Source organism: Pseudomonas sp. SMV71 (genome assembly GCF_052042015.1).
Lineage (GTDB): Bacteria > Pseudomonadota > Gammaproteobacteria > Pseudomonadales > Pseudomonadaceae > Aquipseudomonas.
Map to the genome: position 1 here is coordinate 110671 of NZ_JBKGGU010000012.1, position 88716 is coordinate 199386.

Below are 88716 nucleotides of genomic sequence, written 5' to 3' on the forward strand. Positions count from 1 at the left end.
GGTCCAGAGCGGCCTGGCGCCGTCCCGGGACTCGATCCGCATTCCCCTGCCCTTGCCCATCAGCGGCAATCTGGTCATCACGCCGTTGTCTTTCCCGGTGATCAAGCCTGACACTTCAACCGCCACCTTCGCCCAGATCGGTGTCGATGGGCGTCAGATGGACCTGACCCAGCTCAACAGCACTACCGCCATGTCCCGCCGCGCGCTGCGCGATGACATGCCCGGCATCATCCTGCGCACCACCGTGCGTGCGATCACCAAAGGCGTGGCGCAAAAGCAGATCAACGACACCAACCCACTGGCTGGCCTGGCTGTCGGTCTCACCTCGGCCGTGCTGGAAGGTGCCGACACCCGCACCTGGCGCACCCTGCCCGACTACACCCAAGTGGCGCGCCTGCGCCTGAAAAAAGGCGAACACCAGGTCACCTTGCCTAGTGCCGTGGGCGGCTCGGTGGTCAAGGTCAACGTCGACCAGCGCTACCAGGTCATCAGCCTGCGGGCAGTGGGCAACCAGGTCTATGCCGGTGGCCTGGCCGCCCAGGTGATGCCCAGCGCCAACCCGACCGCCATTGCCCTCAAGCAACCTTAAGAACGGAGTCTTGTTCACATGCGTTTCAAACTGATCGCCATTGGTGCCCTGGCCTTACTGGCCGGTTGCGCCACCCCACCGCCACCGGAGCCGGGCACTGCTGCCAGCAAGGTCGTGGCGATGGGCAAGACCAAAAACATCGTGGTGGGTGCCATGCGCGTAGCCCGGGAAAACGGCTACCTGACCGTCAATGTGCAGCTGAGCAACACCAGCTACAACAACAAGACGATGTACTACCGCTTTGCCTGGCTGGGCCCCGAGGGCTTCCCGATCGCCGAAGAAGAAACCTGGAAAAGCCTGACGATGTACGGCCAACAGACCAGCTTCCTGCCGGCCATCGCACCAACGCCCAAGGCCGTGGACTTCCGGTTGGAAATCAATACGCCTTGAGCCTGACACCGATCAGCAAGGCCAACACAAAACCTGTGGCGAGGGGATTTATCCCCGTTGGGCTGCGCAGCAGCCCCTCACATGCGGCCTCGGTAAACCTAGCAGATCGTGCCCGGCTGTTCTTTTTGGGCTGCTACGCAGCCAGCGGGGATAAATCCCCTCGCCACAAAAACTTTTACGCAGATATTTGAGAGCACCCACATGTTCCTACGCATTTCCTCCCTCGCCCTTGCCGTCCTGCTGGTCAGCGGCTGCGCCAACAACTCTCCGGTGCTGGGCAACAAGAACATCAGCTACGGCGACACCAAGGCCGTGGAGACCGTGACCAACGAATTCGGCTCCACCGACCTGCAAATGATCGCCGAGTCCATGACCCGCTCCCTGGCCCAGTCCGGGATTCTGCAAGGTCGCCCGGTGGTTCAGGTCTATGACGTGAAGAACAAGACCAGCGAGTACATCGACACTCGCGAGATCACCACCAGCATCAAGACCCAGCTGATGAAGACCGGCGCGGCGCGTTTCGCCAGCGACAACACCGCCATGGACAGCCAGGTCGACCAGCTCAAGCTGCAGAACCAGAGCGGCCTGTATAAGAAGAGCACCGTGGCCAAGACCGGCAACATGATCGCCGCCAAGTATCGCCTCGAAGGCTCCATCAGCTCGATCGTCAAGCGCAGCAGCGACTACAAGGACGTTTTCTACAAATTCAGCCTGCAACTGATCGATGTCGAAAGCGGTCTGGCCGAATGGATGGATGAGAAAGAAATCCGCAAGACCACGGAGCGTTAAGCCATGCGCACATGGATCGGCATCATGGCCCTGGCCTGCGCGTTCGGCGCCCAGGCGGCCCCGAAAGTCGCGGTCACGGACCTGGCGTACCAGGAGCGGGTGGAGGAATACATCCATACCGTTTCCGCCCAGAGCAACTTCCAGGCGAACGCCTACAGCGCCAGCGCATCGTCGAGCTACGACGAGATGGAAGCCACCAGCAGCTACATCGAGCAGGGTGAATTGCGCAAGTTCACCGGTGACATCAAGGGCGAAATCCTGCGCAGCGGGATGTTCCAGCTGGTGCAGGGCACGCCCTACACCGCGTCGTCCACGGGCGACGTCTACGACGTCATCAAGCGTATCAAGGCCGGGAATTTCAAGGGCGCCGACTATGTGCTGTTCGGCACTGTGTCGGACATCGACTTCACCCGCGACATCAACGAACTGGCCAACACCGATAGCTACTCGGCGGTACTCGGGCTGACCCTGGTGGCGGACTTCAGCCTGATCAACACCAAGACCTACGAAATCACCTCGGCCTTCACCGCCATGGGTGAGGCCCAGGACACCAAGCTGTTGAACCATCGGGACGTGCACATCAGCCTCAACCGTCCACGGGTGGTACGCGATGTGTCCAAGGCCTTGGGTGAAGACGTGGCGCAGCAACTGAGCCAACAGCTCGGCGGCCCCAGCCATGAACAACCCCGCGAGCCCGCGCAGCGTAACAACCTGCCACGGGATACGGCGCCGGTGATCCTGCGTTAATTACTGCCGGTGGGTGATGCTTTTGTGGCGAGGGAGCTTGCTCCCGCTCGGGCGTAGCGACCGCAGGCTTTTGGGGCTGCTGCGCAGCCCAGCGGGAGCAAGCTCCCTCGCCACAGGGTCCTTCGTTGCTTCAGATCGGACAGTGCTGCCGTTTCAGAAAGAACGGGTTACACCGCCGCCCTGCGAATCGTCGCCAGCAACCCCGCCGCGCCGATGAACAGTCCGGCGAAGGTCCGGTTCATCCGGCGTTGCTGTTTTGGCGTACGCAACAGGCGCAGCACCTTGGACGCCAGTCCGGTGTAGCCGGCCATGACGATCAGATCGACGCAGATCATGGTCACGCCCAGGATCAGGTATTGCTTGACCAGGGGCGCGTGGGGATCGATGAACTGTGGTAGCACCGCAAGCATGAACACCAGGGCCTTGGGGTTGCTGATGTTGACCAGGAAGCCGCGGAACAGCAGCGCCATGGGCTTGCCGATAGGCCGCACGGCCGCATCGTCGCTGATGCCTGCGGGGATGGCGCGCCATTGCTTGACGCCCAGGTAGACCAGATACGCCACGCCAAACCATTTGATCGCATAGAACGCGGTGGCCGACGCGGTGAGAATCGCGCCGACACCGGCGGCGACAATCACAATTTGCAGAGCCAGACCCAGTTGCAGGCCCAAGGCATTCCAGTAGCCACGCCAGAAACCGTATTGCAGCCCACTGGACATCGATGCAATGGCACCGGCGCCCGGCGAAAGGCTGATCACCCAACATGCCGCAAAAAACGCCAGCCATGTCTCCAGCAACATCGCACACCTCGCCTCGGATTCGTCGAAACCATTAAGCTAATGCGTCGCCGAGGGATTGACCACTGCTTTTTGGAACGAGCCGGTCGGTCTGCTCGGCTACTCGAGGAACCCGCCGACCGGAAACGCCTCGCTGCCGCGCCAGCGCCGTACCGAACGCTGGAAGAACAGGCTGTTGGGCACCTGCACCATGGCGCTGCCGGTGCCGAGTTCCTCGGGTTCGATCAGCGTGGTGTAAAGCAGGTTGATGGCGACTACGCGGCCTTTGATGCCTGGCTTGTCGGTGGTGTCCACCAGCTCCACCACATCCCCCAGGCGAAACGGCCCGACGGTATAGATCAGAACGGCGCAAAACAGGTTCGACAACACACTCCAGATGGCGAAGAACGCCACCGCCGCCACGGCGACGAAACCCGACACCGCCGTCCACAGCACCGTGGCCGAGACGCCCAGGCGCTCGAGCGCGATCAACACCGCACTGCCCATGATCAGCCAGCGCAGCACACCCCGCAGGATGATCACCAGTTGCGGCGGCAACGGATAACGCTCGCCGAGGCGCGTAAGTGCACGCGCCACGAAGCGCTGGGCGAAATAGCCGACCAGCAGAATCAGCAGGATCTGCAGACCGAGCCAGATCGGCTCGATCCACATGACCGGGACAGGCAGGGCCAGGGCTTCCATCAGGACAACGCCTCCAGCTCCGCTTGCAGGGTTTCCAGCAGTTCCAGTGCCTGCATCCACGCCTCCTCGAGTTCCGCTTCCCTGACCTTGAGCCTGGCCTGCTCGGCCAGCAGCTCACGCAGCTCATCCTTGCGCGCCGCCTCGTAGAGACCGCTGTCGCCGAGGCTGGTTTCGATTTTCTGCAACTGCTCATGCAGCTTGCCCAGTTCGGCTTCGAGCTTGTCGGCCTCGCGCTTGTGCGGCGCCCGTTGCTGGCGCAAAGCCGCGGCGGCCTGGCGCTGGGCCTTCTTGTCGGTCTTGTCCGGGTTCACCGGGGTCGAGCTGACCGGTGCGTTGCGCTGGCGATAGTCCACCAACCAGCGTGCATAGTCTTCGAGATCGCCGTCGAACTCTTCGACCTTGCCATCGGCCACCAGGAAGAAATTATCCGTGGTGCTCTTGAGCAGATGCCGATCGTGGGAGACCACCAATACCGCACCACTGAATTCCTGCAAGGCCATGGTCAGGGCCAGGCGCATTTCCAGGTCCAGGTGGTTGGTCGGTTCGTCGAGCAGCAACAGGTTCGGCCGTCCCCAGGCGATCAACGCCAGCGCCAGGCGCGCCTTTTCGCCACCAGAGAAATTCAGCACCGGCTCGTCGATGCGCGCCCCACGGAAATCGAAACCACCGAGGAAGTCGCGCAGCGTCTGCTCGCGCTCGGTCGGCGCCAGGCGTTGCAAGTGCAGCAGTGGACTGGCCTTGGCATCGAGGGAGTCCAACTGGTGCTGGGCGAAGTAGCCGACCACGGTGTTCTCGCCACGGGTCAGGCGTCCGGCCAAGGGCTGAAGCTCGCCAGAGAGGTTCTTGATCAGCGTCGACTTACCGGCCCCGTTGGGGCCCAACAGGCCGATCCGCGCGCCCGGCGTCAATTGCAGCTTGACCTTTTCCAGCACGGTCTTGTCGCCGTAGCCCAAGCGTGCGTCGGACAGGTCGATCAGTGGGCTGGAAATCTTGCTCGATTCACGGAAGACAAAATCAAACGGCGAATCGACATGGGCCGCCGACAGTTCCTCCATCCGCTCCAGTGCCTTGATCCGGCTCTGGGCCTGACGGGCCTTGGTGGCCTGGGCCTTGAAGCGGGCAATGTAGCTTTCCATGTGCGCACGCTGCGCCTGCTGCTTCTCGTAGGCCTGCTGTTGCTGGGCCAGGCGTTCGGCACGAGCCCGCTCGAAGGCGCTGTAGCCGCCGCGGTAAAGGGTCAGCTTGCGCTGGTCGACATGGGCCACGTGATCGACCACAGCGTCGAGGAAATCACGGTCGTGGGAAATCAGCAGCAGCGTGCCCGGATAACCCTTGAGCCAGTCTTCCAGCCAGATGATGGCGTCGAGGTCCAAGTGGTTGGTCGGTTCGTCGAGCAGCAAAAGATCCGACGGGCACATCAAGGCCTGCGCCAGGTTCAGGCGCATCCGCCAGCCGCCGGAAAAGTCGCCGACCTGGCGGTCCATCTGCTCGTTGGTGAAACCCAGGCCGGCGAGCAATTTGCGTGCACGGGCATCGGCGGTGTAGCCGTCGGCGCTGTCGAGCTCGGCGTGCAGACGGGCCTGGGCAGCGCCGTCATGGGCCGCTTCGGCCGCCGCCAGGTCGCGCTGGACCTGGCGCAGGCGCACGTCGCCATCGAGCACATAGTCCACCGCCAGGCGCTCGAGGGTATCGACCTCCTGGCGCATGTGAGCGATACGCCAGTCGGCCGGCAGCGAGCAATCACCGGAGTCCGGGTGCAGTTCCCCCCGCAGCAGGGCGAACAGGCTCGATTTGCCGGCGCCGTTGGCACCGATGAGGCCGGCTTTATGGCCGGCGTGCAGGGTCAGCTCGGCGTCTTCTAGCAGACGTTGCGGGCCACGCTGTAAAGTCAGGTTCTGAAGTCGGATCATAATGGCGGCGGAGTCTACCAGCTTCGCTCGCAACTGGCGCGAGTAGCACGATGTCCCCTGACCTGTGGAAATTCTCCCTCGACCTCTACGCCAGGCCTGGCGTAGAGCAAGCCTGCCTGGCATTGCAGGACGCCGGCGCGAGTGTCTGCCTGTTGCTGTGCGGCCTGTGGCTGGAACAACGTGGCGTGGCCTGCAACGAACAACGGCTGCTACAGCTTCGGCAAGTGGCCGGTCCCTGGGACGCTGAGGTGATCCGACCCTTGAGGGCGCTGCGCGTGGCGTGGAAAAGGAATGCCCTTCAAGACGCGGACCTTCGAAGCCTGCGCGAACGGATCAAGGGACTGGAGTTGGAGGCCGAACGGCATTTGCTGGAGCGATTGGAAACGGCGGCCACAGATTGGCGCAGAACAGGACAGATCGATTCAGGCCGATGGCTGGAGGCATTGGCGAGGGTGGACGGTCCCGCGAACCGCGACGCGCTGCATCGGCTGCGCGTCGCGGTGTCCGGCACTTAGGAAGCGCTGGTTGGGGTGCTGGTACTCGAGGCAGCAGGTGCCGATGGCGTGGCTGCCGGTGCCGGGGTGCTGGCGGCTGGGGCAGGCGCAGCGGTCGGAGCCGGAGTCGAGGTCGCAGGCTTGGCTGCGGAGGCAGTCGAAGGTTTTGCGGCGGCTGGCTTTTTCGCTGCGGGTTTCGTCGCAGGCTTCGCGGCAGGTTTAGCGGCAGCAGGCTTGGCACCAGCAGGCTTAGCGGCAGGCTTCGCAGCGGTTGCTTTCGCGGCGGCAGGCTTGGCCGCAGGTTTTGCCGCAGCAGTGCTGGCGGCTGGCTTGGCCGCAGTTTTAGCCGGTGCTTTGGCAGCGGCAGGTTTGGCGGCCGCTTTCACAGCAGGTTTGGCAGCAGCCGTCTTGGTGGCCGCAGGCTTGGCAGCCGGCTTCGCAGCGGTCGATTTCGCAGCTGGCTTGGCCGCGGCAGTTTTGGTCGCAGCGGGTTTGGCAGCGGTGGTTTTAGCAGCAGGTTTAGCAGCGGGTTTTGCGGCTGGCCTGGCAGCAGGCTTGGCGGCTGCAGTTTTAACCGCAGGTTTGGCGGCAGCCTTGACCGCTGGTTTTTTCGCCGCAGGTTTCGCTGCGCTGGCAGCGACGGGTTTGGCCGCCGGCTTGCTTGCCACTTTGGCCGGTGCTTTCGCGGCAGGCTTGGCAGCCGCCTTGACCGGTGTTTTTGCGGCAACGGGTTTAGCGGCCGGCTTCTTGGCCGATACAGCGACAGGCTTGGCAGCACGAGCGGCCAGCGCCTTGCCCGCAGCTTCCTGCACGCGCCCGACACCCTGGGCCAGTTTCAGGCTTTCCTGGGCATCGCGCTTGAGTTGCAAAATATAGGCGCGGGTTTCGGATTGACGATCCTTCAGAGCATCGAGCAAGTCTTCGAGTTCTTTCACCACGTCCTTGGCCTTGGCTTGTGCCTTGGCCTTGCCGGCGGTTGCGGCGCCTTGCAGCTTGGTGCGGGACTTGTGCAGTTTTTCCTGCGCCTTGCCGCGTTGTTTTTCCAGTTTGGCGAGCAGTTTTTCAGCATCAGCCAGGGCTTGGGAGCAGGCATTTTCCAGATGCTCGAGCAAGGTGCCCGAGAGTTGTTGGAGCAAGTGCAACGGAGTGTTTACAGGCTTCTTAGTGGCCGACATGGTTTACCTCCTGACTGACGTGAGTGCGGCTCATACTATTCCTCTGCTGCAACCGCCGCTAGGGCATGTTGACAGTACACATGGCGTTGCGTTGCAAGGTACGAAAAATCTTCTGCACCCACGGTTCGAGCAGTCCACCTCAACACAGATCGGCACTGGCATAATTCCTCGATTCGAGGTCGGAGAGCACACATGTCGCGTCACCTGTTTTTATGCTTGTGCATCGTTGGCTCCATGGCCCAGGCCGTGGAGAAAACCAGCACGAACGATTCCCACGACCTGGCCTACAGCCTTGGCGCGAGCCTGGGCGAGCGCTTGCGCCAGGACGTCCCGGACCTGCAGATCCAGGCGTTGGTGGAAGGTCTGCAACAGGCTTACCTGGGTAAGCCGCTGGCGCTCAAGGATGAGCGCATCGAGCAGATTCTCGCCGAGCATCAGGCGCAGCTGACGGCGCAGTCGACAACGCCGCAGATCGAAGCGGCCTTGAAAACGGAACAGAAATTTCTCAATGAAGAACGCAGCCGCCCCGGCGTCCAACAGCTCGCCGACGGCATCCTGCTGACCGAACTCAAGCCAGGCAAAGGTGCCAAGGCCGGTCCCCACGGCAAGGTCCAGGTGCTCTACACCGGACGGCTGCCGGACGGCACGGTGTTCGACTCCAACCATCAGGCGCAGTGGTTCAACCTGGACAGCGTGATCGACGGTTGGCGCAGCGCGCTGCCGCAGATGCCGGTCGGCGCGAAGTGGCGGCTGGTGATTCCTTCGACCCAGGCCTATGGCGCCGAAGGGGCCGGGGATGTGATCCCGCCCTTCACGCCGCTGGTGTTCGAGATCGAGTTGCTGGGCGCGACAGGCTGATAGCGCCCAAACAAAAAACGGTACGCAATGCGTACCGTTTTTTTCTTGACCGCGAGTCCGTCAGGCCTGGACCGCAGCTTCTTCCTTGTGGGCGTTGTGCAGCACTTCGATCAGGCAATCTTCCAGCTCGAAGCGCTCATGCAGCAAACCGCCCAGCTCCTTGAATTTCTCCGCGACGCATTTGCCTTCATCGCACAGGTCGTTGAACGCCAGCAGCTTTTCGGTGATGACATCGATGCGCGGATAGATCTGCTCGGCAAGTTCCAGGCCGCGCTTGTCGTTGAACGCCTTCGCCTCGCCCGTCAGTTGTTCGTAGATCTCGAAATGGCCAGCCGATACGTAGTCAACCAGCACACCGCAGAATTCCTGCAAGGGCTTACGGCTTTCGCTCAACGCCTCAGGCTTGTCGCCCAGCGCATCGTAGGACCGAACCAGCTCGTGCCGCTCCTGCAACCAGCGATCGATCAGCAGGTGCACCCCACCCCAGCGTTCCTGAGCATTCTGACAACTTTCGAGCATGGTGATTTCTTCCCTTGTGAGTCATGCCCTCGCAGCCTGCATACGCCTGAAGGATCAGGAACAAGCCAGACACAACATGATCGAGTGGCACGATTCCAATGACACGTGCGGGCCAGATTATGCCCGCACGACAACGGCTTCAAGTTACGCAGGAGATAAAGTTCATACAAGTGTTTAATCCCAGGCCCTGACCAACTGCGACGTTTCGCCACCAAGCGGTCGTACCAGAGCATTCCAGGCGAGACGCAGCAGCAGGTAGGTCATCGCGATGGACACCGCGAGAAAAAACAGCAGGCTCCACTCGGGAATGCTCAAGTCCAGCAAAGTCCAGGTGATGTTCGCGCAATCCACTCCCCCGGCGAGCACACGGTGCAGGGCGCACCACCAGGAGTCCGCCTTCGTCAGTTGCGCCACGCAATCGGGTAGCGCCTCGAACGAACCGCTTTGCAGCAACACCTGCCGTCCGGCCAGCACCATCCCCGTAGACGCAGCAGCCAACCCCGCCACCGCGTAGCCAATGCTGCCCCCCTGGCCTGCGCCATGTACGCAGGCCACGAGGCTGTTTACCAGGAACAGCATCAGGCACAACCGCTGCAGGACACAGAGGCTGCAAGGCGTCAGGCCCACCGAGTATTCCAGGTAACCGGTGACGCCCAGAGCCAGGGCTGCGGCGATGGAAGCCATGAGAAACAAGAAGCGTGAGCTAGCCAAAGACATGGCGGTTCCGTAACAGAAGAGACAAGCAGTTACGTTAGAGGAAACGCGCCGGCCCTTTCAAGGCGGGCCCAGGCAGACACTTCACCAGGAATGTAGGGAATTCCCGACAGGTGGAAGAGGATTGTGCGCGGTTAGCTGTAGGACTTTGCTGAAGACACCATTCAAGCGCTGTATTCGCTGACTCAAGGTTATCGATAACCTGTGGCGAGGGAGCTTGCCCCCGCTGGGCTGCAACGCAGCCCCAAATCAACGCGACGCGCATTTGCGGCTGCTGCGCCCGAGGCGTCGGACCGACCGAGCGGGAGCAGGCTCCCTCGCCACACTGATTATTGTTTCAAGTAGGCATGACCTGCGCTGGCACGGGCAACGGTGCGGCCAGCAGGCGCTCGTCCAGCAACCCCAATCCCTCCTGGAACAATTGGTTGCTGCGCTCGGCATCTCCCAGCTGCGCCAACAACCGCGCCAGCTCGGCGCAGGCTTCCGGGTTGCGCTGAATCCGCAGGCTATTTTCCAGATAGTCCCGCGCCTTGCCCCACAGACTGTTTTGCAGGCACAAGCGTCCCAGCGTCAGCAGCAGGCTCGGGTCGGCCGGATGCTCCTTGAGCCAGCCTTCGGCCGTTTGCAATTGCCGGCCTGGATCACTGCCACGAACCAATCCATAAAGACGTGCCAGATGGCTGTCGTAGTGACGCTTGAGCGCGACACGCAGCACTTCTTCGGCCTCGACCTGGGCGCCCAGTTGCCGCAGTTGCTCGGCATAGGCCAGTACCAGCGCCGGCTCCTGGCGCTGGGCGGAAGTCAGCTGTTGCCAGGCGCGATTGAGCGATTGCAGCCCGACGCTGCCGTCCTCCTCCCGATGAGCCGCCAGGCTGAGGTTCTCGCCCCAGGCCCGCCGCTCAAGCTCAGCCAGCTCACTGGCGGGCAAGACCTTATCCTTACGCAGCTCCGGCAACAGCCGGATCACCGCCGACCAGTCACCGCGCTGCTGGTGCAGCCGTTGCAACTGCCGCAGGGTCTGCGCGTTATGGGGATGACGCTCATGCATGGCTTGCAGCGTGCTCAACGCGCCTTCGGTGTCACCCCGGTCGGTCTGCAATTGCGCGTGCGTCAACGCGATGGCCAGCTCCGCCTGGGGCTGACGTTCCAGGGCACGCTCCAGCAGACTGTCGCTCTGCTCGTAGAGCCCCTGCTCATTGGCGGCACGGGCGGCCCCCAAGTAATACAGCAACGGCTGGCGCTCGGCTTCGGCGGCGCGATGCAGGTGACGCTGGGCACTGGCCCAGCGGCCTTCGGCCAGGTCCAGCTGGCCATGCTCGATCGCCACCTGCACACGGCGGCTGCGATTGCGTCGCGACCATGGATTGACCACGCCACTGGAAGTCGTCACCAACCCGATCAATGCGCGGATCCCGCGCCATACCAGCCAGAGCACCGCCACCAGCGCCAGGGTCACCCACAAGCCGGCTTCATAGCGGAAATTCTTGTACGCCACCAACACATAACCCGAATGCTCGGCAATCGCCACGCCCAGCAACGCGGCGACGGCGATGACCACGAACAGAATCACGTAAAGGCGTTTCATGGCGCAGTCTCCTGCCCGCCGGCCTTGGGCAGCGGCTTGACCGACTCTTCGGCGTTCAGGTTGCGGCGTTCGAGGTAGGCCTGGACGCTGCTCAGCGTACCCGTCAGATCCGGTGTGACCACGGTCACCGGCTGCCGGGACAGCTCAACCACTCGTTCGAGCATGATTTTGCTCTGTGGATTGTCCTGGTTGAAGTTGTTCTTGAGCACGTCCCGCGCTTCGGCCAATGCCTGGGTGTACACCGGCGCCTGACCATTGAGGGCGGCCCATTGCGCCTGCTCCAGCGCCAGGCTCAACGCCAGGCGAACTTGCATCAGGCTCTGCCCGGCCAGCAACGGACGGACGTTCTCGTCGGCGTTGAAATCGATACGGATGTAGCGCGAGATCTGGTCCCACCATTGTGCCCAGCGGCTGGCGCCATCGCCGTCGGCGGTCAGGCCCAGCAACGACTCGCCACGGTCCTTGTACTCCGGCGCCAGCTCAGAGAGCTGCAGCACCTGATCACGCAGGGCGCCCAACTGCAGGAACAACCCGGTGCGATCCGGTTGCTCGGTACTGCGCAAAGCGGCGAGGGTCTTGGCCAGTTGTTCACGGGCGGCGAACGCACCGGGGTCGTTCTGCTCTCGCAGGATTTCGTCGGCGCCCTGGACCAGCGCCTGGGCACTGTTGATGTCTTGCAGGGCGGACAGACGCAGGCTGGCCAGGCGCAAGAGATGCTCGGCCTCGGCCAGGCGCCAGTCCTTGCGACTGGCGCCCAGCACGGTTTCCAGGCGCTGGCTCAGATGCTGTTGGTCGCCTTGCAGCTGGGCCACCAGACGCCGCCGCTCTTCCAACTCTTCGGCTGGCGGCAGCTGGGCCAGGCGTTCGCTCAGGCGCTGTTCATTGAGTTTGAGGGTCTGAGCCTGATCGTTCAGCGCCTGGACCTGGGCCGACTGCTGTTGGTTATTGGTCTGCAGGTGACGCAGCTGCCACACGCTCCAGCCGCCAACGGCCACGCCAGCGGCTCCTAGCAACAATGCGACGATTGCCAGGCCGTTGCCGCGACGCGGCGCCACCGGGGCCGGGGTTTCAACCGACGCATCGATGGCCGGCTGGATTTGTTCTTCTTTTGGCAAGGCTGTTTCGCTCACGTATCCATCCTTTGCATTAGAAAACGGCACGGATTGTTCCCGTAACGCCGCCAGCAAAGCCGCGGCATTGGCGCCGCGACAATCCACAACTGTCCGGGCCCCGGCGGCACGCGCCATCTCGGCAACCCGTGGGCTTGGAACAAACAACGGTAACCGGGCCAACGCCGGCCAGGCATCGCCGGCGAGCCGCTGCAGATGCTCGAAGCTCTGCCCACTGCTGACCACCAGGGCGTTCAAGCGTTCCGCTTCGACTTTCGCCGGCAGCTCGCCTTCGCAGTAATCCGGCAGGCCGCGTCGGTACAATTCCAGATAATCGACACTAGCACCTTGCTCGCGCAAACGCTCTGCCAGCAAGCCGCGCCCGCCCTCACCACGCACGATCAAAACCCGAGGATCGGGCCGGTTGGTCGCCTCGCGCAATCCAGGTAGCTCAAGCAGGGCTTCGCTGTCATCGCCATTGTCGGGGTAAGACACTGCCAGCCCCGCTTCGGCAAGAATCTGTCCGGTGGCGGCGCCCACGCTGAACCACGGCAGGTCCGGCGGCTGGGGCCAGTATTGATGAAGCAGCTCGACACACCGACGGGCAGCGGGCTTGCTGACAACGATCACCGCGCAATATTGGTCCAGCGCCTGGAGCATTCCCCGGCCGGCATCGGACAGCGGCACCGGCTCGATATCCAGCAAGGGCAAACTGGCACTGTATATTCCCGCTTCGGCCAGGACAGCCGCCAGCGCCGACGACTCATCCGCTGGTCGGGTGAGCAGCAGCCGCCAACCCGTCACGCGTGGCCAGCCTCGCCATAGACTTTCTTGAGAATCTCATCGGCGCCCTGGCCCAGCAGGTCTTCGGCCACCCGCACGCCCAGTGCCTCGGCATCACGACGCGGTGCTCGGGCTTCGGCGCTCAGCAACCGGCCGCCACTGGGGTCGCCCACCAGGCCACGCAACCAGACCTGCTCGCCTTCGAGTACGGCGTAACAGGCAATCGGCACCTGGCAGCCGCCGTTGAGATGTTTGTTGAGGGCGCGCTCGGCGAAGACCCGAGTCGCGGTGTCCTCATGGTGCAGCGGCGCCAGCAAGGCGTGGATGTCGCTGTCGGCGCTGCGACATTCGATACCCACCGCCCCCTGTCCACCGGCCGGCAGGCTGTCATCGACGCTGATGGCCGAGGTGATGCGCTCTTCGAAGCCCAGACGAATCAGGCCGGCGGCGGCGAGAATAATCGCGTCGTACTCACCCGCGTCAAGCTTGGCCAGCCGCGTGTTGACGTTGCCGCGCAGGAAGCGGATCTGCAGGTCCGGGCGGCGCGTCAGCAACTGCGCCTGGCGCCGCAGGCTGGATGTGCCGACCACGCTCCCGGCAGGCAACGCGTCGAGGCTGGAAAAGCTATTGGACACGAATGCATCGCGAGGATCTTCCCGCTCGCAGATGCAAAACAGGCCCAGGCCTTCGGGGAAGTCCATGGGCACGTCTTTCATCGAGTGCACGGCGATGTCGGCTTCATTGTCCAGCAAGGCGGTTTCCAACTCTTTGACGAACAGGCCCTTGCCACCGATTTTCGACAGCGGAGAGTCCAGCAGCTTGTCGCCGCGACTGACCATGGGCACCAGGGTCACGGCCAGACCGGGATGGGCGGTTTCCAGACGGGTCTTGACGTACTCGGCCTGCCAGAGGGCCAGGGCGCTTTTGCGGGTGGCGATGCGGATCTCGCGAGAGGACATGGATCAATCCGTATTTAAAAGATACGGCAGATAATAACAGCTCAGTCAAAACCGCTTTGACTTGAATCACGACCCCAAGGCCTCCCTGGCCGTCAATCTCCTGGAATGAAACGCGTTGCAAGCCCTCGAACCGGTCTAGAGGTGCTGCATCATCTTGCGCACGCCGGCCACGTGTCGACGGCTGACAATCAGCGCGTCGCCATTGAGGCCTTTGAGAAACAGCTGGAAGTGTCCCAGGGGCGTGCGTTGCAGGCGTTCGATACGCTCGCGGGCCACCAAGGCATTGCGGTGGATGCGCACGAAGCGTTCGCCGAACTCGTCTTCGAGCGCCTTGAGCGGCTCGTCCAGCAACACTTCGCCGCTCTCGTGGCGCAGGGTCACGTACTTATGGTCGGCGATGAAATAGACCACCTGGTTCAGTGGGATCAATTCAATGCCTTTGCGGGTGCGGGCACTGATGTGGCTGCGCGGGCCGCTGCCGCTTTCCGCGGCCGGACGGGTCAACGCCGCCAGTTGCACCCGGTTCGGTCGCTCGGCCTTGCGCAAGGCATCGATCAACGCCTCGGACGCCACCGGCTTGAGCAGATAGCCCACGGAGCCGGCCTGCAACACCTCGGGCGGGAAGTCATCGCGCGTGGTACAGAACACCACGGCCGGCGGTGACTCGCGCTCGCACAACTTCGCCGCAACCTGCAAGCCATCCAGGCCAGGCATGCGAATGTCGAGCAGCACGATATCCGGCTTGTGGCTGTCGATTAAGGCCAATGCCTCTTCGCCATTGGTGGCGCTCGGCTCCAGGACACTGTAACCCTCGAGTTCGCCAACCATTCGGCTCAGGCGCTCGCGGGCCAGTGGTTCGTCATCAACGATCAGGACATTCATATTGCGCTGGATTCCTGCGTGAGTCTCGCACAAGGATAGCGTAGACAGGGCAAGTGACATGCGTCACCGCGATCCACGCTAAGACTGGTCCGAGGGCCAAAAAGTGCCGCGAGGCGGTTGCCTATCTTTACCAGCGCTTGCCGACCGTTACCCGGGGCCCGTTGTCGCACGGCGTCGCCGTAGGGATTGTTGACATTCGATTCGATCAATATGAGCTCCCCCCTTCTTGATAGTGGTCCGGTGCGCCCTGGATGGAAAAAACTACAGTCCTATCGTCCACTGTAGACGGTTGCCGGAACGATATTGCTCAATCGAAAAATATCGTTGCCGCAAAACCTTCGTCGAATGCCCACCTGCCGTTGGAAAAACCTGCCGACCAGTGCCAGCGCCAGCCCCGGCAACCCTGCTATCATCCGCCGCAGCCTTTAACCGCTAATTTCTCAACAGCCGATCACGAGCGAATCATGAGCACTGACAAGACCAATCAGTCCTGGGGCGGCCGCTTCAGTGAACCCGTCGACGCCTTCGTCGCCCGCTTCACCGCCTCCGTCAACTTTGACCAGCGCCTGTATCGCCACGACATCATGGGTTCGATCGCCCACGCCACCATGCTGGCCAAGGTCGGCGTACTGACCGATGCCGAGCGCGACAGCATCATCGATGGCCTGAAAACCATCCAGGCGGAAATCGAGGCCGGCCAGTTCGACTGGCGCGTCGACCTCGAAGACGTGCACATGAACATCGAAGCGCGCCTGACCGACCGCATCGGCGTGACCGGCAAGAAGCTACACACCGGCCGCAGCCGCAACGACCAGGTGGCTACCGACATCCGCCTGTGGCTGCGCGATGAAATCGACCTGATCCTGGGCGAAATCACCCGCCTGCAAAAAGGCCTGCTGGAACAGGCCGAACGCGAGGCCGAAAGCATCATGCCCGGCTTCACCCATCTGCAAACCGCGCAGCCAGTGACTTTCGGGCACCACATGCTGGCCTGGTTCGAAATGCTCAGCCGCGACTACGAGCGGCTGGTCGATTGCCGCAAGCGCACCAATCGCATGCCCCTGGGCAGCGCCGCGCTGGCCGGTACCACCTACCCGATCGATCGCGCCTATACCGCCCAACTGCTGGGCTTCGATGCCGTGGGCGGCAACTCCCTGGATAATGTCTCGGACCGCGATTTCGCCATCGAATTCTGCTCCGCCGCCAGCATCGCAATGATGCACCTGTCACGCTTCTCCGAAGAGCTGGTGCTGTGGACCAGCGCGCAATTCCAATTCATCGATCTGCCCGACCGCTTCTGCACCGGCAGCTCGATCATGCCGCAAAAGAAAAACCCCGACGTCCCGGAACTGGTGCGGGGCAAGAGCGGCCGGGTGTTCGGCGCGCTGATGGGCCTGCTGACCCTGATGAAAGGCCAGCCGCTGGCCTACAACAAGGACAACCAGGAAGACAAGGAACCACTGTTCGACGCCGCCGACACCCTGCGCGACTCGCTGCGGGCCTTTGCCGACATGATTCCGGCCATCAAGCCCAAGCACACGGTGATGCGCGAGGCCGCCCTGCGCGGTTTCTCCACCGCCACCGACCTGGCCGACTACCTGGTGCGCCGCGGCTTGCCATTCCGCGATTGCCACGAGATTGTCGGCCATGCCGTGAAATATGGCGTGGACAGCGGCAAGGACCTGGCGGAGATGAGCCTGGACGAACTGCGCCAGTTCAGCGACCAGATCGAGCAGGACGTGTTTGCGGTGCTGACCCTCGAAGGTTCGGTCAATGCCCGTGATCACATCGGCGGTACGGCCCCAGCGCAGGTCAAGGCCGCGGTGGTGCGTGGCCAGGCGTTGCTCGCCAGCCGCTGAAAGCTGAAAGCTGAAAAAGAGCATCGCGAGCAAGCTCGCTCCCACAGGAATTTTGACGGACACACGACTAGTGTCCAACCAAGACCACTGTGGGAGCGAGCCTGCTCGCGATGACCGACTTCAATACACCGCAAGTCTCACTTCTTGGCCGCCACCATCGCCAAAAACTCCGACATCGCTGCCTCTTTATCCGCCGCGATCCGCCGCACGTTCGGGTTCTGCTCCAGCCGCTCCATCAGCGCTTTCGCCGCCGGCATATCCGCCAGCAAGTCGAGATCGAACAATTTCCTGCCCACCTGACACGCCAGTGAAACACTGTAGAGAAAATACAGATCGGCCAGGCTCAGGCTGTCGCCCGCTACAAACGGCTTGAACTTGCCGTGCCGCCCCAGCGTGGCGAACCCCAGCAGCAACTCGGCTCGGGTCTTTTCCTTGATCGCATCAGGCACCGCCACGCCGAAAAACGCCTCGCTATAGCAGGCCCGCCCCGGCAGTTCGATGTAAAGCTCGATCTCCCTGCACATCGAAAGCACCTGAGCGCGCTGAAACGGATCGTCAGGCAGCAGGGCCTTGCCTGGCTGGGTCTGCTCGATATATTCCAGGATCACGCTGGTTTCGTTGATAAACCCGTGTTCGGTTTTCAACACCGGCACCTTGCCGCGAGGGCTGATGGTCAATACCTCCGAAGTCTGGTTGCCGTAGAACGGCACCTCTTCGAAAGGCAGGCCCTTCTCCAGGAGCGCCAGCTTGACCATGTTGTAGTAATTACTGACAGCGAAACCATAAAGCTTGAGCATTTACACTTGCCTCCAGGCCGTGTGGGGTTGGCAGCCCTGGGTTATAGACCGCCTGTACCTTTTGCGCCAGGAGCATCACGCCGCTGAATGCGGGTAGACTGGCGGCTTTCCTACAGGAGCCGGCCATGAGTGAGCCTACCGACATCAACGACGAAGAAGAATTCGTCGAATCGACGCTGATCGAAGCCATTGAAAACCAGATCGAAAGCGACAACCCCCCAGCGGCCAAGGCCACATTCAACAAGCTGACCCTGGCGGGCTACGAACGCGAAGACATTCTCAACCTCATGGCTCATGTTTTGGCCTACGAGATCGACGCCATGCTCGAGGAAGATCGCCCGTTCAATACCCAATGGTACGAAACCGCGCTGCGCGAGTTGCCTGAGTTGCCGCCGGAAAAGAACTGAACCCGCATCTGTGGCGAGGGAGCTTGTTCCCGCCAGGTTGCGAAGCAACCCCAAAAATTTACGCCTGCTTCGCAGTCGAGCGGGAGCAAGCTCCCTCGCCACACCGGATTCCCTCGCATCAAAAGTTTCGCATCTGATCAATCAAAACAAAAAAGCCTGCCTCTGACACTGGACAGCTCGGCCGAGTGCGCTCACCTTAGTGACGCTGTCGTCCAAATTCCTAGAAAGTCTGGAGTCCTTATGTCGCTTACCCCTGAGTTGGTTGCCGAACTGGAAATCCTCGCACTCTTCAACCTGGACAGTTCCCAGGAAGGCCTGAAAATCCATCAGACCGCTGCTCCTAAAGCCATCGCCGCTGCCCAACGCCTGTACGAAAAAGAACTGATCACCCAGCCCGACGGTGGTTACCTGACCAGCCTGGGGCGAGATGCTGCGCAAAATGTGCAGACCGTCCTGACGATACTCAGCGTTCAAGAAGCCGCCTGACTCCCTTGTCGCCTGCGGAAATCCTCTGCCAGGATTTCCGCAGGCGCACGGGCATGTCACGTACGCAATTCGATTGTCAGATCCAATGTTCAGCTCAAGAATTCCCCAGTCCGGGCGCTAACCTGCCATCACTTGTAATTTCCCACGCCCGACGCCGCGTGCCGGTTTGAGCTGACATGACCCGCAACCACGAAATACGCCCCGATCTGGACGAGGGAATCGACCGCAAGGTCCTTAGCCAGTTGCGCGCCCGTTTTCTAAAGTTCAACAGCGTACGGATGGAACGTGCCATGGAAGGCCTGTCGCCGCGCCAGCAAGGCGTGCTGACACTGCTGCCGCTGTTTTTCCATGTCAATCATCCGCTGCTGCCCGGCTACGTCTCCAGTAGCACGCCGGCCGGCCTGTCGAACTACGAACCCGATGCCAACATCCTGGCCGAAGCCCAGCGGCTGACCCGCTCGTTCTCCTACAAACCGCGCCACGGCAGCAATCCGCCGCGGCCGATCCATGGATTGTTCCTGATGGGCAGCCTGGGCACCCTGGCCCAGGCCGACCAGAGCGACATGGACGTATGGGTCTGCCACGGTCCGAACCTGAGCGAGGACGAACTGGCCGAGCTGCGCAAAAAATGCCAGTTGCTGGAAGCCTGGGCCGCGACCCAAGGCGCCGAAGCGCATTTTTTCCTGATCGACCCGGTGCGCTTCGTCCAGGGTGAGCGGGACACTCAGCTCAGCTCCGAAAATTGCGGCACGACCCAGCACTACCTGTTGCTCGACGAGTTCTACCGCACCGCGATCTGGCTGGCCGGACGGACGCCGATCTGGTGGCTGGTGCCGGTCTATGAAGAAGACAACTACGAGCAATACACCCATACGCTGATTTCCAAGCGGTTCATCCGCGCCGATGAAACCCTGGATCTCGGCCACCTGGCCTGCATTCCGCCGGGAGAGTTCATCGGTGCCGGTCTCTGGCAGCTGTTCAAAGGCATCGAGTCGCCCTATAAGTCGGTGCTCAAGCTGCTGCTGACCGAGGTCTACGCCAGCGAGCACCCGAACGTGCGCTGCCTGAGCCTGCGCTTCAAACAGGCGGTGTTTGCCAACCGCCTGGACCTGGAGGAGTTGGACCCGTACATGGTGGTCTATCGCCGGCTCGAGGAGTACCTCAACGCCCGTGGCGAATCCGAACGCCTGGAGTTGATTCGCCGGGCGCTGTACCTGAAGGTCAATCGCAAACTCACAGGCTCCGCCCGCAGCAGCGGTTGGCAGCGCACGCTGCTGGAACGCCTGGCCAAGGAATGGGGTTGGGACCAGCGACAACTGGCACTGCTGGACAGCCGCAGCCAGTGGAAGGTGCGCCAGGTCAGCCACGAACGGCGGGCGCTGGTCAACGAGCTGACCCACAGCTACCGCTTCCTGACACAGTTCGCCCGTAACGAGAAAACCGTCAGCCTGATCAACAAGCGCGATCTCAACGTCCTCGGCCGGCGGCTGTATGCAGCCTTCGAGCGCAAGGCCGACAAGGTCGAGTTCATTAACCCCGGCATCGCCCCGGACCTGGCCGAAGACACCCTGACGCTGGTCCAGTCGCCCAACAAAAAAGAGCCGGGGCAGAACCAGTGGGGACTTTACAACGGCAGCCTCAACGCCCTGGAATGGGAAAATTTCGCGCCGATCAAGCGCTGCCGGGAGTTGCTGGAGCTGCTGACCTGGTGTCATCGCAACGGCGTGATCGACAGCAGCACGCGCTTGGCGCTCCACCCGGGCAGCAGCGACCTGAGCGAGTTCGAGCTGTTCAACTTGCTGGGCAGCCTGCAACAGTCCATTGCCCTGCCGCTGAACACGGTCGACGAAGAACAATTGCTGCGGGCCAGCGTGCCCGGCGATGTGTTGATTCTGGTGAATGTCGGCGTCGACCCGCTCAAGCATCACCGCGACCTGAACATCCTGATGACCACCGAGCGCACCGACTCCCTGAGTTATGCCGGCGTGCGGGAAAACCTCGTACTGACCCTCGACCGGGTCACGCTCAACAGCTGGAATGAAGTGCTGGTCAATCGCTTCGACGGTGAACACGCGCTGCTCGACTGCCTGCGCGACTACCTCAACGACCTGCCAGGCACACAGCGCCAGCCACGCCTGCGAGTTCGTTGTTTCTGCCACAACCGCGCGCAATTCATCGCCCGTCGGGTCGAAGAGGTGTTCGAGACAGCGCAGACCCTGCTGCTGAGCAGGCTCAACCACCGCTACCTTATTCAGGTACAACAGCATTATCACGTGCTCGAACTGGTGCCCGGCCAGGTCAATCACGTGGCGCTGAGCAGCCTGTCGGCACTGACCGATTACCTGGGTGAAGAACTGAGCGCCTACAGCCCGTTGCACCTGGACCCGATGGCCCTGGAAGACCACGACCTGGCCGTGATCCTGCCCATGGGCCAGCCCGAGTGCATCCAGGTGTTCTACCGGATCAACGAAGACGAAGCCGAGCTGTATGTGCTCGATGAACTCAATGCCCTGTGGCAACAGCACTTGCCGTATCACGACGAACACAGCCTGCTGGTCCCGCTGCAGCGCTTCCTGCAATCGGTGCTGTACCGCCGCGACGCGTTGCTGCCGATGGACAGCGCCCAGCCGCTGAGCCTGGAAACCCTGTACTACCAGCTGCTGCCCTCAGGCAGTGGTCGGGCACGGCGGGTCGAAGCACGACAGGCGCCCCAGACGCCGGTGAACAAGCCGTTCTATGACGTGCAGGCGATCATCGGCAAGGCGGCGCACGGCCAGGTGCACGTCACGCTGTACTGCGATCAGCAGGAGTTTTCCGAGCTGGAGCACGGCGACCAGCTGTTCAGCGTGGTCGCCAGGGAGATCGTCGGACAGCGCCGCGAAGCCCAGCGCTATCGTTGCTACATCACCGACCTGGACCTCTCGGGCCTGGTGGGTGACGGTGCCTGTTCGAGCAATCTTTACCTGCGCTACAAGGCCGACCTGGAGCGCGCCCTGAACGAGGCGCTAGCTCTGGTCTGATGTCAGCAGCCGTTCAGAGGTGGAAGTCGCCGCCCGCTTCGGGCTGATACTCGACGTCCAGCAGGGTGAGCTTCAACGTCTTGCCACCCGGGGCCGGCCAGTCGATGTGCTGACCGACCCTCAGGCCCAGCAAGGCGCTGCCTACCGGCGCCAGGATCGAGATCTTGCCTTCGTCGGCATTGGCGTCCTGTGGATAAACCAGAGTCAGATGGTAATCCTTGCCACTGCTCTCCTCGCGACAGTGCACGCGCGAATTCATGGTCACGACATCGGCGGGCACTTCATCGTGGCCCACCAGGGTCTCGGCGCGATCGAGTTCGGTTTGCAACGCAATCACGCCCGGCAGCGTTTCGTCCAGACTGTCGATCAGGCGTTCCAGACGCTGTACGTCCAGGCGGGTAAGGGTGATGGAAGGTGCGGTCATGATCCAGGCAGACTCCTTTCTTCTGCACGAAAAAAGCAAAACCCCGCCACAAGAAGACGGGGTTTTCACAGGCCTCGATGAGTTGAGGCGTAGCCGGACACTAACACAGCTCAATAAATAAACAAGCCAGGCAGGGTCCAGCCGTACCCATGGATAGTTTACGAACTACCGGATGTACGACGCCGAACCCATGTGGCGAGGGAGCTTGCTCCCGCTGGGTTGCGAAGCGCCCCCACATCTTGCGACTGCTGCGCAGCCGAGCGGGAGCAAGCTCCCTCGCCACAAAAGCTTGCAAGGCGAATGGTTACCTCAGAGACCTGCGTTTGAGCGCCTCGGCACAGATCACCCGCCGCCGCTCGTCATCGGCCGAGCGCCATTCGCGGATGTCCTCCACGTGGCGGAAACAGCCGAGGCAGACTTTCTGCTCGTCCAGCTTGCACACGCTGGTGCACGGTGACGGCACGGCGGGGCTGACATTGCTGAAAAGAGGCTTGGGCGCCCGCGCCGGGGCGGTCTGGCTCATGGGGTCACAGGCCTTCGAATTCGAATGCCACGCCCGCCTGCTGCTTGACGACACGGTCGAGCAACTCGCCCAACTGCTCTGCGTGTTTGTCGCATACCCAGCGCTCGCTTTCTTCGTCGTAGTCGAAGTGATAACCACCGGACACCGCCGCCAGCCACAACTGCCGCAGCGGCTCCTGGCGACTGAAAATCAGCTGGGTGCCGTTCTCGAACTTGACGGTCAATACGCCGGCGGAGCTTTCCAGGTCGATATCCAGGTCGCTCTCGTCGAAGATGTCCTCCAGCATTTGCTGGGTGGTATCGACCAGATCATGGAAGCGGGCTTCACTCAAACTCATTGCGGCAACCTCGAAAAATGTCTGCTCATGCTCAAGTGCCGCAAGATACGGACGCTGCCCGGCGATTGCAAAGGATATACCGACCCACGGCCACCAGCACCGCCGGACGGGCGCCCCGTTGCATAGGCAAGGCGCCGGGTGGCCGGTATACTCCGGCGCAATTAACGCATTTTCAAGGATTTCGCCATGAAGCGCCTGATCTCTTCCCTTGCTGCGCTCGTCGCGGTTGCCTGCCTTGTGACAGCCTGTGGTCAAAAAGGTCCGCTGTACCTGCCTGATGACAGCAAGTCCCCTGAAGAGCAGGCCAAGTCCTCGCAATCCAGGTCCCACGCGCACGACACCCACACCACCTACTAAGGGACCGCCATGGACGCTTTTAATTACCGTGGCGGGGAGCTGTTCGCGGAAGGGGTTGCCTTGTCCGCGATCGCCGAGCGCTTCGGCACGCCGACCTACGTCTATTCCCGTGCTCATATCGAAGCCCAGTACCGGACCTTCGCCGACGCGCTGGCCGGCATGCCGCACCTGGTGTGCTTCGCCGTGAAAGCCAACTCCAACCTGGGCGTGCTCAATGTCCTGGCTCGCCTGGGCGCCGGTTTCGACATCGTTTCCGGTGGCGAACTGGAGCGTGTACTGGCAGCCGGCGGCAGCGCCGACAAGATCGTTTTCTCCGGCGTCGGCAAGACCCGCGAAGACATGCGCCGCGCCCTGGAAGTCGGCGTGCATTGCTTCAACATCGAATCCACCGATGAGCTCGAACGCCTGCAAGTCGTCGCCGCCGAGCTGGGCGTGCGCGCGCCGATTTCCCTGCGGGTGAATCCGGACGTCGACGCCGGCACCCACCCGTACATATCCACCGGCCTCAAGGAAAACAAGTTCGGCATCGCCATTGCCGACGCCGAGGACGTGTACGTGCGCGCCGCCCAGCTGCCGAACCTGGAAGTGCTGGGCGTCGATTGCCACATCGGCTCGCAGCTGACCACCCTCGAACCGTTCCTCGATGCCCTTGACCGCTTGCTGGCCCTGGTCGATCGCCTCGGCGATTGCGGCATCCTGCTGCGTCACATCGACCTGGGTGGCGGTGTCGGCGTGCGCTATCGCGATGAAGAGCCGCCGCTGGTGGCCGACTACATCAAGGCCGTGCGCGAGCGCCTCGAAGGCCGCGACCTGGCGCTGATGTTCGAACCGGGCCGCTACATCGTGGCCAACGCCGGCATGCTGCTGACCCGGGTCGAGTACCTCAAGCACACCGAGCACAAGGATTTCGCCATTGTCGATGCGGCCATGAACGACCTGATCCGTCCGGCGCTGTACCAGGCCTGGATGGACGTGACCGCCGTGCGCCCGCGCGATACCGCTCCGCGCAGCTACGATGTCGTCGGGCCGATCTGCGAAACCGGCGACTTCCTGGCCAAAGGCCGGGAGCTGGCGCTGGAAGAAGGTGATCTGCTGGCGGTGCATTCGGCCGGCGCCTATGGGTTTGTCATGAGCTCGAACTACAACACCCGCGGGCGTTGCGCGGAGGTGCTGGTGGATGCTGACCAAGCCTTCGAAGTGCGTCGCCGCGAGACGGTAGCCGAGTTGTTCGCCGGCGAAAGCCTGCTGCCGGAGTAAGGCCATGCTGCTGCGTTTTACCAAGATGCACGGCCTGGGCAATGACTTCATGGTCCTCGACCTGGTCAGCCAGCACGCGCACATCCTGCCCAAGCACGCCAAGCAATGGGGTGACCGGCACACCGGTATCGGTTTCGACCAGTTGCTGATCGTCGAGGCGCCCAACAACCCGGACGTCGACTTCCGCTACCGGATCTTCAACGCCGACGGTTCGGAAGTGGAGCAATGCGGCAACGGTGCGCGCTGCTTCGCCCGCTTCGTGCTGGACAAACGCCTGACCGCCAAGCGGCGGATTCGCGTCGAGACCAAGAGCGGCATCATCGAACTGGATGTGCGCAATGACGGCCAGATCAGCGTCAACATGGGCGCTCCGCGCCTGGTGCCGGCGGACATTCCGTTCCAGGCCCCGGCCCAGGCCCTGAGCTATCCGCTGGAAGTCGACGGCACGACGGTGGATGTGGCCGCGCTATCCATGGGCAACCCTCATGCGGTACTGCGGGTGGACGACATCAACGGCGCCCCGGTCCACGAACTGGGCCCGAAGATCGAGCATCATCCGCGCTTCCCGGCACGGGTGAACGTCGGCTTCCTGCAAGTGATCGACCGCCACCGTGCGCAATTGCGCGTCTGGGAGCGCGGCGTCGGCGAAACCCAGGCCTGCGGCACTGGAGCCTGCGCCGCCGCGGTCGCTGCAATCAGCCAGGGCTGGATGGATTCGCCCCTGTTGATCGACCTGCCCGGCGGGCGCCTGTCCATCGAATGGGCCGGCCCTGGCCAACCGGTGATGATGACCGGCCCGGCAGTGCGCGTATACGAAGGACAAGTTCGTCTTTGAGTGAGCCAAACCCATGACCGACAAGCCACAGGTTCCCACCCCGCAGCCCGACGAATCCCCGGCTGCACTCCCGGACGCTGCGGCCGTGGCCGCTTATCTGGACGCTCATCCGGACTTCTTCGTCGAGCATGAAGAGTTGCTGGCAACGATGCGCATCCCCCATCGGCGCGGTGACACCGTGTCGCTGGTGGAGCACCAGATGAAGATCCTGCGCGAGCGCAACATCGAAATGCGCCATCGCCTGTCGCACCTGATGGACGTGGCCCGGGACAACGACCGGCTCTTCGACAAGACCCGTCGGTTGATCCTGGCGCTGATGGACGCCAGCACCCTCGAAGATGTGGTGATGAGTGTCGAAGACAGCCTGCGCCAGGATTTCCAGGTGCCGTTTGTCAGCCTGATCCTGTTTGGCGACAACGCCATGCCGGTGGGCCGCTGGGTGACCCACGCCGACGCGCAGACGGCCATTGGCGGCCTGCTTACGGAAAACAAAAGCGTCAGCGGCAGCCTGCGCGAACATGAACTGGATTTCCTGTTCGGCGAAGAGCAACGCAAGCAGATCGGTTCCACGGCCGTGGTCGCCATTGCCCATCAGGGCGTGCACGGTGTGTTGGCCATCGCCAGCCGCGACCCGCAGCACTACAAGAGTTCGGTGGGTACGCTGTTTTTGAGCTACATCGCCGAAGTCACCGGTCGCGTGCTGCCTCGGGTTGCCGGCTCACTGCGCTCGGTACGCTGATGATGGAGCGGCAACTGGACGCCTACTGCGAACATTTGCGCAGTGAGCGCCAGGTGTCGCCCCACACGCTATCAGCCTACCGTCGTGACCTGGAGAAAGTCCTGGGCTGGTGCCAGAAGCAGAACATCGGCAGTTGGCAGACGCTGGACATCCAGCGCTTGCGCAGCCTGATCGCGCGTCTGCACCAACAGGGCCAATCCTCCCGCAGCCTGGCACGCCTGTTGTCGGCGGTACGCGGCCTGTATCAATACCTGAACCGCGAAGGCCTGTGCGATCACGACCCGGCCACCGGCCTGGCGCCGCCCAAGGGCGAACGCCGGTTGCCGAAAACCCTCGACACCGACCGCGCCCTGCAACTGCTCGAAGGCGCCGTCGAGGATGATTTCCTGGCCCGGCGAGACCAGGCGATCCTCGAGCTGTTCTATTCCTCCGGCCTGCGCCTTTCCGAGCTGACCGGGCTGAACCTTGATCAGCTGGACCTGGCCGATGGCATGGTCCAGGTGCTCGGCAAGGGCAGCAAGACCCGCCTGTTGCCCGTCGGGCGCAAGGCCCGGGAAGCGCTGGAGGCCTGGTTGCCATTGCGCGCGTTGGCCAACCCCGCCGACGACGCGGTGTTCGTCAGCCAACGGGGTCGACGCCTCGGCCCGCGGGCGATCCAATTGCGGGTCAAGGCGGCCGGCGAACGCGAGCTGGGGCAGAACCTGCATCCGCACATGCTCAGGCACTCCTTCGCCAGCCATCTGCTGGAATCCTCCCAGGACCTGCGTGCCGTCCAGGAATTGCTCGGTCACTCGGACATCAAGACGACCCAGATCTACACCCATCTGGACTTCCAGCACCTGGCGACGGTCTATGACAGTGCCCACCCCAGGGCCAAACGCATCAAGGGCGACGAATCATGACCATCGAGCTCATCACTTTCGACCTGGACGATACGCTGTGGGATACCGCCCCGGTGATCGCCAGCGCCGAAGCCGTATTACGCCAATGGCTGACCGACAACGCACCGAATCTGGGCGGCGTGCCGGTGGAGCACCTGTGGGCGATTCGCGAGCAAGTGCTACGTGAAGAGCCCGGCCTGAAGCATCGCATCAGCGCGCTGCGCCGACGAGTACTGTTCCGGGCCTTGCAAGACGCCGGCTATGACCAGTGGCAAGCGTCGGAACTGGCGGACCAGGCGTTCGAAACGTTCCTGCACGCCCGTCATCAACTGGATATCTTTCCCGAGGTGCAGCCGACCCTGGAAGTCCTGGCCAACCACTTCGCCCTCGGCGTGGTCACCAACGGCAACGCCGACGTGCGTCGCCTGGGCCTGGCGGACTACTTCAAGTTCGCCTTGTGCGCCGAAGACATCGGCATCGCCAAGCCAGACGCCCGGCTGTTCCACGAAGCCCTGCAACGCGGCGGCGCCACCGCGCAAACCGCTGTGCACATCGGTGACCATCCGGGCGACGACATCGCCGGCGCCCAACAGGCCGGCCTGCGCGCCGTGTGGTTCAATCCGACGGGCAAGACCTGGGAGGCCGAACACAAACCGGATGCCGAGATCCGCAGCCTGACCGAACTGCCGGAGTTGCTGGCGGGCTGGCATAGCCAGCCCTGAGCCTGCAATCACCTCAATCCCCCTGTGGGAGCGAGCCTGCTCGCGATAGCGGTGGGTCAGCTTGCATCGATGTCGGATGTACCGCCACCATCGCGAGCAGGCTCGCTCCCACATGAGACACAACCAACCTGAAACTTTATCCGGCCCATGAAAAAGCCCGCAGCGACGGCGGGCTTTTTCAGCAAGCAAGAAGCAGAAACTCAGATAGGGCGGCTGCCGTACTTGTTGTCGGGCTTCTTGGGCGGATCGGCGACCACGTTGGCCTCCACTTCCTGTACCTTTCCGCCCCTGGCCAGGAATTCCTCCATGGCCTTGGCGAGCGCATCACGCTCCTTGTTCTTGGCCTCTACGCTTGGCAACTCGTCGACCGACACCGCCGCCTTGGCCTTGCCTTTGGCGGTCGGGGCTGGAACGTCGGCCCCATCGTCATCGGCAACGTCTTCGGCCGCTGCTTCAAGACCGTCCTCGGCCTCGTCTTCGTCGCCTACTTCGAGGTCGTCGTTTTCCAGATCATCGTCGCTCATGTTCTACCTCATGACTTGCGAAAAGCAGATTAGTTATAGACCAGCTTCGCCAACAGTTCGAAGGCTGCCAGAAAAAATTCAACATCCGCCGGCAACCGGCAGTTATGCCTCTTCACCGTACAAGGTGGCGAGGACTTTACGAGCACCGCCATGATCACGGTGCTCGCCCAGATAGACACCTTGCCAGGTTCCCAATGCCAGCCGTCCCGCCGTGACCGGAAGGCTGAGCTGGCAGCCGAGCACGCTGGCCTTGAAGTGCGCCGGGAGGTCGTCCAGGCCTTCGTCGTTGTGCTCGTAATCGGCGGTTCCTTGTGGGATCAGCCGATTGAAAAATCGTTCGAAGTCTCGACGAACCGCCGGATCGGCGTTCTCGTTGATGGTCAACGAGGCCGAGGTATGCTGCAGCCACAGATGCAACAGACCGACACGACATGCCTTGAGTTCAGGCAGGCCGGCAACCAACTCGTCCGTCACCAGGTGAAAGCCTCGGGGCTTGGCCCGCAGGGTGATCAGCTTCTGTTGCCACATACAGATCTCCGCACGTTCGGCGCGCATTCTAGCGCGCTCAGGAAAAAAACAAAGAGCCTAATATTCCTCCTTCGATGTAAGCCTTTGGCGGTAGAAAACCATGTCGCTTACATGACAAAGGACGTCGGAAAAACCGGCACCTCATGTGAGCAATGACAAATGCCAGGCAAAAAAATGCCCGGCAAGGCCGGGCATTTTTTCAGTGCGCGTACTTACAGGTTGTAGCCGCGTTCGTTGTGCTGGGCCAGGTCCAGGCCCACCGCTTCTTCTTCCTCGGTGACACGCAGACCCATGACGGCGTCCAGCACCTTGAGGATGATGAAGGTGACGATCGCGGTGTAGATCACCGTGAAGCCGACACCCTTGAACTGAATCCACACTTGGGCGCCGATGTCGGTCACGGTACCGAAGCCACCCAGGGCCGGTGCAGCGAAGACACCGGTCAGGATCGCGCCGAGGATACCGCCGATACCATGCACGCCGAAGGCATCCAGGGAGTCGTCATAACCGAGCTTGCGCTTGAGGGTGGTGGCGCAGAAGAAGCACACCACGCCTGCCGCCAGGCCGATGACCAGGGCACCCATCGGGCCCACGGTGCCAGCGGCCGGGGTGATCGCCACCAGGCCGGCCACCACGCCCGAGGCAATGCCCAGTGCGCTTGGCTTGCCGTGAGTGATCCACTCGGCAAACATCCAGCCCAGCGCCGCCGCAGCGGTGGCGATCTGGGTCACCAGCATCGCCATGCCGGCGGTGCCGTTTGCAGCCACGGCAGAGCCGGCGTTGAAGCCGAACCAGCCGACCCACAGCATGGCCGCGCCCATCAGGGTGTAACCCAGGTTATGCGGGGCCATCGGCGTGGTCGGGAAGCCTTTGCGCTTGCCCAGCACCAGGCACGCCACCAGGCCCGCGATACCGGCGTTGATGTGCACCACGGTGCCGCCGGCGAAATCCAGTACGCCCCAGTCCCACAACAGGCCGCCGTTACCGGACCAGACCATGTGCGCGATCGGCGCATAGACCAGGGTGAACCACACGCCCATGAACACCAGCATGGCGGAGAACTTCATCCGCTCGGCAAACGCACCGACGATCAGCGCCGGGGTGATGATCGCGAAAGTCATCTGGAACGTGATGAACACCGCTTCAGGGAACAGTGCAGTCGGCCCGGTAATGCTGGCCGGCGTGACGCCCGCCAGGAACGCCTTGCCCAGGCCGCCGATGAAGGAGTTGAAATTGACGACGCCCTGCTCCATGCCGGTGGTGTCGAACGCAATGCTGTAGCCATAGATGACCCACAGAATGCTGATCAGACCGGTAATGGCAAAGCATTGCATCATCACGGAAAGCAGGTTTTTCGAACGCACCATGCCGCCATAGAACAGCGCCAGGCCTGGAATGGTCATGAACAGGACGAGAATGGTGGCAGTCAGCATCCAGGCGGTGTCGCCAGAATTGAGGACAGGGGCTGCCGCTTCTTCTGCCATGGCCAGGCCAGGCATTACGAAGGACAACAGGGCTCCTAGCCCTGCGAATTTACGCAGAGTCATATTGTTTTCTCCTGGGGCGTTGGGTTGGGCGGCTTAGATGGCGTCGGTATCGGTTTCGCCGGTACGGATGCGAATAGCCTGTTCCAGATTGACCACGAAGATTTTCCCGTCACCGATCTTGCCGGTGTTGGCGGCCTTGGTAATCGCTTCGATCACCCGGTCCAGATCCTTGTCGTCGATGGCCACATCGATCTTCACCTTGGGCAGGAAATCGACCACGTATTCCGCGCCGCGATACAGCTCGGTGTGGCCTTTTTGCCGACCGAAGCCTTTGACCTCAGTAACGGTAATGCCCTGCACGCCGATCTCGGACAACGACTCGCGCACGTCGTCCAACTTGAACGGCTTGATGATGGCAGTGACTAGCTTCATGAAACTTTCTCCCGAATTGGTGGACTTGCCCCAGGAAAACAAACCCGACTCAAGTCTAAGCGCAGTGCCTGGCTTTGTAACGCGTCGTCGGCCCAAGTTGCCCGACAGGCGCCAGTCAACCGTTCCTGACGAAGCTCCCCGCTTCGTCTGCTGCACTGCATTCGTCACAACGACTGCATCAGTGCAAGGGTCACCAGCCTCTAAGCAGAAACCTTGCCATCTGTGCCCAACTCCACTGATTTCAGGGGCTTACCCACTGAACCCGGTTCAACGGCCCCGCGAACCGCAGCGATACGCACAACAACAGTGCGACGGCGCCCGGCCCCGTGCGCGAAAAGCGTGCAGCCATGCTTGCGAATGGTGACAGACACTGCGTGATACACTGCCCACCATTGTTTCCAGGACACCTGACATGCTTGCGCCCAAAGATCTCCTCGACGCCCTGAGCGGCCATGCCGCCCGCCTCCTGAGCGGTGACACCGCGCTGCCCAAGAGCGAAATCGAAAGCCAGTTCAAGGCCCTGCTGCAAAGTGGTTTCAGCAAGCTGGACCTGGTGAGCCGGGAAGAATTCGACAGCCAGATGGTGGTGCTGGCTCGGACCCGGGCACGGCTGGAAAGCCTGGAGGCGAAGGTGGCGGAGCTGGAAGCGCGATTGGCGCCAGCAGAGCAATAACGACTTCGGGTCCCCATGACTGACCTTATGGATTTCTCCATGAGGTCAATCCTGGGTGGGCACCATTGGCAGCTCTAGCGCAAACAGCGCCCCGAGACCCGGCCCGTCGCTTTGCACCATCAATTCACCACCCATTTCATGGGCCGCCAGGATACAACTGTGCAAGCCGAAACCATGGCCGTCGACCCGTGTCGTGAAACCGTGCTCGAACACGCGGGTGAGATTGCCCATGGATATACCCTCGCCATTGTCCTCGACCTCGACTCTCACTCGCTTGTTTTCCACGGCCTTCAGGCGCAGAACGATCCGGGAAGGCCGGTCCTCGACCGGATCGAGGGCCTGCTTGGCGTTATTGACCAGGTTGATCAGAATTTGCAGCACCTTGTGTTTATCCAAGGGCATCGGCGGGACGTCGTCGAGCTCCTTGACCACCGTCACATGATGGCGCGCCAGGGAAACATGGCAGATACGCACCACGTCCTCGATCAACTCTCGCAACGAACCCGGCTCCAACACACTTGAGTTGCCGGCATACGCCTGCTGTGTGGCGACGATTTCTTTGACATGGTCAATGCTTTTGGTGAGCTGCGCCAACTCATTGATCATGCTCTGCTGTTCGATCGCCAGCGACTCGGCGAGCTTGCCCAGATATTCCGGCAGGGCGCGGCCCTTCGGGTCGCTGCTGAAAAACTCACCCAAGTCGTGGGAATGTTCTTTCATCAACTGCACGACCTTCGCGACTCCCTGCCCTTTGGACGCGTGCACTTTGTCGTACAGGAGCTGGGCTGACACATTGACACTGTTAAGCACATTGCCCACGTTATGCAGCACATTGGTGGCGATTTCCGCCATGCCGGCCCGACGCGCCGTGGTCACCAATTCAGCCTGCGCCTCGCGCAACTCATCGTTGACCCTGGCCAGTTGCTGGGGGCTGGGAATCTTCAGTGCCGCAGGCACCAGCCGGACCAGCAGGACGGCGGTAATCACCGAGGCAATCGCAGTGATCACCTTAACCAGCGCCGACAGCCAGTAGTAAGGTTGCCAGATGGTCAGGATCTCCATGACATGGCTGGTCCCACAGGCCAGGATAAAGACGCCGAAGGCCGCCAGCATCCAGTCGAACGGGACATCCTTGCGTTTGTGGATGAAGTACAGAAGCGTTAAGGGAATGGTGACGTAGGACAGGGTGATCAAGCCATCGGCGATGACATTGGTCCACAGCAAATCCGGCCGCCACATATAGCAATGTCCGTGGGGCATGAAGCGCTTGTCGGTTAACAGAGCCAGCAGATCGTTCATGGCCACTTCCTCCCTGTGCCGTCGATACCGCCCGAGTGCCGACCGGGCAAATCGGAGTCTAGGCCGGTCCCTGGCATTTCGCTTGGACGGGTGAAGGCAGGCATCCGCTGAACCTGTATTGCGCTTGGCACTCTCGGGCGTCGCTGGCTGTCGAAACATCCTGCCAAATTTTCTCCCCTCAATTACCACGCCCAGATTCCGCCTCACGACTAATCTTCAAAAACCGCAGGACGCGGTGCCCTATCCACTCAAGGAACGATTCATGTCGCTCGCCATTGTCCACAGCCGCGCCCAGGTGGGGGTGGAGGCCCCCGCCGTTTCCGTCGAAGTCCACCTGGCCAACGGTTTGCCATCGCTGACGATGGTCGGCCTGCCGGAGGCCGCAGTGAAGGAAAGCAAGGACCGGGTGCGCAGCGCGATCATCAATTCGGGCCTGAGCTTCCCGGCACGGCGCATCACCCTGAACCTGGCACCGGCGGATCTGCCCAAGGACGGCGGGCGATTCGACCTGGCGATTGCCCTGGGCATCCTGTCGGCCAGCGTGCAGGTGCCGACCCTGACGCTGGACGACGTCGAGTGCCTCGGCGAACTGGCCTTGTCCGGCGCGGTGCGCCCGGTGCGCGGGGTACTGCCAGCGGCGTTGGCGGCACGCAAGGCCGGACGCATGCTGGTTGTGCCACGGGCGAATGCCGAAGAGGCCTGCCTCGCGTCGGGCCTGAAGGTGATCGCCGTGGATCATCTGCTCGAAGCCGTGGCGCATTTCAACGGCCATACGCCGGTCGAGCCATTTGTTTCCAACGGGCTGCTTTCAGCCAGCAAACCCTACCCGGACTTGAATGAGGTGCAAGGCCAGGCCGGGGCCAAGCGCGCCCTGCTGATTGCCGCCGCGGGCGCACATAACCTGTTGTTCAGCGGACCGCCGGGCACCGGTAAGACCTTGCTGGCGAGCCGTCTGCCGGGGCTTTTGCCGCCCTTGGCCGAGAGCGAGGCCCTTGAAGTGGCGGCGATTCAATCGGTGGCCAGTTGCGTGCCGCTGAGCCATTGGCCGCAGCGGCCGTTTCGCCAACCCCATCACTCGGCTTCCGGCCCGGCGCTGGTGGGCGGCGGGTCGAAGCCGCAACCTGGGGAAATCACCCTCGCCCATCATGGCGTGCTGTTTCTCGATGAATTGCCGGAGTTCGACCGCAAGGTCCTGGAAGTCTTGAGAGAACCATTGGAGTCAGGGCACATCGTGGTGTCCCGCGCCCGTGATCGGGTGCGCTTCCCGGCACGCTTCCAACTGGTCGCGGCGATGAATCCCTGCCCCTGCGGATATCTCGGCGAACCCAGCGGTCGCTGTTCGTGCACGCCGGACATGGTGCAACGCTACCGCAACAAGTTGTCCGGCCCTTTGCTGGACCGCATAGACCTGCACCTGACCGTGGCCCGGGAAGCCACCGCGCTCACTCCCAAGAGCGCAACGGGTGAGGACACCGCCACCATTGCCGCACAAGTGGCCGAGGCCCGCGAACGTCAACAGCGACGCCAGGGCTGCGCCAATGCCTTCCTTGATCTGCCGGGGCTGCGTCGGCACTGCAAGTTATCCACAACCGACGAAACCTGGCTGGAAACCGCCTGCGAACGACTGACCTTGTCGCTGCGTGCCGCCCACCGCCTGCTCAAGGTCGCCCGGACGTTGGCGGACCTGGAACAAGCGGCAGACATCCGCCGCGAGCATCTGGCCGAAGCGTTGCAGTATCGGCCCGCTACGCCATGAACCGCATCACGGCTTGGTCAGGTCCACCAGCGGCGCGTTGCGCACTTCGGTTTTCTGGCCGTTCTGGATGGCCTCGATGCGTGCAAGTGCCTTGTCCACTGCACCCTTGTCCGCCAACAGGCTGTAGTGGATCTTGAACTGCTTGTGTTCTTTCGGGCCGATGCTAGGGACCAGGCCCAGCGGCCGCTGATACCGGCGGTTATAGGAGAAGCTGGTGCCTGGCTCCAATCCGGTGACGTAACCCTGGCCCTGGGTATCGGTGTTTTTCCACAGGGAAAACACCGGCAGCGTGCTGGTGTTGAAGCCCACCGACACGCCGAGGCTGCCGGCCTTGTTGTGCAACACGGTCAGCGTGTCACCCTTGGCGTCGGCATACGGCACGACGTTGTAGACCGTTTCGTCGTAATCCTTGGTGGGGGCACGGTAGGTTTGCCAATCTGCCAGATCGCCCTTGGCCTTGTCGTTGAACGGCGAGACCTGCTTGACCGGGGCGGCGAAACGCGCGCCCTGCTCCAGGAACGGCGTGCTGAAATTGCTGTGGTAGAGGGCTTGGTATTCCTTCGGGTAATCGCCGTTGTTGGTCAGCGTATCGTTGAGGGCGAACGTCACGCTGCCGGGTTCGGTGACCAGTTCGGTCTGCACCGAGAAATCGACCTTCTTGAACGCCTGCTCCTTCAGCTCGCCCCGCAGGGTGATGGCATAGGGCGGCTTTTCATCGATATGCAGGGTGACCTTGTTGGCCGGAATATTGGCCGCACGACCGTGCAGGGTCAGCAGCTCGCCGTTATCCATGCCGGGGTGGCCAACCCATTCGTAGCCACAACGCGTTACCAGTTCGTTGAAGCCTTCGAGCCAGCCCAGGCCTGCGCGGCCGTTGAGTTCGATGAAGGCCGGGTTGACCACTTCCTTGACCGGCGAATCCCAGCCCATGCGCACGCTGCCGACTGAGGCCTGCAACACGTTCATGCCGCGGGTCGGGACCACCGAAAGCTTGAGAGTGCCATTGTCGATGTCGACGATGCTGACACCCTCCTGCCGGCCGCCATGCAGGGTGCGCATCGTCACGGAGAACGGTTTGTCGGTCTTCACGCCCAACTGCTGGCTGGTGACTTGCCATGGTTGCGCGGCCTTGTCGGTGTCGAGCAGGACGTAATCCCAGGCCATGGCATGGGAGGCAGCGCCCAGGGCGCCGAGGGTCACGAGAAGTTTGAACACAGTCATGGTCATGGCCTTTTCTTGGAGTTGTGCGGATTTTATAGACTTGAAGAAACGTTTCAGCAAGCCTAAAAACAGCAATTTTCCTAAAAAGGAGCGACACCAGGGTGGTAGCTTTTGTGGGAGCGAGCTTGCTCGCGATAGCGGTGGGTCAGATTGAGATGATGTTAGCCGGGCGGCCGTCATCGCGAGCAAGCTCGCTCCCACAGGGGTATGGGTGAGCTTGCTCATAACGGGACGACTCAGCGGAACCGATCAACCTCTTGGCGCAGGTCCTGGGCCAGTTTTTCCAGTTCCTTGGCGGTGAGCGCCAGGTCCGAAACTACCTGGCGCTGTTCGCTGTTGGCCATGGCGATGCTTTGCAGGTTGCTGCTGAGTAGGGTCGCGGTGCTGCTTTGTTCCTGGGTAGCGGTGGTGATCGCAGCGAATTGCTGGCCGGCCGAGCGGCTCTGCTCGTCGATGCGCGCCAGGGCCGAGGCGACGTTGGCGTTGCGCGACAGGCCTTCCTGCATCAGCAGGTTGCCTTGCTCCATGGTGCTGATGGCATTGCCGGTTTCCTGCTGGATGCTGTTGATCATCCCGGAAATCTCGTCCGTGGCCTGACGAGTACGGGAGGCCAGGCTGCGCACTTCATCCGCGACGACGGCAAACCCACGGCCCTGCTCACCGGCACGGGCGGCTTCGATGGCCGCGTTCAACGCCAGCAGGTTGGTTTGTTCGGCGATGGAGGTGATGACGCCAACGATGCCGCCGATTTCCTGGGAGCGCTGGCCCAGGGTATTGATGACCGTGGCGGTGCTGTTCAACGCGCCGGCAATCTGCTCCAGGGACGAGGACGCTTCGTCCATCGAGGTTCGGCCGATCCGGGTCTGCTGGGCGTTTTCCTGGGCCAGGCGCTCGGTGTTGCCCATGTTGTCGGCAATGTTCAGCGAAGTCGCGCTGAACTCTTCCACCGCGCCGGCCATGCTGGTGATTTCGCCCGACTGCTGCTCCATCCCCTCATACGCACCGCTGGACAACCCGGCCAGGGCCTGGGCACGGCTGTTGACCTCCTGGGAGGCCTTGCGGATGTGCTCGACCATGGTCGACAGTGCCTGGCTCATCTGGTTGAAGGCGCGGGACAATTGACCGATTTCGTCATGGCTCGACACGTTCAGGCGCACGCTCAAGTCGCCGGCGCCCAGGGCTTCGGCCTGACGCACCAGATCGCCCAGCGGGGCGAGTTTGCTGCGCAGTAACCACATGGCCGCGCCGACTGCCAACAGCATCGCCAGCAGGCTGCCGATTGCCAGCTGAATACCGACGCTCCAGGTCACTTCGCGGATCTCGGCCTTGGGCATGCTCGCCACTACCGCCCATGGACCGCCCTCGAACGGTACCGCGACGCTGTAGAAGTCCTCGGCGGTGTCGCTCCAGAACGCGCCCTTGCCGGGGGTTTTCACCAGGCCAACGACGGTCGTGACGGCCGAATCAAGCGCCTGGACGCCAGCCGGCGGCACCAGCCATTTGTTTTGCTCATCCAGCAGCGCCAGCGAACCGGTCTTGCCGATACGGAAGCGCTTGAGGTTTTCGAACTGCGCGTTTTGGGCGTCGGTGTAGTCGAACCCCACATACAGCGCGGCGATGATCTTGCCACTGCTGTCGGTCACCGGGCTGTACTGCGTCATGTAGTAACGGCCGAACAGCAGGACACGGCCAATGTAGCTTTGCCCACTGGTCAAACGAGCATAGGCCGGGCTGGCGTGGTCGAGCACGGTACCAATGGCTCGCGAACCGTCCTGCTTGGCCACCGAGGTGCTGACCCGAATGAAATCATCACCGCTGCGCACGAAGATCGTGGCTGTACCCGCCGTCATCTGCTTGAACTCGTCAACTTCCTTGAAGTTGTTGTTCAGCACTTCGCCGGCCAGGTTCAGGCCAGGAGTCTGTACGCCTGCCACCGTCACCGGCTGGTCCGGATGCACACTCAGGCCCGCACTGAAACGTTTTTCGAACAGGCCGGCCAAACGCTGGGTGCTCTCGCGCAAGGTGCCATGAAAAGTATTGAGCTGGTCGGCCATCAGACGCGCTTCGCTGGCCAAGTGCTCCTCACGGGTGGCGAGGTTGGCGGTGTCCAGCGAACGCAAGGCGAAGACGGTACTGCCGGAAATCACGACCGCCAGTATCACGGCGAGGGCGAGGCCCAGCTGTGAGGCGATCCGGGCACGAGGTTGAGACATGACGGCTCCTGGCCGAGACACCGGATCATCCTTGATCACGTCGCACGCTCGGCATTCTATTCAAGGTAATGTGTGTGTTTGCCCTTTCTGAACGAGGGTTCCATGTTCACGGATTCGGCAGCCAAGCCAAATACTTGAGCGGTTTGGGAGGAATAATACCAAGTGGCTATCACGGGCACTGCATCGATTCAGCCAAGCCGTTGCACGGTTGGCAACTGCATGGCCTTGACCTCGCCCTGAAGAAAGTCACTGAGCCGGCGCAGACGCTCGCCGCCTGGCCGGGTCTTCGGCCAGACCAGGTAATAATGCTCGCCGCTGGCCACCGCCGTCGGCCACGGCAAGCTCAGGCGTCCCTGGGCCACATCCTCGGCCACCATCAGCAAATCACCCATCGAAACGCCATAGCCGCGGGCTGCCGCGATCATCCCCAGCTCCAGCGTATCGAACACCTGCCCGCCCTTGAGCGAGACCTGGTCAGACAAGCCCATGCGCTCCAGCCAACTGCGCCAGTCCCGGCGGTCCGGGGTCGGGTGCAGCAGCTCGGCGCTGGCCAGCCGCTCCACGGTCCAGGGCCGGTCGTTCAGCAGGTTCGGCGCACCTACTGGAATCAGCTCCTCCGGAAACAGAAAACTGGCTTCCCAGTCCGCTGGGAAATGCCCGTTGCCCAGCAACACGGCGCAATCGAAGGGTTCGGTATTGAAATCCACTGAATCGACGTCCATCCAGGCGCTGGTCAGTTGCACTTCGTTGCCAGGTTGCAGATGGCGGAAACGACTCAGCCGCGCCAGCAACCAACGCATGGTCAGGGTCGAGGGGGCTTTCATGCGCAGGATGCCGTCTTCGCCATGCAAAGTATGACAGGCGCGCTCCAGGGCCATGAAACCGTCGCGCACACCCGGCAGTAACAGGCGCGCCGCCTCGGTCAGTTGCAGATTGCGCCCGCTGCGAAAAAACAAGCGGCAGGCGAAATGTTCTTCAAGCGTACGAATATGCCGGCTCACCGCACTCTGGGTAATCGACAATTCTTCCGCCGCCCGGGTGAACGAGCTGTACCGCGCCGCCGCTTCGAAGGCCCGCAGCGCATAAAGAGGAGGTAAACGACGAGACATCGGGAAAGCTCCTATAGCACCTGACGAACCCTACCAGAACTTCGACAGCATGAGTTTTAATCATGCCAGCGATCTTTTTTATCCTTTTGTGCAATCCGTCGGGAGCGCCGAGAATCGATGCTTTACTGCCTCGTATAAACATGGAGTGTGATGATCATGCGGCATCCGGCGCGTACCGAACTCTGGGCCATCCTGCGGCTGGCGGGGCCGCTGATCGCCTCGCAGTTGGCGCACATGCTCATGGTGCTCACGGACACCGTCATGATGGCGCGCCTGAGCCCCGAAGCCCTCGCTGGCGGTGGACTCGGCGCGGCCTCTTATTCGTTCGTGTCGATTTTCTGCATCGGCGTAATCGCCGCAGTGGGAACACTGGTGGCGATCCGTCAGGGTGCCGGCGATGTCGAAGGCGCGACCCGCCTGACCCAGGCCGGGCTCTGGCTGGCGTGGCTGATGGCGCTGGTAGCCGGGCTATTGTTGTGGAACCTCAAGCCTGTGCTGCTGCTGTTCGGCCAGACCGAAACCAACGTGCTGTCCGCCGGGCAGTTCCTGCTGGCGTTGCCCTTCGCCCTGCCCGGCTACCTGAGCTTCATGGCCTTGCGCGGCTTCACCAGTGCCATCGGGCGGGCCACGCCGGTCATGGTGATCAGCCTCGGCGGTACCGTGGCCAACTTCTTGCTCAACTACGCACTCATCACCGGCATGTTCGGCTTGCCCAGGCTCGGCTTGATGGGCATCGGTCTGGTCACGGCCATCGTCGCCAACTGCATGGCCCTGGCACTGGCCTGGCATATCCATCGACACCCGGCCTACCGGGCCTATCCGTTGCTTGCAGGGTTGTCGCGGCCCAATCGCCAGTACCTCAAGGAGCTCTGGCGCCTGGGCCTGCCGATTGGCGGCACGTACGCGGTTGAAGTCGGGCTGTTCGCGTTCGCCGCGTTGTGCATGGGCACCATGGGCAGCACGCCGTTGGCGGCGCATCAGATTGCCCTGCAGATCGTCTCGGTGGCATTCATGGTCCCGGCGGGCATGTCCTACGCGATCACCATGCGCATCGGCCAGCACTACGGGGCCGGGCAGTTGCTGATGGCACGCCTGGCCGGGCGGGTCGGGATCGGCTTTGGCGCGGCGGCGATGCTGGGGTTTGCCATGGTGTTCTGGCTGCTGCCGAACCAGCTGGTCGGTCTGTTCCTGGACCACAACGACCCGGCCTTCCGGGAAGTGATCAACCTGGCAGTGAGCCTGCTGGCCGTGGCGGCGTGGTTCGAACTGTTTGACGGTACGCAGACCATCGCCATGGGTTGCATCCGCGGACTCAAGGATGCCAAGACCACGTTCCTGGTCGGCCTGGGCTGCTACTGGCTGATTGGCGCGCCGTCGGCCTGGTGGATGGCATTTCACCTTGGCTGGGGGCCTACCGGCGTCTGGTGGGGACTGGCCCTGGGTCTGGCCTGCGCCGCCGTGAGCCTGACGCTGGCGTTTGAAGGGAAGATGAAGCGGATGATCCGGCGTGAGTCTGGAGAGCCACAGGGATTCGGGATCATTCAAGCCGATTGAGCTCTCCTGTGGGAGCGAGCATGCTCGCGATAGCGGTGTGACTGCCACATCAATGAGACTGGCAGGCCGTCATCGCGAGCAGGCTCGCTCCCAGAGAGGACTGGGTCTGTCCGCAGGGTTGGGTATCAGACCACCCCTTCCTGCGTCGCCTGATCACCATCAACCATCAGGTACTCAACCAATTCAGGCAACGGCAACGGCTTGCTGATCAGGAAGCCCTGCACCTGGTCGCACCCGAATCCACGGAGCAACTCCAACTGCTCCGGGGTCTCCACGCCTTCGGCCACCACTTCCAGATTGAGGTTGTGTGCCAGGTTGATCATGGCGTGCACCAGCTTGCGGTTCTCTTCCCGTTGCTCCATGCCGCCGACGAAACTCTTGTCGATCTTGAGCAAGGCAATCGGCAAGCTGTTGAGGTGCACGAACGAGGAGAAACCGGTGCCGAAGTCGTCCAGCGAAAAACGCACCCCGAGCCGACCCAGGGCATCCATGGTCTGCTTGACCAGTTCACTGCGCCGCATGACGGCGGTTTCGGTGAGTTCGAACTCCAGCCATTGCGCCTCGACACCCCGTTCGGCAATCAACCGGCTCAGGGTCGGCAGCAGCTGGCTGTCCTGGAACTGGCGAAACGACAGGTTCACCGCCATGTGCAACGGCGCCAACCCGCGCTCGCGCAGGGCCTGCATGTCCCGCAGGGCCCGGGATATCACCCAGTAGCCCAGCGGCACGATCAGGCCACTCTGCTCGGCCAGTGGCACGAACTCGCTGGGCGGCAGCAGGCCACGCTCGCCGTGGCGCCAGCGCACCAGTGCTTCGAGGCCGACAATATGACTGCCTTCGAGGCTCAGCCGAGGCTGGTAATGCAATTCCAATTCATCGCGGCGCAAGGCCCGGCGCAGCTCGGTTTCAAGATCAGCGAGGCTACGGGCATTGCGGTTGATGCGCTCGTTGAAGATATGAAAGGTGCAGCCCTGGGTGCTCTTGGCCTGCTGCATGGCGATGTGTGCGTGCCACATCAGCGGATCGGGGCCGGCCTGGGCGCGGGCATGGGCCACACCCAGGCTGCAACCGATCAGCAGGCTCTCACCGTCGATCCAGTAGGGTTCGGCCATGGCCTCGGTAATCCGCTCGGCCATCCATTCGGCGCGCTGCGGCGCGCGACGCGTGTCGATCAGCAGGGCGAATTCATCACTGCCCAGGCGCGCCAATTGATCGCCTGCTTCGAGCGAGCCCTTGAGCCGGGACACCACCTGCAGGATCAGCCGGTCGCCGGCCTGATGACCCAAGGCATCGTTGGCATGGCGAAAATTATCCAGGTCCAGGTGACCCAGGGCCAGGCCGCGGCCATCGTTCTCGGCCAGGCGCGCCGCCAGCAGCGTCTGGAAGCCCTGGCGGTTGGCGATACCGGTCAGCGGGTCCTGCTCGGCGAGGCGCTGCAAGGTATGCTCCAGCACACCGCGCTCGCGCACATGTCGCAGGCAGCGACGCAGAGTCGCGCTGTCAAGTACATCGCGCACCAGCCAGTCGCTGACGCCGTCAGGAGCAATCGCCGGCTCGTGCTCCAGCAAGAGGACCGTCGGCAGGCGGCAACGGCCCGGCGCAGGCTGCAACGGAGCGATGGTCAGCAATATCGCGTTGCGGTTGTCTTCGAACAGGCTGCTGACCGAATCCCAGGTCGGAGCGCTGATCAACACGAACGATGGCCCCAGGGGCGCCAGGCACTCGCGCAGGACCGTTGCCCATTCAGGCGTTTCGGCCAATAACAGCAAACGCAAGGGTTCGACAGGCGTTGACAAGCTGACTCCCTAGACTCTGCAAGGTGGTTGGCGCGGGGCATTATGACTTGCCGAGGGGCAATGACCAATGCCAACAGTTCTCAAATACGCCGGTTCAAGCCTTTTTTACACACTTGAAGTCGTACGTTAGACGCAAATTGGCCCCATATCCTGCGTGAAAGTCGCAAAAGCGGCAAATGACAATGCTGTGGACGTCACAAGTCGGATAGCGCAGCACAACGCCGCAAGCCTGTTAAAATGCCGGCCCATTTTGCAAACGACTCCCTGAACTCGTCATGTCCCGACTCAATCCCCGGCAGCAAGAAGCCGTGAACTATGTCGGCGGCCCTCTTTTGGTGCTCGCCGGTGCAGGCTCCGGCAAGACCAGCGTGATCACCCGCAAGATCGCGCACCTGATCCAGAATTGCGGGATCCGCGCCCAGTACATCGTCGCCATGACCTTCACCAACAAAGCCGCCCGTGAAATGAAGGAGCGGGTCGGTGGCCTGCTGCGCGCCGGCGAAGGCCGTGGCCTGACGGTCTGCACCTTCCATAACCTGGGCCTGAATATCATCCGCAAGGAACACGCGCGACTGGGCTACAAGCCGGGCTTCTCGATCTTCGACGAGACCGACGTCAAGGCCCTGATGACCGACATCATGCAGAAGGAATACGCCGGCGACGACGGCGTGGACGAAATAAAGAACATGATCGGCGCCTGGAAAAACGACCTGGTGCTGCCACCCGAGGCCCTGGAAAACGCGCGCAATCCCAAGGAACAGACCGCCGCCATCGTCTACGCCCATTACCAGCGCACGCTCAAGGCGTTTAACGCGGTGGACTTCGACGACCTGATCCTGTTGCCGGTCAAGCTGTTCCAGGACCACGCCGACATTCTCGAAAAATGGCAGAACAAGGTCCGCTACCTGCTGGTGGACGAATACCAGGACACCAACGCCAGCCAGTATCTGCTGGTGAAGCTTCTGATCGGCAAGCGCAACCAGTTCACCGTGGTGGGCGACGACGACCAGTCGATCTACGCCTGGCGCGGCGCGCGGCCGGAAAACCTGATGCTGCTCAAGGAAGACTATCCGTCGCTCAAAGTGGTGATGCTGGAGCAGAACTACCGCTCCACCAGCCGCATCCTGCGCTGCGCCAACGTGCTGATTTCCAACAACCCCCACGAGTTCGAAAAGCAACTGTGGAGCGAGATGGGCCACGGCGACGAAATCCGCGTGATCCGCTGCCGCAACGAAGACGCCGAGGCCGAGCGCGTGGCCATGGAAATCCTCAGCCTGCACTTGCGCACCGATCGGCCTTACAGCGACTTTGCGATCCTCTATCGCGGCAACTACCAGGCCAAGCTGATCGAGCTGAAGCTGCAGCATCACCAGGTCCCGTATCGGCTGTCGGGGGGCAACAGCTTTTTCGGGCGCCAGGAAGTGAAGGACCTGATGGCCTACTTCCGCCTGATCGTGAACCCGGACGACGACAACGCCTTCCTGCGGGTGATCAACGTCCCACGCCGGGAAATCGGTTCGACCACCCTGGAAAAACTCGGCAACTACGCCACCGAACGCAAGATCTCGATGTACGCCGCCACCGATGAGATCGGCTTGGGCGAACACCTGGACAGCCGCTTCACCGACCGCCTGGCGCGCTTCAAGCGCTTCATGGACAAAGTCCGCGAACAGTGCGCCGGCGAAGACCCGATCTCGGCGCTGCGCAGCATGGTCATGGACATCGACTACGAGAACTGGCTGCGCACTAACAGCTCCAGCGACAAGGCCGCCGATTACCGGATGAGCAACGTCTGGTTTCTGATCGAGGCGTTGAAAAACACCCTGGAAAAAGACGAAGACGGCGACATGACGGTCGAGGACGCCATCGGCAAGCTCGTGCTGCGGGACATGCTCGAACGCCAGCAGGAAGAGGAAGAAGGTGCTGAAGGCGTGCAGATGATGACGCTGCACGCCTCCAAGGGCCTGGAGTTTCCCTACGTGTTCATTATGGGCATGGAAGAGGAAATCCTGCCGCACCGTTCCAGCATCGAGGCCGATACCATCGAAGAAGAACGGCGCCTGGCCTACGTGGGCATCACCCGCGCCCGGCAGACGCTGGCCTTCACCTTCGCCGCCAAGCGCAAGCAGTACGGTGAAGTCATCGACTGCGCCCCGAGCCGCTTCCTCGACGAACTGCCGCCGGACGACCTGGCCTGGGAAGGCAACGACGACACCCCGACCGAAGTGAAGGCCGTACGCGGCAACAATGCGCTGGCGGACATACGAGCGATGCTCAAGCGTTAGAATCGACTACTTTTTACTGACCCCAGGCGCCAGTGGCGCCATCAGAGGAGGCTTCATGGAAGCCCTGCAGCAGAAAATCCGCGAACTCGGCATCGTGCTTTCCGATCAGGTCCTGAAAGTCGACGCGTTCCTGAACCATCAGATCGACCCGCAATTGATGAAGCTGATCGGCGACGAATTCGCCGCGCTGTTCAAGGACTCGGGCATCACCAAGATCGTCACCATCGAAGCCTCGGGCATCGCCCCGGCGATCATGACCGGCCTGAACCTGGGCGTGCCGGTGATTTTCGCCCGCAAGCAGCAGTCCCTGACCCTGACCGAGAACCTGCTGTCGGCCACTGTGTATTCCTTCACCAAGAAGACCGAAAGCACCGTCGCCATCAGCCCGCGCCACCTGACCAGCAGCGACCGGGTGTTGATCATCGATGACTTCCTGGCGAACGGCAAAGCGTCCCAGGCGTTGATTTCCATCATCAAGCAGGCCGGCGCCACCGTGGCCGGACTGGGAATCGTGATCGAGAAGTCCTTCCAGGGTGGTCGCGCGGAACTGGATGCCCAGGGTTATCGCGTCGAGTCCCTGGCGCGGGTGAAGTCGTTGGCGGGTGGGGTGGTGACCTTCATAGACTGAGCGCACTCCACATAACCCTGTGGGAGCGAGCCTGCTCGCGATAGCGGTGGATCAGCCAATGTCTATTTGACTGACACACCGCTATCGCGAGCAGGCTCGCTCCCACAAGGGGTCCCGGATCAGTCCTTATTGCGCAGTAGCCTTCAACCCCGCCAGTAACAACCGCTGGGCCAGCTCGTCCTTCAGCCCCTCCGGGATCGCCAGTTGCATCCGCTCCAGATGTTCGGGGTACGCAGCAGCCTCCGGCGCATCCAGCGCAGCCTTGCCCAGTTCGAGCATTTCAGTGAGCTTGAACTTGCTCTTGAGCCAGTTCAGCGCCCTCAAAAGATCGCGCTCTACCGCGTCGAAATCGCAACCCAGCGGATACTCCGGAAACAGGTTCGGATGCCGGGCCTGGATCGCCTGTAAACGTTGCGGGGTGTTGTCGGCGAAGCGCGGGTCGAGACGGAAATCCTTCGGCAGTTTGCCGGCATTCTGGGCCCGTTCGATCAGCCCTGGCTGGAAGCGCGAATCACTGATATTCAGCAACGCCTCGATGACTGCGGCATCCGTCTTGCCGCGCAGGTCGGCGATGCCGTACTCGGTCACCACGATGTCCCGCAGATGCCGCGGGATCGTGCAGTGGCCATACTCCCAGACAATGTTCGAGCTGATCTCGCCACCGGCTTCGCGCCAACTGCGCAGCAGCAGAATCGATCGACCGCCCTCCAGCGCATGGCCCTGGGCAACGAAGTTGTATTGCCCGCCCACGCCGCTGAGGACCCGCCCGTCTTCCAACTGATCCGCCACCCCGGCGCCCAACAGGGTCATGGTGAAAACCGTATTGATGAAGCGGGCATCGACGCGTTGCAGGCGCTTGAGCTGTTCCTGACCGTACAGTTCGTTGATGTAGCTGATGCGGGTCATGTTGAATTCGAGGCGCCGGCCCTGGGGCAATTCGCGCAGGCGCTCGTAGAAACTGCGCGGGCCCAGGAAGAACCCACCGTGGATGCAGATGCCGTCGGGCTGCGCCGCCTCATCGAGGGTGCCGGCGTTGGCCTGCTCCTGGGTCGGCACGTCGGGGTAGACCTTGCGGCGGATGATCCCGGCCTCGGCCAGCACCAACAGACCGTTGACGAACATTTCACTGCATCCGTATAGGCCTTTGGCAAACGGCTCGACCCCGCCTTCGCGTTCGATCAACTGCGCCCACTGGCTCAGGTTCAAGTCAGCCAGCAAGGCCCGGTAACCCGAGTTATCGGCCTGGCGCGCCAGCAGCGCCGCCGTCAAGGCATCGCCCATGGAACCGATGCCGATCTGCAACGTACCGCCGTCGCGCACCAGGGCACTGGCGTGCAGGCCAATGAAATGATCCTGGAAGCCCACCGGCATGTTCGGCGTGGAAAACAACGTGTGGCTGTCTTTCTCATCGATCAACAGGTCGAAATCATCGATGCCGACTTCCGCGTCCCCGGGCATGTAGGGCAGGTCACTGTGCACCTGGCCGACCATGAGGATGGTTTCCCCGGCCGCCCGCCGCTTGGCGATCATCGGCAGCAGATCCAGGGTGATGTCCGGGTTGCAGCTCAGACTCAGGCGATCCGGGTGCTGCGGGTCGCTCGCCAGCAGTTGCGCCACCAGGTTCAAACCGGCGGCATTGATGTCCCGGGCCGCGTGGCTGTAGTTGCTGCTGACATAGTCCTGCTGGGCTGTCGTGCTGTGCAGCAGGCTGCCGGGCTGCATGAAGAACTGCTCAACGCGAATGTTGGCCGGCAGGCTGTCACGGTGCAGATCGCCGAGGTAGTCCAGTTCAGGGTAATCGCCGAAAACCCGCTCGATGAACGGCTCGATGAAGCGCTTCTGCAAGCCATCGCCGAGGTTCGGCCGGCCCAGGCTCAGGGCGGTATAGATGGTCAGTTGCCGCTCGGGCAGCTGTGCGATGCGCCGGTACAGGGCGTTGGCGAACAGGTTCGGTTTGCCCAGCCCCAACGGCATGCCGAGGTGGATATGCGCGGGCAGGCGCTCCAGCACCTCGTCCACCGCCTGTTCGATTGAGCACAACTGCACCATCCGACCCTCCTGGACATTCCATGAATGTGGGTTGGACCGAGCTTGCCGGGTCTTGGTTGCGATGAACAGCCCAGAAAAATATCGGGCACAAAAAAGCCGCTCGCAAGCGGCTTTTTTCGCGCTGGACGCCGGGAGATTACAGCCCGGACATCTCTTTGATGGCGCCTTTGAGCTCGTCATCCGAGCAGTCGGCGCAGGTGCCTTTAGGCGGCATGGCGTTGATGCCGGTGATGGCCTTGGCCAGGATGCCGTCGAGGCCGCCCTGGTGGTCGGCGCGCTCTTTCCACGCGGCCTTGTCACCAATCTTAGGTGCGCCCAGCAGGCCGGTGCCGTGGCAAGCGTTGCAATGTTTGGCAATGACATCTTTCGGTGCCTTCGCACCGCCAGCGCCGCCAGCCGCAGTAGCCACTTCCATGCCCTTGCATTCCTGGCCCTGAACACAAACCTGGCCGACAGGTTCAAGACGTTTGGCGATTTCATCGGTGGGCGCCGCTTGAGCGCTCGCAGCCCAAAGGGCCAATACGGTTGCTGGTGCAGCCAGCATTTTCATAATTAGGTTCACGCGTACACCCTCAATGGTGGCTAGTCACGCCTGCGGCCACGGTTTGCAGGCGGGCGCAAGTATAGCGGTAAGCCTGTCACACTGAAACAACCCTAAAGTCGCAAGGGTCTTATCGGTCGCGACCCACTTACCCCCAAGGCGCCTTGCCATCCGGGCTCGGCGCCATGTTTCTTAGAAATTGGCCGGCGTGGCTGCGCTGATCAGTCGCGCCGGCACATCGAACGGATTGCGGAAACGGTGAGGCTTGGTGCTTTCGAAATAGTAGCTGTCGCCCGCTTCGAGCACGAAGGTCTCGCTGCCCACCACCAATTCCAACCGCCCTTCCACCACAATCCCGGTCTCCTCGCCTTCATGGGTGAGCATCTCGTCACCGGTGTCGGCGCCAGGCGGATAGATTTCATTGAGGAAGGCAATCGCCCGGCTCGGATGCGCCCTGCCCACCAGCTTCATGGTCACGGCGCCGTCGGAGATGTCGATCAGTTCATTGGCTTTGTAGACAATCTGAGTCGGTTTCTCCTGGAGGATTTCTTCGGAGAAAAACTCGACCATGGACATGGGAATCCCACCCAGGACCTTGCGCAGCGAGCTGATCGAGGGGCTGACGCTGTTCTTTTCGATCATCGAAATGGTGCTGTTGGTGACGCCCGCGCGTTTGGCGAGTTCACGCTGGGAAAGGCCTTTGAGTTTACGAATGGCTTGCAGTCGTTCACCGACGTCCAATGCTGGAGCCTCCAGGGGAATCAGGTTGTGAGGAAAGTGAGCGTTATCATGGCGACAGCGTTCAGTATTTACAACACTTTGACCCGAATCCTGTGCGGTGAAGCGACTTTCGGTCAGGCGCGTCCTGCGTCAGCCCCCGGAATAGAGCCGTGGCACCCGCCGCAGGTTGCAGAAAATCTGGTAGGGAATCGTATCGGCGGCCTTGGCGACGTCACTGGCGAGCACATTCTTGCCCCATAGCTCCACGGTCGAACCGAGCCCGGCCTGGGGGATGTGGGTCAGGTCGACGCACAGCATGTCCATCGACACCCGCCCGACCAGTTGGCTGCGCTGCCCGTCCACCAGCACCGGAGTACCGGTAGGGGCCTGGCGCGGATAGCCGTCGGCATATCCCATCGCGACGACCCCGACCCGGGTCGGTCCGGTGGTGACGAAACGTGCGCCGTAGCCCACCGGTTCGCCGGCGGGCAATTCGCGCACGCTGATGATTCTGGACTCCAGGGTCATCACCGGTTGCAGGCGCGAGGCAACGGCATTGGGCTCATCGAACGGCGTGGCGCCATACAGCATGATGCCCGGGCGCACCCAGTCGCTCGGAATCTGCGGCCAGCCCAACACCGCGGGCGAATTGCGCAGGCTGATCTGCGCCGCCAGCCCCTGGCGGGCCGCCTCGAATACGGCGAGCTGTTGGGTGCTGCTCGGATCATGCAGCTCATCGGCGCGGGCGAAGTGGCTCATCAGGACGATTTTCGCCACGTTGCCGCTGGCGAGCAGGCGACGGTAGGCCGCCTGGTAGTCCGCCGGGTGCAGACCGACCCGATGCATGCCGGAATCGAGCTTGAGCCAGACCGTGATCGGCTTGCTCAGGTTTGCACGTTCGACCGCTTCGAGCTGCCACAGCGAATGCACCACGCACCAAAAATCGTGCTCGACGATCAAGGGCAGCTCATCGGCCTCGAAGAACCCTTCGAGAAGCAGGACCGGCCCGCGAATCCCGGCGGCCCGCAGTTCCAGGGCCTCCTCGATGCAGGCCACGGCGTACCCGTCCGCCAGATCTTGCAGCGCCTCGGCGCAGCGCACCGCACCGTGCCCATAGGCATCAGCCTTGATCACCGCCAGGGCCTTGGCCCCGGTGACCTCGCGGGCCAGTTGGTAGTTGTGACGCAAGGCTTGAAGATCGATCAGGGCACGGGCAGGACGCATGGCGGCAGGCTTCTAGGCGGTCATGAATAAAAAACCGGCGCTGGCTGACAGTGCGAACCACCAACAGCGCCGGGAGAGGGATCTTGCTGAGGACTAAGGCAGCGCCGCGACGACAGACAGCTCCACCAGAATCTGCGGCTCACACAGCTTGGCTTCCACCGTGGCGCGGGCCGGGGCGACGCCTTTGGGCAGCCACTGGTCCCACACCGCATTCATGCCGGCAAAATGTGCCTCGATGTCCTTCAGATAAATGGTGACCGACAACAGACGCGTCTTGTCGGTCCCGGCCAGGTCGAGCAAACGCTCGATGTTGGCAAGGGTTTCGCGGGTCTGCTGCTCGATCCCGGCTGTCATGTCGTCGCCGACCTGCCCCGCCAGATAAACGGTGCCGTTGTGCACGACGATCTGGCTCATGCGCTCATTGGTGAGCTGGCGCTGGACTGACATGTTTCGCAGACTCCTGGTGTTTGCTGCCATAACGGGAAATATCGAGGCCTTCGGCGCTGATCTGCGGCTTTTTCTTCGCCATCAGGTCCGCCAACAGACGACCGGAACCACAGGCCATGGTCCATCCGAGGGTACCGTGTCCGGTGTTCAGGAACAGATTCTTGAACGGGGTCGCCCCCACGATCGGCGTACCGTCCGGAGTGGTGGGACGCAAACCGGTCCAGAAACTGGCCTGGGTCAGATCGCCGCCGCGAGGATAAAGGTCGTTGACGATCATCTCCAGGGTTTCGCGTCGACGCGGGTTGAGGGACAGATCAAAACCGGCGATTTCCGCCATGCCGCCCACGCGGATACGGTTGTCGAACCGGGTGATCGCCACCTTGTAGGTTTCGTCGAGAATGGTCGAGGTCGGGGCCATGGCCGGATCGGTGATCGGCACGGTCAGCGAATAACCTTTGAGCGGATACACCGGCGCACGGATCCCGAGGGGCTTGAGCAGTTGCGGCGAATAGCTGCCCAGGGCCAGGACGTAGCGATCGGCGGTTTCCAGCTTGCCGTCGATCCAGACGCCATTGATGCGGTCACCGGCGAAATCCAGGCGCTGGATATCTTGGCCAAAACGGAACTGCACACCCAGCTTCACGGCCATTTCCGCCAGGCGTGTCGTGAACATCTGGCAGTCGCCGGTCTGGTCGTTGGGCAGCCGAAGGGCACCGGCCAGAATATCGGTGACATTCGCCAGGGCCGGCTCGACGCGAGCGATACCCGCACGGTCGAGGACTTCGAACGGCACGCCGGACTCTTTCAACACGGCGATGTCCTTGGCCGCGCCGTCGAGCTGGGCCTGGGTGCGGAACAGTTGGGTAGTCCCCAGGCTGCGACCTTCGTAGGCGATGCCGGTTTCGGCACGCAACTCGTCGAGGCAGTCACGGCTGTACTCGGACAGGCGCACCATGCGTTCCTTGTTGACCGCATAGCGGCTGGCGGTGCAGTTGCGCAGCATCTGCGCCATCCACAGGTACTGGTCGATGTCGGCGGTGGCCTTGATTGCCAGGGGTGCATGGCGCTGCAGCAACCACTTGATGGCCTTGAGCGGCACACCCGGCGCGGCCCACGGTGAGGCATACCCCGGCGATACCTGCCCGGCGTTGGCGAAGCTGGTTTCCATGGCAGGCGCCGGCTGACGGTCGACCACCACCACCTCAAACCCGGCACGGGCCAGATAGTAAGCACTGACGGTACCGATAACGCCGCTACCCAAGACCAGAACGCGCATGTTGAAACCCTCATCGCGGAGAACCGCTGACGTTTGATATACAAAGCTTAGATGCGCGCAGTGTAAAAAAGATCAACCAGTGCTTTTCACTATATAACTGCTTATATTTGGCGAGAATTCTCGGCGTAAACCCTTTTCACGGAGGCGCATCACCTGTGCGTACCAATACCCAGACCAAGCGGGAGCTGGATAAGATCGACCGCAACATCCTGCGCATCCTCCAGGCGGACGGGCGGATCTCCTTCACTGAACTGGGGGAAAAGGTCGGCCTGTCGACCACGCCTTGCACCGAGCGGGTGCGGCGCCTGGAGCGCGAAGGGATCATCATGGGCTACAACGCCCGGCTCAATCCGCAGCACCTGAAGGGCAGCCTGCTGGTGTTCGTCGAGATCAGCCTCGATTACAAATCCGGCGACACGTTCGAGGAGTTCCGCCGCGCCGTACTGAAATTGCCCCACGTGCTGGAATGTCACCTGGTGTCCGGGGATTTCGACTATCTGGTGAAGGCGCGAATTTCCGAAATGGCGTCATACCGCAAGCTGCTGGGCGACATCCTGCTCAAGCTGCCCCATGTGCGCGAGTCCAAGAGCTATATCGTGATGGAAGAGGTGAAGGAAAGCCTGAACCTGCCGATTCCAGACTGAAATCTGCGTTGCCCTCATCGCGAGCAGGCTCGCTCCCACATTTGATCTGTGGCGAGCACCGCATCCCTGTGGGAGCAAGCCTGCTCGCGATGGCGTCGACCCGGTAAACCTGCCGAACAACCAGTCAGACCAACACCTGGCGATTGGCAGCCATGTATTCATGAATCTGCTTCTCGACCCGCGGATGTATCAACTCCACCGGTCGCCGGCCGTTGGGGCACGGCAAGCTTGCCGTGGTGCCGAACAGGCGGCAGATCAGCGGGCGCTCGTCGTACACCGTGCAACCGTTGGGCCCCAGATGCACGCAGTCGAGCGCCTCCAGGGCGGCGTCCTGCTCGGCGCGGGTTTTGCGCGGCAGGCGGGCCATTTCTTCCGGCGAGGTGGTCACCGGTCCACAGCAGTCGTGGCAACCCGGCACACATTCGAACGAGGGAATCTGCTGGCGCAGCGTGCGAATTTTCTGACCGTTGCAACTCATCGAGACCGTTACCGAGGTGGGACTGTCCTGAATTTTGCCTTAAAAGCCCCGGGCCAGACAGCGCCGGCCGACCACTGTTGCCCATGGACGAAGCCACGGCTTATGCTCCGTAAAATTTCTCAAACACAAAAAATCAGGATTACGCACATGAACGCCCGTGTTCAGCAACCGGTCCCGAGCCACGCGCACGCCGCCTCCTATTACGCCGCCAGCAGCCTGCCGCAACCGGACCATCCGTTGCTGCAAGGCGAACTGGTGGCGGATGTCTGTGTGGTTGGTGGCGGGTTTTCCGGGCTGAACACGGCAATCGAACTGGCCGAACGCGGCATGAATGTAGTGTTGCTGGAGGCTCACAAAATCGGCTGGGGCGCCAGCGGGCGCAACGGCGGCCAGCTGATCCGCGGGGTCGGTCATGGCCTCGATCAGTTCGCCCCGGTGATCGGCACCGAAGGCGTGCGTCAGATGAAACTCATGGGGCTGGAAGCGGTGGAGATCGTCCGACAGCGCATAGAGCGTTTTCAGATCCCTTGCGACCTTACCTGGGGCTACTGCGACCTCGCCAACAAGCCTGCCGACCTGGAAGGCTTCGCCGAAGACGCCGAGGAACTGCGTAGCCTGGGTTATCGCCATCAGACCCGGCTGCTGCAACCCCACGAGATGCACAGCGTGGTGGGTTCGGACCGCTACGTCGGCGGCCTGATCGACATGGGCTCGGGGCATCTGCATCCGCTGAACCTGGCTTTGGGTGAAGCCGCCGCCGCGCAACAAATGGGAGTCCGGCTGTTCGAGCAATCGGCGGTGACGCGCATCGACTACGGCCCGCAAGTGAAGGTGCATACCCAGCAAGGCTCTGTCCGCGCCAAGACGTTGGTACTGGGCTGCAACGCATACCTCAGCGGCCTGAACCCGGAACTCAGCGGCAAGGTATTGCCTGCCGGCAGCTACATCATTGCGACCGAGCCCCTGAGCCAGGCACAGGCCCAGGCCTTGTTGCCGCAGAACATGGCGGTCTGTGACCAGCGAGTGGCGCTGGATTATTACCGGCTGTCAGCGGACCGCCGCCTGCTGTTCGGCGGCGCTTGCCACTACTCCGGCCGCGACCCGCAGGACATCGGCGCCTACATGCGGCCGAAGATGCTCAAGGTCTTCCCACAACTGGCAAACGTGAAAATCGATTATCAATGGGGCGGGATGATCGGGATCGGCGCCAACCGCCTGCCGCAGATCGGCCGGCTCAAGGACCAACCCAATGTGTATTACGCTCAGGCCTATTCCGGCCATGGCGTGAACGCCACGCACCTGGCCGGCAAATTATTGGCCGAAGCCATCAGTGGGCAGCACAGTGGCGGCTTTGATCTGTTCGCCCGGGTGCCGCACATGACATTCCCTGGCGGCAAGCATCTGCGCTCGCCGTTGTTGGCGCTGGGGATGTTGTGGCATCGGTTGAAAGAGTTGGTTTGATCAATTGTGGCGAGGGAGCTTGCTCCCTCTGGGACGGTCCGACGCCTTGGAAGCGGCCCTGGATATTGCGGTCGCTGCGCAACCGAGCGCGAGCAAGCTCCCTCGCCACAGGTTCTGTGCTCGACTGACGGGCGTCTTACAACCGCCAGAACGGCTTGAGCGCTTCCTCCCGCGCCTGCTCCCGACTCAGGCCGATGTCGCGCAACTGTTCGGGTGTCAGTTCCAACAAGGCCTTGCGTGTATGCAGACGATGCCAGAACAGGTCCCAGCGACTCAGACAGGCAGGCGCATTGCGCAGTGTCGCGCTGCGCAGTTCCTTTTCCTGTCCCACTGCCAGTTCCTGGCTGTGTAACGTCAGCCGCACATCGCTCAAGCCGTTCATTTTAATCGCTCCTGTTTACTTGGGTAGCCAGAGGTTTCATGATGCGCGGACGACGAAAATCGATACAGATTCAACCCGTATCTTTTATGTGCATACAGATTGCGTGTCTCTACGACTGAATTGTCCTTTTCCGACCCAACTGTATGGGTCGCTTGTTCCACCACACCGGGAGCGCTGCATGACCCTCTACGTAAACCTCGCCGAACTGCTCGGAACCCGCATCGAACAAGGTTTCTACCGTCCCGGTGATCGTCTGCCTTCGGTTCGCGCGCTCAGTACGGAACATGGGGTCAGCCTGAGTACGGTGCAGCAGGCCTACCGCGTACTGGAGGACAGCGGGCTGGCGATGCCGAAACCCAAATCCGGCTATTTCGTCCCGCCCAGCCGGGAGCTGCCGGACTTGCCGGTGGTGGGCCGCCCGGCCCAACGACCCGTGGACATTTCCCAGTGGGACCAAGTGCTGGAGCTGATCCGCGCGGTACCGCGCAAAGACGTGGTGCAACTGGGGCGCGGCATGCCGGACATCAATTCGCCGACCATGAAGCCGCTGCTGCGCAGCCTGGCGCAGATCAGCCGTCGACAAGACATGCCAGGCCTGTATTACGACAACATCTACGGCAACCTCGCCTTGCGCGAACAGATCGCCCGGTTGTCGCTTGACTCCGGCTGCCAGTTCGGCCCCGGTGACCTGATTATCACCACAGGCTGTCACGAGGCGCTGTCGGTGAGCATCCGCGCCACTTGCGAGCAAGGCGATATCGTCGCGGTGGATTCCCCCAGCTTTCACGGGGCAATGCAAACCCTCAAGGGCCTGGGCATGAAGGCCCTGGAAATCCCCACCGACCCGCTCACCGGCATCAGCCTGGAGGCGCTGGAACTGGCGTTGGAGCAATGGCCGATCAAGGCCATACAGTTGACCCCCAGTTGCAACAATCCATTGGGCTACATCATGCCCGAGGCCAACAAGCGCGCCCTGTTGACCCTGGCCCAGCGCTTCGATGTAGCGATTATCGAAGATGATGTGTATGGGGAATTGGCCTACACCTACCCGCGACCGCGCACCATCAAATCCTTCGACGAGGATGGCCGCGTCCTGCTCTGCAGTTCGTTCTCCAAGACGCTGGCACCGGGCCTGCGAATCGGCTGGGTCGCTCCGGGGCGGTACCTGGAGCGGGTGTTGCACATGAAATACATCAGCACGGGCTCCACCGCGCCGCAACCGCAGATCGCCATCGCCGAATTTCTCAAGGGTGGGCACTTCGAACCGCACTTACGGCGGATGCGCACGCAGTACCAGCGCAATCGTGACGTGATGATCGACTGGGTCAGCCGCTATTTCCCCCAGGGCACCCGCGCCAGTCGACCGCGGGGCAGCTTCATGCTGTGGATCGAACTGCCCGACGGCTTCGATACGCTCAAGCTCAATCGGGTCTTGCATGACCAAGGCGTACAAGTCGCCGTCGGCAGCATTTTTTCGGCCTCCGGCAAGTATCGCAATTGTCTGCGGATGAACTACGCTGCCAAGCCGACAGCCCAGATCGAAGAGGCCGTGCGCAAGGTGGGCGCCGCCGCCATGGCGCTGTTGAACGAAACCCAGCGCGACGTCGTCTGAACCTTACGCAGGGACGCAGCAGCCAATAACCGATCAACGCAAACAAGCGGAACGATCCTACGTGAGATCCAGACCCATCCTGCCTGCACTATTGCTGGTCGCCTCGCTACTGGGGGGATGCGCCAGCCTTGATGTCACTCGTGAGCCTTCCCAGGCGCTGCCGGCCAGCGAATCGGCATTCGGTCGATCGGTCCAGGCCCAGGCCGCGCCCCATGAAGGTCGTTCGGGCTTTCGATTGCTCTCTGACAGCACCGAAGCGTTTACCGCCCGAGCCGAGCTGATCCGCCACGCCCAGCGCAGCCTGGATCTGCAGTACTACATCGTGCATGACGGCATCAGCACACGAATGCTGGTGGATGAACTGCTCAAGGCCGCCGACCGTGGCGTTCGCGTGCGGATCCTGTTGGACGACACCACCAGCGACGGACAGGAAGAGACCATCGCGACCCTCGGCGCCCACCCCAACATTCAGATACGCCTGTTCAATCCGCTGCACCTGGGCCGCGCCACCGGCGTGACCCGTGGCCTCGGACGGCTGTTCAACCTGTCGCTGCAACACCGGCGGATGCACAACAAGTTATGGCTGGCGGACAACAGCATGGCGATCGTCGGCGGGCGCAACCTGGGCGACGAGTATTTCGACGCCGAACCCAACCTGAACTTCACCGACATCGACCTGCTCGGCGTCGGGCCGGTCGCCGAACAGTTGGGCCACGGCTTCGACCAATACTGGAACAGCGCTTTGAGCAAGCCGGTCGAGCAGTTTCTGTCCCATCGCCCGACACCGCAGGACCTGGCCGACAGCCGCCTGCGCCTGCAGCAGTCCCTGGAGCAGACCCACAGGGAAAACCAGGCGCTCTATCGCCAACTGACCGCCTATCGGACCCAACCACGCCTAGACATCTGGCGCAGCCAGTTAATCTGGGCCTGGAACAAGGCGCTGTGGGACGCACCCAGCAAAGTCTTGAGCAAGGACGAGCCGGATCCGCAATTGCTGCTGACCACCCAACTGGCACCGGAGCTGACAGGCGTCAGCAAAGAGCTGATCCTGATTTCCGCCTATTTCGTTCCCGGCCAACCGGGCCTGGTGTACCTGACCAGCCGCGCCGATGCCGGGGTTTCGGTGAGCCTCCTGACCAACTCCCTGGAAGCCACCGATGTGCCGGCGGTGCACGGCGGCTACACGCCGTATCGCAAGGCCCTGCTGGAGCATGGCGTACGGCTGTACGAATTGCGGCGACAACCGGGGGACAAAGGCAGCAGCCCGCACCTGTTCTACAGCAAGTCCTACGGCGAATCGGGCTCCAGCCTGCATAGCAAGGCGATCATTTTTGACCAGCAGAAATCATTCATCGGCTCGTTCAACTTCGACCCGCGCTCGGTACTTTGGAACACCGAAGTCGGCGTACTGGTGGACAGCCCTGAACTCGCCGCGCAGGTGCGTGAACTGGCCTTGCAAGGCATGGCGCCGGCCCTGAGCTATCAGGCCAGGCTGGAAGATGGAAAACTGGTCTGGACCACCGAAGACAACGGAAAACAGCACGAACTGGACCGCGAGCCGGGCAGCTGGTGGCGTCGGTTCAATGCCTGGTTTGCCACGACTATCGGACTGGAGCGGATGCTGTAGTCCTGAGAAATTGTTTGAGATGAATACGTTCCCGTGGCGAGGGAGCTTGCTCCCGCTGGAGCGCGCAGCGGTCCCGAGCTTTTTGGGGCCGCTTCGCAGCCCAGCGGGAGCAAGCTCCCTCGCCACAGGATTTCGGTGATCAAGCAGGCTGAGTCGCCCCAAACGCCCCTTGTCGTAAAAGCAGCAGCACCAGGCCGAACGCCCCCACCGCCATGAACAGCGGCAGCGCATGCCCGCTGATCCACTGGCTGCCCGCACCCGCCGCCAACGGACCGATCAGGCAACCGATTCCCCACAATTGCGCGATGTGAGCGTTGGCCCGCACCAGCGCATCGTCGCGGTAGCGCTCGCCGATCAGAATCAACGACAAGGTAAACAACCCTCCAGCACTGGCGCCGAACAACACCCACAACGGCCAGATCAACCAGGTGTCGATCAACAGCGGAACGGCCAGGCTCGACAGTGTCAGCGCCACCGCGCACCCGCCGAACAGGGCCCGGCGGGACAGGTAATCGGCCAAAGCACCGATGGGCAATTGCAACAAGGCGTCACCGACCACCACGGTACTGACCATCACCAGCGCAACATCGGCGCTGAAACCCTGGCGCAGGCAATAAACCGGCAGCAAGGTCAGGATCATCGCCTCGAACGCAGCGAACAACGAGACCGCCCAGGCGATAGCCGGCAGGCCTCGGCAAAAGGCCCACAGATCGCCGAGGGTCACGCTGCCGGCCTCACTGCTCGGTGCGCCGCTACGACCCAGCAACAGCAATGGCGCGACCAGCAACAGACCGACGCCTACCCAGAAGCCGTAGTCGTGATCAGTTCCCAGCGCACCCAGCAACAAGGGGCCGGACAACTGGCTCAGGGCGTAGCTGCTGCCATACAGAGCGACCAACCGCCCGCGCCATTGTTCGATAACCAGTTGGTTGATCCAGCTCTCGCCGAGGATGAACACCAGAGTCAGGACCACGCCAATCACCAGGCGCAGCAGCAGCCAGACCGGATAACTGGGCAACAGCGCCAGCAACGCTATAGACAGCGCGCCGCCCCACAGGCACAGGCGCATCAACGCCGCCGTGCCGAACCGCGCCGCCAGCCGGCTCGACACCTTGGCCCCCAGCAACACGCCCACGGCAGGCATGGCCGCCATCACGCCGATAGCGAACGACCCATAGCCCCAACCTTCAAGCCGCAGCGACACCAACGGCATGCTCACGCCCAGGGCCAGGCCGACACTCAAGACCGACGCCAGCACGGCAAAATAGGTCGCCCAACGCATTTTCCACGCTCCTGTGGACAGTGACGGCTTCACTCAAAGCAATGTGGGAGCGAGCCTGCTCGCGATGACGCGGCAACATTCAACAACAGAGGTCGACTGTCATACCGCTATCGCGAGCAAGCTCGCTCCCACAGAAGATCTGTGTCCGTCATAAAAACTGCAACCGCCCCGGTCAATGTGGGAGCGAGCCTGCTCGCGATGGCGGGGCAACATTCAACACAGGTGTCGACTGTCATACCGCTATCGCGAGCAGGCTCGCTCCCACAAGGGCAATAACCGGCTCGGTTTTTACAGCTTGATCCAGGTCGCTTTCAGTTCGGTGTACTTGTCGAACGCGTGCAGCGACTTGTCGCGGCCGTTGCCCGATTGCTTGAAGCCACCGAACGGCGCGGTCATGTCGCCACCGTCGTATTGGTTGACCCATACGCTGCCCGCGCGCAAGGCCTTGGCGGTGAGGTGGGCCTTGGAAATGTCCCGGGTCCATACCGCGGCGGCCAGGCCGTAGGGCGTGTCGTTGGCAATCTGGATGGCCTCTTCGGCGGTGTCGAAGGCGATCACCGACAACACCGGGCCGAAAATCTCTTCCTGGGCGATCTTCATGGCGTTGCTCACGCCGTCGAAGATCGTCGGCTCGACATAAGTGCCGCCGGTTTCCTCGAGGATCCGCTGGCCGCCTACCACCAACTTGGCGCCGTCGCTGTGACCGGCCTCGATGTACGAGAGCACGGTATTCATCTGCTGCGTGTCCACCAGGGCGCCGACGTTGGTCGCCGGGTCCAGCGGGTTACCCGGCTTCCAGCCCTTGAGGGCTTCAACTACCAGCGGCAGGAAAGTGTCCTTGATCGAGCGTTCCACCAACAGGCGCGAACCGGCCGTGCACACCTCGCCTTGGTTGAAGGCGATGGCGCTGGCGGCCGATTCGGCGGCAGCCTGCAGGTCCGGCGCGTCGGCGAACACAATGTTCGGGCTCTTGCCGCCCGCTTCCAGCCAGACGCGTTTCATGTTCGACTCGCCGGAGTACACCATCAGTTGCTTGGCGATCTTGGTCGAACCGGTGAACACCAGTGTATCCACGTCCATGTGCAGGCCCAGGGCCTTGCCGACGGTATGCCCGTAGCCGGGCAGCACGTTGAGGACGCCTTTCGGGATGCCGGCCTCGATGGCCAGGGCAGCGATACGGATGGCGGTCAGCGGGGATTTTTCCGACGGCTTGAGCACCACCGAGTTACCGGTGGACAGCGCCGGGCCGAGCTTCCAGCACGCCATCATCAACGGGAAATTCCACGGCACGATTGCGCCTACCACACCCACTGGCTCACGAGTCACCAGGCCCAGCTGATCGTGGGGAGTGGCCGCCACTTCGTCATAAATCTTGTCGATGGCCTCGCCGCTCCAGCTCAATGCCTGGGCCGCGCCAGGGACGTCAATATTCAGCGAGTCGCTGATCGGCTTGCCCATGTCCAGGGTTTCGAGCAGGGCCAGTTCTTCGGCGTGCTGCTTGAGCAGGCCGGCGAAACGAATCATGGTGGCTTTGCGCTTGCTGGGCGCCAGGCGTGACCAGACGCCGGAATTGAAGGTGGCGCGGGCATTCTCGACGGCACGTTGGGCATCGGCAACGTCGCAACTGGCAATCCTGCCCAGCAGGCGACCGTCGACTGGGCTTACGCAATCGAAGGTTTCGCCGGACACCGCATCGGTGTATTCGCCGTTGATGAAGGCGCGGCCTTCGATCTTCAGGTCGCGGGCGCGTTGCTCCCAGTCGGCACGAGTCAGGGTGGTCATGCGTGTGTCCTCCTCTTATTGAGTAAGAACGCCACGCACCCGGTGCGTAGCGCTTTGAGAAATCTGCCCGGCCTGCCTGGATCAGGCACTGTTAAAGGCAACAGGCACCCGCCACCCTAAACCAGCGGCTGGTCATGTTTCAATATATTTGACACAGGGCCAGCAAACAGCCTTGCGATGTTCGTTTTAATAAACATAGACTCTGGCTCTTCCAGCCATTCGCGCCGTCATTACCGGGGATTACCGCATGAGCATCCAGGACATCGTCGATTTCAGCCAGGCCATTACTGCCGCCGACCGCTATCGCCCGGATCCGGCCAAGGTACTCAAGGGCGACCCCGAACAGGCCGTGTTCAACCATTACAACAGCCCGTGCGGCCAAATGAATGCCGGGGTATGGGAAGGTGCAGTCGGCCAGTGGACAGTCAATTACACCGAGCATGAATACTGCGAAATCGTTCAGGGTGTTTCGGTGTTGCGGGACAACGACGGCAATGCCAAGACGCTGCGGGCCGGCGACCGCTTCGTGATCCCGGCGGGCTTCAAGGGCACGTGGGAAGTGCTGGAGCCGTGCCGCAAGATTTATGTGGTGTTCGAACAGAAGGCTTGAATCCCTCCGAAAAGGAAGTTGACACTCTTTCGCTGGTCAATGGCCCGTCAGACCAACGAGACTGCCTGCGGCGCCACGAATTCTATCGTCGCACCGGGTTCGCACAGGATGTGCGGCCAGGCCGCCAAGTGAGCGCTCTAACCTGATTAATGCAAGGAGGCAATATGCCCGTGTTACCCGATCAATGCGATCTCGCCATCGCCCAGTACACCATCGGCCAGAAATGCACCCCTGAGTTGCTCGAAGAGGTTCGCGCCTTGGCCAATGGAGCGCCCGTCCGAGCTACAGGCCCCAAATACCCTTCAAGCTGGGATCTGCGCCCCCGACGCATCAACCTGCAAACCAACGCCGACCGAATCATCATCGGCGTGAGCTGCGGCTGATCCACGCCGTCACCAACCAAGCGGCAACAAAAAAGGCCCGTATCTCGCGATACGGGCCTTTTTCTCAAGAAGGAAAATCAATTACTTGATTTTGCCTTCCTTGTAGATCACGTGCTTGCGAACAACCGGATCATATTTCTTGATCTCGATTTTGTCCGGGGTAGTACGCTTGTTCTTGTCGGTAGTGTAGAAGTGACCAGTACCGGCGCTCGAGATCAAACGAATCAATTCACGCATGATTAGCTCCCTTAAACCTTGCCATCGCGGCGAAGTTCGGCCAGCACGACATCAATGCCGCGCTTGTCGATGATACGCATGCCCTTGGCAGATACGCGCAGACGTACAAAACGTTTCTCGGACTCAACCCAGAAGCGGTGATGCTGCAGGTTCGGCAGGAAACGACGACGGGTTTTGTTGTTTGCGTGGGAAATGTTATTCCCAGTCACCGGACCCTTACCGGTAACTTGACAGACTCTAGACATGCCTCAGCCCTCTAAAACCACATGCCCAACCCGGCATGGGTTGGCCGCTTAATCTCTCAGTCATTTGGCGCCAGGCGCCGCGTTTCTTTAAGGGTCTTACCGGCTACACCTACAGTGAAGGAACCGGGCCCCTAGAAAAGAGCGCTGCTTTATACCAGAAAGACCACAGCGCAACAACAGCCGATGTGATTTGTCTTTCTGGAAAACCACCGCTCAACCGCACCGGGCGGCTGGGGCCAAGGCTGGCGCAGCCCGTGACCGCTCGTCGCTGCAAAATGTTTTTACAGCCTCGCGGCGGGTTGGAGCCGCCCATGCCCGGCGCAGGGTGCCGGAAAATGCAAAAAGGGGATAGTCATTTGCCAGCGAGCCCACTAGGGTAGGCCTTTTCCAGACTGCACTAGCAGATGGGCCTTCGACTTGCACAAGGAAACTGCTCATGCGCCTCGCTGCCCTACCATTGTTGCTCGCCCCTCTGCTGATCAGCCCGTTGGCCCAGGCAGCCGCCCTGAGTGTGTGTACCGAGGCCAGCCCGGAAGGGTTCGATGTGGTCCAGTACAATTCGCTGACGACCACCAACGCTTCTGCCGATGTGCTGATGAATCGCCTGGTGGACTTCGACACCGCCAGCGGTAAAGTCGTCCCGAGCCTGGCCGAGCACTGGGAAGTCTCGACCGATGGCCTGACCTACGTGTTCAAACTGCATCCGCAGGTCAAGTTTCACCGCACCGAGTATTTCACGCCTCGCCGCGACCTGACCGCCGAGGACGTGAAGTTCAGCTTCGAACGCATGCTCGACCCGGCAAACCCTTGGCATCAAGTCGCCCAGAGCGGCTTCCCCCACGCGCAATCCATGCAGCTGCCGTCGCTGATCAAGAAGATCGACGCCCTGGACCCGCTGACCGTGCGCTTCACCCTCGACCACGCCGACTCGACCTTCCTGGCGACCTTGAGCATGGGGTTCGCCTCGATCTATTCAGCCGAGTACGCCGATCTGCTACTGAAAGCCGGCACGCCGGAGAAACTCAACAGCCAGCCGATCGGCACCGGCCCGTTCATCTTCAGTCGGTTCCAGAAAGACGCCTCGATCCGCTACAAGGCCAACGATGCTTATTTTGGTGGCAAGCCCCAGGTGGACCCGCTGATCTTCGCCATCACCCCCGACGCCAATGTGCGCTTGCAGAAACTACGGCGTAATGAATGCCAGATCGCCCTGTCGCCCAAGCCACTGGATGTGCAGGCCGCTCGACAGGAGCCTACGCTCAACGTCGCCCAGACCGACGCTTTCATGACCGCGTTCGTCGCGATCAATAGCCAACATCCACCGTTGGACAAGCCCGAGGTGCGACAAGCCATCAATCTGGCCTTCGACAAGGCCAGCTACCTCAAGACAGTCTTCGAAGGCACCGCCGAAGCGGCTAAAGGCCCCTACCCGCCGAACACCTGGAGCTACGCCAAGAACCTGCCAGGCTACGCCCACGACCCGGCCAAAGCCCGCGAACTGCTGGCCAAGGCCGGTTTGAAGGAAGGTTTCCAGACCACCATCTGGACCCGTCCTTCCGGCAGCCTGCTGAACCCCAACCCGAGCCTTGGCGCGCAGCTGTTGCAATCGGACCTGGCGGAAATCGGCATCCAGGCAGAGATTCGGGTGATCGAATGGGGCGAACTGATCCGCCGCGCCAAGGCCGGCGAGCATGACCTGCTCTTCATGGGCTGGGCCGGCGACAACGGCGACCCGGACAACTTCCTCACGCCGCAGTTTTCCTGCGCGGCGGTCAAGTCCGGGACCAACTTTGCCCGTTACTGCAACCCGGACCTGGACAAGCTGATCAGCGCCGGCAAGACCACCGGCGAGCAAGGCGTGCGCGCCAAGCTCTATGAACAGGCCCAGGCACAGATCCAGCAGCAGGCCTTGTGGCTACCGCTGGCCCACCCGACCGCCTTCGCCCTCACGCGCAAGGACGTCCAGGGTTATTCGGTAAGCCCGTTTGGTCGCCAGGATTATTCGAAAATCAGCTTCAAGCCGTAAGCTACAAGCTGCAAGCGACTCACAGGTCTCTAGCTTGCCGCTTGAAGCTTGAAGCTTGAAGCTTGAAGCTTGAAGCTTGAAGCTTGAAGCTTGAAGCTTGCCGCTTGAAGCCTGAAGCTTGCAGCCGCTTCACATCCAGCCATACTCCGCCATCGACAACGGCTCCCCGTCGCCGACAATGAAGTGGTCGAGCACCCGCACGTCAATCAGCTCCAACGCCTCTTGCAGCCGCTCGGTGAGCACCCGATCGGCCTGGCTGGGTTCGGTGTTGCCGGAAGGATGGTTGTGACAGAGGATCAGCGCGGCGGCGTTGTGGGCCAGGGCGCGCTTGACCACTTGCCGTGGATAGACACTGGCGCTGTCGATGGAACCGCGAAACAGCGCTTCGTAGGCCAGCACCCGGTGCCGGGAATCGAGGAACAGGCAGCCGAACACTTCATGGGGTTCGTGGCGCAACATGGCCTTGAGATAATCACGCACCACCAGCGGGCTCTCCAGCACCGACTCTCGCCGCAAATCCTCGGCCAAGTGCCGGCGCCCCATTTCCAGGACCGCTTGCAACTGGGCAAATTTCGCCGGGCCCAGCCCCAGTTGCGCGCTGAAGGTACGTAAATCGGCTTCCAGCAGACCCCGCAGGCAACCGAATTGATGCAATAGGTGTCGCGCCAGGTCTACCGCGCTTTTGCCGGACACACCGGTACGCAGGAAGATCGCCAACAGTTCGGCATCCGAAAGGCTCGCCGAACCCAATTCCAACAACTTCTCCCGCGGGCGCTCGGCCGCCGGCCAATCACGAATACTCATAGGACCTCCTGGTCAGTGGCGCGCCGCTGTTCCATAGCGGTCGCTGTGATATCGTAGCCCATCTTTTTTGCAGGCGATTTGCCTCCTGGCCCGCTGTTGCCACGGGGTTTGCCTCGCACTGACCACTGAAATCGAAAGGCAGGCCTATGCAGCGGCTGTATCGGAAACGCATCGTTCTGGGCGTCGGCGGCGGCATCGCCGCCTACAAGAGCGCCGAGCTGGTTCGCCGGCTTATCGACCAGGGCGCGGAAGTGCGGGTTGTCATGACCCGCGGCGGCAGTGAGTTCATCACCCCGCTGACCATGCAGGCGCTCTCCGGCCACCCGGTCCACCTGGACCTGCTCGACCCTGCGGCGGAAGCCGCCATGGGCCATATCGAGCTGGCCAAGTGGGCCGACCTGGTCTTGATCGCACCGGCCACCGCCGATTTGATCGCCCGCCTGGCCCAAGGCATCGCCGACGACTTGCTGACCACCCTGGTGCTCGCCACCGACGCGGTGGTCGCTGTCGCACCGGCCATGAACCAGGCCATGTGGCGCGATCCGGCCACCCAGGCCAATCTCCAGTTGCTCGAAAGCCGCGACCTGAAAGTCTTCGGTCCCGCCTCCGGCAGCCAGGCCTGCGGCGATGTGGGCATGGGCCGCATGCTCGAAGCCAACGACCTGGCCCAGTGCGCCGCCGACTGCTTCCAGCGCCAGGCCCTGACCGGCAAGCACGTGCTGATCACCGCCGGCCCGACCCAGGAAAACATCGACCCGGTGCGCTACATCACTAACCACAGCTCCGGAAAAATGGGCTTCGCCCTGGCCGAAGCCGCCGTTGAAGCCGGCGCCCGGGTCACGCTGATCACAGGACCCGTGCACCTGCCAACACCGGATCGAGTCACCCGAATCGATGTGGTCAGCGCCCGGGACATGCTCGCGGCGTGCGAAGCCGCGATCCCCTGCGACTTGTTCATCGCCTCGGCGGCGGTGGCGGACTACCGTCCCGAGGTCGTTGCCCCGCAAAAATTGAAGAAAGACCCTACGAGCGGCGACGGCCTGCTATTACAAATGGTGCGCAACCCGGACATCCTTGCCACCATCGCCACCCGCCCCGACCGCCCCTTCAGTGTCGGCTTCGCCGCCGAAACCGAAAACCTGCTCGACTACGCCGCGCGCAAGCTCCAGGACAAGAACCTGGACCTGATCGTGGCCAACGACGTCGCCAACCCGAGCATCGGCTTCAACAGTGAAGAGAACGCCTGCAGCGTGATCGACCGCCAGTTGCACGCCACCCTTTTCGCCCAGACCAGCAAGGGCAAGATCGCCCGCCAACTGATCACTTTCATCGCCGAACGGCTGAACCAGGTTTAATTTTCATGCACGCTCTACAAGCCAAGATTCTCGATCCCCGCCTCGGCAGCGAATTCCCGCTGCCGCAGTACGCCACGCCAGGCTCTGCCGGCCTCGACCTGCGGGCAATGCTCAAGCAAGACACCCTCCTGGAACCGGGCCAGACCCTGCTGATCCCCACCGGCCTGTCGGTGTATATCGGTGATCCGGGCCTGGCCGCGCTGATTCTGCCGCGCTCGGGCCTGGGACATAAGCACGGTATCGTGCTGGGTAACCTGGTGGGGCTGATCGACTCCGATTACCAGGGCGAACTGATGGTGTCGTGCTGGAACCGTGGGCAAACCGCGTTCAACATCGCCGTGGGCGAGCGCATTGCCCAGTTGGTGCTGGTACCGGTGGTCCAGGCGCATTTCGAGCTGGTGCAGGAATTCGACGAGAGCCAGCGCGGCGCAGGCGGTTTCGGACATTCCGGGACCCACTGATCCAAACGACTCAGGCCGGGTGTCCTGCCCGGCCCAACTATTAAGCTTCTGTTTCAGGGCTACAAAATGCGCAATGGCTTTCTGCTAGGTTTCCCATCCGGAATCAAGGTATTAGGCGAGCGAGGCCGGGGTAACGCTGTCTCATGGCATTTTCCCACCACGAACTCTCTGTCAAAAACGCCGTCATACCCTTCAGCTTGAGCCTGCCGACGCCCGTTGTCGGCCTGTCCAGTCACTTTCCTGATAGAGCGCCCGCCCATGAACACCCCAGCCGCAATCGCCCCGATCTTCCCTGACAGCATCTTCCGCGCCTACGACATCCGTGGCGTGGTACCGGAAACCCTCACCGGCGAAACCGCCTACTGGATCGGCCGCGCCATTGGCTCACAAAGCCTGGCCCAGGGCGAGCCGAATGTGTCCGTTGGCCGCGATGGCCGCTTGTCCGGTCCTGAACTGGTCGAGCAACTGATCAAGGGCATTGCCGACAGCGGTTGCCACGTCAGCGACGTTGGCCTGGTCCCGACCCCGGCGTTGTACTACGCCGCCAACGTACTGGCCGGCAGATCCGGCGTGATGCTTACCGGCAGCCACAACCCGTCGAACTACAACGGCTTCAAGATCGTCATCGCCGGTGACACCCTGGCCAACGAGCAGATCCAGGCGTTGCACACGCGCCTCAAGACCAATGACCTGAGCAGCGGCGAGGGCAGCATCACCAAGGTCGACATCCTCGACCGCTACAGTGACGAAATCGTCAAGGACGTGAAGCTCGCCCGCCGCCTGAAAGTCGTGGTCGACTGCGGCAACGGCGCAGCCGGGGTGATCGCGCCACAACTGATCGAAGCGCTCAATTGCGAAGTGATCCCGCTGTTCTGCGACGTGGATGGCAACTTCCCCAACCACCACCCGGACCCGGGCAAGCTGGAAAACCTGCAAGACCTGATCGCCAAGGTCAAGGAAACCAACGCTGACGTGGGCCTGGCCTTCGACGGCGACGGCGACCGCGTGGGCGTGGTAACCAATACCGGCAGCGTCGTGTTCCCTGACCGCCTGTTGATGCTGTTCGCCAAGGATGTGGTGGCGCGCAACCCCGATGCAGAAATCATCTTCGACGTGAAGTGCACCCGCCGCCTGGTCCCGCTGATCAAGGAATACGGCGGTCGCCCGCTGATGTGGAAAACCGGCCATTCGTTGATCAAGAAGAAAATGAAACAAAGCGGCGCGCTGCTGGCCGGCGAAATGAGTGGCCACATCTTCTTCAAGGAGCGCTGGTTCGGTTTCGACGATGGCATCTACAGCGCGGCGCGCCTGCTGGAAATCCTCAGCAAGGAAAAATCCACCGCTGAAGAGCTGTTCGCGACCTTCCCGAACGATATTTCTACGCCGGAAATCAATATCCATGTGACCGAAGAGAGCAAATTCAGCATCATTGATGCACTGCACGACGCTCAATGGGGCGAAGGCGCCGAACTGACCACCATCGACGGTGTACGGGTCGACTATCCCCAAGGCTGGGGCCTGGTTCGCGCATCCAACACCACGCCGGTGCTGGTGCTGCGTTTCGAGGCCGACAACGAAGCGGAACTGCAGCGCATCAAGGATGTGTTCCACGCCCAACTCAAACGTGTTGCACCCGATCTCCAACTACCGTTTTGATTCATTGAAGCATCACCGGAGCCCTGAATGACCCTCGAACGCGAAGCCGCCGCCCATACCGCCAAGGTCCTGTCCGAAGCGTTGCCTTATATCCGACGCTACGTCGGCAAGACCCTGGTGATCAAATACGGCGGCAACGCAATGGAAAGCGAGGAGCTGAAAACCGGCTTCGCCCGCGACATCGTGCTGATGAAGGCCGTGGGCATCAACCCGGTGGTGGTCCACGGTGGCGGCCCGCAGATCGGTGACCTGCTCAAGCGTCTGTCGATCGAAAGCCACTTCATCGATGGCATGCGCGTCACCGACGCGCAGACCATGGATGTGGTGGAAATGGTCTTGGGCGGTCAGGTCAACAAGGACATCGTCAACCTGATCAACCGCCATGGCGGCAGCGCCATCGGCCTGACCGGTAAAGATGCCGAGCTGATCCGGGCGAAAAAACTCACCGTCACCCGCCAGACGCCGGAAATGACCCAGCCGGAAATCATCGACATCGGCCAGGTAGGCGAAGTGGTCGGCATCAACACCGACCTGCTGAACCTGCTGGTCCAGGGCGACTTCATCCCGGTGATCGCACCTATCGGCGTGGGTGCCAACGGCGAGTCTTACAATATCAATGCCGACCTGGTCGCCGGTAAGGTTGCCGAAGCACTGAAAGCTGAAAAACTGATGCTGCTGACCAACATTGCCGGCTTGATGGACAAGTCGGGCAAGGTCCTGACCGGCCTGTCGACCCAACAGGTCGATGACCTGATCGCGGACGGCACCATCTATGGCGGCATGCTGCCCAAGATCCGCTGTGCGCTGGAAGCGGTACAGGGCGGTGTAGGCAGTTCGCTGATCATCGATGGTCGAGTGCCCAATGCGATCCTGCTGGAGATCTTCACCGATACCGGTGTGGGTACTTTGATCAGCAATCGCAAGCGGTCGTAAACGACACCCAAAAAAAAAAGACCCCGCTCAACCTGGTTGGGCGGGGTCTTTTTTTTTATCACGCCTTATAGGCTGGATGCGCCTGTGGCGGGAGCCGGATATCTTGTGGCGAGGGAGCTTGCTCCCGCTGGGCTGCGAAGCGGCCCCAAGAAAAGCGAGGGCCGCTGCGCGCCCCAGCGGGAGCAAGCTCCCTCGCCACAAAAACTTTCTCACCACAGGTGAAGCGTTTTTCAGACGCCGAACTGCGCCCGATAAGCCTCAACCGCCGGCAAATGCTGCTTGAGCTGTGGATCATCGGCCAAGAACTCCAGCACCTGGTTCAGCGAGACAATGCTGATGACCGGGATGCCGAAATCACACTCCACTTCCTGAATCGCCGACAACTCGCCGTTGCCGCGCTCCTGGCGATTCAAGGCAATCAGCACGCCGGCGGCCTTGGCGCCGTCCTGGGAGCCGATGATCTGCATCACTTCACGAATGGCAGTGCCGGCAGTGATCACGTCGTCGATGATCAACACTTCACCGGTGAGCGGCGCGCCTACCAGACTCCCGCCTTCGCCATGGGCCTTGGCTTCCTTGCGGTTGAAACACCAGGGCAGGTCACGGCCGTGGTGTTCGGCCAGGGCAACGGCAGTGGCTGCGGCCAGGGGGATGCCTTTGTAGGCTGGGCCGAACAGCACGTCGAACGGGATGCCGCTCTCAACGATGGCCGCCGCATAGAAACGACCCAGCTGGGCCAGGGCCGAACCGCTGTTGAACAGGCCGGCATTGAAGAAGTACGGGCTGGTGCGCCCGGACTTGAGGGTGAACTCACCGAAGCGCAGAACGCCGCGATCGATGGCAAAACGAATGAAATCGCGCTGATACGCCTGCATGAAAAAAAGCCTCAAATACCGCGGATTTAGCTAAATAGGTACACGCCGTGTATCATACACGCACGTGATTTTTGGGGCCATTTATGCGGATCATCAGTGTGAACGTCAATGGTATTCAGGCTGCAGTGGAGCGGGGTTTGCTCAGTTGGCTGCAAGCACAGAATGCCGACGTCATCTGCCTGCAGGACACCCGCGCCTCCGCCTTTGAACTGGACGATGCAGCCTTCCAACTGGATGGTTACTTCCTTTATGCCTGCGATGCCGAAGTTCCCGCCCAGGGTGGCGTGGCTCTGTACTCGCGGCTGCAACCGAAGGCTGTCATCAACGGTCTCGGTTTCGAGACGGCGGACCGCTACGGGCGCTACCTGCAAGCCGATTTCGACAAGGTCAGCATCGCGACCTTACTGCTTCCTTCGGGGCAGAACGGCGATGAAGATTTGAATCAGAAATTCAAGTTGATGGACGATTTCGCCCGTTACCTGGATAAACAGCGGCGCAAACGTCGCGAGTACATTTACTGTGGCTCGCTGTACGTGGCGCAACAGAAGCTGGATATCAAGAACTGGCGCGACAGCCAACAATCCCCGGGCTTCCTGCCGCCGGAACGGGCATGGATGGACGAGATCATTGGCAACATGGGCTATGTCGATGCCCTGCGCGAGGTCAGCCGTGAGGGCGACCTGTACAGCTGGTGGCCGGATAACGAACAGGCCGAGATGCTCAACCTCGGCTGGCGTTTCGACTACCAACTGCTGACGCCAGGCCTGCGGCGCTTCGTACGCAGCGCTCGCCTGCCCCGTCAGCCACGGTTCTCGCAGCATGCGCCGCTGATCGTGGATTACGACTGGACACTGACCATCTGAGTGCCGCCTTCCAGTGGCCTCAATCAGTCCGAGGCAGTCGACCGGCTAAAGAAAATGCCCGTATCGCAAGATACGGGCATTTTTTTGGCCGATATCATTCGGGCTTCAGCCAGTGGCAAACATTGGCAGCGCCAGGTACAACTTGATCACGATGACATTAATGATGTCGATGAAAAACGCTCCCACCATCGGCACCACCAGGAACGCAATCTGCGAAGCGCCGTAGCGCTGGGTCACCGCTTGCATATTGGCAATGGCCGTCGGAGTGGCACCCAGGCCGAAACCACAGTGCCCAGCCGCCAGTACCGCGGCATCGTAGTTGCGCCCCATCATTCTGAATGTCACGAAAATCGCGAACAACGCCATGACCAGCGCCTGGGCGGCAAGGATGATGAATATCGGCAACGCCAGCGCCGCCAGGTCCCAGAGTTTGAGCGACATCAGTGCAATCGCCAGGAACAACGACAAGCTGACATTTCCCAGCACCGACACCTCCCGCTCGAACACCTGATATACACCAAGCGCGGACAGGCCGTTGCGCAACACGACGCCGACGAACAAGACACAGACGAAGGTCGGCAGCTCGAATGCAGTGTCATGAAGCCAGCCATTGAGCAAAGTGCCTGCCAGCAGGCTGACCGCGATCAGCGCCAGGGTCTCGATGAACGAAAACGGGGTGATCGAGCGCTCCTTGTTCGGTTGCTCAAAGCCCTTCGGTAGCCAGGGTTTCTCAGGCTCAGGGCGGGGTTTCGGGGCACGCTTGATCAACACCCGGGCGACGGGTCCGCCAATCAGGCCGCCCAGTACCAGGCCGAACGTCGCTGAGGCCATCGCCAGCTCCGAGGCAGAGGCCAACCCGAACTTCTCGCTGAACATCGTTCCCCAGGCAGCACCGGTCCCGTGCCCACCCGCCAAGGTGATCGACCCCGTCAGCAAACCCATCAGCGGGTCGAGCCCCAACGTCGTGGCGAGCCCGATGCCCAATGCGTTCTGGACCACCAGAAGCCCGGTCACTGCCAACAGGAAGATCCCCACGACACGCCCGCCTTTTCTCAGGCTGGCGAAGTCTGCGCTCAACCCGATGGTGGCAAAGAAAGCCAACATCAAAGGCGTCTGCAATGAAGTATCGAACCGTACTTCAATATCAACAAACCGCAGTATCAAGAGCACCAGAGCAACTACGAGACCGCCCGCGACAGGCTCGGGAATATTATAGGCACGCAAAAAACCGACACGTGCGACGAGTCCGCGACCCAGCAGAAGTACTAGAGAGGCGGCAACCAGTGTTCCATAGAAATCGAGTTGAACCATTGAGTTTATTCTTGGGCTGGATATTCAGAGGGAACCTGTTTACCTGGGCCCGTCTCTTGAATAGGTTGATTTAACGCGAATTGCGCTCGAGATCCGAGGGCCTTCAATGGCCGGGATACGTCGATAGATTTCTTGGTGAACAAGACTGTGGGGAACCTTAGCAATCGATAAAGGTTGTTGCCAAGGACATAAATAGGGACAGGTGCTTTTAGTTGTGACTGAAAATGTAAGATGGTTTTAACAATTAGGTGACTTGCATATATGGGTACGATTTACAAGTCGGACAATTCTGATTTAGTTGGTGTGAATATCCGTTTCCCAATAACTTTCGGAGAGCCAGAATGCCGCCCAGTCAAAAATAACCAAAAACGTAGGGGCGCCTGTTTGTAGATAGATTCCTATCGCGAACGGGCTCGCTCCCACATGTGATCTTCGGTAGGTACAAATTATTTTCGAGAGAAAAACGAATGTGGGAGCAAGCACGCTCCCACAGGTCCGTTACTTGACCAGTCGCCAGGTGAACGGGTACCGATACGCCTGCCCCTCATTGGCCTTGACCCCGCCAATGATGGTCAAGACCAACGCACCGATCGCAATCAACCCGAACAGAAAGAAGCCAATCACCACGACCATCAGCAACAGACTGATCGCCGAAGCAATCGCCACAGTAATCTGAAAGTTCAGGGCTTCCTTGCCCTGGGCATCGATAAACGGATCGGACTCACGCTTGAGCTGCCAGAGCACCAGTGGCCCGATCAGCGTACCGAACGGAATCCAGATCCCCAGCAAGGCGGACAGGTGACAAAACATCGCCCATTGACGCGCCTCTTTGCTCGGCTGGGGCAGCAGGATTTGTTCATCACTCATGACATTCTCCTTGTCCGGGACAGAATCGATCAGTCAGCCAATGCGGCCTTTTGCAGTTCAAAGATCTCGCTCATGCCTTTCTTCGCCAATTCCAGCATAGCGTTCAATTCTTCCGGCTGGAACGGCGCGCCCTCGGCGGTGCCCTGTACTTCGATGAAGCCGCCGGCGCTGGTCATGACCACGTTCAGGTCGGTCTCGGCCGCGGAGTCTTCCAGATAGTCCAGGTCCAGCACTGGCTCGCCCTGGTACATACCCACGGAGACTGCACCGATCATCTGCTTGAGCGGATCGCCACCCTTGAGGCCGCCACGCTTCTTGATTACTTTCAAGGCGTCGACCAGCGCGACCATGGCGCCAGTGATAGACGCGGTGCGGGTACCGCCATCGGCCTGGATCACGTCGCAATCGACATAAAGGGTCACATCGCCCAGCTTGGACATGTCCAGTGCCGCACGCAGCGAGCGGCCGATCAGGCGCTGAATTTCCAGGGTGCGACCGCCCTGCTTGCCACGGCTGGCTTCACGCTGGTTCCGCTCGCCGGTGGCCCGCGGCAGCATGCCGTACTCGGCCGTCAACCAACCCTGGCCCTGGCCCTTGAGGAACCGCGGCACGCCATTTTCGACGCTGACGGTGCAGATGACCTTGGTATCACCGAATTCGACCAGTACAGATCCCTCGGCGTGTTTGGTGTAGTTGCGGGTAATGCGGATCGAGCGGAGCTGATCGGCAGCGCGACCACTTGGACGTTTCATAGGGAACACCTGTACTGAGGACGGAAAACTGCCGGCATTATAAAGCCGTGAACCGCCATAAGGCAGTTTAAACGTCGCGCAGTTCAAAAAACCGCGGCGCTCCGGGCCGCGCAACGGCCCGGCCGACGGGCTGTAGCGCTTTGTCGCATGCACGGTTTGGGAGCATGGGGTTCACTGCGCTACAATCCTGCGCCTTTGCGGCCCTTGGGCTTTTATTCACAGATACCAGGTCGTGACAGGCCTGCATTGCGAGGAACCTCCATGGTGCACAGCATGACTGCCTTCGCCCGCGTCGAGAAGGCCGGGCCCCAGGGCACGCTGAGCTGGGAACTGCGCTCGGTCAACAGCCGCTACCTGGAGCCGCACCTGCGCCTGCCGGAGTCCTTCCGCGACCTGGAAGGCGGCGTGCGCGAAGCGCTGCGCCAGGGCCTGTCCAGGGGCAAACTGGAATGCACCCTGCGCTTTACCGAAGAAAGCACCGGTAAAACCTTGCAGGTGGATCGAGAGCGGGCCGCGCAACTGGTTGCCGCCGCCGAAACCGTTGCCAGCCTGATCAACAATCCCGCCGCCCTGAACCCGCTGGAAGTGCTGGCCTGGCCCGGCGTGCTGGTGGGTGACGCGAGCGACCCGCAGGCGCTGAACGCCGAGGCCCTGGCGCTGTTCAACCAAGGCCTGAAGGAACTCAAGGCCGGGCGTGAGCGTGAAGGCGCGGAACTGGCCCGGTTGATCAACGAACGTCTGACCTCCATCGAAGAGGACGTCGCCACCCTGCGCGAACTGGTCCCGCAGATGCTTGCCACCCAGCGCCAGAAAGTCCTCGACCGCTTTGCCGACATGAAGGCCGAGCTGGACCCGCAGCGCCTGGAACAGGAAATGGTCATGCTCGCGCAAAAAAGCGACGTGGCTGAAGAGCTGGATCGCCTGAGCACCCACATCATCGAAGTTCGCCGGGTGCTCAAGTCCGGCGGTGCGGCCGGTCGCCGCCTCGACTTCCTGATGCAGGAGCTCAACCGCGAAGCCAACACACTGGGCTCCAAGGCCTTCGACCCGCGCAGCACCCAGGCGGCGGTCAACCTCAAGGTGTTGATCGAGCAGATGCGCGAACAAGTGCAGAACATTGAGTAAGGCTAACCCGACATGACCCACAGCACCGGCACTCTCTACATCATTTCCGCGCCCTCGGGCGCCGGCAAGACCAGCCTGGTCAAGGCCCTGATCGACGCCGAGCCGCAGATTCGCGTCTCGGTCTCACACACCACCCGCGCCATGCGTCCCGGTGAAGTGGACGGCGTGAACTACCACTTCGTCGACCGCGAAGAGTTCGTGAAGATGGCCGAACACGGCGACTTCCTGGAGCGCGCCGAAGTCTTCGGCAACCTGTACGGCACCTCGCAAAGCTACCTGCAGCAGACCCTGGACGAAGGCCACGACCTGATCCTGGAAATCGACTGGCAAGGCGCCGAGCAGGTGCGCAAGCTGATGCCCCAGGCCCGCTCGATCTTTATCCTGCCACCGAGCCAGCAGGCCCTGCGCCAGCGCCTGACCAACCGTGGCCAGGACAGCGACGAGATCATCGACGGCCGGATGCGCGAAGCGGTCAGCGAAATGAGCCACTACGTGGACTACGATTACCTGATCATCAACGACGATTTCGCCCATGCGCTGGACGACCTCAAGGCGATTTTCCGCGCCAACCAGCTGCAACAGAAACGCCAGCAGCAACGTTTCGGTAAATTGCTGGCCGAACTACTGGGCTGAACAGCCCTTCCCAAAACCGTTGCGACGGCTTTACATTGGTACTCGCAGCGCGACTGTGGCCTGTACGGTTGATTCGTGCATTCAAATTCGAGTGCCAGGGTTTGCCGCGCAAGGCGCCATGACGAGTCGTAGCCAGCTACGGCGAGGAATGGCAACGCAGCGAGGCAAATACTGGCGCCGAAGTTGGGTGCACGCATCAGCCACACAGGCCATTCAGGGCTTGCTCAAAAAATCAGCGCTTCCCTAAACGCTGGTGTTTTTTTAAACTGTCGAGTCCGCTCGCCCAACCGGGCAGCGCGCATATTGCATTCGCTCCGAGGAATACCATGGCCCGCGTAACCGTTGAAGACTGCCTAGAACACGTGGAAAACCGCTTTGAGCTGGTCATGCTCTCTACCAAGCGTGCCCGTCAACTGGCCACCGGCGGCAAAGAGCCATTGGTCCAGTGGGAAAACGACAAGCCTACCGTAGTAGCGCTGCGTGAAATCGCCGAGGGCCTGATGAGCTACGAGTTCATCGCCAACGCTGAAATCGTCGAGGACGAACCGCTGTTCGCAGCGTTCGAGGACGAGTCCAACGAGGCGGTCTAAGCCTATGCCTGGTCGACGTAGCACGGCGCGGGGTCACAGCAGACGGCAGGAGTCATCATGCCGAGCATAGACGCCCTCGCCGATCGCTTATCGGCCTACCTCGGCACGGACCAGGTCAATCTGGTCCGCCGAGCCTATTTCTACGCCGAACAAGCCCACGACGGCCAACGCCGCCGCAGCGGCGAGGCGTACGTCACGCACCCGCTTGCGGTGGCGAACATTCTTGCCGACATGCACATGGACCATCAGAGCCTGATGGCGGCCATGCTCCATGACGTGATCGAAGACACCGGCATCGCCAAGGAAGCACTGCAAGCGCAGTTCGGCGAAACCGTGGCCGAACTGGTCGACGGGGTCAGCAAACTGACCCAGATGAACTTCGAGACCAAGGCCGAGGCCCAGGCCGAAAACTTCCAGAAAATGGCAATGGCCATGGCGCGCGACATCCGGGTGATCCTGGTCAAGCTCGCCGACCGCCTGCATAACATGCGCACCCTGGAAGTGCTGTCCGGCGAAAAACGCCGGCGCATCGCCAAGGAAACCCTGGAAATCTACGCGCCCATCGCCAACCGCCTGGGCATGCATGCGATCCGCATCGAGTTCGAAGACCTCGGCTTCAAGGCCATGCACCCGATGCGGTCGGCGCGCATCAACCAGGCTGTCAAGCGCGCCCGGGGCAACCGCAAGGAAATCGTCAACAAGATCGAAGAGTCGCTGAGCCACTGCCTGGCTATCGACGGCATCGAAGGCGAGGTCAGCGGCCGGCAGAAGCACCTCTACGGCATCTACAAGAAAATGCGCGGCAAGCGTCGGGCCTTCAACGAGATCATGGACGTCTACGCGTTCCGTATCATCGTCGACAAGGTCGATACCTGCTACCGCGTGCTGGGCGCCGTGCATAATTTGTACAAACCGTTGCCGGGCCGCTTCAAGGACTACATCGCGATCCCCAAGGCCAACGGCTACCAGTCGCTGCACACCACGCTGTTCGGCATGCACGGCGTACCGATCGAGATCCAGATCCGCACCCGCGAAATGGAAGAGATGGCCAACAACGGCATCGCCGCCCACTGGCTCTACAAATCCAGCGGCGACGAGCAACCCAAGAGCACTCATGCCCGGGCCCGACAGTGGGTCAAGGGTGTGCTGGAAATGCAGCAACGCGCCGGCAACTCCCTGGAATTCATCGAAAGCGTGAAAATCGACCTGTTCCCGGACGAGGTCTATGTCTTCACGCCCAAGGGCCGGATCATGGAGCTGCCCAAAGGCTCCACGGCGGTGGACTTCGCCTACGCGGTCCACACCGACGTCGGCAACAGCTGCATCGCCTGCCGGATCAACCGGCGCCTGGCACCGTTGTCCGAGCCACTGCAAAGCGGTTCCACGGTGGAAATCGTCAGCGCACCCGGCGCACGACCGAATCCGGCCTGGCTCAACTTCGTGGTCACCGGCAAGGCGCGCACGCACATTCGCCACGCCCTGAAACTGCAACGCCGGTCCGAATCCATCAGCCTGGGCGAACGCCTGCTGAACAAAGTGCTGAACGGTTTCGACAGCTCGCTGGACAACATCCCGCCCGAGCGCGTGCAGGCGATGCTCAATGAATACCGCCTCGAACTGGTCGAGGACCTGCTCGAAGACATCGGCCTGGGCAATCGCATGGCCTACGTCGTCGCCCGTCGCCTGCTTGGTGAAGGCGAACAGCTGCCAAGCCCCGAAGGGCCGCTGGCAATCCGTGGCACCGAGGGCCTGGTGCTCAGCTACGCCAAGTGTTGCACGCCAATTCCGGGCGACCCGATTGTCGGTCACCTCTCCGCTGGCAAGGGGATGGTGGTGCACCTGGAAAACTGCCGCAACATCAGCGAAATCCGCCACAACCCGGAAAAATGCATCCAGCTGTCCTGGGCCAAGGATGTCACCGGCGAATTCAATGTCGAGCTGCGGGTCGAGCTGGAGCACCAGCGCGGCCTGATCGCGCTGCTGGCCAGCAGCGTGAACGCCGCCGACGGCAATATCGAGAAAATCAGCATGGACGAACGCGATGGCCGCATCAGCGTCGTCCAACTGGTGGTCAGCGTGCACGACCGCGTGCACCTGGCCCGCGTGATCAAGAAACTGCGCGCCCTGACCGGCGTCATCCGCATCACCCGCATGCGCGCGTAGCCCTTCCACAACAAGGAGTCATACATGACCAGAACCGTCATCAACAGCGACAAGGCCCCGGCCGCCATCGGCACCTATTCCCAGGCGATCAAGGCGGGCAACACCGTGTACATGTCGGGCCAGATCCCGCTGGACCCGAAAACCATGGAGCTGGTCGAAGGCTTCGAAGCCCAGACCGTGCAGGTGTTCGAGAACCTCAAGGCCGTGGCCGAAGCCGCTGGCGGTTCGTTCAAGGACATCGTCAAGCTGAACATCTTCCTTACCGACCTGAGCCACTTCGCCAAGGTCAACGAGATCATGGGTAAATATTTCGAACAGCCTTACCCGGCCCGCGCGGCCATCGGCGTGGCGGCCCTGCCCAAGGGTGCGCAGGTCGAAATGGATGCCATCCTGGTCATCGAGTAACACGCCCGGCGCAGCCTTCCCGCTGCGCCGTTTTCGTTTTGAAAGGATTCCGCCATGCGCAAAGCGCTTGCTCTCTCGCTGCTTGCCCTTTTTCTGAGCGGTTGCGCCAGCGACCCGGCCGATCGTGACATCAGCGGCACCTGGATCAACCAGGCGGCCATCGACGCTGCCGCCAAGGGCGGCCCTCTTCGCGAAGCGCTGCAAGCCTACGGCCCGAACCTGGAATGGGACATCAACACCCGTGCCGGCCAGGCGCGCTACACCAACGGGTTTGAAAATGTCGAAGGCAAGTTGCTGGGCGAAGAAGACGGGGCGTGGAAGGTCGAGTTCTACGGCAGCTCCGCCAGTGAGCTGAAGCGTGACGGTGATCAGTTGAGCCAGGCCGCCACTGAAAACGAACCGCAGCAATTGTTCGATCGGGCGCAGGTCCAGGTTCCAGAAGGCGCGCCCATCGGCGCCAGCTTCGAGCGGGCGCTGTATGCCGCCTACCTGGGTGGCACTTGGAACATCGTCAACGGCCCCGGCCAAGGCGCCAGCGTGCAGTTCCAGCCCGACGGCCAGGTCAGCGGCCTGCCCGGCGCCGACCGTTACGCACTGTGCCTGGCCGGCGATTGCGCCTCCATGAGCGGCGGCAACGACAACATCTGGCTACAACAGAACGGCCAGGGCAATGCCTGGATCTTCGCCCGCAACGGTAAGACGCTGGAAATCTTCCAGACAGTGAACGCGGCGCTGGCGGATGAAATGCCGTCGTTTACGCCGGGTGATCGGCGTTGGGTGTTGGAGAAGCAATAGCCCGAACAGATATCCCTCCTTTGGGAGCGAGCCTGCTCGCGATAGCGTCATTCCGGCCAACGAAGATGTTGGATGGAGGGCCTCATCGCGAGCAGGCTCGCTCCCGCAAGGGTATGTGGCGTATGGAAAATCAGCAGCGCCCATCCAGAATCGCCGCATACCCTTCGCGAAAGCTCGGATAACGCGGCGTCCAGCCCAAGGCCTTGGCTCGGGCGTTGCTGCAGCGCTTGCTGCCGGCGCGGCGCACGCTGGCGTCTTCGGCCCACTCGGTAACACCCATGTACTCGCGCAGCCAGCCCACCACCTCGGCCAGTGGCGCAGGGGCGTCGTCGACGCCGAGGTAGCAATCGTCCAGCGCTTTGCCCTGTCGATCCGCTTCCAGCAGAAACGCCAGCAGCCCAGCCGCGTCGTCGGCATGAATGCGATTGGCGTAGAGCGGCGGATCGATCACCACGCGATAGCCCTGGCGCACCTGACTCAGCAACCATTCGCGGCCCGGACCATAGATGCCGGTCAGACGCACGCGGCTGGCCGGGATGCCGCTGTCGAGCGCAACCTGCTCGGCTTCGAGCATCAACCGACCGGAGTAACCGCTGGCTTCAGTGGGCGAAGTCTCATCGACCCACTCGCCCTTCTGCTGCCCGTACACGCTGCTGCTGGAGACAAACAACAAACGCTTGGGCTGCTGTCCATGCTGCTTCAACCAGCCCAGCACATGCTGCAAACCTTCGACATAGGCCTGGCGATAACCCGCCTCGTCATGATCGGTGGCAGCAGCACTGTAGACCAGATAATCCAGCGGCCCGGTCGGCCAGTCGGCTGGACACTGCTCACTGAACAAATCGCCTGCAACCCCGATGACCCCGGCTGGCAGGTTTGCAACCGTGCGACGCACGCCATACACCTGCCATTGCTGGGCCAATAACTGGCTGGCCAGGCGGCCGCCGATATCACCGCAACCGGCGATCAAAACAGAAGGCGCAGACATCCAAAACTCCTCTGGTAAAGCCCCAGACTAGCCCCCGGAGGGGATGGACGGCTAGCAATGCGAGAAAAAAAGATACTCTATTACTTCTGTTAACAAGAATTACTTGCAATAATGCCCCCCACTTTTGTTCTCGGCCCACGAGGCCTGGAAGAACATCAACCCTCTTTTCCTCTCAGGTCCGGCCAGCATGAAACACTCTCTATCCTCCGCTTCGCCAACCAACCGACCTCGCGCCTGGGGCGCCGCGGCAGCCCTGTTGTTCAGCCTGCTGCTGGTACCTGTCGCTGCGTTCGCCGATGCACAGACGCCCGCAACGACCCCCGCCAGCGCACCGACGGCCACCCAGGCTCCTACCGAAACGGCCGCCCCGGATGCAGCACCGACGGCCAGCGCTCCGGCCCAGGCCGTCGAAGCCACCGCCGCCGACGCGCCTGAAGTGCTCGAGGCCGACAATACCCTCGGCATGGCCCACGACCTGTCCCCTTGGGGCATGTACAAGAACGCCGACGTCGTCGTGAAAGCCGTGATGATCGGCCTGGCCATCGCTTCGATCATCACCTGGACCATCTGGATCGCCAAGGGCTTCGAACTGCTGGGGGCCAAGCGTCGCCTGCGCGGCGAGATCGCCGCCTTGAAAAAGGCTGCCACCCTCAAGGAAGCCAGCGCCAGTGCGGCGAAGGAAGGCACCCTCGCCAACCTGCTGGTGCACGACGCCCTCGAAGAGATGCGCCTATCGGCCAATAGCCGCGAAAAGGAAGGCATCAAGGAGCGCGTGAGTTTCCGCCTTGAGCGCCTGGTCGCCGCCTGCGGTCGCAACATGAGCAGCGGCACCGGCGTGCTCGCCACCATCGGTTCCACCGCGCCGTTCGTTGGCCTGTTCGGCACCGTATGGGGCATCATGAACAGCTTCATCGGCATCGCCAAGACTCAGACCACCAACCTCGCCGTCGTGGCCCCCGGGATCGCTGAAGCGCTGCTGGCGACCGCCCTGGGCCTGGTCGCCGCGATCCCGGCGGTAGTCATCTACAACGTCTTCGCCCGCTCCATCGCCGGCTACAAGGCGCAGGTTTCCGACGCCTCGGCCGAAGTGCTGCTGCTGGTCAGCCGCGACCTCGACCACCTGCCGCCCGAGCGCGGCTCGCAACCGCACATGGTGAAAGTGGGGTAATCGGCCATGGGCCTGCATTTGAAAGAAGGCGCAGACGACGATCTGGCCGAGAACCACGAAATCAACGTCACACCGTTCATTGATGTGATGCTGGTGCTGTTGATCATCTTCATGGTCGCGGCCCCGCTCGCCACCGTGGACATCAAGGTCGACCTCCCCGCTTCGACGGCCAAGCCCTCGCCACGGCCGGAGAAACCGGTGTTCCTCAGCGTCAAGGCTGACCAGCGGCTGTTTTTGGGCGAAGACGAAGTCAAGACCGAGAACCTCGGCGCCGTCCTCGATGCCAAGACCCAGGGCAAGAAGGACACGACGATCTTCTTCCAGGCCGACAAGGGCGTGGACTATGGCGACTTGATGAGCGTGATGGACGCCCTGCGCGGCGCCGGCTACCTGAAGGTCGGCCTGGTCGGACTCGAGACGGCGTCGAAGAAATGATCACGACGCGCCAAAAGCTGACGCGTTACAGCGGTAGCCTGGCCGTGGTGCTGGGCGTGCATGCGCTCGCCATCGCCCTGACGCTGAACTGGACGTCCCGCCCGCCCATCGAGTTGCCGCCCCAGGCAATGATGGTCGAGCTGGCACCGGTTCCCGCCCCGCCACCGCCTGCACCGCCGAAAGTCGTCACCCCACCGCGCCCTCCGGAACCGGTGGAAGAGTTGCCGCTGCCCAAACTCGCCGAAGCGCCGAAGGCTGAAATCGCGGTGCCCAAGCCGGTCAAGCCCAAGCCAAAGCCACAACCGCCCAAGCCCAAGCCGGTGGAAAAAAAGCCGGAGCCGCCGAAGGAACCGCCGTCGGAGCAGAAGCCCGCCGACACCCAGCCGACCCAGGCACCGACCGAGAAGTCGGCGCAACCGGCACCCGGCCCTTCGCCCGCACAAATGGCAGCCAAGGCCAACTGGCAAGGCACGCTGCTGGCGCACCTGGGCAAGTACAAGAAGTACCCGCCCCGGGCCCAGCAGATGAACAAGGAAGGCACCAACCGCCTGCGCTTCGTGGTGGATGCCGAGGGTAACGTGTTGTCGTTCGAATTGGTGGGCAGTTCCGGCACCGATTCCCTGGACCGTGCCACCCTGGAGATGATCCGCCGCGCCCAACCGCTGCCCAAGCCACCGGCCGAGCTGCTGACCAATGGCACTATCGAACTGACGGCACCGTTTGTGTATTCCATCGATAAGCGTCGGCGTTGATCAGAAGACACATTGAACCCTGTGGCGAGGGAGCTTGCTCCCGCTGGGCCGCAAAGCGGCCCCAAAACTGCTGGGCGCGCAGTAGCAGCCAGAGCCAGATCAGGGGCCTGCTACGCAGTCCAGCGGGAGCAAGCTCCCTCGCCACAGTGGGTACATGACAGAGGCATCGAAAGGTAGCTGACTCATATCCGGCAACGACGCTGCCAACATTACCCAGTGTCGCACCGACCCCGCAGTCTGATAACGTGCGTCTATCGATTGCAGCCGGTATGCTTGGCTCGCAACTTCACGGACGCTCGCCATGACCCTCACAGAATTACGCTACATCGTCACCCTCGCCCAAGAGCAGCACTTCGGCCATGCGGCCGAGCGGTGCCACGTCAGCCAGCCGACCTTGTCGGTGGGTGTGAAAAAGCTCGAAGACGAGCTCGGCGTGCTGATTTTCGAGCGCAGCAAAAGTGCCGTGCGCCTGACGCCGGTCGGCGAAGGCATCGTTGCCCAGGCACAGAAAGTCCTGGAGCAAGCCCAAGGCATCCGTGAGCTGGCCCAGGCCGGCAAGAACCAGCTGACGGCCCCGCTGAAAGTCGGCGCGATCTACACCGTCGGCCCGTACCTGTTCCCGCACTTGATTCCGCAACTGCACCGGGTCGCCCCGCAGATGCCGTTGTACATCGAAGAAAACTTTACCCACGTGCTGCGCGACAAACTGCGCAATGGCGAACTGGACGCGATCATCATCGCCCTGCCGTTCAACGAAGCCGACGTGCTGACCCTGCCGCTCTACGACGAACCGTTCTACGTCCTGATGCCGGCCCAGCATCCCTGGACCCAGAAAAAAACCATCGACACCGGCCTGCTCAACGACAAGAGTCTGTTGCTGCTCGGCGAAGGCCACTGTTTCCGTGACCAGGTCCTCGAAGCCTGCCCGACGCTGACCAAGGGCAGCGAAGGCGCCAAGCACACCACGGTGGAATCCAGCTCACTGGAAACCATCCGCCACATGGTCGCCTCGGGCCTGGGCATTTCGATCCTGCCGCTGTCGGCGGTGGACAGCCATCACTACGCACCCGGCGTGATCGAAGTCCGCCCGCTGACACCACCGGCGCCGTTCCGCACCGTTGCCATCGCCTGGCGCGCCAGCTTCCCGCGACCCAAGGCCATCGAGATCCTTGCTGACTCGATCCGCCTGTGTTCCGTGGCCAAGCCGCCCGCCGCCAAGTAAGCCGCTGCCATGACTGAGCTGTCGAAGGTGCCGGTCACGGCGCTCAAGGGTGTCGGTGAAGCCATGGCCGAAAAACTGGCCAAGGTCGGCCTGGAGAACCTCCAGGACGTGCTGTTCCACTTGCCGCTGCGCTACCAGGATCGCACCCGTGTCGTACCCATCGGTCATTTGCGTCCGGGACAGGATGCGGTGATCGAAGGTACCGTCAGCGGTGCCGACGTGGTCATGGGCCGCCGCCGCAGCCTCGTGGTGCGTCTGCAGGACGGCACCGGCGGGCTCAGCCTGCGCTTCTATCATTTCAGCAATGCGCAAAAGGAAGGCCTCAAGCGCGGCACTCGTGTGCGTTGCTACGGCGAGGCGCGACCCGGTGCGTCGGGATTGGAGATCTACCACCCGGAATACCGCGCCATCACTGGCGACGAACCGCCGCCGGTGGATGAAACCCTGACCCCGGTCTATCCGCTCACCGAGGGCCTGACCCAGCAGCGCCTGCGTCAGCTGTGCATGCAGACCCTGACCCTGCTCGGCCCCAGCAGCCTGCCCGACTGGCTGCCCACCGAACTGGCCCGGGACTATCAACTGGCGCCGCTGGCCGACGCGATCCGCTACCTGCACAACCCGCCGGCGGATGCCGATATCGACGAACTCGCCCTGGGTCATCACTGGGCCCAGCATCGCCTGGCCTTCGAAGAACTGCTGACCCATCAACTGTCCCAGCAACGCCTGCGCGAAAGCCTGCGCTCGTTGCGCGCCCCGGCCATGCCCAAGGCCCGGGAGCTGCCGGTGCGCTACCTGGCCAACCTGGGCTTTACTCCAACGGGCGCCCAGCAGCGGGTCGGCAACGAAATCGCCTACGACCTGAGCCAGCCCGAACCCATGTTGCGGCTGATCCAGGGCGACGTCGGCGCCGGCAAGACCGTGGTCGCCGCCCTCGCCGCGCTCCAGGCTCTGGAAGCCGGTTATCAAGTGGCGTTGATGGCGCCCACGGAGATTCTGGCCGAGCAGCACTTCATTACCTTTCAGCGCTGGCTCGAACCGCTGGGCATCGAAGTCGCCTGGCTGGCCGGCAAGCTGAAGGGCAAGAACCGTGCGGCGGCCCTGGCGAAGATCGCCGACGGCGCGCCGATGGTGGTCGGCACCCACGCGTTGTTCCAGGACGAAGTGCAGTTCAAGAACCTGGCGCTGGTGATCATCGACGAACAACACCGCTTCGGCGTGCAACAGCGCCTGGCCCTGCGCCAGAAGGGCGTCGGTGGGCGGATGTGCCCCCATCAACTGATCATGACCGCCACGCCGATCCCGCGGACGCTGGCGATGAGCGCCTACGCCGACCTCGACACCTCGATCCTCGACGAACTGCCTCCCGGCCGCACGCCGGTCAATACCGTGCTGGTCACCGATACCCGACGGGTGGAAGTGATCGAGCGCGTGCGCAGCGCCTGTGCCGAGGGTCGGCAGGCCTATTGGGTGTGTACGCTGATCGAAGAATCGGAAGAACTGACCTGCCAGGCGGCCGAAACCACCTTCGAGGACCTCACCGCCGCCCTCGGCGAGTTGAAGGTCGGGTTGATCCACGGCCGCATGAAGCCCGCCGAGAAAGCCGCGGTGATGGCTGAGTTCAAGGCCGGCGCCCTGCAACTGCTGGTCGCCACCACCGTGATCGAGGTCGGCGTCGACGTGCCCAACGCCAGCCTGATGATCATCGAGAACCCCGAGCGCCTGGGCCTGGCGCAGTTGCACCAGTTGCGCGGGCGAGTCGGCCGGGGCAGCGCCGCTAGCCATTGCGTGCTGCTGTATCACCCGCCACTGTCGCAAATCGGTCGCCAACGGCTGGGCATCATGCGTGAAACCAACGATGGCTTCGTCATCGCCGAAAAAGACCTCGAATTGCGCGGTCCGGGTGAAATGCTCGGCACTCGGCAGACCGGTCTGCTTCAATTCAAGGTAGCCGACCTGATGCGCGACGCCGATCTGCTCCCCGCCGTGCGCGACGCCGCCCAGGCGCTGCTGGAACGCTGGCCCGATCACGTCAGCCCGCTGCTGGATCGCTGGCTGCGTCATGGGCAGCAATACGGCCAAGTGTGAGCACGCGCTCAGTTTTCAGGACCCGCGTGCCGGACAAGCTGGTTATACTGACCAACTTGTAGGAAAACGGATACAGACCATGACAGAAGCTGCCCTCGCCCCCGAAATCCCGCACGCTCCGTCTGTAATTCGGCTGCTGCTCGAGAAATTAGGCATCGGCTTTGACGAAGTGCTCGAACGCCCCGGCCTGAACCCGGCCCGCAAGGTGCAGGCGGTTCTGCTGCACGACGCCGTCGGCGCGCTCATGGTGCTGTTTCCGCAAAGCCAGCTGCTGGACCTCAACCGCCTGGCCGAACTCACCGGCCGCAAACTCACGGCGGTGCCCACCGAACGCCTGGAGCGCATGCTCGGTAAACACAGCCTGAGCCTGCTGCCCGGCCTGCCGGCACTGACCAGCTCGCCCTGCCTGTACGAAGAAAGCCTGCTGCGCGAACCGAAGCTGCTGATCAACTCCGGCGAGCCGGGGCTGTTGCTGGAAGTCACCAGCGAAGCCTTCAAGACCATGCTCACCAAGGCCAGCGCCGCCACCTTCGGCGAAGCCGTGAGCAACATCACCCCCAACCTCGACCGTCCGCACGACGACCGCGCGGAGATCACCCAGGCGGTGCAGGCCTTCACGGCGCGCCGCATCCAGCAGCGCCTGGAAGAAACCATCGAGATCCCGCCGCTGGCCGAAACGGCGCAGAAAATCATTAAGCTGCGGGTCGATCCGGACGCAACCATCGATGACATCACCGGCGTGGTGGAAACCGACCCGGCCCTGGCCGCGCAAGTGGTGAGCTGGGCGGCGTCGCCGTACTACGCATCGCCGGGCAAGATTCGCTCGGTGGAAGATGCCATCGTCCGGGTGCTGGGCTTCGACCTGGTGATCAACCTGGCGCTTGGCCTGGCCCTGGGCAAGACCCTGAGCCTGCCCAAGGACCACCCGCAACACACCACGCCTTACTGGCAGCAGTCGATCTACACCGCCGCCGTCATCGAAGGCCTGACCCGCGCCATGCCGCGCGCCCAGCGCCCTGAAGGCGGCCTGACCTACCTCTCCGGCCTGCTGCACAACTTCGGCTACCTGCTGCTGGCCCACGTGTTCCCGCCGCACTTCTCATTGATGTGCCGGCACCTGGAGGTCAACCCTCACCTGTGCCACAGCTACGTGGAACAACACCTGCTGGGCATCAGTCGCGAGCAGATCGGCTCCTGGCTGATGCGCTACTGGGACATGCCCGACGAACTGGCGACCGCCCTGCGCTTCCAGCACGACCCGCACTACGACGGCGAATACGCCGCCTACCCGAACCTGGTGTGCCTGGCCGTGCGCCTGCTCCGGGCGCGCAGCATCGGCTCGGGCCCGGACGAGGAAATCCCCGATGCGTTGCTCGAACGTGTGGGTTTGACGCGGGAAAAGGCCAACGATGTCGTCAGCAAGGTGCTGGAGGCTGAGGTGTTGCTGCGGGAACTGGCTTCGCAGTTCCATAGCTGAAAGCTGCGCCTGGCCCAACCTGACGACTGAAGGCGACTGAGCTTCTGTGGCGAGGGAGCTTGCTCCCGCTCGGCTGCCCAGCAGTCGTAAACCCGCCGATACACAATTGCGGGAAGATCACACAAGCCCATTTGGGGCGGCTGCGCCACCCAGCGGGAGCAAGCTCCCTCGCCACGGGGGTCGTCGCTAGGCTTTCGGTTTCTTCGGCTTCAAATACCGGATCAATCCCTGAAACCAGATCACCAACGCCGGGTTGCCCTTGATCTGGATCGACTTGTCCTGGATCCCCGTCATGAACGCCAACTGCTTGTTCTTGGCCTGCATCGTCGCAAAACCATAGGCCGCGTCCTTGAACGCGATGGCGAACGCCGGGGTCGGATAAGTGCCGGACTGGCTAGTGATGCGCTGATCCTTGACGATGAAATGCCGCGCGACCTTGCCGTCCAGTGTTTGCAGCTGAAACACCAACTCCTTGTCGCCCAACTGTTGCTGGAACGCCGGATTGGTCCGGCTGGCCTTGCCCATCAACAGCCCCAGCATCCACAACAGAAAACGAAATTTCATCGACAGCGCCTCGAGGAGAAAGATGAATGCAGGCGCAGTTTAACGATTCTTTGACGGAACGCCATCATCGGATCTGATTGGAAGAAGATGAGTAGGTTTTCTTGCATGATGACTGCCAAGTCACGAAATTAAACGCATGGAAACATCACCGGGACCGAGGAGAAATCATCCGGTAATAGTGACAGTCTGGCTGACGTGATCGCGAGCAGGGTCGATCCCTAATTCAGCGCCACACAACCTCACCGTGGCGAGGGAGCTTGCTCCCGCTGGCCTGCGAAGCA

86 protein-coding genes and 3 pseudogenes (1 of these 89 only partly in view) are annotated in these 88716 nt (G+C 62.0%); 45 read left to right on the forward strand and 44 right to left on the reverse strand.

What is annotated here, in order from left to right; genetic code table 11:
• From ACLEJQ_RS14460 to ACLEJQ_RS14475, 4 genes are all read left to right on the forward strand, one after another.
• Positions 1-589: the final stretch of a COG3014 family protein gene (locus tag ACLEJQ_RS14460; protein WP_440796038.1), read on the forward strand. 806 nt of this gene lie to the left of the window's left edge; the window shows 589 of its 1395 coding nt (coding positions 807-1395); the start codon falls outside the window, past its left edge; it ends in the stop codon at positions 587-589.
• A gap of 18 nt (positions 590-607) precedes the next feature.
• The gene (locus ACLEJQ_RS14465; RefSeq protein ID WP_440796040.1) at positions 608-979 is read left to right on the forward strand and encodes a DUF1425 domain-containing protein; all 372 of its coding nucleotides are present in this window, start codon (positions 608-610) and stop codon (positions 977-979) included.
• A 201-nt stretch (positions 980-1180) separates the two neighbouring features.
• Entirely contained in the window at positions 1181-1768 is a 588-nt protein-coding gene (gene lpoB, locus ACLEJQ_RS14470) for a penicillin-binding protein activator LpoB (protein WP_245139474.1), read from the forward strand.
• A gap of 3 nt (positions 1769-1771) precedes the next feature.
• Positions 1772-2515, forward strand: a complete 744-nt coding sequence (locus tag ACLEJQ_RS14475) for a penicillin-binding protein activator LpoB (protein ID WP_440796042.1) — start codon at positions 1772-1774, stop codon at positions 2513-2515.
• Positions 2516-2682: 167 nt separating this feature from the next.
• Here ACLEJQ_RS14475 and rhtB read toward each other — a convergent pair whose 3' ends face one another.
• From rhtB to ACLEJQ_RS14490, 3 genes are all read right to left on the reverse strand, one after another.
• A complete protein-coding gene (gene rhtB, locus ACLEJQ_RS14480) occupies positions 2683-3315 on the reverse strand; it encodes a homoserine/homoserine lactone efflux protein (protein ID WP_440796044.1) in 633 nt (210 codons plus the stop codon).
• 96 nt (positions 3316-3411) lie between these two features.
• Complete coding sequence (locus ACLEJQ_RS14485) at positions 3412-3993, reverse strand: mechanosensitive ion channel domain-containing protein (protein ID WP_440796045.1); 582 nt, start codon at positions 3991-3993, stop codon at positions 3412-3414.
• On the reverse strand, positions 3993-5903 hold the full coding sequence (locus ACLEJQ_RS14490) for an ATP-binding cassette domain-containing protein (protein ID WP_440796047.1): 1911 nt from the start codon (positions 5901-5903) through the stop codon (positions 3993-3995). The genes ACLEJQ_RS14485 and ACLEJQ_RS14490 overlap by 1 nt, the downstream gene beginning before the upstream one ends.
• 50 nt (positions 5904-5953) lie before the next feature.
• On the opposite strand from ACLEJQ_RS14490, the gene ACLEJQ_RS14495 reads away from it, so the two are divergent.
• On the forward strand, positions 5954-6418 hold the full coding sequence (locus ACLEJQ_RS14495; RefSeq protein WP_440796049.1) for a TIGR02444 family protein: 465 nt from the start codon (positions 5954-5956) through the stop codon (positions 6416-6418).
• On the opposite strand, the gene ACLEJQ_RS14500 is transcribed toward ACLEJQ_RS14495, so the two are convergent.
• Positions 6415-7572, reverse strand: coding sequence for an AlgP family protein (locus tag ACLEJQ_RS14500; protein ID WP_440796050.1), 1158 nt, complete (start codon positions 7570-7572; stop codon positions 6415-6417). The two genes, ACLEJQ_RS14495 and ACLEJQ_RS14500, sit on opposite strands and share 4 nt — an antisense overlap.
• Positions 7573-7764: 192 nt before the next feature.
• Here ACLEJQ_RS14500 and ACLEJQ_RS14505 point away from each other — a divergent pair, with 192 nt between their 5' ends.
• A complete protein-coding gene (locus ACLEJQ_RS14505; protein WP_440796052.1) occupies positions 7765-8430 on the forward strand; it encodes an FKBP-type peptidyl-prolyl cis-trans isomerase in 666 nt (221 codons plus the stop codon).
• A 60-nt stretch (positions 8431-8490) separates the two neighbouring features.
• On the opposite strand, the gene rsd is transcribed toward ACLEJQ_RS14505, so the two are convergent.
• From rsd to ACLEJQ_RS14540, 7 genes and pseudogenes are all read right to left on the reverse strand, one after another.
• Positions 8491-8949 (reverse strand): sigma D regulator, encoded by a 459-nt coding sequence (gene rsd, locus ACLEJQ_RS14510; RefSeq protein WP_245139466.1) that lies wholly within the window; start codon positions 8947-8949, stop codon positions 8491-8493.
• A gap of 174 nt (positions 8950-9123) precedes the next feature.
• Entirely contained in the window at positions 9124-9666 is a 543-nt protein-coding gene (locus tag ACLEJQ_RS14515; RefSeq protein WP_440796053.1) for a disulfide bond formation protein B, read from the reverse strand.
• 334 nt (positions 9667-10000) lie between these two features.
• Positions 10001-11248, reverse strand: coding sequence for a heme biosynthesis protein HemY (locus ACLEJQ_RS14520; protein WP_440796055.1), 1248 nt, complete (start codon positions 11246-11248; stop codon positions 10001-10003).
• Entirely contained in the window at positions 11245-12378 is a 1134-nt protein-coding gene (locus ACLEJQ_RS14525) for a uroporphyrinogen-III C-methyltransferase (RefSeq protein ID WP_440796183.1), read from the reverse strand. The genes ACLEJQ_RS14520 and ACLEJQ_RS14525 overlap by 4 nt, the downstream gene beginning before the upstream one ends.
• Before the next feature lie 36 nt (positions 12379-12414).
• Positions 12415-13161 (reverse strand): annotated as a pseudogene (locus tag ACLEJQ_RS14530) (uroporphyrinogen-III synthase); the annotation flags it as partial.
• Positions 13158-14099 carry a hydroxymethylbilane synthase gene (gene hemC / locus ACLEJQ_RS14535; protein WP_440796057.1) on the reverse strand — a complete coding sequence of 314 codons (942 nt, stop codon included), beginning with the start codon at positions 14097-14099 and terminating at the stop codon, positions 13158-13160. The pseudogene ACLEJQ_RS14530 and the gene hemC, both read right to left, overlap by 4 nt.
• Before the next feature lie 135 nt (positions 14100-14234).
• Positions 14235-14981: a LytR/AlgR family response regulator transcription factor gene (locus ACLEJQ_RS14540; protein ID WP_440796059.1), complete on the reverse strand. Its 747-nt coding sequence runs from the start codon at positions 14979-14981 to the stop codon at positions 14235-14237.
• Positions 14982-15445: 464 nt separating this feature from the next.
• Here ACLEJQ_RS14540 and argH point away from each other — a divergent pair, with 464 nt between their 5' ends.
• Positions 15446-16840, forward strand: coding sequence for an argininosuccinate lyase (gene argH, locus ACLEJQ_RS14545; RefSeq protein ID WP_440796061.1), 1395 nt, complete (start codon positions 15446-15448; stop codon positions 16838-16840).
• Between the two features lie 137 nt (positions 16841-16977).
• Here the strand turns inward: argH and ACLEJQ_RS14550 are convergent, their stop codons facing one another.
• Entirely contained in the window at positions 16978-17637 is a 660-nt protein-coding gene (locus tag ACLEJQ_RS14550; RefSeq protein WP_440796063.1) for a glutathione S-transferase family protein, read from the reverse strand.
• Positions 17638-17762: 125 nt separating this feature from the next.
• On the opposite strand from ACLEJQ_RS14550, the gene ACLEJQ_RS14555 reads away from it, so the two are divergent.
• The 3 genes from ACLEJQ_RS14555 (at position 17763) to ACLEJQ_RS14565 (ending at position 21550) form a co-directional block, all read left to right on the forward strand.
• Complete coding sequence (locus ACLEJQ_RS14555) at positions 17763-18044, forward strand: hypothetical protein (RefSeq protein WP_440796065.1); 282 nt, start codon at positions 17763-17765, stop codon at positions 18042-18044.
• A 240-nt stretch (positions 18045-18284) separates the two neighbouring features.
• Positions 18285-18530, forward strand: a complete 246-nt coding sequence (locus ACLEJQ_RS14560) for a TIGR02647 family protein (protein ID WP_041022651.1) — start codon at positions 18285-18287, stop codon at positions 18528-18530.
• 176 nt (positions 18531-18706) lie between these two features.
• Entirely contained in the window at positions 18707-21550 is a 2844-nt protein-coding gene (locus ACLEJQ_RS14565) for a class I adenylate cyclase (protein WP_440796067.1), read from the forward strand.
• 13 nt (positions 21551-21563) lie between these two features.
• Here ACLEJQ_RS14565 and rnk read toward each other — a convergent pair whose 3' ends face one another.
• From rnk to cyaY, 3 genes are all read right to left on the reverse strand, one after another.
• A complete protein-coding gene (rnk, locus tag ACLEJQ_RS14570; RefSeq protein WP_440796069.1) occupies positions 21564-21974 on the reverse strand; it encodes a nucleoside diphosphate kinase regulator in 411 nt (136 codons plus the stop codon).
• A 304-nt stretch (positions 21975-22278) separates the two neighbouring features.
• Positions 22279-22497, reverse strand: coding sequence for a DUF1289 domain-containing protein (locus ACLEJQ_RS14575; RefSeq protein ID WP_440796071.1), 219 nt, complete (start codon positions 22495-22497; stop codon positions 22279-22281).
• Between the two features lie 4 nt (positions 22498-22501).
• Positions 22502-22834: an iron donor protein CyaY gene (gene cyaY / locus ACLEJQ_RS14580; protein WP_440796073.1), complete on the reverse strand. Its 333-nt coding sequence runs from the start codon at positions 22832-22834 to the stop codon at positions 22502-22504.
• Positions 22835-23020: 186 nt separating this feature from the next.
• On the opposite strand from cyaY, the gene lptM reads away from it, so the two are divergent.
• Genes lptM through ACLEJQ_RS14610 form a run of 6 tightly spaced genes read left to right on the forward strand, consistent with a single transcriptional unit; the run spans position 23021 to position 27625 of the window.
• Positions 23021-23191 (forward strand): LPS translocon maturation chaperone LptM, encoded by a 171-nt coding sequence (gene lptM / locus ACLEJQ_RS14585; RefSeq protein WP_440796075.1) that lies wholly within the window; start codon positions 23021-23023, stop codon positions 23189-23191.
• 9 nt (positions 23192-23200) lie between these two features.
• The gene (gene lysA / locus ACLEJQ_RS14590) at positions 23201-24448 is read left to right on the forward strand and encodes a diaminopimelate decarboxylase (RefSeq protein ID WP_440796077.1); all 1248 of its coding nucleotides are present in this window, start codon (positions 23201-23203) and stop codon (positions 24446-24448) included.
• A gap of 4 nt (positions 24449-24452) precedes the next feature.
• The gene (dapF, locus tag ACLEJQ_RS14595) at positions 24453-25283 is read left to right on the forward strand and encodes a diaminopimelate epimerase (RefSeq protein ID WP_440796079.1); all 831 of its coding nucleotides are present in this window, start codon (positions 24453-24455) and stop codon (positions 25281-25283) included.
• A 13-nt stretch (positions 25284-25296) separates the two neighbouring features.
• Entirely contained in the window at positions 25297-26022 is a 726-nt protein-coding gene (locus tag ACLEJQ_RS14600; RefSeq protein ID WP_440796081.1) for a DUF484 family protein, read from the forward strand.
• A 2-nt stretch (positions 26023-26024) separates the two neighbouring features.
• Positions 26025-26924, forward strand: a complete 900-nt coding sequence (xerC, locus tag ACLEJQ_RS14605; protein WP_440796185.1) for a tyrosine recombinase XerC — start codon at positions 26025-26027, stop codon at positions 26922-26924.
• Positions 26921-27625 (forward strand): HAD family hydrolase, encoded by a 705-nt coding sequence (locus ACLEJQ_RS14610; RefSeq protein ID WP_440796083.1) that lies wholly within the window; start codon positions 26921-26923, stop codon positions 27623-27625. The genes xerC and ACLEJQ_RS14610 overlap by 4 nt, the downstream gene beginning before the upstream one ends.
• 200 nt (positions 27626-27825) lie before the next feature.
• Here the strand turns inward: ACLEJQ_RS14610 and sutA are convergent, their stop codons facing one another.
• The 4 genes from sutA to glnK form a co-directional block, all read right to left on the reverse strand.
• Complete coding sequence (sutA, locus tag ACLEJQ_RS14615; protein ID WP_440796085.1) at positions 27826-28149, reverse strand: transcriptional regulator SutA; 324 nt, start codon at positions 28147-28149, stop codon at positions 27826-27828.
• Positions 28150-28251: 102 nt separating this feature from the next.
• Positions 28252-28677, reverse strand: a complete 426-nt coding sequence (locus tag ACLEJQ_RS14620; RefSeq protein ID WP_440796087.1) for a secondary thiamine-phosphate synthase enzyme YjbQ — start codon at positions 28675-28677, stop codon at positions 28252-28254.
• Between the two features lie 212 nt (positions 28678-28889).
• Positions 28890-30224 carry an ammonium transporter gene (locus tag ACLEJQ_RS14625; protein WP_440796089.1) on the reverse strand — a complete coding sequence of 445 codons (1335 nt, stop codon included), beginning with the start codon at positions 30222-30224 and terminating at the stop codon, positions 28890-28892.
• 33 nt (positions 30225-30257) lie between these two features.
• Positions 30258-30596, reverse strand: a complete 339-nt coding sequence (gene glnK, locus ACLEJQ_RS14630; RefSeq protein ID WP_002555808.1) for a P-II family nitrogen regulator — start codon at positions 30594-30596, stop codon at positions 30258-30260.
• 412 nt (positions 30597-31008) lie between these two features.
• On the opposite strand from glnK, the gene ACLEJQ_RS14635 reads away from it, so the two are divergent.
• Entirely contained in the window at positions 31009-31269 is a 261-nt protein-coding gene (locus tag ACLEJQ_RS14635) for an accessory factor UbiK family protein (protein WP_440796091.1), read from the forward strand.
• A gap of 45 nt (positions 31270-31314) precedes the next feature.
• Here ACLEJQ_RS14635 and ACLEJQ_RS14640 read toward each other — a convergent pair whose 3' ends face one another.
• The gene (locus ACLEJQ_RS14640) at positions 31315-32568 is read right to left on the reverse strand and encodes a sensor histidine kinase (RefSeq protein ID WP_440796093.1); all 1254 of its coding nucleotides are present in this window, start codon (positions 32566-32568) and stop codon (positions 31315-31317) included.
• 262 nt (positions 32569-32830) lie between these two features.
• On the opposite strand from ACLEJQ_RS14640, the gene ACLEJQ_RS14645 reads away from it, so the two are divergent.
• Entirely contained in the window at positions 32831-34324 is a 1494-nt protein-coding gene (locus ACLEJQ_RS14645) for a YifB family Mg chelatase-like AAA ATPase (protein ID WP_440796095.1), read from the forward strand.
• A 6-nt stretch (positions 34325-34330) separates the two neighbouring features.
• Here ACLEJQ_RS14645 and ACLEJQ_RS14650 read toward each other — a convergent pair whose 3' ends face one another.
• From ACLEJQ_RS14650 to ACLEJQ_RS14665, 4 genes and pseudogenes are all read right to left on the reverse strand, one after another.
• Positions 34331-35545: an aldose 1-epimerase family protein gene (locus ACLEJQ_RS14650; RefSeq protein ID WP_440796187.1), complete on the reverse strand. Its 1215-nt coding sequence runs from the start codon at positions 35543-35545 to the stop codon at positions 34331-34333.
• A 236-nt stretch (positions 35546-35781) separates the two neighbouring features.
• On the reverse strand, positions 35782-36642 hold the full coding sequence (locus tag ACLEJQ_RS14655; protein WP_440796189.1) for a methyl-accepting chemotaxis protein: 861 nt from the start codon (positions 36640-36642) through the stop codon (positions 35782-35784).
• Positions 36643-36684: 42 nt separating this feature from the next.
• Positions 36685-37758: pseudogene (locus tag ACLEJQ_RS14660) on the reverse strand (Cache 3/Cache 2 fusion domain-containing protein); the annotation flags it as partial.
• 188 nt (positions 37759-37946) lie between these two features.
• Positions 37947-38867 (reverse strand): LysR substrate-binding domain-containing protein, encoded by a 921-nt coding sequence (locus tag ACLEJQ_RS14665; RefSeq protein ID WP_440796097.1) that lies wholly within the window; start codon positions 38865-38867, stop codon positions 37947-37949.
• Between the two features lie 156 nt (positions 38868-39023).
• Here ACLEJQ_RS14665 and ACLEJQ_RS14670 point away from each other — a divergent pair, with 156 nt between their 5' ends.
• On the forward strand, positions 39024-40421 hold the full coding sequence (locus ACLEJQ_RS14670) for a NorM family multidrug efflux MATE transporter (RefSeq protein WP_440796191.1): 1398 nt from the start codon (positions 39024-39026) through the stop codon (positions 40419-40421).
• A 125-nt stretch (positions 40422-40546) separates the two neighbouring features.
• Here the strand turns inward: ACLEJQ_RS14670 and ACLEJQ_RS14675 are convergent, their stop codons facing one another.
• The gene (locus ACLEJQ_RS14675) at positions 40547-42217 is read right to left on the reverse strand and encodes a putative bifunctional diguanylate cyclase/phosphodiesterase (RefSeq protein ID WP_440796099.1); all 1671 of its coding nucleotides are present in this window, start codon (positions 42215-42217) and stop codon (positions 40547-40549) included.
• A 275-nt stretch (positions 42218-42492) separates the two neighbouring features.
• Between ACLEJQ_RS14675 and rep the strand changes: the two genes are divergently transcribed.
• Both rep and ACLEJQ_RS14685 read left to right on the forward strand, forming a co-directional pair.
• The gene (rep, locus tag ACLEJQ_RS14680) at positions 42493-44502 is read left to right on the forward strand and encodes a DNA helicase Rep (RefSeq protein WP_440796101.1); all 2010 of its coding nucleotides are present in this window, start codon (positions 42493-42495) and stop codon (positions 44500-44502) included.
• A 55-nt stretch (positions 44503-44557) separates the two neighbouring features.
• Positions 44558-45130, forward strand: coding sequence for a xanthine phosphoribosyltransferase (locus ACLEJQ_RS14685; protein ID WP_440796103.1), 573 nt, complete (start codon positions 44558-44560; stop codon positions 45128-45130).
• Positions 45131-45256: 126 nt separating this feature from the next.
• Here ACLEJQ_RS14685 and ACLEJQ_RS14690 read toward each other — a convergent pair whose 3' ends face one another.
• From ACLEJQ_RS14690 to dadA, 6 genes are all read right to left on the reverse strand, one after another.
• Positions 45257-47179 (reverse strand): acetyl-CoA hydrolase/transferase C-terminal domain-containing protein, encoded by a 1923-nt coding sequence (locus tag ACLEJQ_RS14690; RefSeq protein ID WP_440796105.1) that lies wholly within the window; start codon positions 47177-47179, stop codon positions 45257-45259.
• 136 nt (positions 47180-47315) lie between these two features.
• The gene (locus tag ACLEJQ_RS14695; RefSeq protein WP_440796107.1) at positions 47316-47729 is read right to left on the reverse strand and encodes a c-type cytochrome; all 414 of its coding nucleotides are present in this window, start codon (positions 47727-47729) and stop codon (positions 47316-47318) included.
• 183 nt (positions 47730-47912) lie between these two features.
• Positions 47913-48461, reverse strand: a complete 549-nt coding sequence (locus ACLEJQ_RS14700; protein ID WP_440796109.1) for a cupin domain-containing protein — start codon at positions 48459-48461, stop codon at positions 47913-47915.
• A 129-nt stretch (positions 48462-48590) separates the two neighbouring features.
• Positions 48591-49664: an alanine racemase gene (gene alr / locus ACLEJQ_RS14705; protein ID WP_440796111.1), complete on the reverse strand. Its 1074-nt coding sequence runs from the start codon at positions 49662-49664 to the stop codon at positions 48591-48593.
• Between the two features lie 93 nt (positions 49665-49757).
• Positions 49758-50111, reverse strand: a complete 354-nt coding sequence (locus ACLEJQ_RS14710) for a RidA family protein (protein ID WP_440796113.1) — start codon at positions 50109-50111, stop codon at positions 49758-49760.
• Positions 50083-51387, reverse strand: a complete 1305-nt coding sequence (gene dadA, locus ACLEJQ_RS14715) for a D-amino acid dehydrogenase (RefSeq protein WP_440796115.1) — start codon at positions 51385-51387, stop codon at positions 50083-50085. The genes ACLEJQ_RS14710 and dadA overlap by 29 nt, the downstream gene beginning before the upstream one ends.
• Positions 51388-51542: 155 nt before the next feature.
• Between dadA and ACLEJQ_RS14720 the strand changes: the two genes are divergently transcribed.
• Entirely contained in the window at positions 51543-52031 is a 489-nt protein-coding gene (locus ACLEJQ_RS14720; protein WP_003206849.1) for an Lrp/AsnC ligand binding domain-containing protein, read from the forward strand.
• A gap of 124 nt (positions 52032-52155) precedes the next feature.
• On the opposite strand, the gene ACLEJQ_RS14725 is transcribed toward ACLEJQ_RS14720, so the two are convergent.
• Positions 52156-52509, reverse strand: a complete 354-nt coding sequence (locus tag ACLEJQ_RS14725) for a YkgJ family cysteine cluster protein (RefSeq protein ID WP_440796116.1) — start codon at positions 52507-52509, stop codon at positions 52156-52158.
• A gap of 147 nt (positions 52510-52656) precedes the next feature.
• Here ACLEJQ_RS14725 and ACLEJQ_RS14730 point away from each other — a divergent pair, with 147 nt between their 5' ends.
• Complete coding sequence (locus tag ACLEJQ_RS14730; RefSeq protein ID WP_440796118.1) at positions 52657-53970, forward strand: NAD(P)/FAD-dependent oxidoreductase; 1314 nt, start codon at positions 52657-52659, stop codon at positions 53968-53970.
• A 136-nt stretch (positions 53971-54106) separates the two neighbouring features.
• Here ACLEJQ_RS14730 and ACLEJQ_RS14735 read toward each other — a convergent pair whose 3' ends face one another.
• Positions 54107-54352, reverse strand: coding sequence for a DUF1127 domain-containing protein (locus ACLEJQ_RS14735; RefSeq protein WP_440796120.1), 246 nt, complete (start codon positions 54350-54352; stop codon positions 54107-54109).
• Between the two features lie 178 nt (positions 54353-54530).
• Here ACLEJQ_RS14735 and ACLEJQ_RS14740 point away from each other — a divergent pair, with 178 nt between their 5' ends.
• Positions 54531-55964 (forward strand): PLP-dependent aminotransferase family protein, encoded by a 1434-nt coding sequence (locus ACLEJQ_RS14740; RefSeq protein ID WP_440796122.1) that lies wholly within the window; start codon positions 54531-54533, stop codon positions 55962-55964.
• Positions 55965-56025: 61 nt separating this feature from the next.
• The gene (locus ACLEJQ_RS14745) at positions 56026-57591 is read left to right on the forward strand and encodes a phospholipase D family protein (RefSeq protein ID WP_440796124.1); all 1566 of its coding nucleotides are present in this window, start codon (positions 56026-56028) and stop codon (positions 57589-57591) included.
• Between the two features lie 139 nt (positions 57592-57730).
• On the opposite strand, the gene ACLEJQ_RS14750 is transcribed toward ACLEJQ_RS14745, so the two are convergent.
• Positions 57731-58873 carry an MFS transporter gene (locus ACLEJQ_RS14750; RefSeq protein ID WP_440796126.1) on the reverse strand — a complete coding sequence of 381 codons (1143 nt, stop codon included), beginning with the start codon at positions 58871-58873 and terminating at the stop codon, positions 57731-57733.
• A 288-nt stretch (positions 58874-59161) separates the two neighbouring features.
• Positions 59162-60655 (reverse strand): aldehyde dehydrogenase, encoded by a 1494-nt coding sequence (locus tag ACLEJQ_RS14755; protein ID WP_440796128.1) that lies wholly within the window; start codon positions 60653-60655, stop codon positions 59162-59164.
• Between the two features lie 247 nt (positions 60656-60902).
• Here ACLEJQ_RS14755 and ACLEJQ_RS14760 point away from each other — a divergent pair, with 247 nt between their 5' ends.
• The gene (locus ACLEJQ_RS14760) at positions 60903-61265 is read left to right on the forward strand and encodes a cupin domain-containing protein (protein ID WP_440796130.1); all 363 of its coding nucleotides are present in this window, start codon (positions 60903-60905) and stop codon (positions 61263-61265) included.
• A gap of 164 nt (positions 61266-61429) precedes the next feature.
• The gene (locus tag ACLEJQ_RS14765; RefSeq protein WP_440796132.1) at positions 61430-61648 is read left to right on the forward strand and encodes a peptidase inhibitor; all 219 of its coding nucleotides are present in this window, start codon (positions 61430-61432) and stop codon (positions 61646-61648) included.
• An 81-nt stretch (positions 61649-61729) separates the two neighbouring features.
• Here ACLEJQ_RS14765 and rpmG read toward each other — a convergent pair whose 3' ends face one another.
• Together rpmG and rpmB are read right to left on the reverse strand one after the other, a co-directional pair.
• Positions 61730-61885 carry a 50S ribosomal protein L33 gene (gene rpmG / locus ACLEJQ_RS14770; RefSeq protein WP_003177274.1) on the reverse strand — a complete coding sequence of 52 codons (156 nt, stop codon included), beginning with the start codon at positions 61883-61885 and terminating at the stop codon, positions 61730-61732.
• A gap of 11 nt (positions 61886-61896) precedes the next feature.
• On the reverse strand, positions 61897-62130 hold the full coding sequence (rpmB, locus tag ACLEJQ_RS14775; RefSeq protein WP_007921114.1) for a 50S ribosomal protein L28: 234 nt from the start codon (positions 62128-62130) through the stop codon (positions 61897-61899).
• A gap of 436 nt (positions 62131-62566) precedes the next feature.
• Here rpmB and ACLEJQ_RS14780 point away from each other — a divergent pair, with 436 nt between their 5' ends.
• Complete coding sequence (locus ACLEJQ_RS14780; RefSeq protein WP_440796134.1) at positions 62567-64156, forward strand: ABC transporter substrate-binding protein; 1590 nt, start codon at positions 62567-62569, stop codon at positions 64154-64156.
• A 129-nt stretch (positions 64157-64285) separates the two neighbouring features.
• Here the strand turns inward: ACLEJQ_RS14780 and radC are convergent, their stop codons facing one another.
• Positions 64286-64960 (reverse strand): RadC family protein, encoded by a 675-nt coding sequence (gene radC, locus ACLEJQ_RS14785; RefSeq protein ID WP_440796136.1) that lies wholly within the window; start codon positions 64958-64960, stop codon positions 64286-64288.
• Positions 64961-65106: 146 nt separating this feature from the next.
• Here radC and coaBC point away from each other — a divergent pair, with 146 nt between their 5' ends.
• The 4 genes and pseudogenes from coaBC (at position 65107) to argB (ending at position 69365) form a co-directional block, all read left to right on the forward strand.
• Positions 65107-66315 (forward strand): bifunctional phosphopantothenoylcysteine decarboxylase/phosphopantothenate--cysteine ligase CoaBC, encoded by a 1209-nt coding sequence (coaBC, locus tag ACLEJQ_RS14790; protein ID WP_245139833.1) that lies wholly within the window; start codon positions 65107-65109, stop codon positions 66313-66315.
• A gap of 5 nt (positions 66316-66320) precedes the next feature.
• Positions 66321-66776 carry a dUTP diphosphatase gene (dut, locus tag ACLEJQ_RS14795; protein ID WP_440796139.1) on the forward strand — a complete coding sequence of 152 codons (456 nt, stop codon included), beginning with the start codon at positions 66321-66323 and terminating at the stop codon, positions 66774-66776.
• A 240-nt stretch (positions 66777-67016) separates the two neighbouring features.
• A pseudogene (locus ACLEJQ_RS14800) lies at positions 67017-68432 on the forward strand (phosphomannomutase/phosphoglucomutase); the annotation flags it as partial.
• Between the two features lie 27 nt (positions 68433-68459).
• Positions 68460-69365 (forward strand): acetylglutamate kinase, encoded by a 906-nt coding sequence (argB, locus tag ACLEJQ_RS14805; protein ID WP_440796141.1) that lies wholly within the window; start codon positions 68460-68462, stop codon positions 69363-69365.
• Between the two features lie 230 nt (positions 69366-69595).
• Here argB and pyrE read toward each other — a convergent pair whose 3' ends face one another.
• A complete protein-coding gene (gene pyrE / locus ACLEJQ_RS14810; protein ID WP_440796143.1) occupies positions 69596-70240 on the reverse strand; it encodes an orotate phosphoribosyltransferase in 645 nt (214 codons plus the stop codon).
• Positions 70241-70323: 83 nt separating this feature from the next.
• Here pyrE and ACLEJQ_RS14815 point away from each other — a divergent pair, with 83 nt between their 5' ends.
• A complete protein-coding gene (locus ACLEJQ_RS14815; protein ID WP_440796145.1) occupies positions 70324-71103 on the forward strand; it encodes an exodeoxyribonuclease III in 780 nt (259 codons plus the stop codon).
• A gap of 105 nt (positions 71104-71208) precedes the next feature.
• On the opposite strand, the gene gltS is transcribed toward ACLEJQ_RS14815, so the two are convergent.
• The 3 genes from gltS to rph all read right to left on the reverse strand — a co-directional run bounded on the left by gltS (position 71209) and on the right by rph (position 74033).
• Positions 71209-72414: a sodium/glutamate symporter gene (gene gltS / locus ACLEJQ_RS14820; RefSeq protein ID WP_440796147.1), complete on the reverse strand. Its 1206-nt coding sequence runs from the start codon at positions 72412-72414 to the stop codon at positions 71209-71211.
• Between the two features lie 498 nt (positions 72415-72912).
• On the reverse strand, positions 72913-73281 hold the full coding sequence (locus ACLEJQ_RS14825) for a DUF4870 domain-containing protein (RefSeq protein WP_245139844.1): 369 nt from the start codon (positions 73279-73281) through the stop codon (positions 72913-72915).
• Between the two features lie 29 nt (positions 73282-73310).
• On the reverse strand, positions 73311-74033 hold the full coding sequence (rph, locus tag ACLEJQ_RS14830; RefSeq protein WP_024780256.1) for a ribonuclease PH: 723 nt from the start codon (positions 74031-74033) through the stop codon (positions 73311-73313).
• Positions 74034-74294: 261 nt separating this feature from the next.
• Here rph and ACLEJQ_RS14835 point away from each other — a divergent pair, with 261 nt between their 5' ends.
• The 6 genes from ACLEJQ_RS14835 to ACLEJQ_RS14860 all read left to right on the forward strand — a co-directional run bounded on the left by ACLEJQ_RS14835 (position 74295) and on the right by ACLEJQ_RS14860 (position 79744).
• Positions 74295-75158 (forward strand): YicC/YloC family endoribonuclease, encoded by an 864-nt coding sequence (locus tag ACLEJQ_RS14835; RefSeq protein WP_440796149.1) that lies wholly within the window; start codon positions 74295-74297, stop codon positions 75156-75158.
• A 12-nt stretch (positions 75159-75170) separates the two neighbouring features.
• Positions 75171-75791 (forward strand): guanylate kinase, encoded by a 621-nt coding sequence (gmk, locus tag ACLEJQ_RS14840; RefSeq protein ID WP_440796151.1) that lies wholly within the window; start codon positions 75171-75173, stop codon positions 75789-75791.
• A 326-nt stretch (positions 75792-76117) separates the two neighbouring features.
• The gene (gene rpoZ / locus ACLEJQ_RS14845; protein ID WP_003177259.1) at positions 76118-76381 is read left to right on the forward strand and encodes a DNA-directed RNA polymerase subunit omega; all 264 of its coding nucleotides are present in this window, start codon (positions 76118-76120) and stop codon (positions 76379-76381) included.
• Between the two features lie 57 nt (positions 76382-76438).
• The gene (gene spoT, locus ACLEJQ_RS14850) at positions 76439-78544 is read left to right on the forward strand and encodes a bifunctional GTP diphosphokinase/guanosine-3',5'-bis pyrophosphate 3'-pyrophosphohydrolase (protein ID WP_440796153.1); all 2106 of its coding nucleotides are present in this window, start codon (positions 76439-76441) and stop codon (positions 78542-78544) included.
• A 24-nt stretch (positions 78545-78568) separates the two neighbouring features.
• On the forward strand, positions 78569-78949 hold the full coding sequence (locus tag ACLEJQ_RS14855; RefSeq protein WP_440796155.1) for a RidA family protein: 381 nt from the start codon (positions 78569-78571) through the stop codon (positions 78947-78949).
• A 54-nt stretch (positions 78950-79003) separates the two neighbouring features.
• Positions 79004-79744, forward strand: a complete 741-nt coding sequence (locus ACLEJQ_RS14860) for a hypothetical protein (protein WP_440796157.1) — start codon at positions 79004-79006, stop codon at positions 79742-79744.
• Between the two features lie 130 nt (positions 79745-79874).
• Here ACLEJQ_RS14860 and ACLEJQ_RS14865 read toward each other — a convergent pair whose 3' ends face one another.
• A complete protein-coding gene (locus ACLEJQ_RS14865) occupies positions 79875-80732 on the reverse strand; it encodes an SDR family oxidoreductase (RefSeq protein ID WP_440796159.1) in 858 nt (285 codons plus the stop codon).
• Between the two features lie 187 nt (positions 80733-80919).
• Between ACLEJQ_RS14865 and exbB the strand changes: the two genes are divergently transcribed.
• From exbB to ACLEJQ_RS14895, 6 genes are all read left to right on the forward strand, one after another.
• Positions 80920-81900, forward strand: a complete 981-nt coding sequence (gene exbB, locus ACLEJQ_RS14870; protein WP_440796161.1) for a tonB-system energizer ExbB — start codon at positions 80920-80922, stop codon at positions 81898-81900.
• A 6-nt stretch (positions 81901-81906) separates the two neighbouring features.
• Entirely contained in the window at positions 81907-82335 is a 429-nt protein-coding gene (exbD, locus tag ACLEJQ_RS14875) for a TonB system transport protein ExbD (protein ID WP_440796163.1), read from the forward strand.
• Entirely contained in the window at positions 82332-83087 is a 756-nt protein-coding gene (locus tag ACLEJQ_RS14880) for an energy transducer TonB (protein ID WP_440796165.1), read from the forward strand. Before exbD ends, ACLEJQ_RS14880 begins: the two co-directional genes overlap by 4 nt.
• Positions 83088-83388: 301 nt before the next feature.
• The gene (locus ACLEJQ_RS14885) at positions 83389-84309 is read left to right on the forward strand and encodes a LysR substrate-binding domain-containing protein (protein WP_440796167.1); all 921 of its coding nucleotides are present in this window, start codon (positions 83389-83391) and stop codon (positions 84307-84309) included.
• A gap of 9 nt (positions 84310-84318) precedes the next feature.
• Positions 84319-86394: an ATP-dependent DNA helicase RecG gene (recG, locus tag ACLEJQ_RS14890; protein WP_440796169.1), complete on the forward strand. Its 2076-nt coding sequence runs from the start codon at positions 84319-84321 to the stop codon at positions 86392-86394.
• A 79-nt stretch (positions 86395-86473) separates the two neighbouring features.
• Entirely contained in the window at positions 86474-87871 is a 1398-nt protein-coding gene (locus ACLEJQ_RS14895; protein WP_440796171.1) for an HDOD domain-containing protein, read from the forward strand.
• 186 nt (positions 87872-88057) lie between these two features.
• Here the strand turns inward: ACLEJQ_RS14895 and ACLEJQ_RS14900 are convergent, their stop codons facing one another.
• Complete coding sequence (locus ACLEJQ_RS14900; RefSeq protein WP_440796173.1) at positions 88058-88435, reverse strand: helicase; 378 nt, start codon at positions 88433-88435, stop codon at positions 88058-88060.
• Positions 88436-88716 lie beyond the last annotated feature (281 nt).

Coding starts and splice junctions, on each gene's coding strand:
- ACLEJQ_RS14465 (WP_440796040.1), top strand. CDS start 608: ATGCGTTTCAAACTGATCGCCATTGGTGCCCTGGCCTTACTGGCCGGT.
- lpoB (WP_245139474.1), top strand. CDS start 1,181: ATGTTCCTACGCATTTCCTCCCTCGCCCTTGCCGTCCTGCTGGTCAGC.
- ACLEJQ_RS14475 (WP_440796042.1), top strand. CDS start 1,772: ATGCGCACATGGATCGGCATCATGGCCCTGGCCTGCGCGTTCGGCGCC.
- rhtB (WP_440796044.1), bottom strand. CDS start 3,315: ATGTTGCTGGAGACATGGCTGGCGTTTTTTGCGGCATGTTGGGTGATC.
- ACLEJQ_RS14485 (WP_440796045.1), bottom strand. CDS start 3,993: ATGGAAGCCCTGGCCCTGCCTGTCCCGGTCATGTGGATCGAGCCGATC.
- ACLEJQ_RS14490 (WP_440796047.1), bottom strand. CDS start 5,903: ATGATCCGACTTCAGAACCTGACTTTACAGCGTGGCCCGCAACGTCTG.
- ACLEJQ_RS14495 (WP_440796049.1), top strand. CDS start 5,954: ATGTCCCCTGACCTGTGGAAATTCTCCCTCGACCTCTACGCCAGGCCT.
- ACLEJQ_RS14500 (WP_440796050.1), bottom strand. CDS start 7,572: ATGTCGGCCACTAAGAAGCCTGTAAACACTCCGTTGCACTTGCTCCAA.
- ACLEJQ_RS14505 (WP_440796052.1), top strand. CDS start 7,765: ATGTCGCGTCACCTGTTTTTATGCTTGTGCATCGTTGGCTCCATGGCC.
- rsd (WP_245139466.1), bottom strand. CDS start 8,949: ATGCTCGAAAGTTGTCAGAATGCTCAGGAACGCTGGGGTGGGGTGCAC.
- ACLEJQ_RS14515 (WP_440796053.1), bottom strand. CDS start 9,666: ATGTCTTTGGCTAGCTCACGCTTCTTGTTTCTCATGGCTTCCATCGCC.
- ACLEJQ_RS14520 (WP_440796055.1), bottom strand. CDS start 11,248: ATGAAACGCCTTTACGTGATTCTGTTCGTGGTCATCGCCGTCGCCGCG.
- hemC (WP_440796057.1), bottom strand. CDS start 14,099: ATGTCCTCTCGCGAGATCCGCATCGCCACCCGCAAAAGCGCCCTGGCC.
- ACLEJQ_RS14540 (WP_440796059.1), bottom strand. CDS start 14,981: ATGAATGTCCTGATCGTTGATGACGAACCACTGGCCCGCGAGCGCCTG.
- argH (WP_440796061.1), top strand. CDS start 15,446: ATGAGCACTGACAAGACCAATCAGTCCTGGGGCGGCCGCTTCAGTGAA.
- ACLEJQ_RS14550 (WP_440796063.1), bottom strand. CDS start 17,637: ATGCTCAAGCTTTATGGTTTCGCTGTCAGTAATTACTACAACATGGTC.
- ACLEJQ_RS14555 (WP_440796065.1), top strand. CDS start 17,763: ATGAGTGAGCCTACCGACATCAACGACGAAGAAGAATTCGTCGAATCG.
- ACLEJQ_RS14560 (WP_041022651.1), top strand. CDS start 18,285: ATGTCGCTTACCCCTGAGTTGGTTGCCGAACTGGAAATCCTCGCACTC.
- ACLEJQ_RS14565 (WP_440796067.1), top strand. CDS start 18,707: ATGACCCGCAACCACGAAATACGCCCCGATCTGGACGAGGGAATCGAC.
- rnk (WP_440796069.1), bottom strand. CDS start 21,974: ATGACCGCACCTTCCATCACCCTTACCCGCCTGGACGTACAGCGTCTG.
- ACLEJQ_RS14575 (WP_440796071.1), bottom strand. CDS start 22,497: ATGAGCCAGACCGCCCCGGCGCGGGCGCCCAAGCCTCTTTTCAGCAAT.
- cyaY (WP_440796073.1), bottom strand. CDS start 22,834: ATGAGTTTGAGTGAAGCCCGCTTCCATGATCTGGTCGATACCACCCAG.
- lptM (WP_440796075.1), top strand. CDS start 23,021: ATGAAGCGCCTGATCTCTTCCCTTGCTGCGCTCGTCGCGGTTGCCTGC.
- lysA (WP_440796077.1), top strand. CDS start 23,201: ATGGACGCTTTTAATTACCGTGGCGGGGAGCTGTTCGCGGAAGGGGTT.
- dapF (WP_440796079.1), top strand. CDS start 24,453: ATGCTGCTGCGTTTTACCAAGATGCACGGCCTGGGCAATGACTTCATG.
- ACLEJQ_RS14600 (WP_440796081.1), top strand. CDS start 25,297: ATGACCGACAAGCCACAGGTTCCCACCCCGCAGCCCGACGAATCCCCG.
- xerC (WP_440796185.1), top strand. CDS start 26,025: ATGGAGCGGCAACTGGACGCCTACTGCGAACATTTGCGCAGTGAGCGC.
- ACLEJQ_RS14610 (WP_440796083.1), top strand. CDS start 26,921: ATGACCATCGAGCTCATCACTTTCGACCTGGACGATACGCTGTGGGAT.
- sutA (WP_440796085.1), bottom strand. CDS start 28,149: ATGAGCGACGATGATCTGGAAAACGACGACCTCGAAGTAGGCGACGAA.
- ACLEJQ_RS14620 (WP_440796087.1), bottom strand. CDS start 28,677: ATGTGGCAACAGAAGCTGATCACCCTGCGGGCCAAGCCCCGAGGCTTT.
- ACLEJQ_RS14625 (WP_440796089.1), bottom strand. CDS start 30,224: ATGACTCTGCGTAAATTCGCAGGGCTAGGAGCCCTGTTGTCCTTCGTA.
- glnK (WP_002555808.1), bottom strand. CDS start 30,596: ATGAAGCTAGTCACTGCCATCATCAAGCCGTTCAAGTTGGACGACGTG.
- ACLEJQ_RS14635 (WP_440796091.1), top strand. CDS start 31,009: ATGCTTGCGCCCAAAGATCTCCTCGACGCCCTGAGCGGCCATGCCGCC.
- ACLEJQ_RS14640 (WP_440796093.1), bottom strand. CDS start 32,568: ATGAACGATCTGCTGGCTCTGTTAACCGACAAGCGCTTCATGCCCCAC.
- ACLEJQ_RS14645 (WP_440796095.1), top strand. CDS start 32,831: ATGTCGCTCGCCATTGTCCACAGCCGCGCCCAGGTGGGGGTGGAGGCC.
- ACLEJQ_RS14650 (WP_440796187.1), bottom strand. CDS start 35,545: ATGACTGTGTTCAAACTTCTCGTGACCCTCGGCGCCCTGGGCGCTGCC.
- ACLEJQ_RS14655 (WP_440796189.1), bottom strand. CDS start 36,642: ATGAGCCAGGCACTGTCGACCATGGTCGAGCACATCCGCAAGGCCTCC.
- ACLEJQ_RS14665 (WP_440796097.1), bottom strand. CDS start 38,867: ATGTCTCGTCGTTTACCTCCTCTTTATGCGCTGCGGGCCTTCGAAGCG.
- ACLEJQ_RS14670 (WP_440796191.1), top strand. CDS start 39,024: ATGCGGCATCCGGCGCGTACCGAACTCTGGGCCATCCTGCGGCTGGCG.
- rep (WP_440796101.1), top strand. CDS start 42,493: ATGTCCCGACTCAATCCCCGGCAGCAAGAAGCCGTGAACTATGTCGGC.
- ACLEJQ_RS14685 (WP_440796103.1), top strand. CDS start 44,558: ATGGAAGCCCTGCAGCAGAAAATCCGCGAACTCGGCATCGTGCTTTCC.
- ACLEJQ_RS14690 (WP_440796105.1), bottom strand. CDS start 47,179: ATGGTGCAGTTGTGCTCAATCGAACAGGCGGTGGACGAGGTGCTGGAG.
- ACLEJQ_RS14695 (WP_440796107.1), bottom strand. CDS start 47,729: ATGAAAATGCTGGCTGCACCAGCAACCGTATTGGCCCTTTGGGCTGCG.
- alr (WP_440796111.1), bottom strand. CDS start 49,664: ATGCGTCCTGCCCGTGCCCTGATCGATCTTCAAGCCTTGCGTCACAAC.
- ACLEJQ_RS14710 (WP_440796113.1), bottom strand. CDS start 50,111: ATGTCAGTCCAGCGCCAGCTCACCAATGAGCGCATGAGCCAGATCGTC.
- dadA (WP_440796115.1), bottom strand. CDS start 51,387: ATGCGCGTTCTGGTCTTGGGTAGCGGCGTTATCGGTACCGTCAGTGCT.
- ACLEJQ_RS14725 (WP_440796116.1), bottom strand. CDS start 52,509: ATGAGTTGCAACGGTCAGAAAATTCGCACGCTGCGCCAGCAGATTCCC.
- ACLEJQ_RS14730 (WP_440796118.1), top strand. CDS start 52,657: ATGAACGCCCGTGTTCAGCAACCGGTCCCGAGCCACGCGCACGCCGCC.
- ACLEJQ_RS14735 (WP_440796120.1), bottom strand. CDS start 54,352: ATGAACGGCTTGAGCGATGTGCGGCTGACGTTACACAGCCAGGAACTG.
- ACLEJQ_RS14740 (WP_440796122.1), top strand. CDS start 54,531: ATGACCCTCTACGTAAACCTCGCCGAACTGCTCGGAACCCGCATCGAA.
- ACLEJQ_RS14750 (WP_440796126.1), bottom strand. CDS start 58,873: ATGCGTTGGGCGACCTATTTTGCCGTGCTGGCGTCGGTCTTGAGTGTC.
- ACLEJQ_RS14755 (WP_440796128.1), bottom strand. CDS start 60,655: ATGACCACCCTGACTCGTGCCGACTGGGAGCAACGCGCCCGCGACCTG.
- ACLEJQ_RS14760 (WP_440796130.1), top strand. CDS start 60,903: ATGAGCATCCAGGACATCGTCGATTTCAGCCAGGCCATTACTGCCGCC.
- ACLEJQ_RS14765 (WP_440796132.1), top strand. CDS start 61,430: ATGCCCGTGTTACCCGATCAATGCGATCTCGCCATCGCCCAGTACACC.
- rpmG (WP_003177274.1), bottom strand. CDS start 61,885: ATGCGTGAATTGATTCGTTTGATCTCGAGCGCCGGTACTGGTCACTTC.
- rpmB (WP_007921114.1), bottom strand. CDS start 62,130: ATGTCTAGAGTCTGTCAAGTTACCGGTAAGGGTCCGGTGACTGGGAAT.
- ACLEJQ_RS14780 (WP_440796134.1), top strand. CDS start 62,567: ATGCGCCTCGCTGCCCTACCATTGTTGCTCGCCCCTCTGCTGATCAGC.
- radC (WP_440796136.1), bottom strand. CDS start 64,960: ATGAGTATTCGTGATTGGCCGGCGGCCGAGCGCCCGCGGGAGAAGTTG.
- coaBC (WP_245139833.1), top strand. CDS start 65,107: ATGCAGCGGCTGTATCGGAAACGCATCGTTCTGGGCGTCGGCGGCGGC.
- dut (WP_440796139.1), top strand. CDS start 66,321: ATGCACGCTCTACAAGCCAAGATTCTCGATCCCCGCCTCGGCAGCGAA.
- argB (WP_440796141.1), top strand. CDS start 68,460: ATGACCCTCGAACGCGAAGCCGCCGCCCATACCGCCAAGGTCCTGTCC.
- pyrE (WP_440796143.1), bottom strand. CDS start 70,240: ATGCAGGCGTATCAGCGCGATTTCATTCGTTTTGCCATCGATCGCGGC.
- ACLEJQ_RS14815 (WP_440796145.1), top strand. CDS start 70,324: ATGCGGATCATCAGTGTGAACGTCAATGGTATTCAGGCTGCAGTGGAG.
- gltS (WP_440796147.1), bottom strand. CDS start 72,414: ATGGTTCAACTCGATTTCTATGGAACACTGGTTGCCGCCTCTCTAGTA.
- ACLEJQ_RS14825 (WP_245139844.1), bottom strand. CDS start 73,281: ATGAGTGATGAACAAATCCTGCTGCCCCAGCCGAGCAAAGAGGCGCGT.
- rph (WP_024780256.1), bottom strand. CDS start 74,033: ATGAAACGTCCAAGTGGTCGCGCTGCCGATCAGCTCCGCTCGATCCGC.
- ACLEJQ_RS14835 (WP_440796149.1), top strand. CDS start 74,295: ATGGTGCACAGCATGACTGCCTTCGCCCGCGTCGAGAAGGCCGGGCCC.
- gmk (WP_440796151.1), top strand. CDS start 75,171: ATGACCCACAGCACCGGCACTCTCTACATCATTTCCGCGCCCTCGGGC.
- rpoZ (WP_003177259.1), top strand. CDS start 76,118: ATGGCCCGCGTAACCGTTGAAGACTGCCTAGAACACGTGGAAAACCGC.
- spoT (WP_440796153.1), top strand. CDS start 76,439: ATGCCGAGCATAGACGCCCTCGCCGATCGCTTATCGGCCTACCTCGGC.
- ACLEJQ_RS14855 (WP_440796155.1), top strand. CDS start 78,569: ATGACCAGAACCGTCATCAACAGCGACAAGGCCCCGGCCGCCATCGGC.
- ACLEJQ_RS14860 (WP_440796157.1), top strand. CDS start 79,004: ATGCGCAAAGCGCTTGCTCTCTCGCTGCTTGCCCTTTTTCTGAGCGGT.
- ACLEJQ_RS14865 (WP_440796159.1), bottom strand. CDS start 80,732: ATGTCTGCGCCTTCTGTTTTGATCGCCGGTTGCGGTGATATCGGCGGC.
- exbB (WP_440796161.1), top strand. CDS start 80,920: ATGAAACACTCTCTATCCTCCGCTTCGCCAACCAACCGACCTCGCGCC.
- exbD (WP_440796163.1), top strand. CDS start 81,907: ATGGGCCTGCATTTGAAAGAAGGCGCAGACGACGATCTGGCCGAGAAC.
- ACLEJQ_RS14880 (WP_440796165.1), top strand. CDS start 82,332: ATGATCACGACGCGCCAAAAGCTGACGCGTTACAGCGGTAGCCTGGCC.
- ACLEJQ_RS14885 (WP_440796167.1), top strand. CDS start 83,389: ATGACCCTCACAGAATTACGCTACATCGTCACCCTCGCCCAAGAGCAG.
- recG (WP_440796169.1), top strand. CDS start 84,319: ATGACTGAGCTGTCGAAGGTGCCGGTCACGGCGCTCAAGGGTGTCGGT.
- ACLEJQ_RS14895 (WP_440796171.1), top strand. CDS start 86,474: ATGACAGAAGCTGCCCTCGCCCCCGAAATCCCGCACGCTCCGTCTGTA.
- ACLEJQ_RS14900 (WP_440796173.1), bottom strand. CDS start 88,435: ATGAAATTTCGTTTTCTGTTGTGGATGCTGGGGCTGTTGATGGGCAAG.